The organism is Gillisella taibaishanensis (assembly GCF_001938985.1).
Lineage (GTDB): Bacteria > Pseudomonadota > Alphaproteobacteria > Rhizobiales > Rhizobiaceae > Allorhizobium > Allorhizobium taibaishanense.
The window spans coordinates 56643-171985 of the sequence record NZ_MKIN01000021.1; the positions used below are offsets into that span (position 1 = coordinate 56643).

Annotated in this window: 97 protein-coding genes (2 of these 97 cut by a window edge); 39 read left to right on the top strand and 58 right to left on the bottom strand. The window is 59.5% G+C overall.

The window, feature by feature from the left end; genetic code table 11:
* Positions 1 to 177, top strand: partial view of a hypothetical protein gene (locus BJF91_RS07595; RefSeq protein WP_139310626.1) — the end only. 318 nt of this gene lie to the left of the window's left edge; 177 of the gene's 495 nt are visible here — the last part of the coding sequence; its start codon lies beyond the left edge, outside the window; its stop codon occupies positions 175 to 177.
* Positions 178 to 238: 61 nt separating this feature from the next.
* Here BJF91_RS07595 and BJF91_RS07600 read toward each other — a convergent pair whose 3' ends face one another.
* Complete coding sequence (locus BJF91_RS07600; RefSeq protein ID WP_075613905.1) at positions 239 to 1252, bottom strand: 1-aminocyclopropane-1-carboxylate deaminase; 1014 nt, start codon at positions 1250 to 1252, stop codon at positions 239 to 241.
* Between the two features lie 159 nt (positions 1253 to 1411).
* Here BJF91_RS07600 and BJF91_RS07605 point away from each other — a divergent pair, with 159 nt between their 5' ends.
* The gene (locus BJF91_RS07605) at positions 1412 to 1876 is read left to right on the top strand and encodes an Lrp/AsnC family transcriptional regulator (RefSeq protein WP_075613906.1); all 465 of its coding nucleotides are present in this window, start codon (positions 1412 to 1414) and stop codon (positions 1874 to 1876) included.
* A 14-nt stretch (positions 1877 to 1890) separates the two neighbouring features.
* Here BJF91_RS07605 and BJF91_RS07610 read toward each other — a convergent pair whose 3' ends face one another.
* On the bottom strand, positions 1891 to 2556 hold the full coding sequence (locus BJF91_RS07610; RefSeq protein WP_075613907.1) for a GntR family transcriptional regulator: 666 nt from the start codon (positions 2554 to 2556) through the stop codon (positions 1891 to 1893).
* Between the two features lie 252 nt (positions 2557 to 2808).
* Here BJF91_RS07610 and BJF91_RS07615 point away from each other — a divergent pair, with 252 nt between their 5' ends.
* The 5 genes from BJF91_RS07615 to BJF91_RS07635 are packed head-to-tail and all read left to right on the top strand — an operon-like array spanning position 2809 to position 9021.
* Complete coding sequence (locus tag BJF91_RS07615) at positions 2809 to 4062, top strand: NRAMP family divalent metal transporter (RefSeq protein ID WP_075613908.1); 1254 nt, start codon at positions 2809 to 2811, stop codon at positions 4060 to 4062.
* 28 nt (positions 4063 to 4090) lie between these two features.
* Entirely contained in the window at positions 4091 to 4858 is a 768-nt protein-coding gene (locus BJF91_RS07620) for a LamB/YcsF family protein (RefSeq protein WP_075613909.1), read from the top strand.
* 9 nt (positions 4859 to 4867) lie between these two features.
* Complete coding sequence (locus BJF91_RS07625; protein ID WP_075613910.1) at positions 4868 to 5674, top strand: putative hydro-lyase; 807 nt, start codon at positions 4868 to 4870, stop codon at positions 5672 to 5674.
* Positions 5675 to 5681: 7 nt separating this feature from the next.
* Positions 5682 to 7274 carry a 5-oxoprolinase subunit B/C family protein gene (locus BJF91_RS07630; protein ID WP_075613911.1) on the top strand — a complete coding sequence of 531 codons (1593 nt, stop codon included), beginning with the start codon at positions 5682 to 5684 and terminating at the stop codon, positions 7272 to 7274.
* A gap of 13 nt (positions 7275 to 7287) precedes the next feature.
* Complete coding sequence (locus tag BJF91_RS07635; RefSeq protein WP_075613912.1) at positions 7288 to 9021, top strand: acetyl/propionyl/methylcrotonyl-CoA carboxylase subunit alpha; 1734 nt, start codon at positions 7288 to 7290, stop codon at positions 9019 to 9021.
* A gap of 71 nt (positions 9022 to 9092) precedes the next feature.
* Here the strand turns inward: BJF91_RS07635 and BJF91_RS07640 are convergent, their stop codons facing one another.
* Entirely contained in the window at positions 9093 to 10334 is a 1242-nt protein-coding gene (locus BJF91_RS07640) for a saccharopine dehydrogenase family protein (protein ID WP_075614513.1), read from the bottom strand.
* 38 nt (positions 10335 to 10372) lie between these two features.
* Positions 10373 to 11470 carry a carboxynorspermidine decarboxylase gene (gene nspC / locus BJF91_RS07645; protein ID WP_075613913.1) on the bottom strand — a complete coding sequence of 366 codons (1098 nt, stop codon included), beginning with the start codon at positions 11468 to 11470 and terminating at the stop codon, positions 10373 to 10375.
* Positions 11471 to 11749: 279 nt separating this feature from the next.
* Here nspC and BJF91_RS07650 point away from each other — a divergent pair, with 279 nt between their 5' ends.
* Positions 11750 to 12637 (top strand): methylenetetrahydrofolate reductase, encoded by an 888-nt coding sequence (locus BJF91_RS07650; RefSeq protein WP_139310627.1) that lies wholly within the window; start codon positions 11750 to 11752, stop codon positions 12635 to 12637.
* Between the two features lie 61 nt (positions 12638 to 12698).
* Here the strand turns inward: BJF91_RS07650 and BJF91_RS07655 are convergent, their stop codons facing one another.
* The 9 genes from BJF91_RS07655 to recX form a co-directional block, all read right to left on the bottom strand.
* Entirely contained in the window at positions 12699 to 13496 is a 798-nt protein-coding gene (locus BJF91_RS07655) for an ABC transporter permease (protein WP_075613915.1), read from the bottom strand.
* The gene (locus BJF91_RS07660) at positions 13493 to 14359 is read right to left on the bottom strand and encodes an ABC transporter permease (protein WP_075613916.1); all 867 of its coding nucleotides are present in this window, start codon (positions 14357 to 14359) and stop codon (positions 13493 to 13495) included. Before BJF91_RS07660 ends, BJF91_RS07655 begins: the two co-directional genes overlap by 4 nt.
* A 102-nt stretch (positions 14360 to 14461) precedes the next feature.
* Positions 14462 to 15640, bottom strand: coding sequence for an ABC transporter substrate-binding protein (locus tag BJF91_RS07665; RefSeq protein WP_075613917.1), 1179 nt, complete (start codon positions 15638 to 15640; stop codon positions 14462 to 14464).
* 225 nt (positions 15641 to 15865) lie between these two features.
* A complete protein-coding gene (locus BJF91_RS07670) occupies positions 15866 to 16948 on the bottom strand; it encodes an ABC transporter ATP-binding protein (protein WP_075613918.1) in 1083 nt (360 codons plus the stop codon).
* Position 16949: 1 nt separating this feature from the next.
* Complete coding sequence (locus BJF91_RS07675; protein ID WP_075613919.1) at positions 16950 to 19013, bottom strand: hydantoinase/oxoprolinase family protein; 2064 nt, start codon at positions 19011 to 19013, stop codon at positions 16950 to 16952.
* Positions 19010 to 20701 carry a hydantoinase B/oxoprolinase family protein gene (locus BJF91_RS07680; RefSeq protein ID WP_075613920.1) on the bottom strand — a complete coding sequence of 564 codons (1692 nt, stop codon included), beginning with the start codon at positions 20699 to 20701 and terminating at the stop codon, positions 19010 to 19012. The genes BJF91_RS07675 and BJF91_RS07680 overlap by 4 nt, the downstream gene beginning before the upstream one ends.
* A gap of 290 nt (positions 20702 to 20991) precedes the next feature.
* Entirely contained in the window at positions 20992 to 23679 is a 2688-nt protein-coding gene (locus tag BJF91_RS07685) for a LuxR C-terminal-related transcriptional regulator (protein WP_075613921.1), read from the bottom strand.
* Between the two features lie 136 nt (positions 23680 to 23815).
* A complete protein-coding gene (locus BJF91_RS07690; protein WP_075613922.1) occupies positions 23816 to 24520 on the bottom strand; it encodes a 4'-phosphopantetheinyl transferase family protein in 705 nt (234 codons plus the stop codon).
* 102 nt (positions 24521 to 24622) lie between these two features.
* Entirely contained in the window at positions 24623 to 25201 is a 579-nt protein-coding gene (gene recX / locus BJF91_RS07695; RefSeq protein ID WP_075613923.1) for a recombination regulator RecX, read from the bottom strand.
* Between the two features lie 233 nt (positions 25202 to 25434).
* On the opposite strand from recX, the gene BJF91_RS07700 reads away from it, so the two are divergent.
* Positions 25435 to 26460, top strand: a complete 1026-nt coding sequence (locus BJF91_RS07700) for an NADP-dependent oxidoreductase (RefSeq protein ID WP_075613924.1) — start codon at positions 25435 to 25437, stop codon at positions 26458 to 26460.
* A gap of 19 nt (positions 26461 to 26479) precedes the next feature.
* Here BJF91_RS07700 and BJF91_RS07705 read toward each other — a convergent pair whose 3' ends face one another.
* The 8 genes from BJF91_RS07705 to chrA form a co-directional block, all read right to left on the bottom strand.
* Positions 26480 to 26962, bottom strand: coding sequence for a GNAT family N-acetyltransferase (locus BJF91_RS07705; protein WP_075613925.1), 483 nt, complete (start codon positions 26960 to 26962; stop codon positions 26480 to 26482).
* A gap of 69 nt (positions 26963 to 27031) precedes the next feature.
* Positions 27032 to 27640 (bottom strand): hypothetical protein, encoded by a 609-nt coding sequence (locus BJF91_RS07710; RefSeq protein ID WP_075613926.1) that lies wholly within the window; start codon positions 27638 to 27640, stop codon positions 27032 to 27034.
* 301 nt (positions 27641 to 27941) lie between these two features.
* Positions 27942 to 30923 carry an isoleucine--tRNA ligase gene (ileS, locus tag BJF91_RS07715; protein ID WP_075613927.1) on the bottom strand — a complete coding sequence of 994 codons (2982 nt, stop codon included), beginning with the start codon at positions 30921 to 30923 and terminating at the stop codon, positions 27942 to 27944.
* A 281-nt stretch (positions 30924 to 31204) separates the two neighbouring features.
* On the bottom strand, positions 31205 to 32680 hold the full coding sequence (mctP, locus tag BJF91_RS07720; protein ID WP_075613928.1) for a monocarboxylate uptake permease MctP: 1476 nt from the start codon (positions 32678 to 32680) through the stop codon (positions 31205 to 31207).
* Entirely contained in the window at positions 32670 to 32867 is a 198-nt protein-coding gene (locus BJF91_RS07725; protein ID WP_075613929.1) for a DUF3311 domain-containing protein, read from the bottom strand. The genes mctP and BJF91_RS07725 overlap by 11 nt, the downstream gene beginning before the upstream one ends.
* Positions 32868 to 33366: 499 nt before the next feature.
* Positions 33367 to 34347: a bifunctional riboflavin kinase/FAD synthetase gene (locus BJF91_RS07730; RefSeq protein ID WP_075613930.1), complete on the bottom strand. Its 981-nt coding sequence runs from the start codon at positions 34345 to 34347 to the stop codon at positions 33367 to 33369.
* A 24-nt stretch (positions 34348 to 34371) separates the two neighbouring features.
* The gene (locus tag BJF91_RS07735; protein ID WP_075613931.1) at positions 34372 to 35223 is read right to left on the bottom strand and encodes a TIGR01459 family HAD-type hydrolase; all 852 of its coding nucleotides are present in this window, start codon (positions 35221 to 35223) and stop codon (positions 34372 to 34374) included.
* A 108-nt stretch (positions 35224 to 35331) separates the two neighbouring features.
* Positions 35332 to 36678 (bottom strand): chromate efflux transporter, encoded by a 1347-nt coding sequence (chrA, locus tag BJF91_RS07740; RefSeq protein WP_075614514.1) that lies wholly within the window; start codon positions 36676 to 36678, stop codon positions 35332 to 35334.
* A gap of 165 nt (positions 36679 to 36843) precedes the next feature.
* Between chrA and groES the strand changes: the two genes are divergently transcribed.
* The 3 genes from groES (at position 36844) to BJF91_RS07760 (ending at position 39637) form a co-directional block, all read left to right on the top strand.
* The gene (gene groES, locus BJF91_RS07745; RefSeq protein WP_075613932.1) at positions 36844 to 37140 is read left to right on the top strand and encodes a co-chaperone GroES; all 297 of its coding nucleotides are present in this window, start codon (positions 36844 to 36846) and stop codon (positions 37138 to 37140) included.
* 68 nt (positions 37141 to 37208) lie between these two features.
* Positions 37209 to 38849, top strand: coding sequence for a chaperonin GroEL (groL, locus tag BJF91_RS07750; protein WP_075613933.1), 1641 nt, complete (start codon positions 37209 to 37211; stop codon positions 38847 to 38849).
* 305 nt (positions 38850 to 39154) lie between these two features.
* The gene (locus tag BJF91_RS07760; RefSeq protein WP_075613935.1) at positions 39155 to 39637 is read left to right on the top strand and encodes a helix-turn-helix domain-containing protein; all 483 of its coding nucleotides are present in this window, start codon (positions 39155 to 39157) and stop codon (positions 39635 to 39637) included.
* Positions 39638 to 40076: 439 nt separating this feature from the next.
* Here BJF91_RS07760 and BJF91_RS07770 read toward each other — a convergent pair whose 3' ends face one another.
* The 4 genes from BJF91_RS07770 to BJF91_RS07785 are packed head-to-tail and all read right to left on the bottom strand — an operon-like array spanning position 40077 to position 46315.
* Entirely contained in the window at positions 40077 to 40820 is a 744-nt protein-coding gene (locus BJF91_RS07770; protein ID WP_083943226.1) for an autoinducer binding domain-containing protein, read from the bottom strand.
* Positions 40821 to 40861: 41 nt separating this feature from the next.
* Complete coding sequence (locus tag BJF91_RS07775; protein ID WP_075613937.1) at positions 40862 to 44119, bottom strand: error-prone DNA polymerase; 3258 nt, start codon at positions 44117 to 44119, stop codon at positions 40862 to 40864.
* The gene (locus tag BJF91_RS07780) at positions 44116 to 45639 is read right to left on the bottom strand and encodes a DUF6504 family protein (protein WP_075613938.1); all 1524 of its coding nucleotides are present in this window, start codon (positions 45637 to 45639) and stop codon (positions 44116 to 44118) included. The genes BJF91_RS07775 and BJF91_RS07780 overlap by 4 nt, the downstream gene beginning before the upstream one ends.
* Positions 45554 to 46315 carry an ImuA family protein gene (locus tag BJF91_RS07785; protein ID WP_075613939.1) on the bottom strand — a complete coding sequence of 254 codons (762 nt, stop codon included), beginning with the start codon at positions 46313 to 46315 and terminating at the stop codon, positions 45554 to 45556. Before BJF91_RS07785 ends, BJF91_RS07780 begins: the two co-directional genes overlap by 86 nt.
* A gap of 708 nt (positions 46316 to 47023) precedes the next feature.
* Between BJF91_RS07785 and BJF91_RS07790 the strand changes: the two genes are divergently transcribed.
* The gene (locus tag BJF91_RS07790; protein WP_234801572.1) at positions 47024 to 47428 is read left to right on the top strand and encodes a hypothetical protein; all 405 of its coding nucleotides are present in this window, start codon (positions 47024 to 47026) and stop codon (positions 47426 to 47428) included.
* Positions 47429 to 47432: 4 nt separating this feature from the next.
* Here the strand turns inward: BJF91_RS07790 and BJF91_RS07795 are convergent, their stop codons facing one another.
* Entirely contained in the window at positions 47433 to 48128 is a 696-nt protein-coding gene (locus BJF91_RS07795; protein ID WP_234801573.1) for a L,D-transpeptidase, read from the bottom strand.
* Between the two features lie 129 nt (positions 48129 to 48257).
* Positions 48258 to 49037 (bottom strand): L,D-transpeptidase, encoded by a 780-nt coding sequence (locus BJF91_RS07800; protein ID WP_234801599.1) that lies wholly within the window; start codon positions 49035 to 49037, stop codon positions 48258 to 48260.
* Between the two features lie 229 nt (positions 49038 to 49266).
* On the opposite strand from BJF91_RS07800, the gene BJF91_RS07805 reads away from it, so the two are divergent.
* Entirely contained in the window at positions 49267 to 49896 is a 630-nt protein-coding gene (locus tag BJF91_RS07805; protein WP_075613942.1) for a DNA-3-methyladenine glycosylase I, read from the top strand.
* A 42-nt stretch (positions 49897 to 49938) separates the two neighbouring features.
* On the opposite strand, the gene BJF91_RS07810 is transcribed toward BJF91_RS07805, so the two are convergent.
* The 5 genes from BJF91_RS07810 to BJF91_RS07830 all read right to left on the bottom strand — a co-directional run bounded on the left by BJF91_RS07810 (position 49939) and on the right by BJF91_RS07830 (position 53722).
* Positions 49939 to 50640: an HAD family hydrolase gene (locus BJF91_RS07810; RefSeq protein WP_075613943.1), complete on the bottom strand. Its 702-nt coding sequence runs from the start codon at positions 50638 to 50640 to the stop codon at positions 49939 to 49941.
* Positions 50641 to 50722: 82 nt separating this feature from the next.
* Positions 50723 to 51118: a CopM family metallochaperone gene (copM, locus tag BJF91_RS07815; RefSeq protein ID WP_075613944.1), complete on the bottom strand. Its 396-nt coding sequence runs from the start codon at positions 51116 to 51118 to the stop codon at positions 50723 to 50725.
* A 76-nt stretch (positions 51119 to 51194) separates the two neighbouring features.
* Positions 51195 to 51590: a hypothetical protein gene (locus tag BJF91_RS07820; RefSeq protein WP_075613945.1), complete on the bottom strand. Its 396-nt coding sequence runs from the start codon at positions 51588 to 51590 to the stop codon at positions 51195 to 51197.
* 45 nt (positions 51591 to 51635) lie between these two features.
* Entirely contained in the window at positions 51636 to 52745 is a 1110-nt protein-coding gene (locus BJF91_RS07825) for a glycosyltransferase family 4 protein (protein WP_075613946.1), read from the bottom strand.
* 215 nt (positions 52746 to 52960) lie between these two features.
* Positions 52961 to 53722: a hypothetical protein gene (locus tag BJF91_RS07830; protein WP_075613947.1), complete on the bottom strand. Its 762-nt coding sequence runs from the start codon at positions 53720 to 53722 to the stop codon at positions 52961 to 52963.
* Between the two features lie 171 nt (positions 53723 to 53893).
* Between BJF91_RS07830 and hisS the strand changes: the two genes are divergently transcribed.
* From hisS to hisG, 3 genes are all read left to right on the top strand, one after another.
* On the top strand, positions 53894 to 55408 hold the full coding sequence (gene hisS / locus BJF91_RS07835; protein ID WP_075614517.1) for a histidine--tRNA ligase: 1515 nt from the start codon (positions 53894 to 53896) through the stop codon (positions 55406 to 55408).
* 679 nt (positions 55409 to 56087) lie between these two features.
* A complete protein-coding gene (locus BJF91_RS07840; RefSeq protein WP_075613948.1) occupies positions 56088 to 57206 on the top strand; it encodes an ATP phosphoribosyltransferase regulatory subunit in 1119 nt (372 codons plus the stop codon).
* Entirely contained in the window at positions 57206 to 57898 is a 693-nt protein-coding gene (gene hisG / locus BJF91_RS07845) for an ATP phosphoribosyltransferase (RefSeq protein WP_075613949.1), read from the top strand. The genes BJF91_RS07840 and hisG overlap by 1 nt, the downstream gene beginning before the upstream one ends.
* Before the next feature lie 77 nt (positions 57899 to 57975).
* Here the strand turns inward: hisG and BJF91_RS07850 are convergent, their stop codons facing one another.
* From BJF91_RS07850 to BJF91_RS07875, 6 genes are all read right to left on the bottom strand, one after another.
* Positions 57976 to 58422 (bottom strand): DoxX family protein, encoded by a 447-nt coding sequence (locus BJF91_RS07850; RefSeq protein WP_075613950.1) that lies wholly within the window; start codon positions 58420 to 58422, stop codon positions 57976 to 57978.
* Between the two features lie 190 nt (positions 58423 to 58612).
* Entirely contained in the window at positions 58613 to 59095 is a 483-nt protein-coding gene (locus BJF91_RS07855; protein WP_075613951.1) for a hypothetical protein, read from the bottom strand.
* Positions 59096 to 59177: 82 nt separating this feature from the next.
* Positions 59178 to 60488, bottom strand: a complete 1311-nt coding sequence (glcF, locus tag BJF91_RS07860; RefSeq protein ID WP_075613952.1) for a glycolate oxidase subunit GlcF — start codon at positions 60486 to 60488, stop codon at positions 59178 to 59180.
* Complete coding sequence (locus BJF91_RS07865) at positions 60488 to 61732, bottom strand: FAD-binding protein (protein ID WP_407639877.1); 1245 nt, start codon at positions 61730 to 61732, stop codon at positions 60488 to 60490. Before BJF91_RS07865 ends, glcF begins: the two co-directional genes overlap by 1 nt.
* Positions 61733 to 61740: 8 nt before the next feature.
* Positions 61741 to 63174, bottom strand: coding sequence for an FAD-linked oxidase C-terminal domain-containing protein (locus BJF91_RS07870; RefSeq protein ID WP_075614519.1), 1434 nt, complete (start codon positions 63172 to 63174; stop codon positions 61741 to 61743).
* A 127-nt stretch (positions 63175 to 63301) separates the two neighbouring features.
* Positions 63302 to 65224: a putative bifunctional diguanylate cyclase/phosphodiesterase gene (locus tag BJF91_RS07875; protein WP_162843844.1), complete on the bottom strand. Its 1923-nt coding sequence runs from the start codon at positions 65222 to 65224 to the stop codon at positions 63302 to 63304.
* Positions 65225 to 65566: 342 nt separating this feature from the next.
* Between BJF91_RS07875 and BJF91_RS07880 the strand changes: the two genes are divergently transcribed.
* Positions 65567 to 66460 carry a LysR family transcriptional regulator gene (locus tag BJF91_RS07880; protein ID WP_075613954.1) on the top strand — a complete coding sequence of 298 codons (894 nt, stop codon included), beginning with the start codon at positions 65567 to 65569 and terminating at the stop codon, positions 66458 to 66460.
* A gap of 7 nt (positions 66461 to 66467) precedes the next feature.
* Here the strand turns inward: BJF91_RS07880 and BJF91_RS07885 are convergent, their stop codons facing one another.
* Positions 66468 to 67874, bottom strand: coding sequence for a DUF6880 family protein (locus BJF91_RS07885; protein ID WP_075613955.1), 1407 nt, complete (start codon positions 67872 to 67874; stop codon positions 66468 to 66470).
* 427 nt (positions 67875 to 68301) lie between these two features.
* Between BJF91_RS07885 and BJF91_RS07890 the strand changes: the two genes are divergently transcribed.
* The 5 genes from BJF91_RS07890 to BJF91_RS07910 all read left to right on the top strand — a co-directional run bounded on the left by BJF91_RS07890 (position 68302) and on the right by BJF91_RS07910 (position 74117).
* Positions 68302 to 68790 (top strand): NUDIX hydrolase, encoded by a 489-nt coding sequence (locus tag BJF91_RS07890; RefSeq protein ID WP_184412810.1) that lies wholly within the window; start codon positions 68302 to 68304, stop codon positions 68788 to 68790.
* A gap of 297 nt (positions 68791 to 69087) precedes the next feature.
* Positions 69088 to 70599 (top strand): inorganic phosphate transporter, encoded by a 1512-nt coding sequence (locus tag BJF91_RS07895; RefSeq protein ID WP_075613956.1) that lies wholly within the window; start codon positions 69088 to 69090, stop codon positions 70597 to 70599.
* Positions 70600 to 70620: 21 nt separating this feature from the next.
* Positions 70621 to 71358, top strand: coding sequence for a 16S rRNA (uracil(1498)-N(3))-methyltransferase (locus BJF91_RS07900; RefSeq protein WP_075613957.1), 738 nt, complete (start codon positions 70621 to 70623; stop codon positions 71356 to 71358).
* Between the two features lie 142 nt (positions 71359 to 71500).
* A complete protein-coding gene (locus BJF91_RS07905) occupies positions 71501 to 72874 on the top strand; it encodes a glutamate--cysteine ligase (RefSeq protein ID WP_075613958.1) in 1374 nt (457 codons plus the stop codon).
* 346 nt (positions 72875 to 73220) lie between these two features.
* On the top strand, positions 73221 to 74117 hold the full coding sequence (locus tag BJF91_RS07910) for a DUF937 domain-containing protein (RefSeq protein ID WP_075613959.1): 897 nt from the start codon (positions 73221 to 73223) through the stop codon (positions 74115 to 74117).
* 105 nt (positions 74118 to 74222) lie between these two features.
* Here BJF91_RS07910 and BJF91_RS07915 read toward each other — a convergent pair whose 3' ends face one another.
* Positions 74223 to 74588, bottom strand: coding sequence for a DUF1127 domain-containing protein (locus BJF91_RS07915; protein WP_075613960.1), 366 nt, complete (start codon positions 74586 to 74588; stop codon positions 74223 to 74225).
* A 229-nt stretch (positions 74589 to 74817) separates the two neighbouring features.
* On the opposite strand from BJF91_RS07915, the gene BJF91_RS07920 reads away from it, so the two are divergent.
* Entirely contained in the window at positions 74818 to 75771 is a 954-nt protein-coding gene (locus BJF91_RS07920) for a LysR substrate-binding domain-containing protein (protein WP_075613961.1), read from the top strand.
* 19 nt (positions 75772 to 75790) lie between these two features.
* Here BJF91_RS07920 and BJF91_RS07925 read toward each other — a convergent pair whose 3' ends face one another.
* Entirely contained in the window at positions 75791 to 76474 is a 684-nt protein-coding gene (locus BJF91_RS07925; RefSeq protein ID WP_083943230.1) for a TetR/AcrR family transcriptional regulator, read from the bottom strand.
* A 354-nt stretch (positions 76475 to 76828) separates the two neighbouring features.
* Here BJF91_RS07925 and BJF91_RS07930 point away from each other — a divergent pair, with 354 nt between their 5' ends.
* From BJF91_RS07930 to BJF91_RS07955, 6 genes are all read left to right on the top strand, one after another.
* Complete coding sequence (locus BJF91_RS07930) at positions 76829 to 77734, top strand: hydrogen peroxide-inducible genes activator (RefSeq protein WP_075614521.1); 906 nt, start codon at positions 76829 to 76831, stop codon at positions 77732 to 77734.
* 163 nt (positions 77735 to 77897) lie between these two features.
* The gene (gene guaB / locus BJF91_RS07935; protein WP_075614522.1) at positions 77898 to 79385 is read left to right on the top strand and encodes an IMP dehydrogenase; all 1488 of its coding nucleotides are present in this window, start codon (positions 77898 to 77900) and stop codon (positions 79383 to 79385) included.
* Positions 79386 to 79504: 119 nt separating this feature from the next.
* On the top strand, positions 79505 to 80380 hold the full coding sequence (locus tag BJF91_RS07940; RefSeq protein WP_075613963.1) for a dienelactone hydrolase family protein: 876 nt from the start codon (positions 79505 to 79507) through the stop codon (positions 80378 to 80380).
* Between the two features lie 148 nt (positions 80381 to 80528).
* Entirely contained in the window at positions 80529 to 81557 is a 1029-nt protein-coding gene (adhP, locus tag BJF91_RS07945; protein WP_075613964.1) for an alcohol dehydrogenase AdhP, read from the top strand.
* 244 nt (positions 81558 to 81801) lie between these two features.
* A complete protein-coding gene (locus tag BJF91_RS07950; protein ID WP_083943232.1) occupies positions 81802 to 82977 on the top strand; it encodes a DUF3734 domain-containing protein in 1176 nt (391 codons plus the stop codon).
* Positions 82978 to 83015: 38 nt separating this feature from the next.
* On the top strand, positions 83016 to 84077 hold the full coding sequence (locus BJF91_RS07955; protein ID WP_210289056.1) for a LacI family DNA-binding transcriptional regulator: 1062 nt from the start codon (positions 83016 to 83018) through the stop codon (positions 84075 to 84077).
* 7 nt (positions 84078 to 84084) lie between these two features.
* Here the strand turns inward: BJF91_RS07955 and BJF91_RS07960 are convergent, their stop codons facing one another.
* The 6 genes from BJF91_RS07960 to BJF91_RS07985 are packed head-to-tail and all read right to left on the bottom strand — an operon-like array spanning position 84085 to position 92218.
* Entirely contained in the window at positions 84085 to 85137 is a 1053-nt protein-coding gene (locus tag BJF91_RS07960; protein WP_075613966.1) for a carbohydrate ABC transporter permease, read from the bottom strand.
* 1 nt (position 85138) lies between these two features.
* On the bottom strand, positions 85139 to 86119 hold the full coding sequence (locus BJF91_RS07965; protein ID WP_075613967.1) for a carbohydrate ABC transporter permease: 981 nt from the start codon (positions 86117 to 86119) through the stop codon (positions 85139 to 85141).
* Positions 86116 to 87234, bottom strand: a complete 1119-nt coding sequence (locus BJF91_RS07970; protein ID WP_075613968.1) for an ABC transporter ATP-binding protein — start codon at positions 87232 to 87234, stop codon at positions 86116 to 86118. The genes BJF91_RS07965 and BJF91_RS07970 overlap by 4 nt, the downstream gene beginning before the upstream one ends.
* 18 nt (positions 87235 to 87252) lie before the next feature.
* A complete protein-coding gene (gene pglB, locus BJF91_RS07975; RefSeq protein WP_075613969.1) occupies positions 87253 to 88587 on the bottom strand; it encodes a polygalacturonase PglB in 1335 nt (444 codons plus the stop codon).
* On the bottom strand, positions 88584 to 89672 hold the full coding sequence (gene bglB, locus BJF91_RS07980) for a beta-galactosidase BglB (RefSeq protein WP_075613970.1): 1089 nt from the start codon (positions 89670 to 89672) through the stop codon (positions 88584 to 88586). Before bglB ends, pglB begins: the two co-directional genes overlap by 4 nt.
* A gap of 8 nt (positions 89673 to 89680) precedes the next feature.
* Positions 89681 to 92218, bottom strand: coding sequence for a hypothetical protein (locus BJF91_RS07985; protein ID WP_075614524.1), 2538 nt, complete (start codon positions 92216 to 92218; stop codon positions 89681 to 89683).
* A gap of 192 nt (positions 92219 to 92410) precedes the next feature.
* On the opposite strand from BJF91_RS07985, the gene BJF91_RS07990 reads away from it, so the two are divergent.
* A complete protein-coding gene (locus tag BJF91_RS07990; protein WP_075613971.1) occupies positions 92411 to 93688 on the top strand; it encodes an ABC transporter substrate-binding protein in 1278 nt (425 codons plus the stop codon).
* A gap of 33 nt (positions 93689 to 93721) precedes the next feature.
* Here BJF91_RS07990 and BJF91_RS07995 read toward each other — a convergent pair whose 3' ends face one another.
* The gene (locus tag BJF91_RS07995; RefSeq protein ID WP_075613972.1) at positions 93722 to 94189 is read right to left on the bottom strand and encodes a hypothetical protein; all 468 of its coding nucleotides are present in this window, start codon (positions 94187 to 94189) and stop codon (positions 93722 to 93724) included.
* A 150-nt stretch (positions 94190 to 94339) separates the two neighbouring features.
* Between BJF91_RS07995 and BJF91_RS08000 the strand changes: the two genes are divergently transcribed.
* From BJF91_RS08000 to BJF91_RS08015, 4 genes are all read left to right on the top strand, one after another.
* A complete protein-coding gene (locus BJF91_RS08000) occupies positions 94340 to 95515 on the top strand; it encodes an alpha-hydroxy acid oxidase (RefSeq protein WP_075613973.1) in 1176 nt (391 codons plus the stop codon).
* A 115-nt stretch (positions 95516 to 95630) separates the two neighbouring features.
* The gene (locus BJF91_RS08005; protein WP_075613974.1) at positions 95631 to 96983 is read left to right on the top strand and encodes an MFS transporter; all 1353 of its coding nucleotides are present in this window, start codon (positions 95631 to 95633) and stop codon (positions 96981 to 96983) included.
* 148 nt (positions 96984 to 97131) lie between these two features.
* Positions 97132 to 98364 carry a putative DNA modification/repair radical SAM protein gene (locus BJF91_RS08010; protein WP_075613975.1) on the top strand — a complete coding sequence of 411 codons (1233 nt, stop codon included), beginning with the start codon at positions 97132 to 97134 and terminating at the stop codon, positions 98362 to 98364.
* Entirely contained in the window at positions 98361 to 99833 is a 1473-nt protein-coding gene (locus tag BJF91_RS08015; protein ID WP_075613976.1) for a UdgX family uracil-DNA binding protein, read from the top strand. Before BJF91_RS08010 ends, BJF91_RS08015 begins: the two co-directional genes overlap by 4 nt.
* 106 nt (positions 99834 to 99939) lie before the next feature.
* On the opposite strand, the gene BJF91_RS08020 is transcribed toward BJF91_RS08015, so the two are convergent.
* The 7 genes from BJF91_RS08020 to BJF91_RS08050 all read right to left on the bottom strand — a co-directional run bounded on the left by BJF91_RS08020 (position 99940) and on the right by BJF91_RS08050 (position 106595).
* Positions 99940 to 100269, bottom strand: a complete 330-nt coding sequence (locus BJF91_RS08020) for an MFS transporter (protein ID WP_075613977.1) — start codon at positions 100267 to 100269, stop codon at positions 99940 to 99942.
* Positions 100270 to 100515: 246 nt separating this feature from the next.
* Entirely contained in the window at positions 100516 to 101823 is a 1308-nt protein-coding gene (gene glnT / locus BJF91_RS08025; RefSeq protein WP_075613978.1) for a type III glutamate--ammonia ligase, read from the bottom strand.
* An 81-nt stretch (positions 101824 to 101904) separates the two neighbouring features.
* Positions 101905 to 103233, bottom strand: a complete 1329-nt coding sequence (locus BJF91_RS08030; RefSeq protein WP_075613979.1) for an FMN-binding glutamate synthase family protein — start codon at positions 103231 to 103233, stop codon at positions 101905 to 101907.
* A 12-nt stretch (positions 103234 to 103245) separates the two neighbouring features.
* Positions 103246 to 103932, bottom strand: a complete 687-nt coding sequence (locus tag BJF91_RS08035) for a GltB/FmdC/FwdC-like GXGXG domain-containing protein (RefSeq protein WP_075613980.1) — start codon at positions 103930 to 103932, stop codon at positions 103246 to 103248.
* A 17-nt stretch (positions 103933 to 103949) separates the two neighbouring features.
* The gene (locus BJF91_RS08040) at positions 103950 to 104855 is read right to left on the bottom strand and encodes a class II glutamine amidotransferase (RefSeq protein WP_075613981.1); all 906 of its coding nucleotides are present in this window, start codon (positions 104853 to 104855) and stop codon (positions 103950 to 103952) included.
* 90 nt (positions 104856 to 104945) lie between these two features.
* Positions 104946 to 105605 (bottom strand): helix-turn-helix domain-containing protein, encoded by a 660-nt coding sequence (locus BJF91_RS08045; RefSeq protein ID WP_075613982.1) that lies wholly within the window; start codon positions 105603 to 105605, stop codon positions 104946 to 104948.
* A 30-nt stretch (positions 105606 to 105635) separates the two neighbouring features.
* On the bottom strand, positions 105636 to 106595 hold the full coding sequence (locus BJF91_RS08050; RefSeq protein ID WP_075613983.1) for a GlxA family transcriptional regulator: 960 nt from the start codon (positions 106593 to 106595) through the stop codon (positions 105636 to 105638).
* A gap of 98 nt (positions 106596 to 106693) precedes the next feature.
* Between BJF91_RS08050 and BJF91_RS08055 the strand changes: the two genes are divergently transcribed.
* Genes BJF91_RS08055 through BJF91_RS08070 form a run of 4 tightly spaced genes read left to right on the top strand, consistent with a single transcriptional unit; the run spans position 106694 to position 111731 of the window.
* Positions 106694 to 107944, top strand: coding sequence for a sarcosine oxidase subunit beta family protein (locus BJF91_RS08055; RefSeq protein ID WP_075614525.1), 1251 nt, complete (start codon positions 106694 to 106696; stop codon positions 107942 to 107944).
* Positions 107945 to 107964: 20 nt separating this feature from the next.
* A complete protein-coding gene (locus tag BJF91_RS08060; protein ID WP_075613984.1) occupies positions 107965 to 108234 on the top strand; it encodes a sarcosine oxidase subunit delta in 270 nt (89 codons plus the stop codon).
* The gene (locus BJF91_RS08065; RefSeq protein ID WP_075613985.1) at positions 108231 to 111203 is read left to right on the top strand and encodes a sarcosine oxidase subunit alpha; all 2973 of its coding nucleotides are present in this window, start codon (positions 108231 to 108233) and stop codon (positions 111201 to 111203) included. The genes BJF91_RS08060 and BJF91_RS08065 overlap by 4 nt, the downstream gene beginning before the upstream one ends.
* A 27-nt stretch (positions 111204 to 111230) precedes the next feature.
* Positions 111231 to 111731, top strand: a complete 501-nt coding sequence (locus BJF91_RS08070) for a sarcosine oxidase subunit gamma (protein WP_075613986.1) — start codon at positions 111231 to 111233, stop codon at positions 111729 to 111731.
* A gap of 138 nt (positions 111732 to 111869) precedes the next feature.
* Here the strand turns inward: BJF91_RS08070 and BJF91_RS08075 are convergent, their stop codons facing one another.
* The 3 genes in view from BJF91_RS08075 to BJF91_RS08085 are tightly spaced (each overlapping or abutting the next) and all read right to left on the bottom strand, a layout consistent with a single transcriptional unit that may run on beyond the window.
* Complete coding sequence (locus BJF91_RS08075; protein WP_075613987.1) at positions 111870 to 113798, bottom strand: beta-galactosidase; 1929 nt, start codon at positions 113796 to 113798, stop codon at positions 111870 to 111872.
* Positions 113798 to 114895 carry an ABC transporter ATP-binding protein gene (locus BJF91_RS08080; RefSeq protein ID WP_075613988.1) on the bottom strand — a complete coding sequence of 366 codons (1098 nt, stop codon included), beginning with the start codon at positions 114893 to 114895 and terminating at the stop codon, positions 113798 to 113800. The genes BJF91_RS08075 and BJF91_RS08080 overlap by 1 nt, the downstream gene beginning before the upstream one ends.
* Positions 114888 to 115343: the final stretch of an alpha-galactosidase gene (locus BJF91_RS08085; protein WP_075613989.1), read on the bottom strand. It continues 1650 nt past the right edge of the window; 456 of the gene's 2106 nt are visible here — the last part of the coding sequence; its start codon lies beyond the right edge, outside the window — the gene reads right to left on this strand; the stop codon is at positions 114888 to 114890. The genes BJF91_RS08080 and BJF91_RS08085 overlap by 8 nt, the downstream gene beginning before the upstream one ends.

Below are 115343 nucleotides of genomic sequence, written 5' to 3' on the forward strand. Positions count from 1 at the left end.
GCTGAAAAGCCTGCCGCCAAGACGACAGCCTCGGCGGCAAAGCCGATGATCCGCCCGGTTGGCATGCGCACGGTATCTGCCAACAGCAATCGCCGCCCGGTCGAGCGCATGCCCGTTGCCGCCACCGCGGCCAACCGCGCCTCTGTTGCTCCGAAAAAGATCGGCGCCCGCGGCTAAGCTGCCTGCATTGCCTTAGACATGATAGCCGGCCCAGACAGGGCCGGCTTTTTTTGTATTATCAGCCGTTGCGGAACGCGTAGCCGTAGCCATTGAGCGCCGGTGCGCCGCCAAGATGGGCGTAGAGCACTTTCGATCCCTCCGGGAAAAAGCCTTTCTTCACCAGGTCAATCATGCCCTGCATGGATTTGCCCTCATAGACAGGGTCAGTGATCATACCTTCCAGCCGCGCCACCAAACGAATGGCCTCCTTGGTTTCTTCCGACGGCACGCCATAGACCGGATAGGCGTAATCCTCGATCAGCACCACATCGTCGGCGGTAATCTCGCGGCCAAGCTCCACCAGATCGGCAGTGCGCTTGGCAATCTCCAGCACCTGCGCCCTGGTCTGTTCAGGCGTGAAAGAGGCATCGATACCGATTACCTTGTCGGCGCGGCCATCCTTGGCAAAGCCCACCGTCATGCCGGCATGAGTCGAGCCCGTGACGGTACAGACGACGATATAGTCGAACTTGAAGCCAAGCTCCTCCTCCTGTTTGCGCACCTCCTCGGCAAAGCCAACATAGCCAAGGCCCCCGTGTGGGTGCACCGAGGCGCCGGCGGGGATAGCATAGGGCTTGCCTCCCTTGGTCTTCACATCCGCAATGGCATCTTCCCAGCTCTTGCGAATGCCAATGTCAAAGCCATCGTCGACCATTTGCACATCCGCACCCATGATTCGTGACAGCATGATATTGCCGACCCGGTCATAGACGGCATCCTCATGCGGCACCCAGGCTTCCTGCACCAACCGGCATTTGAAGCCGATCTTCGCGGCAACGGCGGCGATCATCCGCGTGTGGTTTGACTGTACGCCGCCGATGGACACCAGCGTATCGGCACCAGAGGCAATCGCATCCGGAATGATATATTCCAGCTTGCGCAGCTTGTTGCCACCATAGGCGAGACCGGAATTGCAGTCGTCGCGCTTGGCGTAGATCTCCACCTTGCCGCCGAGATGGTCGGTCAGGCGCTGGAGCTTTTCAATATGGGTGGGGCCGAAGGTAAGCGGATAGCGTTCAAATTTTTCAAGCATGGCCGTTCCTGCAAAAGGGATGAAAACAGCAGGAGGCTAAGCCGAAATGGCCTGGAACGTCCTTTCAAAGATTACCTAAAGTTTTTGCCTTTACTTGCGACAGTGCGCGATATTTGATGGAGTAGCTCATACTAATGCCGGAAAACGGAAGGATCTTTCATGGCCGATTCTCTTGACCGCATTGACCTGAAAATCCTGCGCCTGCTGCAGAAGGATGGCCGGTTGACCAATGCCGAACTGGCCGACAGCGTCGCTATCAGCCCGGCCACCTGCCATCGGCGCCTGCAGCGGCTGTTTCGCGATGGCTATTTCTCGGGTGTTCGGGCGCTGGTGGACCCATCGAAAGTCGATCTCGGCGCGCTTGTCATGGTGGGCGTAGTGCTTGATCGTTCGACACCCGACAGCTTTGCGGATTTCGAGGCCGCTGCCGCCAAGCTCAGTTGCGTGCTGGATTGCCACCTCGTGGCCGGCGATTTCGATTATTTCCTGAAAATTAGGGTCGGCGACATGGCGGATTTCAACCGTATCCATGGCAGCCAGTTGATTGCACTGCCCGGTGTGCGCCAGACCCGCACCTTTTTCGTGATGAAGGAAGTCGTGGACAACAGACCTTTGGACTTCTGACGATCCGGCTTGTTTTACTTCGATTTGTCCGCAGTGCGCGCAAAGGCGGCGAGCACCATGCGTTCCGACCGTTGCAGATAGGCGTCCAGCGCCGCGCCTGCTTCCACCGCCTTGCCTGCCATCACCAGCGCCAGAATATCGCTGTTGAGCGGCACGAAGGGCGCATGCAGCAGTTGCGGATCGTCGAGAAGTCCGAAACTGAGGCGCAATTCTGCGGCAATGCGGGCGTAAAAGTCATTCAAGCGACTGCTATCGGCGAGATCGACGATGGCGCCGTGAAAGCGCATATTGGCACTGCCAACGCCCTGCCAATCTTTGGCGTCGAGACAAACCTGCGCCTGCTCCACCGCCGCCTGCATACGCTTGACGGCGGGGTGATGCGGATAGGCCTGCTCCAGAGCCCGGCACTCCACCAGCCTGCGCACGCGGTAGATATCGATGATCGAGGCCATGCTGGGGGTAGCGACAAAGACGCCGCGATTGGCCTCGTGATGGAGAAGGCCATCTTTGGTCAGCAGCCGAAATGCCTCGCGCAGCGAATTGCGGGAGACATCAAGCTGGGCGCTGAGCGCGGCTTCAGACAGACGCTGGCCCGGCTTTAGCTCGCCTGCAATCAGCCTGTCACGGATCTGGCCGGCCAGCCGTTCGGCAAGGGAAAGCGTTTCGGTCTCGTCTGTCATGGCCACGTCCTGTTGTTGGCCGGACTATTACCGATGCCCCCATTCCCGGCAAGCTAGCCACCTGCTAGCGGAGATCTTTGCACAAGCAATGCGCAATCACTGATCAAGCCTTACGCATTGCGCCGCACAATTGAACAATATTGCAGAGCAATATCGAATTATTGTTCAACAATATTGACGGGAATGTAAAACATGGCAAAGTGATGGCCACACATCCGCGAGGGGCGGATGATAAGAACAAGGAGAACGGCCATGGAGCAGAATGCGTCCGCAGCAAGCGCGCCCAAACCAGCCGAGACGATCAAGAGCCGTCGCAATTCGCTGATGGCGGCAATTTTCCTGATGGCGACATCCGCCATCGGCCCAGGCTTCATCACACAAACTGCCACCTTCACCGCCTCACTCGGCGCCGCTTTTGCTTTCGGCATTCTCGCCTCTGTGGTGATTGATTTCGTCGTTCAGCTCAACATCTGGCGGATCGTGACGCTCACCCGCCGGCGCGCTTCCGACATTGCCAATGCAGCCATTCCCGGTTCCGGCTATGTGCTGGCGGTGCTCGTCATTGTTGGCGGACTGTTCTTCAACATCGGCAATATCGGCGGCAGCGGTCTTGGCCTTAATGCCATGCTCGGTCTCGATCCGAAGATCGGCGGTGGCCTTAGCGCGCTCATCGCCATCGGCATCTTCCTTTCGCGTCGGGCGGGGCTGCTGGTCGACCGCTTTATCATTATCGCAGGCGTGATGATGATCCTGCTGACGCTCTTCGTCGCCATCGTCTCCGGACCACCTGTTGGCCTCGCTCTTTACGAGACCTTCATGCCCTCGACGATCAACTTCGCCGCCATCGTCACCATCGTCGGCGGCACCGTCGGTGGCTACATCACCTATTCCGGCGCACACCGCCTGCTGGACAAGGGTTTGGTTGGCCGTGAAAATCTCGCAGCCGTCAATCGCGCCGCCCTGACAGGCATTGCCGTCACCGGCGTGATGCGCTTCGTGCTCTTCCTGGCCATTCTTGGCGTCGTGGCCAGCGGTCTCGTCATCGATACATCTGGAAAAGGCGCCAACCCGGCAGCCCAGGCTTTCCAGGCCGCAGCCGGCAATGTCGGCCTGCGCATCTTCGGGGTCATTCTCTGGGCAGCGGCGATTACCAGCGTCATCGGTGCGGCCTATACATCCGTGTCGTTCCTCACCGTCTTCAAGCAGGACATGAGCGAGCGCGCTCGCAATGTTGCAACCGTCATTTTCATTGCCGTCTCGCTGGCGTTCTACGTGGTCATCACCACGCCACCCGCGCAGATGCTGGTGTTCGTCGGAGGTCTGAACGGACTTATCCTGCCTATCGGCTTCTCGCTGTTCATCTATGCCGCCTGGAAACGTCAGGACCTGATGGAAGGCTATAAATATCCGAGATGGCTGCTGGTGCTCGGCGCCCTGACGGCGGCCTTGACCTGGTATATGGGCTACAAGGCCATCGGCCCCATCTTCGCCCTGCTCGGCCTTTGATACAGCCCTGACACACAAGGAGGAAACCATGCCCGCCATCGATCTCAACAGCGACCTTGGAGAAAGCTACGGCGCCTGGCGCATGGGCGATGACGCCGCCATGCTGGCCGTCGTCTCCAGTGCCAACATCGCCTGCGGCTTCCACGCCGGCGACCCATCAGGCATCTACAAGACGGTGAAGGCCGCCGCAGATAGAGGCGTGGTCATTGGCGCGCATGTTTCCTATCCCGATCGCGTCGGCTTCGGCCGGCGCGACATGGATGTGACCAGCGAAGAACTGATCGCAGACGTGATATACCAGATCGGCGCGCTGAAGGGCCTCGCCGCTGCCGCAGGCACCAGCGTGCCCTATGTGAAGCCGCATGGCGCGCTTTATAACCGCATCGCCAACGACCCCAGGCAGGGCCAGGCGGTGATCGACGCCATCAAGGCTATCGACCCCGCACTTGTCCTGATGGGCCTTGCCAATGCGCCGATCCTCGATCTTGCCGCCAAGGCGGGCCTTAAAGTCGTCGCCGAAGCCTTTGCCGACCGGGCCTATACGCCTAAGGGCGAACTCGTCTCCCGGCGTGAGGCCGGGGCCATGCTGCATGATGCCCAAGAGATTGCCGACCGCATGGTGCAGCTTGCCCGATCAGGCACGTTGCAGGCCATCGATGGCAGCGTGATCAACATCGAAGCACAGTCCATCTGCGTCCATGGCGACAGCCCGGGAGCAGTCACCATTGCCGAGACCATCCGCGAACGGTTCGAGGCTGAAGGCATCGACGTTTCCTCTTTCACTAAAGCCGGCTGAGGTCAGACAATGATTTCGAAAGATTATCTCGCGCATGTCGATGCGACCTCCGCCCGCCAAGCTCGCGCCCGCTATCGCGCCGGCGCCGTTGAGCCGACATCAGGGATCGCGCGCGGCTTTACCCAGGCCAACATGATCGTGCTGCCGCGCGATTGGGCCTTCGACTTCCTGCTCTACGCCCAGCGCAACCCCAAGGCCTGCCCGGTTCTCGACGTTTCCGATCCCGGTTCCCGCCGCACAGAGCTTGCTCCCGACGCCGATCTCGCCACCGACCTGCCGCTTTACCGCATCTGGCGCGACGGTAAGCTTGCCGAGGAAACGGCGGATGCCAGTGCCGCCTGGGGCGAGTATCCCGATCTCGTCAGCTTCCTGATCGGCTGCAGCTTCACCTTCGAGACGCCGATGCTGGATGCGGGCATCGAGATCCGCCACATCACCGACAAGACCAATGTGCCGATGTATCTTACCAACCGCGCCTGCCGCCCGGCGGGTCGGCTGACCGGCAATATGGTGGTGTCCATGCGGCCCATTCCCGCCAGCCGGGTGGCAGATGCCGCAACGATTTCCGGCCGGTTTCCTGCCGTTCACGGCGCGCCGGTGCATGTCGGCGCGCCCGAAGAGATCGGCATCGTGGATCTTTCCAAGCCTGACTTTGGCGATGCCGTTCGTATCGAGCCCGGCGAAGTCCCTGTTTTCTGGGCCTGCGGCGTTACCCCTCAGGCTGCCGTGATGGCTTCGAAAGTGCCGTTCGCCATCACCCATGCGCCAGGTCACATGTTCATCACCGATATTCCCGATTCCGCCTATCACGCCTGAGGTTCCCATGCGCTTCCTTCCCGTCAGCCTGACGACGATCCTTGTGGAACTGGCCGATCTCGATGAGACGCTGGCGCTGTTTGCCTCGCTTCAGGCAGACCCGGTCCCCGGCATCGAGGAGATGGTGCCTGCCGCCCGCACCCTGATGATCCGGTTTCGCCCGGAGACAGTCAGCGCCGAGGCGCTGGCGGGAGCGATTGCCGGCCGCGACCTCTCGGCCAAGATCCCGCCATCAGACAAACTCGTCGAGATACCCGTCAGCTACGATGGCGAAGATCTGGGCGATGTGGCCGAACTGACCGGGATGTCCGTGGAAGAGGTGATCCGCCGCCACACCGACAGCACCTTTACCGTCGCCTTCTGCGGCTTTGCCCCGGGCTTCGGCTATCTCGTCGGTGGTGATCCGAAGCTACATGTGCCGCGCCGCAAGAGCCCGCGCACCCGTATTCCCGCAGGCTCTGTCGCGCTGGCGGGTGCCTTTAGCGGCGTCTATCCGCAAAACAGTCCCGGCGGCTGGCAGCTGATCGGCTCCACGCCACTGAAGATGTGGGACATCAGCCGCGATCCCGGCGCGCTGTTCCAGCCCGGCTACCGCGTGCGCTTTGTCGACATGGCCAAGGTGAAGACTGTGATCCCGGTGGCGGCGCCAAAGGTCGCGCCTGAGCCGATCCCTGCCGATGCGCCGCAGATCAAAATTCTCGCCGCGCCGATGCCGGCCGTCTTCCAGGATCTCGGTCGGTTCGGCCAGACCGGCCAAGGCGTTTCGGCCTCCGGCGCGCTCGATCGCGGCAGCTTCAATGCGGCCAATCGTATCGTCGGCAATCCGTTCAACACACCCGCGCTGGAACTGACCCTTGGCGGCTTTTCCTTTGAGGTCAATTGCCGCACCGTCATCGGTCTTGCGGGTGCGCCCTGCCCGATCACCATTCGTGATACCTTCGGCAAGGTCATCGAAGCCCAGCCATACCAGCCCGTATCGCTGGAGGCAGGAGATGTGGTGACCCTGGGCCACCCTTCGCGTGGCATGCGCTCGTATCTTGCTGTACGCGGCGGTTTCGACGTGAAGCCGGTGCTTGGCAGCGCAGCCACCGATACGCTTGCCGTTGTCGGGCCAGAGCCGGTGACAGCGGGGACAGTGCTGGCGCTGCGTAAATCGAGCGACGGACTTTCCGCCGTTTCCATCGATGAAACACCTGCCTTCGACTTCCCCGCCTCTGGTGAAGATGTTGTGCTTGATGTGGTGCTCGGGCCTCGGACCGATTGGTTCACGAAAAAGGGTCTCGAGACCCTCACCGCGCAAAGCTTTCAAGTCACCCCGCAATCGAGCCGTGTCGGCATTCGGCTCGCTGGCGAGACCGCCATCGAGCGCAAGGACAGCGCGGAATTGCCGAGTGAAGGCACCGCGACCGGCGCCATTCAGGTGCCGCATAGCGGTCAGCCGGTACTGTTCCTGGCCGACCATCCGCTCACTGGTGGCTATCCCGTGATTGGCGCTGTGGCCGAACATCATCTCGACCTCGCAGGTCAAATCCCCATTCACGCGATGATCCGCTTCCGGCCGATCCGGCCGTTTGCCGATATTGCACCAGAACAAAAATAACGAGGAGACCCCCATGAAGAAAGTGCTGATCGCCAATCGCGGCGAAATCGCGCTGCGCGTCATCCGCGCCTGCCGTGATTATGGGCTGCAATCGGTGGCCGTTTACGCCGATCCAGATGCCGAAGCGCTGTTCGTCAAGCATGCGGATGAAGCCTATGGTCTTTCCGGCAGCCGCGCGGCAGAAACCTATCTTGATATCGACAAGCTGATCGCCATTGCCAAGCGCTCCGGTGCTGATGCGGTGCATCCCGGCTATGGCTTTCTGTCGGAGCGGGCCGAGTTTGCCAAGGCGGTTCTCGACGCCGGGCTGATCTGGATCGGCCCGAGGCCCGAGGTGATCGAAGCGCTGGGCGACAAGGTGAAGGCCCGCGACATTGCCAAAAGCGTCGGCGCACCGCTTGTCGCCGGCAGCGACGGCCCTGTTTCGTCGGCCGCCGAAGTGATCGCCTTTGCTGAGAGCCATGGCCTGCCCGTGGCCATCAAGGCCGCCCATGGCGGCGGCGGGCGCGGGTTGAAAGTGGCCTGGAAGTTGGAAGAGGCGGGCGAATTGTTCGAATCCGCCGTGCGCGAAGCCACCGCTGCTTTTGGCCGGGGCGAGTGTTTCCTGGAGCGGTTTCTCGACCGCCCCCGCCATATCGAGGCGCAGATCCTCGCCGATAGCCACGGCAATGTCGTGGTCATGGGCACACGCGACTGCTCGCTGCAGCGGCGTAACCAGAAACTGGTGGAAGAGGCCCCCGCCCCCTTTATCAGCGAGAAGCAGCGGCAGGACATTCACGACGCCGCCAAGGCCATCTGCGCGGCGGCCGGCTATACCGGCGCCGGGACGGTAGAATTCCTGCTGGGCGTCGATGGCACCATCTCCTTCCTCGAGGTCAATACGCGGTTGCAGGTGGAGCACCCGGTGACCGAGGAAACCACCGGCGTCGACCTGGTGATCGAACAGTTTCGCATCGCCGAGGGCCTGCCGCTCAGCATCACCGAGACGCCGGTTCCGCGCGGCCACTCGATTGAATTCCGCATCAATGCCGAAGATCCGGGCCGCGGCTTTCTGCCGACGCCGGGCGCGATCTCTATCTTCGATCCGCCCTCAGGCCCTGGCATCCGGCTCGATAGCGGAGTCGTCAGTGGCTCCACCATCCCCGGCCTCTATGACAGCCTCATCGCAAAGCTGATCGTCACAGGCGCCACCCGCGATCAGGCCCTGCGGCGCGCGCGCCGGGCACTGAAGGAATTCACCATTGAGGGCGTCGCGACCGTCCTGCCCTTCCACCGCGCCGTGCTGGAAGAGAAGGATTTCTCCGGTGAAAACGGCTTCAAGGTGCATACCCGCTGGATCGAGACGGATTTTGCCGGGAAGCTTGACGCCATGGCTCGGCCGGAGCCGATTACGGACCCGGGAATGATCCGCACCCACGTAGAGATCGACGGCAAGCGCCATGCGCTGGCGCTACCAGCCGCCTTGCTGGCGGGCTTCAGTGGCCTGACGGGTCATCCTGCTGCAGCAAACAGTACAGCAGCGGCAGCGACCGACCTCGGCGCCGTGGCGGCGCCTGTCTCTGGCACTGTGCAGTCCTTCAAGGTCGGTGAAGGCGCCATTGTCGCCAAGGGCGATCTGCTGGCCGTCATGGAGGCGATGAAGATGGAAACGCAGGTTACGGCACCCGTTGCCGGCACGGTCTCGCTCGTCGCCGCCGAAGGTGACTATCTGGCGGCCGGAAGCGTGCTGCTACGCATCGCGCCTTAAACATCCATCAAATGCAAAAGGCCCGGGGTTATCCAGGCCTTTTCATATCGCTAGTCGGATTGGTTCATCGATCAGGCGAAGTCGAGAGCGCGGTCGCCGTCTTCATCCTTGATGCGCGTCGGCAGGCCGATATGGTTGAGAATGTTGAGGAAAGGCCGCGGCGGCAGTTCCTCGACATTGGCCATCTTCTTCACGTCCCACTCGCCCGTTGCAACCAGCATGGCAGCCGCGACCGGCGGCACGCCGGCGGTGTAGGAAATGCCCTGGGAGCCAACTTCGTTATAGGCTTCCTTGTGGTCGGCGACATTGTAGATGAAGACGGTCTTTTCCTTGCCGTCCTTCAGTCCCTTGACGAAGTCGCCGATGCAAGTCTTGCCCTCATAGTTGGGAGCAAGCGACGCAGGGTCAGGCAGGCAGGCCTTGACGACCTTCAGCGGCACGACTTCGGAACCGTCCGCCAGCTTGACCGGCTGCTCCGAGAGCAGGCCGATGCTCTTCAGTACGGTGAAGACGTTGATATAGTGATCGCCGAAGCCCATCCAGAAGCGCACGTCGGCGCCATCCATGTTCTTGGCCAGCGAATGCACTTCGTCGTGGCCGCAGAGATAGGCGCGGCGGGTACCGACGACGGGCAGATCGTAATCCTTGCCGATCTCGAACATCTTGTTGACCTGCCATTCGCCCTTCTGCCAGGAATAGACGACGCCGGTGAACTCGCGGAAATTGATTTCCGGATCGAAATTGGTGGCAAAATACTTGCCATGGCTGCCAGCATTGATGTCGACGATATCGACATCCGTCACCTTGTCCAGATACTCGTCCTTGGCGAGCCGGGCATAGGCATTGACCACGCCCGGATCGAAGCCGGCGCCGAGAATGGCGGTGATGCCCTTCTCTTCGCACAGTGCGGCGCGCTTCCACTCGTAATTGCCGTACCACGGCGGGGTTTCACAGATCTTGTTCGGCTCTTCATGGATCGCGGTGTCAATATAAGCGACGCCGGTTTCGATGCAGGCCTGCAGCACCGACATGTTGAGAAAGGCGGTGCCGACATTGATAACGATCTGACAGCCGGTCTTTTCGATCAGCGCCTTGGTGGCGGGAATATCCAGCGCGTTTAGCGCATGGCCTTCCAGCACGCCGGCCTGTTTCATTGCTTTCTTTTCATGCACGGAAGCGATGATGGCGTCGCATTTGCCCTTGGTGCGCGAGGCGATATGAATATCGCCCAGCACGTCGTTGTTCTGGGCGCATTTATGCGCAACGACTTGGGCGACGCCGCCGGCGCCGATGATGAGCACGTTCTTCTTCATGATGCGGACCAACTCCTTATGTCCAATCGTCAGAAGCCTCAGGAGAGGCTTTGTTCAAAGTCCGCATAGGAAAACTCGCGGACAGTCCTGATGCTGCCATCCAATTCACGGATGGCGATGGACGGCATTTTCACGCCGTTAAACCAGTTCTTCTTGACCATCGTATAGCCCGCGGCATCCTGGATGGAAATCCGGTCGCCGACTTTGAGGGCATGAGGGAAACGGAATTCGCCGAACACGTCGCCGGCCAGGCAAGACTTGCCGCAGATCATGTAGCTGTGATCGCCCTCATTCGGCTCCAGCTTGGCGGTTTCGCGGTAGATCAGCAGGTCGAGCATATGCGCTTCGATTGAGCTATCGACGATAGCGAGGTTCTTGCCGTTATAGAGCGTGTCGAGCACGGACACTTCCAGCGTCGTCGATTTGGTAATCGACGCTTCGCCGGGCTCCAGATAGACCTGCACGCCATACTGTCCGGCAAAACGCTTCAGCCGTTCCGCAAACTGCGCCAGCGGATAATCCTCGCCGGTGAAGTGGATGCCGCCGCCGAGGCTGACCCACTCGGCGCGATGCAGCAGTGAGCCGAATTTTGCCTCGATATCCGAAAGCATGCTGTCGAACAGGCCGAAATCGCGGTTCTCGCAATTGTTATGGATCATGAAGCCGCTGACGCGATCCATGACCTTTTCCACCTTTGAGACATCCCACTCGCCAAGCCGCGAATATGGCCGGGCAGGATCTGCAAGATCGAAGCTGGACGAGCTGACCTGCGGGTTGAGCCGCAGACCGCGTACGATGCCCGATGCCTTGTCGCCATAGCGTTCCAGCTGACCGATGGAATTGAAGATGATCTTATCGGCATGGGAGACGACTTCGTCGATCTCGTTGTCACCATAAGCCACACTATAGGCGTGGGTTTCCTTGCCGAATTTCTCCCGCCCGAGCCTGACCTCGTAGAGCGAGGACGAGGTGGTGCCGTCCATGTAATCGCGCATCAGGTCGAAGACCGACCAAGTGGCAAAGCATTTGAGCGCCAGCAAGGCCTTGGCCCCTGATGTCTCGCGCAACATGGCAATCTTCTCCATATTGGAGAGAAGCTTGCTCTTGTCGATGAGATAGAACGGAGTTTGCAGCACGGATGCCTCGCCTTTCCATGGTTTTAGAAGGGGTCGTTTAAGAAATCTGGCCCTAGAAGGCAAGCCGCCCCAGTCTTTTCCCGAAAAAATGCTTCAGGCATATGACAAAGGTGACAACGGCCCCGGACAGCATGAGCTGCAAGGTCATCGAATGCGCATCCGCGTGGAAAATATTACTGATATATCAGATACATAAAAGAATCGCAGAAGTCGCGATTCGGAGCGGAATTTTGCCACGGACCTGCTAGAACGTAGCAACACGGTCTGAAGGAGATGGTGATGGATAAAGCGGTTCTGGACGCAAGCGGCAACTCGGTCGCGGATTCGCAAGCGCTTTTGAGCGACTGGTCCATCGAAGTTACACCTCGCACAGCGGCAAAAATAGGCGATTTTCGGGAGCTTCTGCCGGCTGGCACAAGGATCTACATTGCCCATGTCGATGGCACAGCGTTTGCCGATATGGCATCCACCGCAAAACGCCTGAATGACGAGGGCTTTGCCGTTATGCCACACCTTCCCGCCCGCAGTTTTGCGAGCGTTGGCGAGTTGGAGGAGGTTCTAAGGACTTATCGCGGCGAAGCCGATGTGCGCCAAGCCCTACTTCTGGCAGGCGGCATTGCGAAGCCTCGCGGCACGTTAGCCAGTTCAATCGACCTGATCGAGACTGGCCTGTTCGACAAAATGGGCTTCACCCAGTTGAACATCGCCGGCCATCCCGAGGGTAATCGCGACATTGACGCCGACGGCGGCACCGCGCAGGTTGATGCGGCGCTGCGCTGGAAGGTGGATTTTGCTAGCCGCACAGATGCTCAACTGGCAATCGTCACCCAGTTTGCCTTCGATGCGTCAGTCATCGTCAATTGGGCGGAGCGGATTGCGGCCCTTCAAATCGGACTCCCGATTCATGTCGGCATTGCCGGGCCCGCCAAACTGCAGACGCTGATCAAATACGCCATTTCCTGCGGCGTCGGGCCGTCCCTGAAAGTGTTACAGAAGCGGGCGCTCGACCTACGCAAATTGCTGATGCCCTATGAACCCACCGAAATCGTCACACAACTCTGCGCCTACAAAGCCGCTAACCCGCATAGTACAATCAGCCGGCTGCATCTTTTCCCGCTCGGCGGCATCGAACCGGCTGCCCGCTGGATCCGCGACTTCAGGCCTTAAATGACGGCACTCGTGAAGACGTACCTTTCGACTACTGTTTGAATAGGCCCAATAGGCAATTTCAGCGCGTCTTGGCTTTCGCCCCGGCGAAGGCAACGATAACAGCCACGCAGAAGACCGATACAATGAAAATCGCACCTGACATGGCATAGATGACAGGCGAAGCCCCGCCATTCATCTTGCCGAACAGCACGATCGGCAAGGTGTTTTGTCGTCCCGCGAGGTAGAAGGCGCGGGTGAATTCATTGAGCGACAGCAGAAACGAGAAGATGAAGGCACTGACCAGCCCGGGCCGGATCAGCGGCAGAGTGATATCGCGGAACTGGCGCCAGCGGCCGGCACCGAGATCGGCCGCCGCCATCAGAAACACCGGCCGCACCGCCGAAAACGCAGTGAGAATGACGATGAAAGCGAAAGGCATGGCCCAGAGCAGGTGGCCGGCAGCGATGGTCATGCTCGACGGTTTGATGCCGCTGCGGGCAAAGACGGTCGACAAGGCCAGCCCCTGGATGACACCGGGCACGAACATAGGCAGGATGACGACGAGAAACCACAGATCCCGTGTCTTCCGTAACTCGAAATAGGCAAGAGCCGCGAGCAGAGACAGCAGCGTCGCGCCGATGGCCGTCAGTAGCGCAACACTGCCGGATTGCCAAAGGGCCGCCATCAGCGCTGTGTCGGATGGCAGATCCTGATACCATTTCAAGGTGAGATCACTGACGCTGGGCAGGCCGGGCTGCAGCGACGGATTGAAGGAGACGCCGAGAAGATAAAGCGGCGGCGCATAGATCGCCACCAGGCCGACCACCGTCACCGTCCAAATCAATATCCGGTTGATCCGGCCTTCTACGCCCCTCATGCCTCACGATCTCCAAACAGGGCGGCCAGCCCGAACAGCCGATTGCCCACCAGCACCAGTCCGAAAACAACGATCAGAACGATGGTGGAAATGGCGAAAGCCAGCGGATAATTCGCAACCCGCATGACGTCGTTGATCATGACGGTGACGATCGATGCGCCGGCACCGCCCAGCATCTGCACTTCCGTCGATGATCCCGCAACCATGACGAAGACGAACAGGAAGGCGGCAAACAGGCCGGAGCGGGTGAGCGGCAGGAGAATGGTCACCAGAATGCGCCAGAAGCCGGCACCGAGGTCTTGGGCGGCTGCGAGCACGGTCGCATCGACCCGCCGCATGGCAAGCAGCAGCGGAAATGTTGCGAAGGGCAGATAAGATGCGACCAAGCCGATGACGACCGCAAAGTCGCTAAACAGCAGCCATTCTACAGGCGCGGTTGTGAAGCCCCAATGCTGAAGAAAGCTGTTGACGACGCCGGTGCGCCCCAGCACCAGCCGCCAGGAAAAGGACCGGATCAGATAGGACGTGAAAAATGGAATGGTCATCAGCGCCAGCAGCAGCATCGACAATCTGCGCCCGGCAAGAAAGTGCACGGCATAGGCCGCGGGATAGGCAAGGATAAGACAGAGAGCGGCCGTAAAAGACGCTTTGGCGAGCGTGGAGACGATAACCGTCCACCGCCCCGCCTGCAGAATGCCCTCATAGCCGGCAAAGCTCAGGTCCGGTTTGATCCAGTAAGTCGACGGATCCCAAGACCAGAAGCTCCAAACCAGAACCACCAGCAGCGGAACGAGGCCAAACGCTATCAGCGCCACAAGCGGCGGCGCCATCAGCAGCAGGGGCAATCGACCGGCAGCTTTCATTCTATCTCCATGGGGTATCGGAATGGGCAATCATTCGGGAGGCCTCGCCGCAGATCGCTCGAACTGCGGCGAGGTGAAAGCAAAGCGCAGCGGCCTGACAGATCAGGCGTTGCGCAGCTTCTGCCACCATTCTTCATAGAGTTGGAAATTGTCCGGCCGAGCGTTCTGCCAGAAAACTTTGCCGTTGAACTTGGCCTTGACGTGATCGCCAAGCGCCTGCACTTCTTCGGCCTTGTATTCGTCCGGATGCGCCTTGGCATAGACGAGGTTGTTGTCGGTCGGCACGAGATAACCACGCGCCTTGCCGAGTTCGCAACCATAGAGCCCGCCGAGCAGACCGTTGACAAACTGATGCGCTGCATCGGTCACGCCTCGCTCGTCCGCACCCTTCAGCAGAACCATATTGTTGGCCCAGCCTTCGTAGCCTTCCACCGGGGCCGCATAGTCGACCTTCAGGCCGCGCTTGCGCCCTTCATAGACGATCGGCTCCCAGCCAGTCATCGCATCGACTTCCTCGTTAGCGACGAGCTGCACACCCTGTTCCCAACCGTTCCAGAAGGTGCGGAACTGGCCGTCCTTCTTGTGCTTGATCAGGAACTCCATGACCATGCCGAGTTCGGATTCGCTCAGGTTGCCCGGATCCTTGATCGACTTGTTCTCGCCTTCCTTAAGGTAGATGGCGGCGAAGATAGCGCTGTTGATCCAGGCATCTTCCATCGCGACCTTGCCCTTCATCTTCGGATCGAAGATGACGCCATAACTGTCGACCTTGCCGAGCTTGTCGGAGCGATAGATGATCGAGTCGGCGTTGACGACGGTCGGGATGCCGTATTGCTTGCCCTCATGCTTGAGATACGGAATGTCGCGGGCCCACTGCCAGACGCTGCCGTAATTGGCGATCTTGCTGACATCCCACGGGATAATGGCGCCCTGGCGGGCAAGTTCCTTTTCAGCGCCGCCCTGGAAGCCGCCGACATCGAACAAATCATTGGCATTGCCAGCCGCCAAACGGGCGATGACAGGTCCAAGGTCGTTGCCATTGTCGGTAAATTCCGGCTTCACGCCTGCCTGGGTGGCAAACTCGGCCCATTTATCGCCAATATCCAGGGTCGCAGTCCCCCAAAAGGCGACAGACTTTGCTTCCGCGGCGAAAGCCGAACGGCTCAGGCCCAGACCGCCTGCTGCAAGCGCCATACCGCCGGCTCCAGCCAGCTTCAGAAGGTCGCGCCGCTGCAGATTGCTTCGGCTCGTCGAAAGTTGATGCTTAGAACTGTTTGTCATTTTCGTCCCCATTATTGTCCCTAGGCTTTCATCATCAGCGCCAGAAAGAAGATTGCCCGTTTCCTTCATGTTTGCGCGACGGTGGGAAACCGTCCCCCGGCTCCCTTTGTCTTGCTAACTCTTTTCACGCACGGCTCCAGGAGGTGCGTTTTGCTCGCCAATTCAGCGACATCGCGACCACATTTCCACAATGCGGAACGCACCAATCCGTCCCTCCCGTTTTCGCTATTTCATTGCCGCAGAAGTCAACAGAGCTGCCCCCGGCTGAAGCGAAACTCGCGCCTCCTGCCCGACCAGGAGCGGCGGCCCATCGACGTCGCAAACCGCTGTCACTGTCTGGCCGTCACCAAAAGCCAAGGTTACATCACGGTAAAGGCCTCGAAAGGTCGTCTCGACGACCTGCAGTGTCAAATTGTCGGTGACGGCTATCGAACTGCCGTCGTTTGCCATTGTCAATCTGTCGGACCTCAGCACCACGAGACTGGCGCCGACATTTGTGGACTTGGAAGCGCAATCAAGAGGAATGGCCTGCCCAGCAACCACGGCAATCGTCTTGCCCGCCCGTTCCTCGAAGCGCTCCGCCTGAAGCAGATTGTCCATGCCGATAAACCGGGCAACAAAAGCGTTGGCCGGCGCGTCGAAAAATGCATCAGGCCGTCCGAGCTGCTCGATGCGACCGTGATGCATGATCGCCATCCGGTCCGACAGGCTCAGCGCCTCGTCCTGATTGTGAGTCACGAGAATGAACGTCGCGCCCGTGCGCTTGTGCAACCGGCCGAACTCCTTGCGCATCTGCTGACGCAGGCGCTCGTCCAGCCCGGTCAGAGGTTCATCCAGCAGGAGCAATCCAGGCTCCATCACCAGGGCACGAGCGAGCGCCACACGCTGCCGCTGACCGCCGGAGAGCAGATTGACATCGCGCCCACCAAATCCCGACAGTTCGACAAGGTCGAGCGCTTCTTCCACCTTGGCGACAAGAGTTTTGCCGGAGACACCGCGAAGTTTAAGGCCATAGGCGACATTGCCTTCCACCGACATATGCGGAAACAGCCCTAGCCCCTGAAACACCGTATTCACCGGGCGCCGGTTGGCTGGAACATCGGCCATGTCTTTACCATCGAACATGATGCGACCGCGATTAGGCCTGTCGAACCCACCGATCAGCTTCAACAGCGAACTCTTTCCACTGCCCGAGGACCCGAGCAGGGTAAAAAACTCTCCCGCCTTGATCTCCAACGAGAGATCGTCGACCGCCTTGACCGGGCCGTGGCTGCGCGTCACGCCATCGATACTGATGGATATTGCCATTCTATGCAGCCTGCGCGTCCGTTTCGTGAATAAGAAGAATGCCAGTTTCCGTAAGGCTAACTGTCTGTCCAGCCAGCACCAGCGTCGTTGCCGTCGCCTCCTCCACCAACAGCGGTCCCGCGACCGGCTGGTCGATCGGCAGAAGCGATCGGTCGTAGACGGTGCAGGCCTCCCAGCCGGTGGCGCGGCCGAAATAGACGTTACGCTCGCCCGTCTTTGCGCCTTCTATCGTCATATCCTGCCTTTTCAGTTTAGGCAGCGAAATCACCTGCCCCTTTAGCACCGCCTCGAGATGCAAGGTCGTCAACTCGACTTCTGCTGAAGGCAGACGGAAGGCATAGGCGCGCTCATGCGCATCATGAAACCTGCGACTGAAGGTTTCAATCGTATCGCCAGCCTCGAATCGAGCAAAAACGCCATGTTCCTGCCCCTTATAGCGCGCTTCGATCTGACGATTGAAGTCTATCTCCACATCAGGGCCGGCAGAAAAATATTCAACAGCCTGACGCTCCAGCGAGGTGAACCGACGGGAAGCCTCTTCAAGGGCGCCGTTCTCCAGCAACAAGAACCAGGTTTCGCGAAAATCAGCGCGCGGCTCGGCGGCCAGCATGCCCCAAGCTGAAAAGATCCCGGGATGTGGCGGAACGACTGTTGTCTTGACCTGTAATTCCCGGCCGAGATGGCAGGCTAGCGCCGGGCCGGCGCCGCCGCTGATAACAAGGTTGGCGTCGCGCGGATCGTGGCCGCGCTGCACCGTAACCAATTTCAGAGCATTGATCATGCTCGCATGGGCGATATCCATGATCGCCACAGCAGCGTCTTCGATTGACATATTCAGCGGCCCGGCAACCGTTGCTATCGCATCCGCTGCCTTTTGCCCTTCGAGATGCATCGTGCCATCGGCAAAGGTGCTCGGATCGAAAATGCCAAGTGTCAGCAACGCATCAGTCAGCGTTGGCTTGGTACCGCCTCGGCCGTAGCACGCAGGACCCGGCATCGAGCCGGCGCTTTCCGGCCCAACACGAAGGCCGCCGCGCGCATCGATCCAGGCAATCGAACCACCGCCCGAGCCGATTTCGACGATATCGACGACAGGCACCTGCACAGGGTAGCCGGGCTGAATGCGGGTATGTTCGAGACGATATTCGGTATTGAGGGTCGGGCGCCCACCATGGATCAGCGAGCATTTCGCCGTCGTGCCACCGACGTCGAGTGAGAGTATTTCGCTCTCGCCAAGTTCAGCGCCGATCCGTGCTGCGCCAGCAACGCCACCGGCCGGGCCTGATTCCACCAGCGTCAGCGGTTGCTGCACAGCGTGATCGAAAGAGGAAATGCCGCCGTTGGACTGCATGGCATAATAGGGGCAGGTCAGGTTGCGCCGGCCGAGCGCGAATTCCATCACCTCGAAATACTGCTGGATGGCGGGCTGCACATAGGCGTTCAGGACAGTGGTATTGGTGCGCTCATATTCGCGCCACTGGCGCGACACCTGATGGCTGGCGCAGATCGAAGCAAAGGGCAATGCATCCGAGAGAATGTCGGCGCAGATCTTCTCATGCTCGGGATTGGCATAGCTATGCAGGAACAGGATGGCGATGGCATCGACGTCTTCGAGCGTGCAGACCCGAATGATCTCCTTGAGGTCATTAAGTTCGAGTGGCACCACAACATTGCCGGAAGCATCGACCCGCTCCCGCACTTCGAACCGCAGATGGCGCGGCACGAAGGGCTCGGGCGTGTGGAATTGCAGATTATAGAGATCGGGCCGGTTGCCGCGACCGATCTCAAGGACGTCGCGAAAGCCTGACGTCGTCACCAGCGCGGTCTTGGCGCCCTTGCGCTCGGTAATCGCATTGATGACGGTCGTTCCGCCATGGGCAAAAAAGGTGACGTCGCGGACCCGCAACCCGTCTTTGCGCTCGCTCATGTCGATCGCGTCGAGTACGCCGCCCGACTGATTGTCGGTCGTTGTCAGGCTCTTCGCGGTAAAGACTTCGCCGCTGCGCTCGTCATAGCCAACGAGATCAGTGAAGGTTCCGCCTACATCTGTTGCCAATCGGATCATTCTGCAATCCTCCCGCGATAGCCATAGAGGCTGGTGGCGGCCTCCATGCTGATAAAGCCATTTTTCAAATCTGTTTCGATAAGGTCGCGATCTCGCGCCGAAGGGTCTCCCCATCCGCCGCCGCCGCCGGTGACGATGCGCACGACATCGCCGGATTCGAGTGGAATATGGGCAGCCCGACCGTACTGGTCGACGTGACCTTCGGAAGACATGACCTGCAGGCCATTGGCCGTGCCCTCGTGGCCACCATCCATGCCCCAGGGCTTTGTGCGGGTGCGGCCGAAACTGCAATAGGCCGAAGCCTTCTCACCCAGGATTTCATATTCCCGGATGATGCCGAAGCCGCCGCGCCGCCGCCCTGCCCCGGCCCCGTCCTCGACATTCAGTGCATAGCGTCGAACAAGCAGCGGAAACCGCGCTTCAATGACTTCAACCGAATAATTATAGGTGTCGCCGTCCGTCAGCGAGATCAGCGCATTGGCGCCGTCGCGTTCCGCACTGGCGCCCCAGCCGCCATGCTGCGGCTCGATATGGATGAATGGCCGGCCGGAGCGATCATCCCCAGAGATATAGGCAACGCAAAGGCTGGAATACGACCCGGCGGAAAAACGGTCCGGCACCAGCTTCGCCAGCGCTTTCCACACCAGTTCGGACGCATGGACGGACCCTTCGTAATACCAGCCGGTCGGTGATGGCTTTTCGGCAGTAAACACCGTTCCGGCCGGAGCAATGACGGTCAGAGGGCGAAACCAGCCTTCGTTGGAAGGCGACTGCGGCGCAACCAGCGCCTTGAGAATGGTTCGGACCGCTGATTCCAACGCGCCCCGTGCGCAGTTGATCGGACCGGCAACGGCTGGCGGGCAACCCGTGAAATCGGCAGTAATTTGATCGCCCTCGATCGTCACGGCCACCTGAACAGCAATTGGATCATCCGTCACGCCGTCGCCGTCGATAATGTCGGTGGCGCGGTAGACGCCGTCCGGCAGGGCGGCAATGGCCTCGCGGCTCAGCTTTTCGCTGACGTTGAGGATATGATCGAAGGCAGCGATCAGGGTGGGGGCACCGTATTTCGCGGCAAATTCCTGCATGCGCCGGGCGGCAACCCGGACCGTCGCGATCTGCGCCGTCAGATCGCCAAGCGCCGTTTCCGGCATGCGGACGTTTTCTGCAATGATGTGAAGAATGTCATCAGACAGAATGTCATTGCGCATGATCCGGACGCCTGGAAGACGCAGGCCCTCCTGGAAGACAGAGGTTGCGTTCGGCGCCAGGCTGCCCGGCACGGAGCCGCCGACGTCAATGTAATGAGCAACGTTGATGGCAAAGGCGAGAAGGATGCCGTCCACGAAGATCGGCTTGACGATGGCGAAGTCACAGGCATGGGTGCCGCCAGCATAGGGGTCGTTGGTCAGCAGCACATCGCCATCGACGAGATCTGAACCAAACCGGTCGATCAACGTCTTCACCTGCCGGCCAAACGTGCCGGTAAACAAAGTGATGCCATTCATCTGCGCCACCAACTCGCCCTTGGCGGTCAGCAGGCCACAAGCGAAGTCCAGCACTTCGTAGATGACCGGGCTCATGCTGGTGCGGGCCATCACGATGCCCATCTCATCAACGGTGGCAAGTAACTTGCCCTCGATGATTTCCTGAGTCACCGGATCAAAAGGATGCCTGCCCGCCATCATATACTGTCACCCCAAGTCGACATTTATGATGGGTATATTAGGCCTGCAACCAACACGCGACCAGCCTGCCAGAAGAGTGGGATGCCATTCCCCAACCCTACCCGTTCGGGTAGGCATATCAACCTATTAGAATATCAGAATTATCAGGATTAAGACATTTTGCGGCATGGCGGCGGCGTTATCGTTGACGGCAAGGGGCAGCCACGGGATTAAATCGTACCCGAAACGGCGAAAAACAGCCAAATCAAGAGAAAGTCTGCAATCAAAAACAGCCTAGACGTGTATTCACACTATAGCGGAATACCGGCACGGCGGGCCGCGCCGACGGCCGCAGTGCGCGTGCTGACCTTGAGCTTTGCGAAAATATTTCGAAGATGAAATTTGATCGTGTTGTCGCTCAATTCCAGCTTGCGACCTATTTCCTTGTTGCTGAAGCCCTGACTCAGCAGCTCCATGACAGCAAGTTCGCGATCCGTCAGCGCAGAGACTGATGAAACAGCTGACGCTGCAGCGAAATCATCCGTGTCGGTCGCGAGCACTTTCGGCGGCAATAGTGATCGTAAACGGTCACGCAACAGCGCCGACATCGGACTGTCTTCGGCGATCGAGCGCAATTCCTGCACGAAGGCCTCGCCCTCGATCCAGATCATGGCGCGATAGTCTTCCATCGGGAAGGTAAGCAATAGATCTTCCAGCTGGGCAGCAACGATGTCCCGCTTGCCCTCGGCAATTAGCATCCGCATGTCGAGCAGCTGAAGTTCGACGTGGCGGAGATCGTGGACTTTCTGTACCTGCTGCGCCAGGAGAATCGATAGCGCATTTCTTGCCCGCACCAGATCGCCACGGAGTAGATAGATACGCGCCCAAAGCAAGGCCGGTGTCAGCCCGCGCAGATGAATGGACAGATCGTTCTCGGGACCCGCAGCAATGTCTTCAACGCCGTAGCCATGGGCCTGGGCATAGCGCACCGCCTGATCAACATCGCCACCTTCAAGCAAAAGCAAGGTACGTGCGCCATCGATCATGCGTGTCAGACGGTGGAAGCCGCGACGTTTTGCGGCCGAACGCGTCCGGTCGACCAGTACGTGAGCGGCATTCATGTCCCCTTCGAGACGAAATATGATCTGTTGTGCGGTAAAGCCAGCGGCCAGCAGGTCGAACCAGGCGTCGTGACGCTCCAGATGCGGCAGAGCCCAGCACAGAAGGGGACGCGCTTGCGCCAGGTCTGCGCGCATCACCAGCAATTCGGCCATCAAGACTTGGCCGACGGCATCGAGGTCGGAACCTTTGCCGATGCAGGACTGCACCTCGTCTATCAATTGCTGGTAATATTCTGCCGCGCCAGCGCAGTCACCGCTGAGAAAGGCGGCTTGGCCAAGATGGGTGTAGAGATGCATGGCACCGAAATCAGCGCCGCCATCACGAAAGGTCTGAACCGCCAAATGGCCGTAATGTAGCGCTCGCTCCATGTCGCTGCGGTCGAGAAAATTATAAGAGAGCATATTCAGCACCAATGCCCGGTGCACAAGTTCGCTCGCCGCGATGTGGGACAAGTCCTCTTCCAGTCCGAGCAGGTCCTCGGTGGTTGCCGGCCTGTCGAAATAAAGCGCCAGAAGCGCCCGAACCACCCGCAGATCCCGCGCGAAAGGCCCTGGTGTTGCCGTCACCGAACGCTCAGCAATGCCAAGGTAATGATTGGCTGCATCCAGATGGCCGCCCTTGGCGCTGACGACCGAGAGGCCGAGAGTGGTCAGTGGAAAGCACGTCAGATCGATGGCGGAGACGTTGGCCATGATCGAATTGAACACGCCGGCGCCGCCTCGGCTGGTCGTATAGACGCGCCGCCAACCACCGCCGGTCTCGACGATCTGGGCTGCCAGATTGGCATTTCCACTCAGCAACGCATGCCGGACCGCAGCGTCGAAATCGCCCTGCGTCTCAAACCAGCGTGCCGCGCGTTCCAGCACCGGTTCGGCGTGGTACCCCCTCCGCGCCGCTTCCTCTTTGAGGAATGTGTTGAAAACAGGATGATAGCGGATCCAGCCGCCACCGCCGGCAAGAACCGCTACCGGCAAAGCGTGATCGCCCATCCGCCCGAGCAGATCAGCGAATTTCGCATCGGCAAACACTGCCTCGACAAGATCCCGGTTGACGGCTGGGAAAGGCGCGGTTTTCAGCAGCAATTCCTGCACCTCGGGCGGCAGATTGGCGAAGACCTGCTCCGAGAGATAGCTGCCCATCTCGGCATTGCCGCCGTCGAAAGTGGAAAACAGCGCACTGCCATCGACATTTTCGGCGATCAGCAACCGGATCATCTGCAGCGCCACCGCCCAGCCTTCCGTGCGGCGGTTAAGGTCGACAACCTGCTCACGGCTGACATTTGCGCTCTGACCGGCAAAAAACTCTTCGGCCTCCTGATCGGTAAAGCCGAGTTCAGCAATATTGACCTGGCGGAACTCGCCCTTCAGCCTAAGAGCCGAGATCGGAAAACGAGGTGGAGTTCGGGAAATCAGCACCAGTTTCAGGTGGGTCAGGCTGGGGTCGCCGAGCAGGCGGGCGACGATAGCCTCGGTGCCATCCGTCTGGGCAAAGTGATAGTCGTCAAGAAAGAGGATGACCGGCTCGGTAAACTTGCGGATTCGCGTTTGCAGCACCGATAGCAGCGAGGCGACCGTCATGCTGCCGTCGACACCGGCGACATCTTCAAAACGCAACGCACTGACCGCCTCCAGCAGCAGCAGCAGAAATTGCGTCTGGTCTCCATAATCGTGATCGAGTGCGAGCCACGAAATACTGCGGCCTGCGGTGCGCAGCACGTCGAACCATTGCGCGGCAAGCGACGTCTTACCATAGCCAGCAGGTGCAATGATCGTGGTAACGCGCTTCAAGCCGCCGGCGGCAAGATGAGACAGAATCCCGTTGCGCCTGATCGCGCTCTGTGTGCTCACCGGTGGCTGAAATCGCAGGGCAAAGTCCATGAGGAAAACCTGCTATTTCGCAGGCATTTTGGCAAGCCTATTTAGCAGTTATTGAAGGATAACAAACAGTTCAACCTTAAAAACGAGCGATTTCCCAAGAAAAACCCATAGATACACTAGGGTATTGACGAAACTACTAAATTACTAATTCGACGCTATTGGCGAGCTGAATACCGGTATGCACCAAGCCCGTCGTCAGACAAAACCGGCCCTTGATCACCCTTCCTGCCGGGAAGTCGCCGCTCAGCCGAGACAGCAGCTCCGCAGTGAAGCCCCCCTCCCCGGGCAAGAGCCTGATCAGCGCATCTTCAAACCAGAACATTTTCCCAACCAGAGGGTAAAGACATTTAAAGAGGCTCTCCTTCGCAGAGAAAACGAGCGTGGCATACAGTTCCGGTGCAAAGGGGCTGCCGACCGAAAACTTGTCTTCCGGGCCGCAAATACGGGCGCGCACATTGTGCATGACCTCTGCCGTCATCACCTGCTCGGTATCCATGCCGATACCGGCAAACCGGCTGGCCTTGCCGACCGCTGCAGCCGCAAACCCATGGGTATGGGTGATCGAGCCAACCAGACCTTGAGGCCAAACCGGCTGACCATGGTCGCCTGAGGATACCGCCGTGCCCTGCTGGCCAGAACATGCCGCGATGGCCTGCATGGCGCAGAGCCGTCCACCAACGTACTCCGCTTTGCGCTTGGCAACTGCCTTCGCCATCTTCTCAGGAAGCGTCACGCCGACCTCGGTCGCGACGCCATCGGTGAAGGCATCGGCGCGGAATTCAACGGCTCTATGGGCAATATCGCCATCGAAAAGTGCTGGTAAGGAGCATGAGGAATACATAGTCACCTTTCGGCATGGGAATCACAGCGTGATCGCTTCAAATAGACCGCCGGCTGAGCTTTTTGAATATGGGACGAACCCCGGAGGGTTCGCATATAAAAATCAGAGTGGTTGCTGGAGCAACAGCTCCTCGGCCTCCTCCCGCTTCATCGCCAGAACCTTTTGCGCCAAATCGTAGCCGAAGCCGTTGCGGGCCATGCCGGATAGCTCCTTGTTGCGTTGCCGCTCGTCGCCGTCATTGCGGCGAAATGGACCGTATCCGCGCTTGCGGGCAAATCGGATAGCGCCAGCGAGATCGTCAACCTCCTCCAAGGCCGCCTGCGCAATGTCGCGATCTATCCCCTTGCGCTGCAAAACCTGGGCAATCGCCCGCTTTGACTTGCCGCTACGCGCTGCCGATTGCGATTTGATCTGTGCATAGGCGTCATCATCCAGCGCCAGCATCTGCCTGCCGAAACGCACGGCCTCCTCTGCCAGTACCGCGACTGTCTCGGGCTCAATCTCTTCGTATTTCTTGCGCGCTTTGCGCGACACGGCATCGCGCAACTCCTGCTCGCTCATCATCCGTCGCGACAGGCGATAGGCGGCCGAATTGCGCGCCCAGGCCAGCATGCGCGGCTTGGGCTGCAGCGGATCAGCATCGGTTGGCGGTTCATCAGAAGCATCAGATTGGCTGGTCATTGCACCGCGCGCCGGGCGAGAGCATCGCGCCGAAAATCGGAATCGGCACGATCCTCTATCTGTTTGTTTACGCATCGGATTTTCCCGAAAACCGGTTCCCAGTTTTCGGTCCGATACCGGATATCTCTTGTTGGCATCATGGCTGACCCTATATCACCTGACATTGCAACAGGACAGGACGGAACCGTTTCTTTCAGCCTCCTGCCTTGCGCCATAATAAAGGACAATGCACCATGACCCAATTCCAGAACCATCAGATCCGCCTGGCGTCTCGCCCTACCGGCGCGCCGACCCCAGACAATTTCAGGATCGAAACGGCTGCAGTGGGTGAACCCGAAAGTGGCGAAGTGCTGCTACAGATCCTTTATCTATCGCTCGATCCCTATATGCGTGGCCGGATGAGTGATGCCAAGTCCTATGCCAAGCCCGTCGAGATCGGCGCGGTGATGGAGGGAGGCACTGTCGGCCGGGTCATCCAGTCGAAGCACGACAAATTCAAGGAAGGCGATATCGTCCTCTCCCATTCCGGCTGGCAGAGCCATGCGATTGCCAAGGGCGACACGCTGCGCAAGATCGATCCGTCGATAGCCCCGGTCAGCACGGCGCTCGGCGTGCTCGGCATGCCCGGTTTTACCGCCTATGCCGGCCTGCTCACCATTGGCAAGCCGAAGGCCGGCGAAACCGTCGTCGTGGCGGCGGCGAGCGGCGCTGTCGGCTCTGCCGTCGGCCAGATCGCGCGGATCAAGGGGGCACGCGCCGTCGGCATCGCTGGTGGAGCAGACAAATGTGCCTTCGTGAAAGACGAACTGGGCTTTGATGCCGTTGTCGATCATCGCGCGCCAGATTTCGCAGAAGCTCTGGCAAAGGCATGCCCCGATGGCATAGACGTCTATTTCGAAAATGTTGGTGGTGAGGTCTTCAAGGCGGTGTTCCCGCTGCTGAATTCCTTCGCCCGCATTCCCGTCTGCGGCCTGATCGCTCAGTACAATCAAAAGCTGGAAGAAGCACCCGGCCCCGACCGCCTGCCAATGGCCATGCGTGACATCCTGACCAAGAGCCTGACGGTGCGCGGCTTTATCCAGCACGAATTCGTCGACCAGTTCCCGCAATTCCAGAAGGAAGCGCCGGGCTGGATCAAGGACGGAAAACTGCGCTACCGCGAAGACGTCGTGGATGGCTTGGAAAACGCCCCTGAAGCCTTCATCGGCCTATTGCGTGGCAAGAACTTCGGCAAATTGCTGGTACGCGTATCCGAATGATGCCCGACTAGAACAGCACTCACTCTCCGGCGGCAAAATCAATAAGCTTGTCGCCGGAGAGCCTGTAGCGGATCCACTCCGTCTGCGGCTCGGCGCCGATGGCGTCATAGACCCGGATCGCCGGCTCGTTCCAATCCAGCACGCTCCATTCGAACCGGCCACAGCCATTGTCGACAGCAGTCTTGGCGAGATGTCGCAGCAGCAGCCGGCCAGCACCACCGCCTCGATGGGCGGGATCGATATAGAGATCTTCCAGATAGAGCCCCTTACGGGCCTGCCAGGTCGAATAATTGTAGAACCAGATGGCGTGCCCGACCGGCACGCCCTGCTTCTCCAGGATCGCGGCATAGGCAACGGCGCCGGCGCCAAACAGAGATTCGCCTAGGCTCTCGATTGTCGCCTTCACCTCATGTTCGGCTTTTTCGAACACAGCGAGATCCGTAATGAAGCGCAGGATGACCGGCACGTCATCAGGCCGGGCGGCGCGAATGGAAAATGTCATGAGGCAACCCCAAAAAATAAAGGCAGGCCGTTGCTGGCCTGCCTGATATGGTTTTTCGAATAAAGCTGCTTATTGGAAGGGCATCCACCAGGACTTGTTGGAATTGGACATTTCCGCTTCCTTCTGGCGACGCTTTTCCTTCTTGGCTTCCGGCTCGCCCAGATCGCTCAGCTTGGCTTCGTCGATCTGGCGGTAGGAATCCGGCGGGTCCGAGAGAACGCGGCGCTGATCGAGATAAGCGCCCTTCTGGATCTTACGGGCATCGCGGAAGGCCTGCCATTTCTGGGTTTCGGTCATCGTGCCGTTGGTGCCATTGCCCTCGAGCAGTGGCGAGCGATAGCTCTGGTTGCCGCGATTGGCATCGGCTTCCGCCACCAGGCGAGACCGCGTGTCCTCAGGGCTTTCGACCCAATCGGGATTATCCTTGCTGGCAATCGATTGCTGCGGCTGGACGAGTTCAGCGGTTGCGCCCTTCGGGGGCAATACCAGATCCGGGCGCGGATTGTATTTCGTCGTCGAGGCCGGTTTCTTGCTGCCGATTGATGCAGCAGAGCCAACGTCGTCCGCCAACTGCTCCATAGCGGTCTTGTCCGTACCATAGGTCGGTCCGCTCGTGCAGCTGCTCAAGGCAGAGCAGGCAGCAAACATGCCAACGAGAACCATCCGTGCCTTAACCATCAATACCTTCCAGCCTTTTTCATATTCCGGATCCAAAGTTCCGTGCACTGCGCCGTCCCGTCATCGCATCGACATCATGTCGGCATCAGAACAACAGCATCGACGTCGCATCATGGCTTCAGATCGGAACCTCCCGCGCGCCTTATACAGCAAGCGCAAGGGAACATCAAATAGACCATAGCGGCGCCGTATAGAATAGTCTTAGCCGCCTACTTCCGCCTGGAAGAAAATTCCGGCCAATTTCAGGCAGGCTTTACCGGATGACAAGCGAAAGCGCAAATCATCCGGTAAATCGTCATGGTCAGGCAACGCCCAATTCACGCAGCGCTGCCGCATCGCGGGCCGAGACATCGGGATAGTCTGGATCGGAGCCGACATCAGAGGTGATGCGCCAGGAGCGTGCGCATTTGCGACCTTCGGCAAGCTTGGGCTCAACCGAGACGCCAGCCACTTCGGGCAGCCGGAAGGCATCTTCAGGGCCCCCGTCTGCGACCAAAGAGATGCCCGACGTGATGCAGATTTCCGCAAAATCCTGACCATCGAGTGCAGCCAGAAGTTCGGCATCGGCAACATGCACGACGGGTGCAGCTTCCAGCGAGGAGCCGATCCGCTTGTCCTTGCGCTCCACTTCCAGTGCGCCGGTCACGACACTGCGCAGCTTGCGGATCTTGACCCATTTGGTCTCAACAGCAGCATTTAGCCACTCCGTCGGGATGGACGGGAACTGTTCCAGATGCACCGATTCTACCTGCGGGTTGCGCGACAACCAAGCTTCTTCCGTCGTAAACGGCAGCATCGGTGCCAGCCAGAGAACCAGGCAATCGAACAGCTTGCGGATCACGAACAGCGCCGCACGCCGACGCGGCGAAGACGGGGCATCGCAGTAAAGCGCGTCCTTGCGGATGTCGAAATAGAAGGCCGAGAGCTCGACATTGGCAAAGTCGGTCAACGCGCGGGTGATCTTCTTGAACTCGAAAGCGTCATAGCTTTCGCGCACCAGCACATCCAGCTCGGCCAGCCGATGCAGCATCAGCTTTTCCAGCTCCGGCAGTTCTGCATAGGCAATGTCGTCGCCATGGTCGTGAGCGAGCGTGCCGAGCATCCAGCGGATCGTGTTGCGGATCTTGCGATAGGCATCGATATTGGTCTGCAGGATGGTCTTGCCGAGGCGCTGGTCTTCACCGTAATCGGTGCTCATCACCCACAGACGCAGGATATCGGCGCCCGACTGCGCCATGACGTCCTGCGGCACGACTGTGTTGCCGAGCGATTTCGACATCTTGCGGCCGTCTTCCGCCATCGTAAACCCGTGGGTGACGACAGCGTTATAGGGCGCACGGCCGCGCGTCGCGCAGCTTTCGAGCAGCGACGAATGGAACCAGCCACGATGCTGATCCGAGCCTTCGAGATAGACATCGGCCGGCCATTTCAGGTCGGGGCGGTCTTCCAGCGTGAAGGTATGGGTCGAGCCCGAATCGAACCAGACGTCGAGAATATCGCGCACCTGGGTCCAACGATCCTGATCGTTACGCCCTTCCAGGAAGCGCTCCTTGGCGCCATCGGCAAACCAGGCATCTGCACCTTCGGCCTCGAAAGCCTCGACGATGCGGGCATTCACGGCCTCATCCACAAGAATCTCGCCCTGTTCATCAACGAAGATGGCGATCGGAACGCCCCAGGCGCGCTGACGCGACAGTACCCAATCCGGACGATTCTCGATCATGGCCCGCAGACGGTTCTGGCCACCGGCCGGCACGAAGCGCGTGTCATCAATGGCACCAAGCGCGCGCGAACGCAGCGTCGAGCCATCGCCGAGGTCCTTGTCCATATAGACGAACCATTGCGGCGTATTGCGGAAAATGACAGGCTTCTTCGAGCGCCAGCTATGCGGATACTCGTGCTTGATCCGGCCACGGGCAAATAGGTTGTTAGCCGCGATCAGCGCCTCGATGACCCGCTTGTTGGCATCACCCTTCTTGCCGTTGTCGTCCATGACGCGAGCCGCACCGCCTTCGGCCGATGGGCCAAAACCGGGCGCGTCTTCGGTGTAGAAGCCATCATCGCCAACCGTGAACGGGATCTTCGTGGAAATGCCACGCGCTTCCAGCTCACGGGCATTGGCCATCCAGGCATCAAAGTCTTCGCGGCCGTGCGACGGGGCGGTGTGGACGAAGCCCGTGCCCGCATCATCGGTGACGTGGTCACCGTCGAGAAGCGGGACGGCGAAGTCATAGCCGAGGGAGGCCAGCGGATGGGCGCACGTGATGGCAGCCAGTTCCTCAGCAGTTACCTGCCGGACGCGCTTGAATTCCAGCTTCGCTTTGGCAAAAGCATCGGCAGCTAGCTTATCGGCAAAGATCAGTTTCTCGCCCGGTTGCGGACCAAAGTCATTGGCCGACGCCGTGACTTCGTAAAGAGAGTACTCAATCTTTGAAGAAAACGAGATCGCGCGATTGCCGGGGATAGTCCATGGCGTTGTTGTCCAGATGACGACAAAAGCTCCTAGAAGCTCGTCCGCAAGCTTTGCTTTTTCTACTTGCGCTGCAGCAACATTTTCAGAATCGCCAGCTGTCACCCCGACCAATCCGGTAGTCCGAATTGCTCGCCGCACCGGAAACTTCACCCAGATCGTGTCGCTCTCGACCTCGGCATATTCCACCTCGGCCTCAGCCAGCGCCGTGCGTTCCACCACGGACCACATGACGGGCTTGGAGCCGCGATAGAGCTGGCCGCTCTTTGCAATCTTCAAGAGTTCGCCAGCGATCCGCGCCTCGGCGTGGAAATTCATCGTGGTATAGGGATTGTCGAAATCGCCTTCGATGCCGAGACGCTTGAAGTCTTCGGCCTGAACCTTGATCCAGCCGGCCGCAAATTCACGGCATTCCTTACGGAATTCGTTGATCGGGACCTCGTTCTTGTCCTGGCCCTTTTCGCGGTACTTTTCCTCGATCTTCCACTCGATCGGCAAACCGTGGCAATCCCAGCCAGGCACGTAGTTGGCGTCAAAGCCTCGCATCTGGAAGGAGCGGTTGATGACGTCCTTCAGGATCTTGTTGAGCGCATGGCCGATATGGATCGTGCCATTAGCGTAAGGAGGACCGTCGTGCAGCACGAATTTCTCGCGGCCGGCGGCGGAGGCGCGGAGCGTCTTGTAAAGCCCCATCTTCTGCCAGCGCTCGACGATTTCAGGTTCCTTCTGCGGCAATCCGGCGCGCATGGGAAAATCGGTCTGCGGCAGCGCAAGCGTTGCGGAATAGTCTTTTTTGTCAGCGGTATCGGTCATGATCTAGCCATTGAAGGGGTGCGAGCGCACCTGGAAAAAGAGAAAATCGGTGACACAGCGCGCGATGGGACGCGCGCCGAAAACCCGGACCCTCCTGCGGCTCTCAGCGCGCGCGGAAGGCCGGGCCAATAATTCGCCCAGAAATTCTGATGGCTATGGTCGACCGGACTGTTCTCATGATGGCGTTTGTTTAAGCGGTTTCCCTTTGAAAGAGAAGAGGGAAAGCGAAAGCAAAACGACAAGGCGGACGCAGCCGCCTTGTCTACCTTTCAAGCGGCTTCTCAAGCCCGCGCCGAAGCCTTGGCAGGCGTGACGAGATTGACCAGCACGGCCACGGCGATATTGGCGAGAAGGGCCAGAATACCGATATAGATCGTGAAGGACGCACCGCCGAGGCTCATGGTGTGCAGCGGCTTCAACCCGTTCAGCCACACCAGCCAGGTGCCACCGACAAAGCCGACGATCCAGCCTGCCAACAGCCCCGGAGCCCGGAACCAGTTGGAGAACAGGCCGAAGATCAGGGCCGGAAGGGTCTGCAGGATCCAGATGCCGCCGAGAAGCTGCAGGTCGAGCGCAAACTGGGTGGGCAGGAAGACGATGACCAGCAGTGCGCCAACCTTCACCACCAGCGAGGTGAGCTTTGCCACCTGCGCTTCCCCAGCATTGGAGATATCAGGATTGACATAGGCCTTCCAGAAATTGCGGGTGAAGAGATTGGCGGCACCAATGCTCATGACAGCCGCTGGCACCAGCGCGCCGATGGCGATCGCCGCAAAGGCAAAGCCTGCGAACCAGGCGGGGAACAGCGTCTGGAACAGCATCGGCACCACATCGTTCGGCGTCGCCGGTTTGATCCCGGCGGCATGGGCCATGTAGCCGAGCAGAGCGAGAAGGCCGAGCAGCAGCGTGTAGGCCGGCAACAGCACGGCATTCTTGCGGATCGTATTGCCGCCATTGGAGGCGAAAATGCCGGTCAGCGTGTGCGGATACATGAAGGCCGCGAGCGCCGAGCCGAGCGCCAGGGTCGCATAGGCCACATACTGGCTGCCGCCGAGCACAAGACCACCGGAGCCCTTGGCCTGGAAGGCCGCATCCGCGCTGGCAAACACATTGGCATAGCCGCCGAGCTTCATCGGGATTGCGGCGACCGCAACGAGCACTACGATATAGATCATGATGTCCTTGACGAAGGCAATTAACGCAGGCGCCCGCAGGCCGGCCGAATAGGTATAAAGCGCGAGGATGAGGAATGACACCATCAGCGGCACTTCACCATGCAGGCCAAGTGCCTTCAGCACCGCCGCCATGCCGACCAACTGCAGGGCAATATAAGGCATGGTGGCGATGACGCCTGTCAGCGCTACCACCAATTCCAAAGCGCGGGATCCGTATTGGCCATGCACGACATCGCCGGCCGTCACATAACCATGCTCCTTGGCGCGACGCCAGAGAACCGGCATGACCAGGAAGACGAAGGGATAAACGATAATCGTATAGGGCAGAGCGAAGAAGCCATAGGCGCCAACGGCATAAACCAGGGCGGGAACGGCAATGATGGTATAGGCGGTATAGAAATCGCCACCGACCAGGAACCAGGTGATCCAGGTGCCGAACTTACGCCCGCCCAGACCCCACTCGTCGATATGAGCAAGCGTTTCCGGCTTGCGCCAGCGCGCCGCGACAAAGCCCATGACCGTGACCAGCGCGAAAAAGAAGGCAAAGACAGCAAAGGCTGTCGGATCGACATCAGTCATCATGGCGCATGCTCCTGTAGGCAATAAAGATCAGGAGCGATGTCAGGGGCACCCACATCAACTGATACCAGTAGAAGAACGGAAACCCGAACAGAACTGGTTCCCGGACATTATAGAACGGCACCCATAACAGGCCGATATAAGGTATGACCAACAGCCAGCAGGCTGCCGTCCAAATACGTTTTGACATGAAACCCTCTCCCGAACCGGCGTGGACGCAACTGCATGGCGCGCCTCTCCGCTCTATCGATCATTTCCGATTCACCGCTATGTCGCAACCGGCAAATCTTAACAGTCGGTTCGGGAACAGGGGCTTACCCGCGTAAGACCAGCGCCCCGTCCCTGCCCTGCCCCGCGATCAGTGCAGTAAGCCATTCGGCGGAGGGTTTCGAGGTTAGCGCCAGCCGATCGAGGGCGGCAACAACCGGCATCCACGCCGCATCCTCCTGGTTAAAAGCCACTGTCTGCCCGCCGGGAAAGGATAGTGTCAACACCGGAACGGTGCCGGCATGAATGTCAGCGTCATAGGCTACGATTCCGGCGACGTGCGAAGTGGCAAGCGTTCGGCGTCAACAACGATGTCATCGCCATCCATTAGGGGCGATGGCCGATTGCCTCGCAACTTGTCGAGCACCAGATCGTTTATCCTGTCGACCAGTCGCATTATCTCGCTGCCAGCCACCGAGATGTCAGAACGCGATTTTGCGATCGAGTTCGCCGAGCGGCGTGACGCCTGCCAGAACGGCTCTAGCCTCTTCTTCGTCACGGCGGATCTGGGCGACGAGCGGGTCGAGGCCGTCGAACTTCCACTCATCGCGCAAGTGGCTGAAGAAGGACACTGAGCAGGTTTCGCCATAGAGGTCGCCGCCAAAATCGAAGACGTAGGTCTCTAGCAGCGCGGCGCCGTTTTCGGTCACCGTCGGGCGGTAGCCGAAGCTTGCAACGCCTCGGTGCAGGCTGCCATCGGCCCGGTGCAGATGCACAGCATAGATGCCGGTGCGCAGGGTCGTTTCCGGCGCCAGCGCCATGTTGGCGGTGGGAAAGCCCAGAGTACGGCCGAGTTGCTGGCCCTTGATCACTTCGGACGCAACAGTGAAGCGATAACCGAGCAGGCCGGCCACTTCGGTAACGGCACCTTCGGCCAGCAAGCCACGGATGCGGGTCGATGAGACGACCCCGGCGTTTTCATCCCTGAAGGCATCGAGCAGCGTGACGCCAAAGCCGTATTGCTGGCCCTTTTCCATCAGAAAAGCCGGTCCGCCTTCGCGCCCCTTGCCGAAATGAAAATCGAAACCGGTGACAACCTCGGTTGCGCCCAGCCATTCCACCAGCACGGTGCGGACGAAATCATCGGCAGAACGCTGCGAAAATTCGCGGTCGAACGGATATTCGATCACCGACTGAAAGCCCATCGCTTCCAGGAGACGGGCTTTCAGGGGCGCAGCCGTCAGGCGAAAGACAGGATTTTCCGGATTGAAGACAGCGCGCGGATGCGGCTCGAACGTCAGGACCAGCGCCGGTACGCCGCGCTCGCGGGCAAGATCCAGCGCCCTGTTCAGCACCGTCTGATGGCCGCGATGCACGCCATCGAAATTACCGATGGCAACAACCCCGCCCTTGAGACTGTCAGGCAGCGGCGTCTTTTTCTCGTTGCGGTGAAAAACGGTCATGACTCTTTTAGGTCCTATTTCCGGTTAGGCCAACCGGGGCATCCACCACTTCGGCGCTGCCGCTTCCCGCTCCAGGTAAGCGTTCAGCATAGCCTCGTCGGTCTTGCCGTTCTGTGTGTATTCACCAGCATGTATACCGCCGCTGACATAGAGAAGGTCAAGACCGAAGCTCAGCGCACCGCGCACATCGGTGGGCATGCCGTCGCCGACCGCAATGATCCGGCTGCGGTCGATCTCGGCGCCCCGGATTTCCTGTGCTTTCGCAAGAGCCGCTTCGTAAATCGGGCTATGTGGCTTGCCGGCGTAACGCGTTTCACCACCCATCTCCACGTAGATCGCCGCCAATGCGCCAGCGCAAGGCACCAGCTTATGCCCCCGTTCCACAATCAGATCAGGGTTGGCAACAATCATCGGAAGGCCACGCGCGCTCAAGCCTTCCAGCATTGCGCGGTAGTCTTCCGGCTGCTCCTCTTCGTCATTGAACAAGCCCGTGCAGATGATGACTTCAGCCTCTTCCGCGGGAACCAGTTCGACATTGAGCCCTTCAAATAACGAAAGATCCTGGCTCTGGCCGATCAGAAAACCGCGGCGCGGGCCTTGTTCGATAAGCTTTCTGGTCACATCCCCTGACGAAACGATGGCATCATAGGCCGTTTCCGGGACGCCGATCTGGTCGAGCATGACTTTCACACGCTCGGATGGGCGCGAGGCATTGGTGATCAGCACAACGGAAACACCGTTGGCCCGGGCCTGCGACAGGGCTTCTCCAGCCGCCGGAAACGCATCGACACCATTGTGCAAAACGCCCCAGACATCCGACAGGATGACCTCGTAACCCTGTGTGATCTCGTTGAGCGTATCGATGCGCTGTGCCATGGAATCCGTCGCCTGCTGAAAGAACTGGCGCTGACATGGCAAAGCTAGGGCGCAATTGCAAGGGATTTACGGGAATCTTCGAGGGCTTTGACCGCCTCCAAGGCCAGATCAGAGCATCGCCAGATGCCACAGCAATCCAGCCGCAGCCGTCAGCGCAAGTACTGTGACCAAACCGACCCTCAAGCGCAGCAACAGCAGCGCAGAAGCGGCAAACAGAACCAGTGCGGGTATGTCGAGCGTATCAAGTTGTGGCCACCAGAAACCCGGAGCGCGATCGCCCGACCATAGATTGCTGAACGGGATCCGCTCCACTTTCGCAAACAGCACATGCAGCCCGAACCAAAGAGCGAGATTTCCGATTACGCCGACCACTGCGGCTGTGATGGCCGAAAGGGCGCCATCGAGCAGCCGGTTGCCTCGCAGCCGCTCGATCAGCGGCGCGCCAGCGAAGATGAACAGGAAGCTGGGCACAAACGTCGCCCAGGCAGTCAGAAACGCGGCTGTCAGACCCGAAATCATTGGCCACGTGCTGCCGGGATCGCGAAAGCCCGCGAGGAAGCCAACGAAAGAGAGAACCAAAACCAGTGGCCCCGGCGTGGTCTCCGCCAGCGCCAGACCATCGACCATCTCGCCGGGACGCAGCCATTGATAATGATCGACGGCAACCTGGGCGACATAGGCGAGAACGGCATAGGCACCGCCGAAGGTGACGAGCGCCATACGGACGAAAAACAGAAAGACGTCGGTCAACCGGCCGGACCTGTCGAAGGCCATGAGAAGCGCGAGCGGCGCGAGCCAAATGCAGATCCACACGACTGTCGACACCAGAACCCGCAAGACAGGCAACGGCGGTTTCGCCGGCATGGATTGCTCAGGTCCCGGTTGCCGCAACGCTCGCAAAAGACCGGCAAGTGCCGCCAGGAGCACAACGAGCGGAAAAGGCAGCGCCAGAAAAAAGAGGCCGAAAAAAGCCACTAGGGCTGTCAGGCGGTGGAAGTCGCTTTTTAGCGCGCGCTGACCAATGCGCAGCAGCGCCTGCAGCACGATGGCGAGGACCGCCGCCTTCAACCCGAAAAACAGACCAGAAACCCAGGAAATATCGTGATAGGCGGCATAGACAGAGGAAAGCCCGAGGATGACGGCAAGCCCGGGCAGTACAAACAGCAGGCCCGCGATCAGCCCGCCGCGAATGCCGCCATTGAGCCAGCCGATATAGGTTGCCAATTGCTGGGCCTCCGGGCCGGGCAGCAGCATGCAATAGTTCAGCGCATGCAGGAACCGCGCCTCCGATAGCAAGCGCTTTTCATCAACGATGATCCGATGCATTAGGCCGATCTGGGCCGCCGGGCCGCCGAAGCCGAGAAGGCCAATCGACCAAAAAGCAGCGCAAATTTCGCCAAGCGGCACATTGGGAGCATGGTCTTGCCCTATTGCCGTGTCAGGGAGCTCCGTCATCTGCCTGTCGTCCGTTTGCCGCATATAATTTTCGGAGCCCATCCTTGACAGTGCCGAGGACCGTGCTTATCTCCATGCCGCTAGCACTCGATCAGACAGAGTGCTAACAATATCCATGCGGGGCCGTTTCGGCCCGCGAATGTCATTTGATCGAGGGATTAGACGATGGCAAGCACGAATTTCCGCCCCCTGCACGACCGCGTTGTAGTCAAGCGCGTCGAGTCCGAAGAAAAGACCAAGGGCGGGATCATCATTCCTGACACCGCCAAGGAAAAGCCAGCTGAAGGCGAAATCATCGCTGTCGGCCCGGGCACCCGCGACGACAAGGGCACGCTCGTTGCTCTCGACGTTAAGGTCGGCGATCGCGTTCTGTTCGGCAAGTGGTCCGGCACCGAGGTTAAGCTCGACGGCGTTGACCTGCTGATCATGAAGGAAGCCGACATCATGGGCGTTATCGGCTGATTTAAGCCGAATACCCCTTCTTCCTTTTAGACAATTCACCAATGGGCTAGATGCCCGGGAGTTTGAAAATGGCTGCTAAAGAAATCAAGTTTGGCCGCACTGCGCGCGAAAAGATGCTGCACGGCGTTGATATCCTCGCTGACGCTGTGAAGGTTACGCTGGGCCCCAAGGGTCGTAACGTCATCATCGACAAGTCCTTTGGCGCTCCGCGCATCACCAAGGACGGCGTTTCCGTTGCCAAGGAAATCGAACTTGAAGACAAGTTCGAAAACATGGGCGCACAGATGGTCCGGGAAGTTGCTTCCAAGACCAACGACATCGCCGGCGACGGCACCACGACGGCTACCGTTCTGGCCCAGGCTATCGTGCGCGAAGGCAACAAGGCTGTTGCTGCCGGCATGAACCCGATGGACCTGAAGCGCGGTATCGATCTCGCCGTTGCTGAAGTCGTGAAGGATCTCCAGGCCAAGGCCAAGAAGATCTCCACCTCGGAAGAAGTTGCTCAGGTCGGCACGATCTCTGCAAACGGCGACGCACAGGTCGGCAAGGACATTGCCGAAGCTATGCAGAAGGTTGGCAACGAAGGCGTTATCACCGTCGAAGAAGCCAAGACCGCTGAAACCGAACTCGAAGTCGTTGAAGGCATGCAGTTCGACCGCGGCTACTTGTCGCCTTACTTCGTCACCAACCCTGAAAAGATGGTTGCTGACCTGGAAGACGCATACATCCTGCTGCACGAAAAGAAGCTCTCCAACCTGCAGGCCATGCTGCCTGTTCTGGAAGCTGTCGTTCAGACCGGCAAGCCGCTCGTCATCATCGCTGAAGACGTTGAAGGTGAAGCTCTTGCAACGCTCGTCGTCAACAAGCTGCGTGGCGGCCTGAAGATTGCTGCTGTCAAGGCTCCTGGCTTCGGCGATCGCCGCAAGGCTATGCTGGAAGACATCGCGATCCTGTCTGGCGGTACCGTGATCTCTGAAGACCTCGGCATCAAGCTCGAAACTGTCACGCTCGACATGCTCGGCCGCGCCAAGAAGGTTTCCATCACCAAGGAAAACACCACCATCGTTGATGGCGCAGGTCAGAAGTCCGACATCGAAGGCCGCGTTGCCCAGATCAAGGCTCAGATCGAAGAAACCACCTCTGATTACGACCGCGAAAAGCTGCAGGAACGTCTTGCCAAGCTCGCTGGCGGCGTTGCCGTGATCCGCGTTGGCGGCTCGACGGAAATCGAAGTCAAGGAACGCAAGGACCGCATCGACGACGCTCTGAACGCAACACGCGCTGCTGTTCAGGAAGGTATCGTTCCTGGCGGCGGTACAGCTCTGCTGCGCTCCTCCACGAAGATCACCGTCAAGGGTGTAAACGACGACCAGGAAGCCGGCATCAACATCGTTCGCCGCGCCCTGCAGTCGCTGGTTCGCCAGATCGCCACCAACGCTGGTGACGAAGCTTCGATCATCGTTGGCAAGATCCTCGACAAGGACAACGACAACTTCGGCTACAATGCCCAGACCGGCGAGTTTGGTGACATGATTGCCATGGGTATCGTTGACCCGGTCAAGGTTGTTCGCACAGCCCTGCAGAACGCAGCTTCGGTTGCTTCGCTGCTGATCACCACTGAAGCCATGATTGCTGAACTTCCTAAGAAGGATTCGGCTGGCGGCATGCCTGACATGGGCGGCATGGGCGGCATGGGCGGCATGATGTAATAGGGCGAAAGCCTTGTTACTCTGACCCATCTGGTTCAGAATTTGGAAAGGGTGGCCTTATGGCCGCCCTTTTTTCGTTCCGTTATCTGGACATGAAAAGGCGTGGCATGCGGCAAGCCTTTAAAAGAAATCTCTACTTACTTCTTGGAATATCCGAGCCGGCGATCATGAATCTGGCAGCCAGAGAAAGGCTAACGCCTGACGGCAACACCCAACGCAACCGAGTACTTCACATTTTCAATTTAAACGATTATAAGAAATCATTACCAATCGATATAGTAATTCCTTTTTAAAGGCTCCGATATATGAGCAACACCTTAGTCAGAAGGCCTCAAAGAAGAAAAGCGCTAGAAGAAGCGGATATGTTTGCGGGTTCGCAGCTATGTTTGGCGCGGAAATCTCGAAAGATGAGCCAGGAGAGGCTGGGGGAGCATCTTTCAGTGTCATTCCAGCAGGTGCAAAAGTATGAAAAAGGCAAAAATCGCATGACGCCGGGCATTCTTGCGGCGGCGGCTGATGTGCTCGGTGTTTCACCTGCCTTCTTCTTCAAGAACACCGATGGGCAAAGCGCCGAGCCGACTGTGGAAACCCTGCAACTTGCGACGCTGATGGCGAGTAAGGACGCATTGGAACTCAACGCGCTGTTTGCACGGATAGACGACCCTAAACTCCGGCATCATATTATTGGCTGCATGCGACAAGTGGTGGAGGCTTTTGCACCGCGACTGGACAGGTCAAACGGCTTTCAAGGAAAAATTGAGAGCGGACTTCCCTTCAGAAATGCTTGAGGCAATAATTTGTATTTTTTAATATATTTTTATCAAGTCATGGGGCGATAGATGTAGGATATCCTTTTTCTATATTATCAAGCTCCTGCAAAGCCATCCCTAATATGTATATCAAAAAATAATACTCGGATGACCTTGCTTTATTTATAAGTTTTCGGACGTCACTCTGCATTTTCTCGGCGTCGCGTCTATCGCCTTTAAGCGGCGCCCGTTCTCTTACAAAATCCGGCATTGTCGCTTCCCAACAGATTCCTACTGCATAATTTTTAAGTCGAGGTCGATTTAATGATAAATTATGTAGTATGTTTAAATATTTACGGTGCCATTTGATGAAACACATGGCGCTACAACAGCGCGTTCCGCTTGGCGTGCGCTTTCGGTCATATTGAGATGTTCGCGGGAAGATTGCAAGGGACTACGGGATTTCCCGACTTGACAGCTATGTAATAATTTTTTGCCGAAATGCTTCGGCAAGGGCGTGATGCCGGTTCACCGCGCTAAGCTTTATCCGGATATTGCGCATATGCTTCTCGATCGTCTTTTCCGAGAGGCCGAGGATCATGCCGATTTCCCAATCGGTCTTACCTTCTCCAAGCCATTTCAGCACCTCCTGCTCGCGCGCAGTCAGCTCGGCCGGCGCCGGAACCTTGCCGCTTTTGATTTCGATGGCTCGGGCAAAAGCAAGCGATGCAACGAAATTCAGCATGCCGCGTATATCAGGCGAGCAATCGATATTTTGCCCTGCAAAGGAAAAGCAAGCCACCCGCCCGTCAAGCGACATCAATGATGTCGACCATCCGTCCTTCAACTGATGATCCTTCGCATGGTCCATTACATATTTCTCGGACTCCGTTATTTCCCCTTTCTGCACGAAGTCTGACCACAGGAAGATAGGTTCAAGGTTTTTGACGCGCTTCACCGCTGGGTCGACAGAGGCATAGCCCTTTTCGACATATGTCTCTATCCATGCCTCGGGCCAGTTCGTAAAAAGGACATTGCAGATCTGCTCTTCCGGAGTGCTTTGCGGCGGAGAAACGAAGGCAGCGACGACATTGACGATGCCGCGGTCCGACACCGCATTTTGCACTGCTGCCGCCAGATCGAGGAGACTATGTTTTTCCTGTATGTCTTGAAGAAAAGAAAGAGTTTTAGCGAAGTCAGCCGCAGGCGATGCATTGCTCATTTCCAATATATCCTTTTAAAAACAGTATTTTTGTCAATCGCCTATCGAAAATCCCTGGACTTTACCCGGATCTCGTCCAGATGACGATAAGGGTCGTCAAGCGTTTTGGGAGGTGGCATTTTCAGTCTCGTGCGCGGATCGTGCGGCGGCGCGCCGTGATGGAATTCATCGCCACGCCCATGCGGCAGCGGAAACGGCTTATCCCGACCAGCAATTCCGGCAAGCTGCGACGAAAGATCCTCCAGATGGCGGACCACCAGATGCACCACCGCCCCTTCCCGCTGGATGTGGCCGCGCACGCCAAGCATGCCGGCGCCCAGCACGACACGGCGGAATTGCTCGAAAATCTTTGGCCAGACCACAAGATTGGCAATGCCGGTCTCGTCCTCGATGGTGATGAACATCACCCCCTTGGCAGAACCGGGACGCTGGCGCACCAGTACCATGCCGGCTATCTCGACCTTTGTCCGATCCCGGCGGGAAAGCGCTTGCGCGCAAGACAGGAATCCCTTTTGGCGTAAATCGTCGCGCAGAAAGGAAACCGGATGATCGCGCAGCGTCAGGCCGACATGGCCGTAGTCCTGCACGACTTCGCTGCCGGCCGTCATGGACCTCAGCACTACCGGCGGCTCGATCTGCTCCACCACAGGCCCGTTGCGAAGTGCGGCGGCAAACAAGGGCAAGGGCTCATCGGCCAGCCGCTTGATGGCCCAGAGCGCATCGCGTCGTGTCAGGCCAAGGCAGGACTGCATGGCGTCGGCCTCAGCCAATCTCACCAGCGCCTCCTGGGATACCCCTGCCCTTTGCCAGAGATCCTCAATCGAAACGAAAGGCTGGTTGGCGCGATTGGCCACCAAAAACCCGGCCGCTTCATTGTCGAGTCCCCGGACCATGGAAAGGCCGAGCCGCACGGCAAATACACCATTCCGCCCCTCACCTTCCAGCACGGTATCCCAGCGCGAGGCATTGATGCAGACCGGCAGCACAGTCACACCATGCTCCCTTGCATCGCGCACGATCTGGGCTGGCGCATAAAATCCCATGGGCTGGGAGTTGAGCAGCGCCGCGCAGAAGACATCAGGATGATGGCATTTCACCCAGGACGAGGCATAGGCAATCAGCGCGAAGGAGGCGGCATGGCTCTCGGGAAAGCCATAGGAACCGAACCCTTCGAGTTGTCGAAAGGTTCGCTCGGCGAAATCCCGTTCATAACCATTGGCAACCATACCCTCGATCAGTTTTTCAGCAAATTTGCTAACGCCACCCGTATGCTTGAATGTTGCCATTGATCGGCGCAACTGATCGGCCTCGCCGGGCGTAAAACCACCGCAGTCGATAGCGACGCGCATGGCCTGCTCCTGAAACAGCGGAACGCCTAGCGTCTTCTTCAAAACATTTCGAAGTTCCGGCTTCGGGTATTCTTCCTTTTCCTTACCCTGGCGGCGACGCAGATATGGATGCACCATATCGCCCTGAATGGGACCGGGCCGGACGATCGCTACCTCGATCACCAAATCGTAGAGACATTTCGGCTGCATACGCGGCAGCATGGCCATCTGCGCCCGGCTTTCGATCTGGAACACGCCGAGCGTATCGGCGCGGCAGATCATATCGTAGGTCTGGCGGTCATCAGGAGGGATATTCGCCAGCGTATAGCGCCCACCCTTATACTCCTCGATCATGTCGAAGCAGCGCTGCATGCAAGAAAGCATGCCGAGGCCGAGCACATCAACCTTCATGAATTTCAGGATATCGATATCGTCCTTGTCCCATTCGATCACCTGCCGGTCTTCCATCGCCGCCGGCTCGATCGGCACCAATTCGTCCAACCGGTCATGGGTCAGCACGAAGCCGCCGGGATGCTGCGACAAATGCCGGGGCGCACCGATGAGTTGGCGGGCAAGCTCCAGCACCAGCCGCAGGCGCCTGTCCTTGAGGTTGAGGTTCAAGCCTTCGATATGCTTTTCCTCAATGGCGTCAGACCAGCGCCAGACCTGCGACGACAGCGTGCGGATCAGGTCTTCCGGCAGACCGAGCGCCTTGCCAACATCACGCAACGCGCCTTTGGCCCGATAGCGAGTCACGACAGCGCAGAGCGCCGCCCGATCGCGGCCATAGGTGTTATAGACCCATTGAATGACCTCTTCGCGCCGCTGATGCTCGAAATCGACATCGATGTCGGGCGGCTCGCGTCGTTCGACCGAAATAAAGCGCTCGAACAGCAAATCCGATTCGCTCGGATCGATGGAGGTAATGCCGAGGACATAGCAGACGGCGGAATTGGCTGCCGACCCCCGCCCCTGGCAAAGAATATTTTCCGAGCGAGCAAACCCGACGATGGAATTGACCGTCAGAAAATAAGGCGCGTATTCCAGCTGGGCGATCAGGCGCAACTCATGTTCCAGCGAGCGACGCACCTTGTCGGGCACGCCCTCCGGATAGCGAAATTGTGCGCCTTCCCAGGTGAGCTTCTCCAGCGTTTCCTGAGGACTGAGATCCGCATGCAGCTTTTCCTCAGGATATTGATAGGCAAGCTCGTCCAGAGAAAATCGGCAGCGGGCGGCCAATGCCGCCGTGCGGGCCACGGCATCTCCATCGCGCGGAAACAGCCGATACATTTCCTCAGGAGGCTTCAGGTAACGGTCGGCATGCCGCTCGCGGCGAAAGCCGGCATTGTCGATCGTCACATTATGGCGGATACAGGTGACGACATCCTGCAGAATGCGCCGCTCCGGCCGGTGGAACAGCACGTCATTGGTCACCACGGTCGGCACATCTGCCGCCTCAGCCAGTTGCGACAGATGAAACAGCCGCAGTTGATCATTCGGCCGCCGCCGCAAGGTCAGTGCCAGATAGGCAAGGTCGGCAAAGCCCTGGCGCAAGCGACGCAGATGGTAGGCGCAGGTTTCATCGGCCTCGTCGGGCACCAGCACGGCGATAAGCCCTTCGCCGAAGGCAAGCAAATCATCCCAATGCAGCAGGCACTGCCCCTTGCCGGCGCGTTTCTTACCAAGCGACAGCAGGCGGCACAGCCGCCCATAGGCCGCCCGGTCCATCGGATAGACCAGCACGTTCATGCCGCAGGAAAGATCGAGGCGGCAACCGACGACCAGCCGCACGCCTGTTTCTTTCGCCGCCTGATGTGCCCGCACCAGACCGGCCAGCGAATGGCGGTCGGCTATGGCCAGTGCAGCAAAGCCCAGCTCCTTGGCCTCTTCGAACAATTCCTCACAAGACGAAGCGCCGCGCAAAAACGAGAAATGCGACGTCACCTGCAGCTCGACATACGGCCCACTCATGCGAAGATTCCATGCAGGAACCAGCGATGCGAGCCGGTTTCCAGATGCTCGCCGTCACCGGCGCGGAAAATCCAGTAACGCTCGCCGGCCTCGTCCTCGACACGGAAATAGTCGCGCACCGCCAGGGTCTCGGCATCGCGTTTCCACCATTCGCCAAAGATCCGCTCCGGTCCATCAGCAGCCCGCACCCGCCGCCTCTGGCCGCGCCAGGCAAACCAGACAGGCGGATGGTCAGGCAAAAGCGCCATGGTCTCGATCGGTTCGGGATGCGGCAAGAGCCGCGAGGGTCGTGGCCACTGCGTCTTCCAGCCCTGCCCCAGATCCGGCGCCAGCGGCGCCACCCGCTGCACGGAGCGCTCGGGCACATCGCTGGCGACAGGCGCCACCCGGTAAAGCCTGTTTTGCCCAACCCGATTGGCGAGTACGTCGAGCAGGTCGGAAAGATCCGGCTCATTGTCCTCTTCCAGCATGGATGTGGCTTGGCGCGGCTGCAACGGCTCGGCCAGACTTGCCGTCAGCACCATGACCTCAATGCCGAAGCCGGGATTGATCCGGTCGATACGATCGCAAAGCATCCGGGTCAGGCGCTTCACATCGCGCACCGGCTGGGCCATGCCGATCCGCACAGCCTGGCAGCGGCTATCGACACGGTGACACAGAAGATCGAGCCGCCGCGCACCCAGGCCCCGCGTTTCCAGAGCCGCACAAAGCGCGGTCACCAGCTTTTCAATGTAACGGGCGATGGTTTCCGCCGCCGAGATCGGCTCGGCAAACATTCGCCTGACATCAACAAGGTCAGGCGAGCGCACCGGATCGATCGGCTCCGCAACCATGCCTAGCGCCTGATCCAGCCGTCGGCCCAGTTGCGGCCCGAAACGCTGGATCAGAGGTGCGCGCGGCTGGGCCAAGAGATCGCCGATCCGCTCGAACCCCAGCAGGGCCAAACCGTCGACTATACATTTGTCCAAGCGCAGACCGGCAATCGGCAACGCTTGGAGCGCAGCCTGCTGGTCCTCCGGCCCGACGATGCTAATATCGCGCCTCGAAAACCGTGCCAGGGCATGGGAGGCTCCCCAAGTGTCTGAAATTGCGGCCCTTGCCTCGATACCCATGGCAGCAAGCCGGGCAATCAGACTTTCCAGCAGGCTGAGCTCCCCGCCATGCAGATGATCCGCGCCTGCCGTATCCATCACCAGACCATCCGGCAGGTCGGCCGCAACGAGCGGCGAGATCTGCTGCATGGCCCAAAGGGCGAGACGATGCAGGCCAAGACTATCGGCGGCCTCATCCGCCTCGCGGATCACAAGCCCCGCGACCAGGGCCTGGGCCTTGCCGATCAGCATGCCGCGCCTCAAACCGGCCGCCTCGGCGCGCGCGTCCAGAGCCGCCACCACGCGTCGGCTGCCGATCCGGCCCGACAGAACCAGCGGCCCCTCACACAGCGGCAAATCGTCTGGCAATTTTCGTCGCAGCCGGTCTGTCGGCCACCTTGGAAGGAAAAGCGATACAACCCTTGGCATCACAAGCCTCCACTTCGAATTCAGCACTTTCGCCACCGCGGCAGCGAACCAATTGCAAACGCCAGTGCGGCCTGCCAATGCCGGGAACCGGCAGAGGGGCGGACGGCAACTGGCCAATCCGCCAACGGGTCATCGATGCCGTTGGCTGACTGAAGACGTCATCAATGTCCCGGCGATGGCAACGGCGCAGCGCAATTGCCATCGTGCCCGACTTTTCCGAGGCCAGTTGCAGGCGGCGCGAGGCGATCATCGACAATTTACCGATTTCGGCCACCACGGCGGCAAGGCCGCCATGACGCAGGCCTTCCTCGAAACAGGTCATCAATGCCTTCTCATCTCCAGCATCGATGAAAATTACCCGGTCAGGCGACAGTCCCGCCTGTTCCAGCGCCGGCGCAAACAAATCCTGGCGCGTGACACACCACAAGACCTTACCGCTCAAGCGCGCCGCAATGCCCGCAACAAACAGGCCAGCGGCGGCGGCATGCGCGGCATCCACACCTGCGCCCGCCACCTCATGCAAGGCACCCAGCACTAGCCCGCCGCCGGCAAGCCGCCGATCGATCTCATTGACACCAAAAGGTAGAACCTGGCGGGTGCGGCTATGCTGCCCCTCCAGAGACTCAACCTGCCGGCGAAGCGCTGCCAGAGCAGAACTGGAAACGGGATCCGGCATGGCGGCAATCTTTCTCCTTCGGCGTTAGGTGACAGGAATGTTCTTTATTTGTTCCTGTTTTCGCCAATGAGTCAATCCCGATTCGGATTCAAAGAAAACGCCACCGTGGAAATTGATCGGTGCTGCAAACTGGATGAAATCAGGGCTGCAAAGCCCTCAGAAGCAGTCAGTTGAAATCAAAGGGTCAAAACATACCTTTCACGTCTCAAAATGCGCTCTTTAAAGAGGATATTCGGCAAAACTGTTTTCGATCAATCTTTCTTACGATCAAAAAATGACAGAAAATGAACCCAAGAATGCTCAAAACTAGTCAAGGTAACCGCAAAAAATCAGTTAATGCTTAAAAATGCCTTTTTTTAAAAGGCATTTGCGCATATATGAACGCTATTCAGCATTCCAAATCACAGTTGAAGCCCCCGACTCCTGGAGACCTATACGTATAATTTCGCAATCGTGATCATTTTCGCAGAACCCAATGAAGAGGCGCAGCTCAGATTCTACTGACTGATGCACATCAATCAGTGGATTGAAAGAGTTACAGTATTTTATATGCGCTCTACAGAGCGCATCTCGCTGTCAGCTACTCATTAAAAAGGGATCTGTAGAACAATCAATACCGTAACAAGAGACAGTCAATGTCCGGCGGTCACTGTGCTTGATCACAATATCGAACAGGCCAGCTGAACAATACTTCTGATGGGGAACGTCTTGTTTAAAATTGCAGATTTGAGAATGTCGCCTACATCGAAAAGGCTGGCTGACAACGACCCAGTGGGAACATGTATCCTGCCGTATGGCGTGGTCGAGGAGTGGACAGGCGATTTCAACAGCGGCGTCTTGAAACTCGGCAAACGCACCTCAATGTTGCATGGCCTGAGCTCTCCCGAATGCGGCCTGCTCGCGATCACCCGCTGCTATCCTCACAAGGATCGCACTTCTATCCTCGAGATATTCGAGAAGGCGGCCGCGAAAGCCTCCTCCTTCTGCTATTCCTCGATGATCGTCACCACCCCGCTGACGGCGCAGCCGGTGTTCTGTATGGGCCATTCAACCGTGGCCGAGAACAAATCCGGCTGCATTTCAGGCGTTTTTATCTTTCCGGCACTATCCTGACGGATCAGCCACCGAAAATGGTGCGCAACAAGTCGATGCCGCGATCATCAAAACTGACATCGCCCTGCTTGTTGCCCGGGCCGACCACGATGACCTTGCTGCCGATATCGGCACGAGCATAGAGATCCTCGACATCCTTGTTGTTCATGCGGATGCAGCCTGACGACAGGTTGAGTCCGATGGACCAGGGCTGATTGGTGCCGTGAATGCGGAAAATTGTATCCTGATTGCCCTTGTAGAGATACATGGCGCGGGCGCCGAGCGGATTGTCCGGTCCGCCTTGCTGCACGACCGGCAGGACATGGCCATGGCGCGCCTCGCGCACCCGCATTTCCTCAGGCGGGCGCCAGCTCGGCCATTCGACCTTGCGGCCGATCTTGACAACACCGGACCAACCGAAGCCGTCACGACCAACGCCGACGCCGTAGCGGATCGCACGGTTATTACCTTCAACCAAATAGAGAAACTTGTTGTTGGTATCGATGATGATCGTGCCGGGCGCTTCATTGGTGCTGAGCCGCACCAGCCGCCGCTTGAACTTGTCGGGAACCTCCCGCTTCATCATCTGCGGCGTCACGACGCTGCTGGCCGTCGAATTGGCGGGATCGTTGTTCCCAGGCGCCGCATGAACCGCAACCGGCAAGGCCAGCACGGCCGCCAAAACGGCAGCCATCGCCGCATTCTTCTTCGTGGTCAGCATTATTTTCCCCTCTCCACTTCGTAAAACAGATTATCCAAGCATTGCGCGGTTGCAAGCATACAGACAAAGATTTCCCACAGGACAGCGCCAAGCCAACGCACCCTCGGGCATCATTGAATCGCGTTGAATTTACATGACGATGACTTTGGTACCGACGGGAACGCGGCCGTAGAGATCGGTCACATCCTCATTGCGCATGCGAATGCAGCCTGAGGACACACCGTAGCCAATAGTCCACGGCGCATTGGTGCCGTGGATACGGTATAGCGTAGAGCCAAGATAAAGGGCGCGCGCACCGAGCGGATTTTCCGGTCCACCATCCATCCGGGCCGGCAGATAATGGCCCTTGGCCGCCTCACGCTCAATCATTTCCTTCGGCGGAATCCACTCCGGCCACTCTGTCTTGCGGGTCACTTTGTGCTCGCCGGCCCATTCAAAGCCTGGCTTGCCGACGCCGACGCCGTAACGGCGCGCCTGCCCACCCTCCATGACGAGATAGAGAAAGCGATTATTGGTATCGATGACCAGCGTACCCGGCTTTTCCTTGGTTTCGTAGGAAACCACCTGCGGCAAAAACTGCGGCGCGGTCGGTGTCGCCTGCCGGCGCACGGGCATGGCCGATGCCTGCTGCACGGCAGGCCGCAGCGGTGCCATCGCGGCCATGGGCGGGCGGGCCTGCTGCGGCACCGGTCGGGCGGCTGGTGGATAATAGGCCGAGCGGTAATAGACCGGCTGGGCAGGAGCGGGCTGCACGCGAGTGGCTTGGGCTGTCACTGGTGGAGCGCTGCGCACGCCAAGCTGAAGCAGCCAAGGTGCAGCCAGATCCGGGCTGACGACGACGGGCGGGCGGCTCTGATAGCGGTCATCAGCCATCGCCTTTCCAGCCCATACAGGCATCGCGGATAGCATCGACACGGCAAGGCCGGCTTTCAGGAAAAAACGCAGTGATGACATCGGCTAACCCCAACTCTCAATTCCATGTTCTTTGCCGATCAACCTGCCAGTTCCGCTTCTGCAAAATGGTAAACAGCCGTTCATTCAAATTGCAGAAAATCGGGAAAGCTTTCGTCAGGGTTAGTATTTCGTTTGAAAACAAAGTGAACAAATAGTAAACAAAATCACTAACGGAGGTTTGGGAATGGATACGGGACTGATTGCGGACGAGACGGGAGCTTTGCGCTGTTTCTGGCACGGTGGCCTTGCCGACTATCAGCGCTATCACGACGAGGAATGGGGACGGCCCGTCACGGATGATACCAGGCTATTTGAGAAGATCTGCCTCGAAGGCTTTCAATCCGGCTTGTCCTGGCTGACGATCCTACGCAAGCGGGAGAATTTTCGCGCCGCATTCGCCGGTTTCGACTTAGCAAAGGTAGCTCTGTTCGATGAAGCGGACATCGCCCGCTGCCTTGCCGATCCCGGCATCGTACGCCATCGCGGCAAGATCGTCTCGACCATCAACAATGCTCGCCGCGCGCTGGACCTCAAGGCGGAATTCGGCTCGCTTGCCGCCTATTTCTGGCGTTTCGAACCGGATGCGTCTGAACGGCCGGCCAGCATGGATTATGCAGCGCTTCGGGCCAATCCAACCTCTCCAACGTCGATCCGTCTATCGAAGGAATTGAAGAAGCGCGGATGGACGTTTGTCGGCCCAACCACCGTCTATGCCTTCATGCAGGCCATGGGCCTGGTCAACGACCATCTGGAAGGCTGCATCTGCCGCGAAAAGATCGAGCGGCTCAGAAACGAATTTTCTCGCCCGACCTGAGCGAGTACTCACTGAGTCAAAGCCAACTTGCTTCGGCGTGCTTCAGCCAATCGCAGCAACCAGATCTGGCAGGCCAGATATCTCGGCCAACTCACGGAAACGCGGCGCCTCGTCCGGCTTTTCGACATGTTCGAAAATCCAGGTAAGCTCGTGGGGCACGAACACGCCCCAGGCACCGACGGCAAGGGCCGGAACGATGTCGGACTTCAGAGAATTTCCGACCATCATCGCCCGCTCCGGCTCGTCGCCATGCTTTGAGAAAATCCGGCGATAGGTCGTAGCGGTTTTGTCAGAGACGATTTCCACCGCATCGAAATACTCGCCGAGCCCCGATTGCGCGAGCTTGCGCTCCTGGTCGAACAGGTCGCCCTTCGTGATCATCACGAGGAAATAGTGCCCCGCCAGGGTCTCCAGCACATCGCGCACTCCCGGCAGCGTTTCCACGGGATGGCTGAGCAGATCGCGGCCGATCGCCAGGATCTGGCTGATCACCGCGCCCGGCGCCCGGCCCTCGGTGATATCAAGCGCGGTTTCGATCATCGACAGGGTAAAACCTTTGATGCCGAAGCCGTAATGGGCGAGATTGCGTTTCTCAGCCTCCAGCAGGCGCTCGGAAATGTGTTCCGGCTCCGCATAATCGGCCAGCAGGGAACGGAAATGCTCTTCCGTCAGCCGGTAGAATTGCTCGTTCTGCCACAGCGTATCGTCGGCATCGAGACCGATCGTCGTCAGCGCACGCGTCATATCCTCCTCCAATGCCGCCCTTGCCCTCGACAACAGGGTCGAGAGTGCAGGCTGCCCCGGCAATCGGGACAGCCGCCGGCTGTTATTTGCCGTGGGCGTCAAGCCATTGCTGCATCATGGCAATCTCGCCTTCCTGGGCCTTGATGATGTCTTCGGCCAGTTTGCGCAGCTTTTCATCCTTGCCATATTGCAATTCCACCTTAGCCATGTCGATGGCCCCCTGGTGATGGGCGATCATGCCACGCACGAAATCAACGTCGGCATCACCGGTCATCGGCTTGGCCATGGCCTTGTGCATCTTGGCATTGGCCGCAAGAAATGCCTTGCTCGACGGTGATTTCGAACCGGCATCCGACGGCATCGATTTGGCCGGCATGCTGTGATCCATGCCTTTCATCGCGTCTTCGGCATTGGCAACAACAGGGGCGACAGTGGAAGCAAGCAGCAGGCTTGCAGCGATAACGATAGTTCTGACCATAACAGGTCCTTTCTGACTGTGAGGCTAAAGCTTCGGGCGCAGACTGAAGCCAGCGACCCGCAGTGCAATCCATGCGTCAGAGAAAGCGAGGCGGCGGCACCGGTGGCAGATGGCTGCGCGACGACAGAGGCCGCACTGCTGACGGCAAAGGCGCATCGCCGACCATAGGCTTGCCGTCGACACTCTGGAACGCCACAGGCAAAACCAGACAGGCGACGCACTGGCAGCACCCGGCGCCTGGATGGCCAGCCCGGCCTTGCCGGTGATCTAAGCAGCAAATATCCTTCAGATCGCCATGTGTTGCCACGTCCTGCATCGCCTTATGCGCAATAGGCATCTCATCATGCTGATGCACCATTGGAGCAGACGTCGCCGCCACGCTCTTGGCCATAGGTTGAGCCTCGGCAGCAAACGGCATCAAGCCATAAGCCACGGCAGCAAGGACCAACAGGAAGCGACGAAGAATAGCCATAGACAATAATCTATGCCGATCATCTCATCAGGCAAGCGCTTTCGCTCAGGCCTTCCGGCTTTTGAGTTGGCTTGCCAGATCCAGCCATTGCTGGGCACGCCGCGCCCAGGTGAAATGGGTGCGCACATGCTGCGTCCGTTCATGGCGTCTTGCCGAGGTCGCGGCTGGATCCCGCTTCATTGCCAGCAGCGCCTCGCTGGCAAAATCGATATAGGCTTTCACCAGGCCCGGATAGGACGGCGCCATCTCCATGAAATGCGCCAGGCCGTCCAGCACCTCAGGAAGGGCGCCAAGCCTGGTGGTGATGACGTCGGCCCCGCTCGCCAGCGCTTCGACCGCGCTGATGCAGAATGTTTCGGCAAAGGTCGAGGGATAGGTCAGCGCCGCCACATCCTTCAAGGCCACAGCAAGATCCTGCTGCGGCACGGATGAATGATAGCGGACGCCGTTCAGGTTGCGCGCCAGTTCGTAGAGATAGGCATTGGTATCCCCCTCCCCGCCCATGCCATAGACATTCATGCCCGAGAAGACTTTCAGCTCCGCCCCCGGCAAGCGCACGCGAATGGTGGGAAAGGCGGCGAGCAGGATATCGAGACCGCGAAACGGCGTGCTGGTATAGGTCAGCACCGGCGGCGCGCCGGTCTCATACCACGGCGCCTGCAAGGGCTGAGCCAGAAAGGCCGGCGACACGGCATTGCCGATCACCACAGCGCGCGACCGGTCGATGCCGAAGGTATCGGCATACTGGTTCAGCTGCCAATGGCTGACCATGACATAGGCGTCCCATATATCCCGCTCTGCAGCTGCGCGCAGACCGGCGACGGCGGGCTGGTCGGCGGCATGGTGGCAATAAATGACGATCGGAATATGCGGCGGCACGACCTGGCGAAACTTGACGCCGGCGGCAAGCGACACCACGACCACGACATCGAACTGATCGAAGCCCTCCCGACCGACGGTGCCTCCCAAAGCCAGACGCACCCCCCGGACCGTCCGCTCCGTAACCGGCTCATTCATCAAGGTGACGCCGGCGCCTGCTTTGACAAGTTCTTCGGCGAGATAGACCACGGCCGATTGCGTGCCGCCGAGAGGCGCTTTGAGAGGTGTTTTCGGGTCGTAGTCGCCGCCGAACGGATCGATAAACAGAAAATTCATGCCACCCCCCTGAGCATCGGCCGAAAACCAGGATTTCCGGATAAGCCAATGCGGAAACAAAACTTCAGCCGCCGGTCAAAAGCGCCCCTGCTCATGCAAAGGCTCTGACATGCTGATGCATCCTCGCCTTGAAAGAATTTCGAATATCCCAAATGCTCTAATGGCTTGAGATGTCCGAAACCGGAATATGAAGATCATTTCAATGACTCTTCATATCAATCACAAGCAGCATATATGACCTTGTGCTGAATGCGATAATCCTTGCTCTCTTCCCCAAGCGGCGCGACCGGCCAATCCCAACCGGCCACGGCAGGCGGCGGCTCGACACCGGCGAGAAGATCCGTCTTCTCGTGAACACTGCCTGTGCGATCGATGACCTCAAAAGAAATATCTGTAATCAGACAGGTGCTGGCGGCAACCTGCTTCAGTCCGTCGATATGCGCCTGTATCAACTGGGCCACCGCATCGTCAGGCATCGGCGCGGTTTCCGCCGCCAGCCGCTTTTTAACGCCCATGCCGATCTGCGAGAGCAGATTGGCCGAGACCACCAGATCCAGCCAGGGCACCCGCCGCAGGAAATCGAGCGGCTCGGGCACTTCGCAGGTCCTGAGAGCATCGTAGCCTGAGAGATCGCGCTCAATAAAGCGCACATTCTTCAGCCCCTTATAGGCCACCCATGCCCGAACGCTCGCGATATGCACCAAATCGACAAGTACGACCGTATCGAAAGCACGCGACAGGGCAACCACAGGCACATCACGCAACAGGCCGGAGCCAAGCACGACGACGGTGCGGCGGGGGGTGATCGCCGAGGCCGCCTTCAGGATCACTTGGTTGCAGTTGCGCTCATGTTCCGCCCAGGCAGAGGCGCACCGGCGTCCGCGCGACCAGAGATTGATGGAATAGCGAATAAAGGGTCGATGCTCTCTCGAGGTCATCCACCGTGTCGCCGCATAATTGAGTGCTTCAAAGATCATGGGCGGGACGCTAAAGCATTTCGAGGAAAAGTGTAAAACGGTTTCCCTGATGTGACGGGCGGCGGTTGCGCCAGGCTGACGTATCGCCCTGCGTGGGCTTTCGTCTTGCCCCCCTGTCTCGCATCCTCTAAGACACAGGCACCTTTGACCTTTGAAAATCCGGTGCCGATCATGAGCGAAAAAAATAAGAAGCCCCAGAAGCTGAAAGCCCGCCTGCCGCGCGGTTTCGTGGACCGGGAAGCCCATGACATCAGAGCCGTCAACGAGATGACCGCGAAGATTCGCGAAGTCTACGAGCGCTACGGCTTCGATCCTGTCGAGACGCCGATGTTCGAATATACCGACGCGCTCGGCAAATTCCTGCCCGACAGCGACCGCCCCAACGAAGGCGTGTTCTCGCTGCAGGACGATGACGACCAGTGGATGAGCCTGCGCTACGACCTGACCGCACCGCTCGCCCGCCATGTCGCCGAGAACTTCAACGACATCCAGCTGCCCTACCGCACCTACCGCGCTGGCTACGTGTTCCGCAACGAAAAGCCCGGCCCCGGCCGCTTCCGCCAGTTCATGCAGTTCGACGCCGATAGCGTCGGTGCGCCCGGAGTGCAGGCCGATGCCGAAATGTGCATGATGATGGCCGACACGCTGGAAGCGCTCGGCATCAAGCGCGGCGATTACGTGATCCGGGTGAACAACCGTAAGGTTCTGGATGGTGTGATGGAAGCCATCGGGCTCGGTGGTGAAGAAAATGCGGCGCGGCGGCTGAACGTACTGCGGGCGATTGATAAGCTCGATAAGTTTGGCCCGGAAGGCGTGAAGCTGCTGCTCGGTGAAGGACGCAAGGATGAGAGCGGCGACTTCACCAAGGGCGCCGGGCTGAACCAAGAGCAAACTGAAAAAGTCCTGTTTTTTGTCAGCATTCAAGATTACGCAGCCAGTGCAGCGGAATTGGCCGCCCTAGTCGCGGGAACGGCAAGAGGCGCAGAGGGCGTAGAAGAGTTGAATGCAATCGGGGCTCTCGTCGCTGGCGGAGGTTACGATTCATCTCGTATCAAAATCGACCCCTCTGTCGTCCGTGGCCTCGAATACTACACCGGCCCCGTATACGAAGCCGAACTCACCTTCGACGTCACCAACGAAAAGGGCGAGAAAGTCGTGTTCGGTTCGGTCGGCGGCGGTGGCCGTTACGATGGTCTCGTGTCGCGCTTCATGGGCCAGCCGGTGCCAGCCACGGGATTTTCCATCGGCGTCTCGCGTCTGATGACCGCCTTGAAGAACCTCGGCAAGCTTGGCACCGACGAGGTGATTGCGCCTGTTTTGGTCACCGTCATGGATGGCGATGTGGAAAGCATGGGCCGCTACCAGCGCTTCACCCAGGACCTGCGCAACGCTGGCATCCGCGCCGAGATGTACCAAGGCAACTGGAAGAAATTCGGCAACCAGCTGAAATATGCCGACCGTCGCGGCTCCCCGATCGCCATCATCCAGGGCGGCGACGAGCGGGCTGAAGGCGTTGTGCAGATCAAGGACCTGATTGAGGGCAAGCGGCTATCGGGCGAAATCACCGACAATACCGAATGGCGCGAAGCCCGTGTCGCCCAGATCATGGTGCCGGAAGCGGACCTGGTTGAAAAGGTGAAAGAGATTTTGGCCGCACAGGCGGAAGACCGGGAACGGGCGAAGTAAAAGCGGAAAGCCCCTCCCCAACCCTCCCCACAAGGGGAAGGGAGCGCGTTGTGCCGAGTCATCAGCTTGGCGACTTAATAAACGGCTGCAGTTGCGATTTTTAAAAGCGGATGGGCCACTATTCAAAGCGTTTGCCTTATGGAGCGAGCGGTCAGCCCCTCGCCTTCTCCCCACCTGTGGGGGAGATGCCGGCAGGCAGAGGGGGTATCCTTGCGCGAACGACTGCGGCGATTATGATCGGGAGGGCTCATCATTTTCAAGAGACCGCCTTGCAGGAAAGCGCCCCTATTCCCATTGCAAAGTGGAACGAGATGAAGAAGCTCGAAGCCTCCTGGTTTGACCGGCTGTCTACCGTTTACCTCATCGTTGGCGTGGCGGCACCATTGCCGCCAGCAGCCTCTCGTCATCAGGTGACCATAAACTTCCGCTGTTTGGCTTCGTCTTCTGGATTTTTCTGTCGATCGTGTTACATATATTGGCAAGGTTCTCTATTCTGGAGATGAGGCAATGACCACATTCGAGCAGATCTATACGCTCATGCCGCTCGGCCTGCTGGTCGTGGCTGGTGGCCTACTCGCCTATAAAAAATGGCAGCATAGCCAGACCCATCATTGACATAGGCGCCAAAGGATGGTGTTGCGGTTGTCCCGAATGCATCGGTAACTCGCCGGGATAATCAATGCCACTGATAAACATGCCGGATTTTGCCGGCGCCCTTCTCGATGATTTCTCGGCGCGCGGTGCCGCAAGGGTCGACACGCCGGTTATTCAGCCGGCAGCGCCGTTTCTGGACATGGCCGGCGAAGATCTGCGGCGGCGGATTTTCCTGACCGAAAGCGAAACTGGCGAGAGCCTGTGTCTGCGACCGGAATTCACCATTCCCGTTTGCCTCAGCCATATCGAGACCGCCACCGGTACGCCGAAGCGCTATGCCTATCTCGGCGAAGTCTTCCGCCAGCGCCGCGAAGGTGGCAACGAATTCTATCAGGCCGGCATCGAGGATCTCGGCGAGACGGCGACGGCCCGGGCCGATGCCCGCGCCATCAACGATGCGACCGGTATTCTGCACAAGCTGCTGCCCGGCCGCCCACTTGATGTTACGCTTGGCGATCAGGCGGTGTTCGAGGCGGTGGTGCGGGCGCTCGGCCTGCCCTCCGGCTGGCAGAAGCGCCTGATCCAGGCCTTTGGCGACAGCGCCCATCTCGATCAGCTGCTGAAGACGCTGGCAAGTCCGCAGACGGCGCAGGGGCTGGACCCGGCAGTCGAAACACTACTTTCGTCCAACGACGAAGCCGGGCTGATCGCGCATCTCGACCACATCATGCAGAACACCGGCTATTCCACCAATGCCAGCCGCAGCCCGCGCGAGATTGCCGCGCGGCTGAAGGAGAAGCGGGCGCTGGCGCAGACAAGACTGGACGGCGCTGCCCTGCTGCTGCTGCGCGAATTCCTGTCGCTGGAGCTGCCTCTGAGCGAGGCGGCGGCCGCGCTGGCCGGCTTTGCCGATGCCGCAGGGCTATCGCTAGGTGCTGCGCTCGCCGGCTTTGAAGCAAGAACCGCAGCACTCGCAGATCTCGGCATCGACCTGTCGCGCATCACTTACCGCGCCGCGTTCGGCCGTCCGTTGGATTACTATACCGGCCTGGTCTTCGAAGTGGCACAGGCCGGCGAAGACGCCGTATTGGCTGGCGGTGGCCGCTTTGATCGGTTGCTGACCTTGCTCGGTGCCAAAGACCCTATCCCGGCCGTCGGCTTCTCCCTCTGGCTGGACCGCATCGAACTGGCGAGGGCACGTTGATGACCATTACCATCGGGCTGCCCTCCAAGGGACGGATGAAGGACGATGCTTCGGCGATTTTCGCTCGCGCCGGGCTGACCATCACTGCCGTTGGCAATGACCGCTCCTATCGTGGCCGGGTCGAGGGAGAGGATATCGAGATTGCCTATCTCTCGGCCTCCGAAATCTCGCGGGAGATCGGCAATGGCACCGTCGATTTCGGGGTCACCGGCGAAGACCTGATCCGAGAAGGCCTGGCGGAGGCCGACAAGAAGGTCGAAATCGTCGCCCGCCTCGGTTTTGGCCATGCCGATGTCATCGTCGCTGTTCCCGAGATTTGGCTCGACGTCGACACCATGGCCGACCTCAGCGACGTCGCCCAGGAGTTTCGCGCCCGCCATGGCCGACGCCTGGCGATTGCCACCAAATATTGGCGCCTCACCCAGCAATTCTTCTCGCGCCAGCACGGCATCCAGCTCTATCGGATCGTCGAAAGCCTCGGCGCCACAGAAGGTGCGCCGGCCGCAGGCCAAGCCGATATCATCGTCGACATCACCTCGACAGGCTCGACCTTGAAAGCGAACCATCTGAAGATACTGTCCGACGGCGTGATCTTGCGCTCCGAGGCCTGCCTGGTGCGGGCGCGCAAGCCAGAGCATGAGGGAAATGCGAAAATTGCCGACCTCGTTGCCCGAGTACGCGCAGCTTTGTGAGCCGCAATTCAATCGGCAGACACAAAAAAGCCCGCCGGATGGTCTCCGGCCGGCTTTTTTGTTTGTGTACTCAAACCTCAGGCGAAGGCAGCTTTCGCGCCACGGCGTGCATCGAGCGAATATGCGCCAGCGCCAACCGTTGCCAGCAGGATATAAGCTCCAGCCAGGGTGAAATTCTTCATCATCATGATGCTGTTCAGCGTGTTGATCAGGCCAAGTGCCGCATCGGGCCAGCCGGGAACAGCAATCTGACCGCTGTGGAACATCACGGCGGTGAAGACGCAGAAAAGAGCAAGAGCCCAACCGACAATCTTCGTCTGGAAGCCAACCAGCACGCAAAGACCCGTCACGAGTTCGAAGATACCGGCGAGATAGGTAAGCACGTTCGCAGCTGGCAGACCGGCACCAGCAATCATGCCGGCGGTCCCGGCAGGATCAGCCAATTTGCCGAAGCCGGAAAGAATGAAAATGACGGAGAGCAGGATTCTGGCGATCAGCATGATCGCGTTACTGGTGTTGGACATCGGAGGCCCCTTTTGATTGCGTTAGCGCAAGGCGGTTCAAGTGATGCGCCCTTGTCCCACATCCCGACTGTTGCGAATAGATGGACAATAATTGACGTATCGTCTCCAATTTGACGACAATCATTTTCCCCGCGGCTTGGAGCAAGGCCGATTTTCGGTGAAGCAGACGGGAAGCTCGGTTGTCGTACCGTCAGAACCGTTTGCAGTTCAGGACACCGTCGCGTTCAACAGCCGCTGCCGCATTGTCATTACCTTTTGGCCTTACGGTGACATCGTAGGTGCCCGCGAAACGGTTGATGTCATTGCCGATCATCTTGACGTCAAAGACAATGTCGATGCTGGTTTCGTCCTGATCAACCCCGGATACCGAGGAGGTGCGCAATTGGAAACGGCCATTTTCATGCCGCGATTGGGTCACGTCATTGAGTTCTAACCGAACCGCACCTTTGACCGATCGCTTCTGGACCAGCGGCGCTTCCGGCTTGAAAACGACGACGCCTCGCAGGCTGGCAAGCGGCCAGCGGGGCTCTTCTTTGAAGGAAGCCTCAACGGAAAGTTTAAGCTGCGCGTCGTCGACAGCACAATAATACCGATCCATCGCCTCGACCCAGCCGGTCGAAGCGATGAAAAATACCAGACAGCAATTGATACGCGACACCAGACGGTCTGCCATCGCCCATCCTCCTGCAGAAAAATGTCGAGGTCAGACGATGCTCCTGCATCATCGCCACCGTCGCGATGATTGCATAAAGCAATTATAAATCCTTTAATTTGTGGGGCCGGTCCCCACCAAACGCCCAGTTGAGCAATTCGACGCTATGCACGACCGGCACTTCGATGCCAGAGCCGATCTGGGTCATGCAGCCGATATTGCCGGCGGCGATCACATCCGGTTTGACTGCCATGAGATTTCGAAGTTTGCGCGCCTTCAACTGCTCGGCGATCTCCGGCTGCAAGATATTGTATGTCCCGGCCGAACCGCAACACAGATGCCCCTCGGCCGGCTCCCGCACGGTAAAGCCGGCCAATTGCAGCAATCGTTTCGGCAAGGCCGTGACCTTCTGCCCGTGCTGCAACGAACAGGCCGAGTGATAGGCGACCGTCACGCCCTTGTCGGGCTGTTGCTGCAGATCAAGACCGCCAAGATATTCGCTGACATCCTTGGCAAGCGCCGAGACTTTAGCCGCTTTTTCCGCATAGGCCGGATCATGGCGCAGCATATGGCCGTAATCCTTGATGACCGTACCACAGCCGGAAGCCGTGATGACGATGGCATCGAGGCCATCAGGGTCCTTGCCGATCTCCGCCGTCCAGACATCGACATTGCGGCGTGCTGCGGCCAGCGCATCCTCCTCGCGGCCCATATGGTGGACGAGCGCTCCGCAACAGCCTTCCCCCTTGGGAAGAACGATCTCCGTGCCAAATCGCGTGAGTAGCGCAATCGTCGCATCGTTGATGGCGGGATCGAGCACCGATTGGGCACAGCCGGTCAGCAGCGCCACCCGCCCCTTGCGCTCGGTCTTTGCGGCATGCCGCCCGGGACGTTGCAGCGCCGAAGGATAGGGAATTTCACCAGGGGCAAGTCGCAGCATCGCCGCCAGCGGCTTCAGCGCCTTGACCTGATCCATCAGCGGCGCGAACGGTCGACCGAACCGCGACAGCGCCAGCGCCACGCGCATGCGCCCCGGATAAGGCAGAACCGCCGCCAGCAGTCCGCGCAGCAACCGGTCTGCCAGCGGGCGGCGATAGGTTTCCTCGATATGCTGGCGGGCATGGTCGACCAGATGCATGTAATCGACGCCGGAGGGACAGGTCGTGGTGCAGGCGAGGCACGACAGACAGCGGTCGATATGGGTAACGACATCCTCATCCGCCGCGCGGCCGTTCTCCAGCATATCCTTGATCAGATAAATGCGCCCGCGCGGGCTATCCAACTCATCTCCCAGCGTCACGTAGGTAGGACAGGTGGCCGTGCAGAAGCCGCAATGCACGCAGCGCCGCAAAATGCTTTCAGCTTCCGCCGTCTTGGGATCGGCCAACTGGCCCAGGGAAAAATTTGTCTGCATTACCGCGCACTCCGTGCAGCCGGCCCGCTTGTCGGCGCACCCGCGATGTACTGCTCCATCATGCCGCGATTGAAAATGCCTGACGGGTCGAATGTGTGACGAAGCCTCTGCGACAGCAGGTCCACTGCAGAGACCTGCGGCTCAAAAGCCGCCAACGTTTTCCTGGCTGCATCATCTGCCCGGATCAGCGTCGCATGGCCGCCGCCCAGCGCCTTGATTCCGGTGCGCAGCAGGTCGGCATCGGGTTCGGCCTCCATCTGCATCCACACCAATCCACCCTGCCAGTCGTAAAAGGCGTCGACGGCCGCCTGCAGACGCAGGCCAGCAACCAGCTTGTGACCGATGGTTGGCGCAACCGAGACCTTCCACAGAGGCTTCGTCAGCACATCCGTATAGACCCTGATGTCGCGAATCTCCTGCCAGAGAGCGGCACTTTGTTCGCCATCAAGCCGCGTCACCGGGCCGAGCCGTGCCATGACCGCAACCAGCTTGTCGGCTCGCTCGCTGACCGATGCCGGCAGGCCTTCCAGCCGCAGCACCGTCGCGGGTCCATCCGGCAGGCCACCGCCAATCATGCGCGGGGCCACGAGGTCAGGCAGATGGGCAGCACCGCTGACCTCGACCGGCATGGCAAGCGCGACAGCCATGGCATGGGCGCCGGCGGCATCGTCGAGGCCGCTGACCACGATGGTCTCCGTCACACGCGGCTTTGGCAGGACCTTGAAGGTCACCTCAGTCAGGAAACCGAGCGTGCCGAAGGAACCCGCCATCAGCTTGACGAGATCAAGCCCGGTGACATTCTTCATCACCCGGCCGCCTGCCTTGATGGTTTCGCCCTTGCCGTTGATGAAACCGACACCAAGCAGATGATCGCGCGCCGCACCCGAAACGAAGCGCCTGGGGCCGGACGCGTTGACGGCAAAAGCCCCGCCGATCGTCGGCTCACCCGCCGTGCCCATCATAGGCCGGTGATCCGGCGGCTCAAACGCGAGGAACTGGCCTTTTTCCACAACAGCCGCCTCGATATCAGCCATCGGGGTACCGGCCTTGGCTGTCAGCACCATCTCTGCCGGATTATAGACCATAATGCCCGACAAGGCCGCAGAACTCAGCACCGCATCTGATGCAACGGGATTGCCAAAGCCAGCCCGCGTGCCGCCGCCGCGAAGCTTCAATGTAATGCTGCGCGTCACGCAATCGCGAATGATATCGGCGGCATCCTGTGGCCGAGCTGGTGAAAAGATCATGCCGCTCACGTCCGGCCCTCCAGCGGGAATACTTTGCTGGGGTTGAGCAGCCAATCGGGATCGAAGGCGGCGCGCACGGCCATCTGCTGTGCAAGATCCTGATCGCTATATTGATGGCGCATCAAATCGCGCTTTTCGATGCCGACGCCATGCTCGCCGGTGAGACAGCCGCCGGCATCCACGCAAAGTTTCAGGATCTCGTTGCCGGCAGCTTCGGCGCGGGCGGCATCGTCAGGATCGTTGATGTTGTAGAGGATCAGCGGGTGCATGTTGCCATCGCCAGCATGAAAGACGTTGGCGACCCGCAAGCCATAGCGGTCAGTGATTTCGGAAGTCTTCCTGAGCACATAGGCCAATTGGCTAAGCGGCACCGTGCCATCCATACAGATATAATCCGCAATCCGCCCCGTGGCGCCAAAAGCGGATTTACGGCCTTTCCAGATCAGCGCCGCTTCGGTAGCCGACTGGCTCTCGCGCACGGTCTTGACACCATGCTGCCTGGCGATGTCACAAATTGCGGCCAGCATCGCCTCCATCTCGGCCTCCGAGCCCTCGACCTCGACGATCAACAGCGCTTCGACATCCATGGGATAGCCGGCATGGGCGAAAGCCTCGCAGATATCGATGGCCGGCTTGTCCATGAACTCGATTGCGACAGGCACGATGCCGGCGGCAATGATATCGGCAACGCAGGTGCCGGCGGCCTCGGCGCTGTCGAAGCCGAACAGCACGGGCCGCGCCCCTTCCGGTTTGGCCAGCAGCCGCACCGTTGCCTCCGTGACGATGCCGAGTTGCCCCTCCGAGCCACAGATCACGCCGAGAAGGTCATAACCGCCGCTGTCGAGAGCCTTGCCGCCGAGTTCGATCACCGTACCGTCGATCAGCACCATCTTCACGCCAAGCAGATTGTTGGTCGTAACCCCGTATTTCAGACAGTGGGCGCCACCGGAATTCATGCCGATATTGCCACCAATGGTGCAGGCAAGCTGTGAACTCGGATCCGGGGCATAGAAGAAACCCTGGGCCCCGACCGCTTCTGAAATCGACAGATTGGTCACCCCCGCCTGGACTGTGGCGCAGCGGTTGAGAAAATCCACGTCGATGATCCGGGTCATCGCCGAAAGGCCGATGACAACAGCATCCTCCTGCGGAATGGCACCGCCGCAAAGCGAAGTGCCCGCACCGCGCGGGATGACGGGGATCTTATGCGTGTGGCAATAGCCGAGAACGGAGGCGACCTGCTCGGTCGTCTCCGGAAGCGCCACGCAAAGCGGCCGACGGCGATAGGCCAGATAGCCGTCGGTCTCGAAGGGAACGAGCTCCCGAGGCTTATGAATCAACCGGTTCGAAGGCAGGAACGCGGACAAGTCAGCGACGATCTGTTCGCGCCGATCTAGAATTCCAGAGTCGGGCGTCAGAAAAGCAATCGTGTCGGCCATGGTCTCCTCCCGCGGTTCCACTGATTGCGCCACCTTATCGTTGCCGGTCAAATCCTCAAATGGAATTTGATCAAAGACGGCATGGCGGGCGTTGCAGCTGTGGAACAGCAGGCACAAAAGACTGCCGTCAGATACGGTGTCTGCGCTTGGTCTGACCGCCTTCAAGCCAGAACTGCACCATCTCTGCGGGCATAGGCTCGCTATACAGGAAGCCCTGCACCACCTCCGCCCCCATGCGTTTCAAAACGGCGGCCTGCCCTTCCGTCTCGACACCTTCCACGATGACATCAAGTCCGATGTCCTGCGATAACGCTATCACTGATCGCACGATCTTCTGGCTTGCGGCTGACGTCTCTATGTTCTGTACGAAACTCCTGTCGATTTTAAGCTTCGTCAAAGGCATATTGTGCACCTGGCTCAAGCTGGAATAGCCGGTACCAAAATCGTCCAGGGCGACGCCGACGCCGAACTGGCGCAAAAGCGCAACGGAAGCACGGGCCTGTTCGACATCCTGCATGACGGCGGTTTCGGTAATCTCGAAGACGATGGATGCCGGGTTAACTTGGCCGGCCTCGATGATGGCGATCAAACGCAACACGCCCTCCCGGCTGGTCAGATCGTTGGCGGAGAGATTAAAGGACAGGAAAGTGCCCGCCGGCCAGTTCACCGCCTGCTCCAGCGCCATTTTCAGCAAATGCCGGGTTATGAAGCCGATCCGACCGGTATGTTCGGCAATCGGCACGAATTGCGCAGGCGACACCGGGCCGACCGTTAGGCTGATCCAGCGGGCCAGAGCTTCGAAGCCGAGACAACGGCCGGAGACGAGATCGACGATTGGCTGGTAGAAAAGCGAGATTTCCTCCGTCAGGTTGGCCGTCAGGAAGGCTTCCTCCACCGCTTTCTGGCGCGACATTTCCAGCGCTTGTGCGCCTTCAAATATGATCGTACCGCCCCGCCGCTGCCGCTTGGCGCTGTAGAGGGCATAGTCCGCCTTCTCATAGATTTCCTGGCCGCTTGCCCCGTCCGTGGGATAGACGGCAAAGCCGACCGAGCCGGTGACCTGGACGGAACCAGCTCCGATCGCGATTGGCAGGCAGACGACGGCGCAGACTTCAGCACCAATCTTTTCAAGCTTTTCCCGGGAGATCGGTCCATCGATGACAAGGCCGAATTCGTCGCCTCCAAGCCGCGCCACGAGCCAATCTTGCCCGGAAAGAACTCTCAGCCGTTCGGCAATATCGACGAGCACCTTATCGCCCGCTGAATGACCGTGCAGGTCGTTAACGGGCTTGAAGCCATCGAGATCCAACACGCCGACAGCAAAGCTGAAGTCACTGTCCCGCGCCTGGGTAAAGGCACGATCGACGGTATCAAAGAAGCTGCGCCGGTTCGGCACCAAGGTCAGACTGTCGAGATTGGCCAGCCGCAGATTTTCGTCCGAAAGGCGGGTGATCGCTTCATTCTGTTCCTTCAGCGCCTCCTTGCGTTGATGCATCGCCTGACGCGTCGTGTAGAGATGCTCGAAATCCTTGTACTGGCTCAGAAGAATGGAAATGAGGGCGCAACTGACCAAAGCAACGTTGACGCCCGTTGCCATCAGGGTCTGTTCGCCGGTGGCCACGAAAAAGACCGTGATGGCGACATTAACGATGATTGCCACAATGAAGGCAGCCGAACGCAGGTTCATCAGACAGAAAATGCAGCCGACAACGGTAATTGCCATGAAGAATGCGACATGGGCGCGGTGATAGGCATCACCGTAAGGCAAGAGGCTTAGAGACCAGAAGGAGCAGAACACCGCAATCGGCGCCGCCAGCCAATTGGTCGAGCGCAGGCGCCGATAGGCCGTGGCCGCATCGATCGGCTGCTTGCGCCGCCACCACCAGAGGCCCGTGCGGATCACACAAAGGAATATGAAGCCCCCGGAGAGATCCCGCGTTAGCAAAGCCGGAGCAAGATGCCAGTGGGTCCAGCACAGCGAAATCATGTTGGTGACCAGGATAAAATACAAAAGCGGTATCTGCTTGGAAAAGGCTTGATACTGCGCCAAAGTAAGGTCCGGGTTGTCGTTCGGTACCGTGAAAAAACGAAGCAAAGCGGTCGTCAGCCGTCGCGAAGAGAATGAAACAGACATTGGCTGGAGGCTCACGGCTGGAATTCGTCGATCTAAAAGCGAAACTAAAATAGAATAGGTTAAAATAACGGAAGCTTATTCGGTGGCAATTTGGGTTCACTTGACGCAGGGGCACACTCGATCGCACCAAAATCTGCAAGGTTTTGCCCGGCTGAGGCGGTGCGGACTTTGGGCACGATTGATCCATCGGCGGCGCCATTCGAGAACAGCAACGCCCTAGATTCAACGATATGACACGACGATCAAGGCAAGCACGATATGACGCATTTGGGCGATCTTGAGATCTTCTGCCGGGTCATTGCCCTTGGCAGCATGACGCTTGCCGGTCGCGAGCTCGGTCTGTCGCCAGCTGTCGTTTCAAAGCGGATCAAGCGGCTAGAGGAAAAGCTTGGCACACGGCTTATTCAGCGCACCACACGGCAACTGTCGCTCACCGAGGCCGGCCAAGGCTTCTACGACCGCGTTCTATCCGTACTGTCGGGCCTGGAAGAGGCGGAAGCCTTCGCGGCGGGACGTTCAAGCGCTGTCTCCGGCATCCTCAAGGTTTCGGCGCCAACCTCCTTTGGGCGCATGCATGTAGCGCCGCATTTGAAACCATTTCTGGAAGAGCATCCGCATCTGGCACTGCAACTGGTCCTCAGCGACGAGCTCAGCGATATCGTCGGTGGTGGGTTCGATCTGGCGATCCGTATCGCCGCGCCAGCGGATTCCTCCCTGGTTGCCCGCAAGCTAGCACCGGTACGCCGCGTGCTCTGCGCCAGCGCCGATTACGTGGAAAGACAGGGCGCGCCGGACACGCTTGATGACCTGAAACAGCATCAATGCCTGCCCGCCCACAACAACGAGAGCTGGCGGCTGGTCGGTCCGCAAGGACCAGTCAATTACCGCCCGGATGGGCGGTTGATAACGAATTCCAGCGAAGTGATCCGCGAGGCCGTGCTCTCAGGCCTTGGCATCGCGTTGCGCTCGACCTGGGATATCGGGGCGGAGTTGAGATCAGGCCGGTTGGTGCGCGTGCTTCCAAATTATGAAGGCGCGCGCAATATTTCCCTCTCGGCAGTTTATCCCAGTCGGCAGTTCCTGCCGGCCAAGGTAAGGTTGTTCATCGACTATCTTGCAAACCTGTATGGCCCAATACCCTACTGGGAATAGCAGGCCATCAACGCAAATCGTTGGGCACGAGAGACCAGAACGAATATTTTTTGCCGTGCCTGGTCCGTAGCTTCCTCATATAGTCTTCATGCTCGGCGCGGCTGATGCTGCCGCCGGACTGCTCCGTGAGATAATCCATGGACGCAATATAACTTGCAGCTGCCAGATAGGCCTCGGAGACACCGCGCCTGAGAATGTCATCGACAAGCGCCCGGTAGAGCACAATGGCCGCTGCAACCTGTTCATCGGCAAGCAATTCGGCCGCTTCCGACAGGATTTTATAGTGCCGCCCGTCCCAGTTGCGTGCATTATCGACAACCAGTTTGGCAGCGAGATCGAGTTTCGGCCAGTGGATCAGGAACCACAGAGCCTTGTGGATATCCTTGTCGCCCATGACGAGGTTGAACGCCTTGTCCATTTCCTCGAACTCGGCGAAATCGTCGAGCTTCGATATGTAGGTCCGCAGCACGGCGGGCTCGAATGTCTCCACAAACTCTCGCCAACGCAAAGCCTGCGCATCGTCGCGCCGTTTCAGGCGCTCCAGGATGTCAGCCTCCAGCAGTTTGCGCTCGCCCATGCCAAATTCCGGCCCGACAGCACCCCTGACACCGTTGACGTCAACCACCCGCATGCCCTTCGGCCTTCGGCGAACCCATTCCAGCGCCGGCTCAAAGCGCCCGGCTTCAAACAGGTATTGCGCCAATCCAAAACTGTCCTGATGCAGTTCGGGTTTGAGTTCCTCCAGGCGCATCGCCTCGTCAAAATCCTTGCGCTTCATGGCAAGTGCCTGCAACAGGTTGAGAACCCGCACTTGATCCTTGTCCTTGCCAAGGCCGCGTTCCAGCAACTGGCGCCATTCGTTGGCAGCATCCGGCTCCAGCACGGGGATAAGCCGGGAAAAGATATCGCCAAGTTCGCCATAGCGATCCTGACCCCTCACCTTGTCCAATACAGGCACTAGCCGGACCTGATGCGCCGGCGTGAGGGCGGCAATCATTGAAACAGTGGCGGTGTCGATCTCTTCGCCTAGCTTTTCGATCTTGGCGCTGCGGTCATAAAGGCGCCTCATGATCCCGAGCAGCACGGCCATCATCCGCACCATTCGCTCGGCGGCCGCCACAGGATCATCGCGGAGTTCACCGCTGATGGTGCGCACAAGCCCCCCGAGTTCGGCAGCGAGTTCACGCGCACGGTTGGCGGTGATGCGAGAAGCGGAACGCTCTATCTGATCCAGCCGCTTGTCGATGCGGGCGATGATCTTGTCAGAACCGCCGGCGCCGGCAAGAGCCGCCTGCAGGCGCAGCTTCAGCGCCTTGTTGGCCTGCGCTTCATCCAGCAGGATATCGGCCAGTTTTTCCGCGCCAAGCGACGCCAGGCCGGCGCGGTCGAATTTTACAGTCGCTTTCTTTGCCATATTCCTCTCGCCATCGGGGCTGCCGATACCTTGGGCAACAGACCCCCTGTCGACATATGCTCGGCAAAAACCATCGGGCGATGGCATTGCGATATCCTGCGGACGGACACGCGCCGAGCGAAAGCAACAGAAGCCAAATCCCGCCAAAATGCAAATCGGCTTGCACCGCGAACCAGAACAAACGGCCGGGTCCTAAACGAGCGCAACGTCTGATTATCATGCAGCAAGGGGTGTGAAGTGCGTCAGGTGCATGACAGGTTGCCAATCATAATTGTTGCATAAGGCAGCATCTGCGCATTATTAAAACACTAGCGAAATAGCGAATCGTCTTTTCTTCGCATCAAAAATTTTCGCAGACCCCTAAAATGCCTACCAACTTTTGCGAGAATCTCGTATATTCTCGATTATTAAAATATGGATTCGTAGATTGGCCGTTTTAAACCGCATCGTATCTGAACTGGAATTGATGTTTCGGCGTCCGCCGAAGCAGCAGTTTGGTGCGATCTGTTACCGGCAAGCCACCAATGGCGCTATCGAAGTCCTGCTGATCACCAGCCGTGATACAGGCCGGTGGGTCATTCCCAAGGGCTGGCCGATGGGGCCAAAGAAATCGCATCTGGTGGCCGAGCGCGAGGCCTACGAAGAAGCCGGGGTTAAAGGCAAGATTTCGAAAGACAGCATCGGCTCTTACTTCTACATGAAGGGCATGCCGGACGGGCTGAAAATCCCCTGCGAGGTGAAGGTCTATCTACTCGACGTACGCCAGATGCTCGAAGACTATCCGGAAAAAGGCTCGCGGACCATGGAATGGGTCAGTTGTGCCGAAGCGGCGGAACGCGTTCGGGAACCGCAGCTGAAACGGCTCTTTCACCTCGTCGCCCTTTCAAACCAACGTAATGCCGCAAACGCCGGCTGATTTGCCGCTCCCTGACATCATATGGTCATTGCTGACAGTTATTCACAATGCCGTTGGTATTGAAACTGCTCTTGCGAACGTCGGCAAGGCTTAAGCCACCGTGCGGCTTATCATGCCAGCGCAGCAGGCGCCCAAGTTTCTGCCCAAGAAACATCAGCGAAAACCATTTCTGATCCCCAGGTCGATACGCTATAGCAACCGCGAGACGATTTCGGGCCAATTTTTCCGCCGGGCGTTACACCTTGCGTGACGCAATATCGATCCGCACCCACAACGCTTTCAAGCGACCAGTTTAGGATGGCAGACATAGACAAGACCGCCAGAAACGCCAGACCGAAGCTGGATAAGGATCTCGAACGACTGACCTTTGTCGAGCGGGCGAACCTGCACGTAGCGCGCGGACTTGCGCCTTACGGAATGGCGCTGATCTTCCTGATCTTTGCCAGCGTTTTTGCACTCGGTTTTGCGGGCGGCCATCCAGGATCCGCAGTTCTGATCGCCGCAGCCGCACTTGCCGGCTATATGGCAATCAATATCGGCGCCAACGACGTCACCAACAATGTCGGCGCGGCTGTCGGCGCCAGGGCGATGACCATGACCGGCGCGCTGATCATGGCGGCGTTCTTCGAGATCGCAGGTGCCATGATTGCCGGCGGCGAGGTGACGGACACCATTGCTTCCGGCATCCTGACGCCTTCCCTGGTCGGCAATGCCCAAACCTTCATCTGGATCATGATGGCAGCCCTTCTGGCGGCAGCTTTCTGGATCAACCTGGCCACTTGGGCCAATGCCCCTGTTTCGACCACACACTCGATCGTTGGTAGCGTCATGGGCGCTGCAGCGGCAGCCATGGGGACATCCGCCGTCAATTGGCAGACGGTGCTGTCCATCACGGTAGGCTGGCTGATCTCACCCCTGCTCGGCGGCCTGATTGCCTCGGCGATGTTGTATCTCATCTACGACCTGATCGTCTATCGAGCGGACAAGATTGCCCAGGCCCGCCGCTGGCTGCCGGTGCTGATCGGGCTGATGGCCGGCTGTTTCAGCTGCTATCTAAGCCTGAAAACAACCGGCATGGGTTTTACCATTCTGTCCGATCGGGCGGTTCTGTTCGGGACGATCATCGGCATTCTGGCCTGGCTGCTTGCCATCCCCGTCATCCGCCGCCAGGCAGTGGGGCTGGAAAACCGCAATCAATCCCTGCGTCAGTTATTTCGCATGCCGTTGATCGGCGCAGCCGCGCTGCTGTCCTTCGCCCATGGCGCAAACGACGTGTCGAATGCCATTGGCCCGCTCGCGGCCATCGTCCACGCCCTTTTCGCCAACGACCTGCACACCCGCATGACGGCGCCCTTCTGGGTGGTGACGATCGGCGCGCTCGGCATTTCCGTCGGTCTTCTGCTGTTTGGCCCGCGACTGATCCGCCTCGTCGGCAGCAAGATCACCAAGCTCAATCCGATGCGGGCCTATTGCATCTCGCTGTCTTCAGGGATCACCGTGATCACGGCGTCAAAGCTGGGGCTGCCGGTCAGTTCCACCCATATCGCCATCGGCGCGGTTTTCGGACTTGGCTTCTTTCGCGAATGGTACAATCGCCATTCCCCCCGCCGGCTGGCCTATATGCAGATGAAATCGGCGGAATGGCAGTCGAAACCGCCAAAGCGGGTCAATCCCGACGAACTCAAGCGGCGCCAACTGGTTCGCCGCTCTCACATTTTGACGATCATGGGAGCATGGCTGGTGACGCTTCCCATTTCGGCGGGGCTTGCAGCGCTGATCTACAGCGTTATGTTCGCGCTGTTTCGATAAGCTGGGTTCCGGAAAAACGGCATGCGTGCAAATTATAAGATGCAGAGACTTTATGTCGAAGGGCAGCTTGCCGCTTCGACGCCCGTGGTCACTACGCCCGAACAATATAATTACCTTGCCAATGTCCTGCGCCTGACAGAGGGGGCTGAAGTGCTAGCCTTCAACGGACGCGATGGCGAATGGAACGCCCAGCTCGCCTTTCCAACCCGCAAGCGTATCGCCCTGATCCCGCAGCACCAGACCCGTCCGCAGCCAGAACCTGCCGACTTGGTGTTTCTGTTTGCGCCGCTGAAAGTCGGTCGGATGGATTATCTCGTGCAGAAAGCTGTGGAAATGGGTGCCGGCAAACTGCAGCCTGTCATGACCCAGCATGTGCAGGGCCGGATCGGCAGCCTGGAGAGGTTACAGGCCAATGTCGTGGAAGCCGCCGAGCAATGCGGCGTCCTGGCCGTGCCTCATGTGGCGCCACCAGCCAAGCTGAAGGACCTGCTCGAAACCTGGCCGTCTTCTCGACGAATCGTCTTTTGCGACGAAGACAGTGAGACCAACAATCCCTGGTCCGCACTGACAGGGATCCAGGAAAAGCAATTGGCGCTGCTGGTCGGGCCGGAAGGTGGATTTTCGGAAGAGGAACGGGTGCTGCTGCGCAGTCTCGATTTCGTCACGGCTATTCCGCTCGGCCCGCGCATCTTGCGCGCCGATACCGCCGCGGTTGCAGCCCTTGCCGTGCTCCAGGCCACCATTGGCGATTGGACCTGAACGCAAAACAGCCGAGATCCGGAAACGAGACTGCGCCTATTGTTCAGTATTGTTGAACGTCAAAATCATAGAATTCGCTTGCGCAGCCGCCGGAAGAAGCCCTATCACCCCGTTGGAAATCTAGCAGAACAAGGTTGTCTCAATGGCCCGCGATACCACCGATGACACGCCCCTGGCCTCGGTCGAGGAGATGGCCGCCTATATGGCTGCGGGCAGCAAGCCAAAAGAGGCCTTCCGCATCGGCACGGAACACGAGAAATTCGGCTTTTTCACCGCCGATCTCTCGCCTGTTCCCTATGCTGGTGAGGCAGGCATCGGTGCGCTGCTGGAAGGCATGCGCGACAAGCTCGGCTGGGAGCCGATCATCGATGCCGGCCATATCATCGGCCTTGCCGGCGGCAGTGGCGAGGGTGCAATCTCGATTGAGCCTGGCGGTCAGTTCGAGCTTTCAGGCGGGGCGCTCGAAACCTTGCACGATACGGCAGCCGAGACCCTGCATCACCTTGATACCCTGCGGCAGGTCGCCGAGCCGATGGGTATTCGCTTTCTCGGCATGGGTGGCAGCCCACTCTGGACACTTGCCGAGACGCCGCGGATGCCGAAGTCGCGCTATGACATCATGACCCGCTACATGCCGAAGGTCGGCACCAAGGGCCTGGACATGATGTATCGCAGTTCGACGATTCAGGTTAATCTCGACTTCTCCTCCGAGGCCGATATGCGCACCAAAATGCAGGTCTCGACCAAGCTGCAGTCGATCGCCATGGCGTTGTTTGCCGCCTCGCCGTTTACTGAGGGCAAGCCGAACGGCCTTCTGTCCTGGCGTGGCGATATCTGGCACGACACCGACAACCGCCGTTCGGGCGTATTGCCCTTCGTGTTCAAGCCGGATTTCAACTTCACCGACTACGTCGAATGGGCGCTTGATGTGCCAATGTATTTCGTGATGCGCGATGGCCGCTATCACGACTGTACCCACGTGACGTTCCGGCAGTTCATGGCCGGTGCCCTCAAGGGCGAAATCGCCGCCTGGCAGCCGACCATGGGCGACTGGACCAATCATCTCGGCACGCTGTTTCCCGATGTCCGCCTGAAGCGCTTTCTGGAAATGCGCCTGGCCGACGGCGGCCCGCAGAGCCACATCACCGCACTCTCGGCCCTCTGGGTCGGCTTGCTTTATGACGATGCGGCCTTGGCTGCCGCAGACGCGCTGACCGCGGATTGGGACTTCGAGACGGTCACTGCCTTGCGCGATCAGAGCCCGGCGCTAGGCCTTGGTGGCAAAGTCGCGGGTCGCCCAGTTCTCGAGATCGCCCGTGAGGTTCTCAGCCTATCGCGTGCAGGCCTTGCCGCTCGCGCCAGGCTGAACAGCGACGGCGAGGACGAATCGATCTACCTGCAGCCGCTCGAGGTCATTGCCGAGCGCGGCAAGACGCTCGCCGAAGATATGCTGGAGCTCTACCATGGCCCTTGGGACGGCAAGGTAGAGCCGGTGTTTGCAGCCTATCAGTATTGATTGAGAAGGCCGACATGCGCTGGCACGGCGACGATGCCGTGGCCGGCCGTGGCTGGCCGCTCCGGATTGTCGCAGCTCAACCGGCGCATCCGCACGCCGCCGATAAACCCTTGTGCATGCGTGAAAAAAAACGTTTGCAGGCGGATCTTTCCCGCTATAGTGGCTCTGCGTGATATCTCGCCGGCGCCTTCCGGGCACCTTGGCGGATCCCGCGCAGATGCACGGGACGTGAAAAACGGGCCGGGTCGTAGCGCACCATGTCGCTGTACCCGACGACGGATGCGGCCTCTCGACATCATCGACATGACCTTTGCCAATCAGGCTGCGCGCCGGGGAGCCAATCCATATGTTGCCACTGTTCGATATGCTATTGCGGGCCCAGAACGGTGCGGCAATGGACGCGATGGCCAAGCAGTTCGGTCTTGCCCAGGAACAGGTGGCGCAAGCGCTCGCCGCATTGACGCCAGCGTTTTCCTCCGGCTTCAAGCGCACGGCAGCCAATCCCTACGACCTGTCCAGCCTGTTTTCAGCGATGTCATCGGGCAACTATGCGCAGTATTTCGAGGATCTGGGTAAAGCCTTTACGCCGCAAGGCATTGCCGATGGCAACCAGGTTCTTCAGCAATTGTTCGGCTCCAAGGAAGTCTCGCGCGCCATTGCCGCGCAGGCGGCCCAAATCACCGGCATTGGCCAAGATATTCTCAAGCGTATGCTGCCGGCCATGGCCGATACGATCATGGGCGGCCTGTTCAAGCAAAGCCTTGGCCAGATGCAGCAGGCCGGCAATCCTTTCGCGGGTACGCCGATGGGGGACATGATGCAGCAATGGTTGCAGACAACGGGCTTTGCGCCGAAGCAACAGCCAAAGGTATCGGCCAATCCGTTCGACAATCCCTTCATTGCGGCCTGGCAGGAAATGATGGGCGTGAGCGCTGCCAAGGCACCGCCTCCGCCATCCAATCCGCTGATGGACAATCCTTTTGCCAAGGCCTGGCAGGAAATGGTCAATACGTCCTTTAGCCAGACCGCAAAACCTGCCGCCAAGCCCGATGCGCCAAAGCCGGAAGCCGAGGCCAGCAAATCGATGATGGACCTCGTCAACACCATGTTCGACAGCGGCTTGGAAGTGCAGAAGAACTACCAAAAGAGCATGGAACAGATATTTGACGGCTATGTCACCAAGTCTGGCGAAGCGGGTGGCAAGAGTGGAAAGCAGAGCGGCGCATCCGACAAGACGGACTAAGCTGCAGAGTGACAGTCAGGCATAAAAAGACCCGGCAACAGAGGCTGTTGCCGGGCAAATGCAGGGCAGATTGGCTTTTCGCCCTGCGGGGATAATTTGGAACGTTCAGCCCTGAGAGAGAGCCTCCAGCCGTTCAACCTGGATTCTGTCGTTGACATAGGCAAGTCTCGGCCTCTGCCGCTTTGGAACAGGCATCTGCGTACGGGCCTTGGCGCGGACGGTGCGGGCCAGTTCAACAGATGGATCGTCTAGCAAACCGCAACGAGCGAGCCCGGAATTGAACTCCGCTCGGGTGAGGCCGAGATCGTCGAGGAGATAATCGTCGAGTTCCCCGAGCCTTTGAGCCGCAATGCGATTGGTAATCGCCATGTACACAGACGTCACCTTTTTCACCATTGCCCGGAACGCTGCGGTAACCGCGCCTTCCCTCGAGGGAAAAAAATGCTCGGTGATCTGTCTGGTCGTGCGCATGACGATGGTCCTTTCTGAATTCGGCACGAGAAGGTGCGTCCGCGCCTGCTGCCAGTGCGAGAAACGCCATGAAGGGGTTGGAGGAGGCGGCAGACGTAGAAAGGAGAAACTGTCTCCCGATCTGCGGCATCGGTTGATGTTTTGCAGTTCTTCATATGCCGAATTGCTATTGATCAGTCCAACGAATGTTTCTAATAGTAATCATCAATAGACCTGATGGAACATCGCCATGTCCGCACCGCTCGATACCGACCAGCTGCAAACATTTATCGCTATTGTTGATACCGGCAGTTTTACCAAGGCGGCGGGTCGGGTTTTCAAGACCCAATCGGCGGTTTCCATGCAGATGCGCCGCCTTGAAGAGCGGATCGGCAAGCAGCTATTCATCAAGGACGGGCGTGGCAACCGGCTGACGGCAGAGGGCGAAAAGCTTTTGAACTATGCCCGCAGGATCGTGCGGCTGAGCACGGAAGCGATTGCCGCCTTCGACGACAATCGCCTGGAAGGCACGCTGCGTATTGGCACGCCTGATGATTATGCCGACCGCTATATGCCCGAGATTATCGGCCGTTTCGCCAAGACCCATCCGAATGTCGAACTTTATATCGTGTGCGAGCCTTCGATGGACTTGGCCGAAAAGATGGCCAAGGGCGAACTCGACATTGCGTTGGTGACCCACAATCCCGCCACACGGCAATCAGACGTAATGCGTACAGAGCCGCTCTGCTGGGTCGCGTCTGCCAATCACCCCTTGCGGGAGGGCATGCCCGTGCCGCTCGCGGTTGGCAAGCGCGACTGTATCTGGCGACAGCTTGCCTGCGCAGCGCTCGATGCCGATGGCCGCGAATACCAGATCCTGTTCACCAGTTGGTCGTCTACCGTCGTCGCGTCGGCCGTTCTCGCCGGACTTGCGGTTTCGGTCCTGCCTGAGTCGGCGCTGCGGACAGGCATGAAGGTCCTGAGCCAGGCGGACGGCTTTCCTCCCCTGCCCCCGGTGCAGATCGGCATCATGAAACGGCCGGGAATGTCGCCATCGTTGATGAATGCCATCACCGATCACATCGCCGCCTGCCTCGACAACATCAATCCGGCGGCAATCGAAGACGATCTCGATGGTGACACCAAAAACTTCATGCGCAGCTATCCGCGTCTGCGCCCCGGCCATATGTTGCCGGGTTGGTGAAGGCGGTCCAGGCCCAAACTTACGCTTGCTGAAACAACATCGTGCAAACGGCGGATTTCCATTCGTCGAGCATAGCTCCGGCGCGTTCATGACCTAGCGCGACGCAGCGAAACACTGATCCGGTCAGGATGGCGGCCAGCATGAACCGATTCTGCTTGGCCGCGCCATCACGCCCGCCCGCAAAAGGGCCGAGTCGGGTCAACGTCAGCGTGCCGATGTCCTGCTGCGCCTTGTATTGCAAGATCTCAAGATCGGGATCCGTCGACAGGGCAATCCACATTTCCCGACAGACCGGATTGTCACGATGCAATTGCGCCACGTGGTCGATCAGGTCCATCAAACGCATACGCGCATCGTTCTCATCCCTGATATCCGTTAACCTGCTGGCAATATCCTGCATCATCGCACCCAGACGCTGGTCGAGGATAGCCCGAAGCACCGCTGCCTTCTGAGGAAAGAATTGGTAGACCGAACCGACGGGCACCCCGGCTTCAGCGGCAATATCGGTCATGCGCAAATGGGAAAATCCATGACGGGCCAGCAGTAACTCCGCCGAAGTCAGAATGGATTCGACGCGCTTGATGCTGCGTTTCTGTTTAGGTTGCTTGCGCGGCTCGATCCGTGCGTTGTCGTTCGGCATATTCATCGCCGTCACCACCCCATCATATCCCATGAATATCTTCCACATCATGTGGAACATCATTGGCGGCTCTATTGGAAGGGTGTTCAGTTTTGATTAATGCAAAGAGGTAAACCCATGTAAAACAGGGGGCCGAAAACTGTATCAAAACAGCTCCCGGCCTCCCGCTTATGAGACAGATACGTGTAGGGCGTTCAGCGGCGGCGCTGACCGTATCTGCCTCATAGACCTGAGCACCGACTGAAATCCGCGGGATTGAACGGTGGAGCAAGGCCGTTGCGCCGGTTTGAAACAAACCAGTCGCCTGTGCTGCTCTTCACTCCCTGGTGCTCGTTTTTTCTGTTATCCAGATTGTCCCATTGACGACCGATAAGTTCAAATCGTATTTACAAAGCGTCTCAATCGGAAAAACTTATGATGCTTACCATTCGTCAAATGCGATATTTTGATGCGCTTGCCGCGACACTGCATTTCGGGCGCGCGGCTGACATCGTCCATGTCAGCCAACCGGCGCTATCGGCGCAGATCATGGAAATGGAGCGGCATCTTGGGGTGATGCTGATAGAACGAACCCGGGCGAACACCATCCTGACCGCCAAGGGGCAGGAAATCCTTGCCCATGTCCGCGAAGTGCTGGCGGGGATCGATCGGCTGGAACACGCGGCGCGCAACAACGGCGGGACGCTGGAGGGCCTGGTCAGGATAGGAATCATTCCGACAGTTGCCCCCTATATGGTGCCGCGCATGGTGCCTTATCTGCGCGCGCGCCATCCGCTCATCGAAATCGAGCTGAAGGAAGCCGTCACCGACCGACTGCTGTCCGATCTCAATGACGGCAGGCTTGACGCCGTTGTGGCCGCCCTTCCCGTTGAGGCAGATAATCTCACTTGCCGGAGCCTGTTGATCGACAGGTTTTTCATGGCGGTAGCAGATAACGATAGCGATGTGTTGATGTCGCCGTTGGTCGAAGCCGATGTCGATGCCGACAGGCTGCTGCTGCTGGAGGAAGGCCATTGCCTGCGCGATCAGGCGCTGGCCGTCTGCAAGACCGCCAGCCGGCGCAGCATGGTCAATTTCGGCGCCACCTCGATGGCTACCCTACTGCAAATGGTGTCCCACGATATGGGAATGACGTTGGTTCCGGAAATGGCACTGGAAACAGAAGTTAACCGCAACAAGATCCGCATCATCCCCTTCACGGAACCACAGCCTTATAGGGAAATCGGCTTGATCTGGCGGCGCTCCAGCGCCCGCCATGCCGATATGGACGCGCTTGCCGACGGGCTCGCCGCAAGTGTCAGGGGTAACAGTGACATGGCGTAACAGCCAAGAGTGCAGCAGGTGCTACATTGCGTGCTTTTGCTATTCCCTTCCTGTCATGAACGTGTTACCTGCCCTCGCCAACTTCCAAGCATTACATGCAAAGGAATCCAGGAAAGAGTCGCTTTTCTGGAGGACTCTGCCTATTCACATGAAGGATATTGGCATGGCACGGATCGTAATTTCGGCAACCGGCGCGGAAGCGCTTACCTTCGACGACGTTCTCCTGCAGCCCGGACATTCGGAAATCCTTCCGGGCCAGACGAATATCTCCACCCGGATCGCCAAGGACATCGAGCTGTCGCTGCCCATCCTGTCCTCGGCCATGGATACGGTCACGGAAAGCCGCCTGGCAATTGCCATGGCCCAGGCCGGCGGCATCGGTGTTATCCATCGCAATCTCACCCCGATTGAGCAGGCCGAAGAAGTTCGTCAGGTCAAGAAGTTCGAAAGCGGCATGGTGGTCAACCCGGTCACCATCCACCCCGACGCAACACTTGCCGAAGCACTCTCGCTGATGAAGTCGCACGGCATTTCCGGCATTCCTGTCGTCGAACACGGCGGCCGCCCGGGCCGGTTGGTCGGCATTCTCACCAACCGCGACGTCCGCTTCGCCTCGGATCATTCCCAGAAGATCCATGAGCTGATGACCAAGGACAACCTCATCACCGTCCGGGACGGTGTCGACCAGCAGGAAGCAAAGCGTCTCCTGCATAGCCACCGCATCGAGAAGCTGCTGGTGATCGACAATGAGCGCCGCTGCGTCGGCCTTATCACCGTGAAAGACATTGAGAAGTCGCAGCTCAACCCCCATGCCGCCAAGGACGCCCAGGGCCGGCTTCGGGTCGCCGCTGCGATTTCCACCGGCGATGATGGCCGCGAGCGCGCCGAACGGTTGATCGATGCAGGCGTCGACGTGATCGTTGTCGACACCGCCCATGGCCATTCGCAGAAAGTTCTCGACGCCGTCACGGCCGTGAAGAAGATGTCGAATTCGGTCCGCATCATCGCCGGCAATGTCGCTACAGGTTCCGGTACCCGCGCGCTGATCGACGCGGGCGCAGATTCCATCAAGGTCGGCATCGGCCCGGGCTCGATCTGCACCACCCGCGTCGTCGCTGGCGTCGGCGTTCCGCAGCTCGCCGCCGTTATGGCAGCCGTGGAAGAAGCCGCAAAGAGCGATATCCCCGTCATTGCCGATGGCGGCATCAAGTTCTCGGGTGACCTTGCCAAGGCGATTGCCGCCGGAGCTTCTGCCGTCATGGTTGGCTCGCTGCTGGCCGGCACCGATGAAAGCCCGGGCGAAGTCTATCTCTACCAGGGCCGCTCCTTCAAAGCCTATCGCGGCATGGGCTCGGTTGGCGCCATGGCGCGCGGCTCGGCGGATCGCTACTTCCAGGCCGAAGTGCGCGACACGCTGAAGCTGGTGCCCGAGGGCATCGAAGGCCAGGTGCCGTACAAGGGTCCGGTCTCGGCCGTGCTGCATCAGCTGGCCGGTGGCCTCAAGGCAGCCATGGGCTATGTCGGCGGCAAGGACATCAAGGACTTCCAGGACAAGGCGACTTTCGTACGCATTTCCGGTGCTGGCCTGCGCGAAAGCCATCCGCATGGCGTGACGATCACTCGGGAAAGCCCGAACTATCCGGGCGCGTGACCCTGCCCGGCCGGTATATTCCGCCGGATAACGCATAAGTGTGCATAAAAACCCGGATCGGCATTGGATGCCGGTCCGGGTTTTCTATTTTCTCAGCAGTCAAACCGTGGAGGACATCAATGGACAAGCCGACAATCAGCCAGGCGATGATCAATGCATATGATGAATACACGCATTTGAGCCTCGACCGACGAGGCTTTATGGACAAACTGACCAAGCTCGCCGGATCAGGCGCCGCAGCCGCTGCAATCATGCCGCTGCTCGCAGCCAACAAGGCCAACGCTGCCCTGACACCAGAGAACGATGAGCGGCTGACCACGTCAATGGTCACCTATCCCGGCGCAGGCGGCGAGATGAAAGGCTATTTGGCAACCCCGAAGGACGCCAAGGCACCGCTGCCCGGCGTAATCGTCATCCACGAAAATCGAGGCCTTAATCCGCATATCGAGGATGTCACCCGCCGGCTGGCGCTGGAAGGGTTCGCGGCACTGGCACCCGACTTTCTTTCGCCGCTCGGCGGCACGCCCGACGACGAGGACAAGGCCCGCGACCTGTTTCCCAAACTCGACCTTGGCTCAACCGTGAACAACGCGGAGGCCAGCCGCGCCTATCTCGCGTCACAAAAGAGCGTCAACGGCAAGGTCGGCGCCGTCGGTTTTTGCTGGGGCGGCGGCATTGTCAACCGGCTGGCAATCGCTTCTCCGGCGCTTGGCGCGGGCGTTGCCTATTATGGTGCTCAGCCACCGGCCGAACAGGTGCCGGCCATCGTCGCCCCGCTGATGCTGCATTATGCGGGCCTCGACGAGCGCATCGATGCCGGGATAGACGCCTATCGCAAGGCATTGCAGGACAATGGCAAATCTTTCGAGATCTTCGTCTATGACGGCGTCAACCACGCCTTCAACAACGACACTTCAGCCGCCCGCTACGATAAGGCTGCCGCCGATCTTGCCTGGTCGCGCACCGTGGCGTTTCTGAAGAAAAACCTCGCGTGAGCTAGGGACTAACGAAGAAAGCAGAGCGGTTTGATATCAATCAAAACGCTGTCGACCGCTCTGCTCTAGGTTTTCTCCATGGTCGGCGCAGAGGCGCGGACCCCAGATATTGACGTTGAAATCAGTCAATTTTCACAGGGAGAACACCATGTCATCGATGATGAAAGCCGCTGTTGCGCGTGCATTCGGCAAGCCGCTGACCATTGAGGAAATGCCGATCCCCGAACCCGGCCCCGGCCAGATTCTGGTGAAATATATGGCAACCGGCGTTTGCCATACAGACCTTCACGCCATCCAGGGCGATTGGCCGGTCAAGCCAAGTCCGCCGTTCATTCCAGGTCATGAGGGAGTCGGTTTCGTCGCCAAGCTCGGCGCTGGGGTCACGCGCATCAAGGAAGGCGACCGGGTCGGCGTGCCGTGGCTGCACACGGCCTGCGGTTGCTGCAACCCTTGCCGCACCGGTTGGGAAACCCTTTGCGGAAGCCAGCAAAATACCGGCTATTCGGTCAACGGCACCTTCGCTCAATACGGCCTTGCCGACGCTGACTATGTCGGCCGCCTACCCGACGCTCTCGAATTCGGCCCAGCCGCGCCTGTGTTGTGCGCCGGTGTCACCGTCTACAAGGGCCTGAAGGAAACCGAAGTGCGCCCCGGCGAATGGGTTGTCATCTCGGGCATTGGCGGCCTCGGTCACATGGCCGTGCAATATGCCAAGGCCATGGGCATGCATGTTGTTGCCGCAGATATCTTCGACGACAAGCTTGACCTCGCCAAGAAGCTGGGTGCCGATATCACCGTCAATGGCCGCGATGCCGATGCCATCGAGCAGGTGCAGAAGGCAACCGGCGGCGTCCATGGCGCGCTGGTCACTGCCGTTTCGCCGAAAGCGATGGAGCAAGCCTATGGCTTCCTGCGTTCGAAAGGCACGATGGCGCTGGTCGGCCTGCCGCCGGGCTTTATCTCGCTGCCGGTGTTCGACACTGTGTTGAAGCGCATCACCGTGCGCGGCTCCATCGTCGGCACGCGGCAGGATCTCGAGGAGTCGCTGCAATTTGCCGGCGAAGGCAAGGTTGCCGCCCATTTCTCCTGGGACAAACTCGAGAATATCAATGAGATCTTCAAGCGCATGGAAGAAGGCAAAATTGACGGCCGTATCGTGCTCGATCTGGCCGCATAAAAGCGGGAAGGCCCTGCGCCCGATCCGGCGCAAGGGTCTCTTGCAGCATCGGACCGAAGAGGGGAAGCCCGCTTTCGGTCCGATGCGACACCATAAAAAGAGAGCATTGTGCTCATTGCGATTTCCTGCACGTTGCTCCCTTGGCAAATAACGGTCAGTTTCCCGGCAGATCGGTAGCAAGCCACTGGAATAGCGCGGAAAACCGGCTATCTTTACGGCAATGCAACAATCATGGTGATTGCCGATGGTGCCGCCCAAGTCCTCTTCCGAGGTCCGTTCCGAACCCACTCTAGAACCCAATTCAGCGACAGACCGGATTTTCGTCTTCCAGGGTGGCGGAGCGCTCGGCGCCTATCAGGCTGGCGCATACGAAGCCATGCATGCCCATGACGTCGATCCAGATTGGTTGGCTGGCATTTCCATCGGCGCGATCAATTCGGCGCTGATCGCCGGCAGCCCGCGCGAGAAGCGAGTGGAGAACCTGCGTGCTTTCTGGGACATGGTCTCGTCTCAGCTGAACTTTCCGATTGGCGACCACGGCACCGAAATCAGACGGACGACAAACGATCTCTCGGCGCTTGCCGGAATGATGATGGGCATCCCCGGCTTCTTTTCGCCGCGTCTGCCGACCCCGCAGCAGATCCTGTTCAATCCCGATTACCGCGTCAGCGTCTACGACACCGAACCGCTGATCAAAACGCTGAACAATCTCGTCGATTTCAAGCTGCTCAATGACGGCCCGACACGCCTCAGCCTCGGCGCCGTCGAGGTTCTCTCAGGCAATTTCGCTTATTTCGACAATCGGCGTATCCGGCTCGACGCGCGCCATATCGCCGCCTCAGGCGCGCTTCCGCCCGGCTTTCCGTCTGTCGAAATCGACGGTCGCCATTACTGGGATGGCGGCCTCGTCTCCAATACGCCGCTGCAGCATGTGCTGGAGACCAACGAGAGCCGCAGGGACATGGAGATCTTCCAGGTAGACCTGTTCAGCGCGCGCGGCGACATGCCCAAAGACCAGTTCGAGGTCGAGAGCCGGACCAAGGAAATTCGCTTTTCCAGCCGGACCCGCATGAATACCGACGAATTCGCCCGCAAACAGGTGGTACGCCGTGCAGCAAAACGCCTGCTCGACAAGCTGCCGCCGGAATTTCAGGATGACGAGGATGCGCAGATCCTGCGCTCCGTCGGTCAAGAATATGATGTCACGATCGTCCATCTCATTCATCGGCGCGCAGCTCATGCGACCCATTCCATGGACTATGAATTTTCCAGAGCCTCAATCGACGAGCACTGGCAGGCGGGCTTCGATGACGCCAGCTACACCTTGAAACATCCGAAATGGCGCAATCGCGGCCGCCCTCGCGACGGTATCCAGATCTTCGACCTGAGCCGCGAACGGCGGCTTCGCATGGGAGCGTGACCGATGCTGCCATATTGGGGTATGATGCCTCGTTATAGCTGCGCCATCGAGGAGAAAGCGTGAAAGCGAAGATCAGCCTGAAGAACGTGGCGCTGGACGCCGGCGTTTCGATCAGCACCGCCTCGCATGCTCTGAACGGCACGGCGCCGTTGACTTCAGAGGTGCGCGACCGGGTGATCTCGTCGGCGCAACGGCTAGGCTATCTGGAAAAGCGGCGCAACAAAGCAACCATCGCAACGCTGCGATCGATCCTTCTGGCCGTTGCCGGCGACGCCGCGCCGCAAAGCGACCTCAACCTGGTCAGCTGGACCGTCATGAACGGACTGCGCGAGGAATGCGAGCGCCGGGCGATCCGCATCGTGCCCTGTGTCACGCCTGGAAGCCGGATCGATGCCGGCGAAATCAAGCGCACTGCCCTATCCGAAAAGGTCGACGGTATCGTCATCATCAATGACGACCGCGCCGACCTCATCCGGGCGATCGCGCAATTGCCGCAGCCATCTGTCATCATCAACGGCGAAGACCCGTCGATGCGGATCGATACGGTCACGGCCGGAAACCGGTTTGGGGCGCGTCAGGCTGTTGAGCATCTGCTGACACTCGGACATCGGCGCATCCTGCATGTCACCTGGCCGGGCCGCACCACGATCCGCCGCCGGTATGACGGCTATGTCGACGCCTTTCTCGGCGCCGGCCTGCCCGCCCCTGTCGATATGGTGGTGGAAGCCACAAGCTATGAACCGGCTGAAGGCGAGCGTGTGTTGCGCGAACTGCTGAGCGCCGACCCATCGATGAAGCAGGCTTCCGCCATCTTCTGCGCCGCCGACAATCTGGCCCTTGGTTGCCTGAAGACCCTCGCCAAAGCAGGCATAAAAGTGCCCGACGACATTTCGGTCCTCGGCTGCGACGATATTCTTCCCGGAGAATTCAGCAGCCCGCCGCTATCGACCATCCAGCTGCCCAGCGCCCGTCTCGGAGCAGCTGCCCTCAGCCTGATCGAGCAGCGCCTCGTCTCGCTCGATCCGCTGCGCCCGGCCCACCGCCTGGAGCTCGGCTGCCGGTTGGTCCTGCGCGGCAGCGTCGCACCGCCGCGGCTTTAACTAGTTCTCACTTCATTCCTGTTCCGGCGATGCCGGTCGTGATGTATTTCTGCAGGAACAGGAAGACCAGGGTTACCGGCAGCAGACTGAGGAAGGTCATGGCGAGAATATAGTTCCACTGCACCGAAAACTCGCCCTGGAAAGCGTTGAGACCCACCTGGAGGGTGAAGTTCTCGCGGCTGCTGAGCACGATCAGCGGCCAAAGGAAATCGTTCCAGCGCCAGAGGACGGAGAAGATCGCGAGCACGGCGAGCGCCGGTGCTGTCAGCGGCAGGACAATGCGCCAAAAGATCCTGAATTCGCTGGCAGCATCCACCCTTGCCGCTTCGATCAACTCGTCGGGAATGGTCAGCATATACTGGCGCAGCAGGAAGACGCCGGTCGGCGAGGCGACCGTGGGAATGATGACGCCCCAGAGATTGTCGACCAGTCCGACGCCGACAATGACGAGATAGGCGGGAACCATGACAACCGTCAGCGGGATCATCAGGGTGGAAATGATCAGCACGAACACCGCCTTGTCGCCGGCAAATTTGTATTTCGACAAAGCAAAGGCCGCCAGGGCATTGACGATAAGCGTCAGCGCCGTCGCCACTACGGTCACGAAGACGGAGTTCTTCAAGAAGGTGAGAAAGGCAAAACGGGTTAGCGGGTCGGTATAGTTTTCCGTGGCAACCGTCAGACTCTGGACCGGCGCAATCGTGCGGGTGTCGACGCTGACAGGCGCCTGCGGATTATTGGGATCGACCATCTGCGCCTTCAAGCCGATGCGCCGCACCATAGCCATGGTTTTCGTCTGGCCATCCACTGTCACCTGCCAGAGGGTGAGCGGCTTGTCATAGCCCGTCACCGTCACTTCGCTCGCCGCACGCGGTAAAAGCGTCGGCGGAAACCGGGTGATTTCGGCGGCGGGTTTCATCGAGGAGAGACCGGCCCAGACAGCCGGCACCAGCACGGCAAGCGTTCCAAGCACCAGCCAGAGCCAGGCCAGAATATCTGTCAGACCGATGCGGCCGGGTCGGCGGGTGCGGGTCAGGAAGGCAATGGGATTGAGGCTCATGTCACTGCTCCAGTTTCTTCGACAGGCCAAGCTGCAGCAGTGTCAGGATCAACAGAACCACGCCCATCAGGGTTGCCGCCGCAGACGCAAGCCCAAACAGCCGCAGATCGCTGCCGAAGGCCATCTGGTAGATATATTGCACGATGAAACTATTGGCCGTGCCTGGCCCGCCGCCATTGGTCAGCACCCAGGCCTCGTCGAAAATCTGTACGGAGCGGATCATCAGCAGGATCAGCACCACGAGAAGATTGGGCGCAAGGAGTGGCAGGGTGATGCGAAACAGCACCCGGCGCGGCGATGCCGCATCGATTGCCGCCGCTTCATAGAGGTCCTTCGGGATCGCCTGCAGGCCGGCAAGCAGGATCAGCGTGTAGAAGCCCATGTGAAACCAGACGGAGACGACCACGACGAAGAAGCGCGACCAGCCGACTTCGAGCAGGAAGATTTCCGGGGGCACGCCGAGCATTTGCAGGAAGGCGTTGAGCAAGCCGTTGCGATCGAGGAACCATTTCCAGATCAAGCCGATTACGACAGGCGACAGCAGAACCGGATAAAAGAACATCGCGCGGAAGAAGCCGCGCGCCACCATGGCGCGGTTGAGGATCAGCGCCGTGGTCAGCGCCACGAACAGCGTGGCGACGACATTGAAGCCAACGAACCAGAGCGTATTCCAAATGGCCGTCCAGAACAGCGATTCCGTGCAGGTGCCAGGCTCAAGATAATTGCCGCAGCTCAGCAATTGCCGGAAATTGTCCAGCCCGACATAGGGTCGCTCCGAAACGAACAGATTGGTGCCGCCCGTAAAGGCATAGCCGATGGAAATCACGATCGGCAGGAACGTAAAAATGCCGAACAGGATAAGGTTGGGCGCCAGAAATACGTAAGGCATTCGCTTGCGGCCAAACAGCCGCTCCAGCCCGTTCAACGGCGCTTCGACCACGAGCATGGCACGGTCGAGCAGGCGGTCGGCAAAGCTGTTCATGCCGCGATGCCTCCACTCAACTGCCCACGTCTGACCGTCAGTGCCCGTTCCGTGGCGGGATCAAAGACATGGACCGCCCCTGCGGTCGGCGCGATCTGCAAGCGCGTTCCCTCGGCGACGGCCAAATGGCCGGCCTGATGGAGGATCACTTGCTCCTCCTGCCCTTCGATCTTACCATAGAGATAGGTTTCGGTGCCAAGGCTCTCGCAATAACCGGTCACGAAAGGCAGACCATCTGTCTCGGTGCGGGCAAAATGCGCCGGGCGAATGCCGACAAGAACATCCTGGCCGGGCCTTGTCACAGCCATATCGACAGAGGCCGACAGCCGATGCGGGTGGCCGACATCGATCTGCGCTACGCCATTGTCGATGTTGACGATCTGGCCTTTCAGCATATTCATACGCGGCGAGCCAAGGAAGCCGGCGACGAACAGATTGCAGGGGTTTTCGAAGAGATCGAGCGGCGTGCCCACCTGCTCGACGCGGCCGGCCCTGAGCACGACGATCTTGTCGGCCATGGTCATGGCTTCCACCTGATCGTGGGTGACGTAAATCATCGTGGTCTTGATGTCGCGATGCAGGCGGGTGATTTCGGCGCGGGTCTGAACCCGCAGCGCGGCATCGAGATTGGACAAGGGTTCGTCGAACAGGAAGATTTCCGGCTCGCGCACGATCGCCCGGCCAATGGCAACTCGCTGGCGCTGACCGCCGGAGAGCTGGCGCGGCTTGCGGTCGAGATAGGGCTCAATGGCGAGCATCCGCGCCGCCTCGGCAATGCGCGCCTCGATCTCGTCCCGCTTGAACTTCAGGTTTTCCAGCCCGAAGGCGAGATTCTTGCGTACGCTCATATGCGGATAAAGCGCGTAGGACTGGAAAACCATGGCGATCTGCCGCTCGGCGGGCGAGAGCTTGGCAACATCGCGCCCATCGATCTTGATCTCGCCCGAGGTGATCTCTTCAAGCCCGGCAATGATCCGCAGCAGGGTCGATTTCCCGCAGCCCGATGGGCCGACGAAGACCACGAATTCACCGTTGTCGATCGATAGATCGATATCGTGCAGGACCTTGACGGCGCCATAGGCCTTGGAAAGCCCCTTCAGTGTCAACGCGCCCATATCATCCTCCCAGATGCTTCAGTTCTTTTCTTCAACACGATCCAGCCGGTTCCAGCCATCAGGCAGCGGCTGCGGCCTGTCGATGACGAGATCATCCACGACAAGCCCTTCCACACCCGAGGCAAACAGGCCGGGCATACCGCCGGGATAATCGACCACGCCGACAATGCGGCCGTCGGCGCCGCGCGTCCAGGCATTGGCGCGGCCATGCGCTTCCGGTGCCGGCGCCAGATCGGCATTGGTCGGACGCATATCATAGCGCAGGCCGGTGCCAAGCGCGCCGGGCTGCTGTGCCAGTTGCACGCGCCGCAAGGCGACATCGTGAATGCCTGATGCCGCCCAGGCAACAAGGTTGATTGCCCCTTCCATCCGACCGCTGATATCCTCGACAACGAGACCGCGCACGGACCCCGCCGGCCGTTCCGGCACCCGGTCGACCACCGTTACCGTCAGCGCCTCGCCAGAGCCCCAGAACCCATCAGGCGTCTCGTGGCAATCGAGCGAAATGCGCGAGAACCTGACATCGGAAACCTTGCCGCCATCGCGAGAAAAGATCCCAAGCCCGCGATTGGACCGCTCGACGCGGCAATCCTCGAAGATCACACGGGCAAAATCGCCAAAGCTTTCGGTACCGAGTTTCAGGGCGCAGCTCTGGCTGGAAACGGTGCAGCGGCGGACCGTGACGTCTTCGCAGGTGCCTATAGCGCGGCCATCCGGCCCAGCGCTGGTTTTCAGGCAAATGCCGTCATCGGCCGTTTCGATCTCGCAGTCTTCGATCAACACCCGGCGGCAGGCATCGAGCACCATGCCATCGGTATTGGGCAGGCGGCAGTTGTTGCGGACCTTCATGTCGCTCAGATGCACGTCCTCGCAATTGACGAAATGCAGCGTCCACATCGGCGAGTTCTCGACATGCAACCGATCGAGCCGCACCCCACGGCAACCTTCCAACACCAGAACGCGGGGGCGGAATTCAGCGGGGATGAAAACACCGACGCTCTCGTCGTCGCCTGTGATAAAGGCATCGCCGCCGGCATCGATCTTGCCTGGACCGGTCAGCGCAATATGACTTGCTCCACGCGCCACCAGCATCCCACGGTTGGATTTTTCCGCAATGACTGAGACAATGTTATCGCTGTAAGCCTGATAATCAGGCACCGGAGACAGAACGGCGCCCTCGGCCAGATGCAGTTCGACATCCGAGCGCAGTTGCAGCCCGCCCACCGCGTGGACGCCCGCCGCCAGCACCACCCGACCGCCGCCGCCGGACGACAAAGCGTCCATCGCGGCCTGGATCGCCTCGGTTCGGTCGCCCTGCTGATGCGCGATAACCACATCCAGCATATCGGTCATTGGGCGTCCTCCCCGGCAGATTCCGCGCCGGACAGGGCAACGTCCGTCAGCAGCAGCAGTGCCAGCGCCTGACCATAGGGCGTTGGCAGATTGGGAATGCGGCGATAGAAGTCGAGGTCATGGCCCATCGGCGTCCCGTCCGAAACACCAAGTACGACACCGTCATCATCAATCTGGCCCAGCACGGCGGCAAGCGCCTTGTCGGCGTAAAGCTTGTCTTCAGCAGGCAGAATGCCGGCCTCGATGCCGCGCAAAATGCCATAGGCAATGCCTGATGTCGCCGAGGTTTCCAGCGGTGAGGTTGGATCGTTCAGCAGCGTGTGGAACATGCCGTCGTCGCGCTGAAATGCCTTCAACGACCGCAGCTGGCTCTTCAGCACGTTGGCCAGGAAGCGCCGATCCTTTTCGTCGATATCAGGCACCAGGAAAAACAATTCAGGAATGGCGACGGTGATCCAGGCATTGCCGCGCGCCCAGAAGGCGCGAGCGAAATTGTGCCGACCGACAAAGGTCCAGCCGTGATACCAGAGACCGGTCACCGGGTCGGATAGATAGCGCGCATGGATCATGAACTGGTAGACGGCCTCGTCGATCCAGTCACGGCGACCGAAATGTACGCCCGCCTGTGCCAGAAACAACCCGGCCATGAACAGGGTGTCGTCCCAGAGTTCGCCCTCGTTCAGCCGCTCCTTCACCACATGCTGAAAGCCGCCATCCTCGGTTTTCGGCAGGCTTTTCACCAGCCAATCGGCCCAATCCTCGACAAGGGCCGCAAAATCCGGCCGGTCGACATGGCCGATGAGAATGGCCAGCGGCAGCATCGGCGCGGTGCTGTTGATCTGGCGCGGCGGCAGGCCACGGGCGATCTGACGGCCATACCAGTCGACGAGATCATCGATTGCCTTAGAATCGCCATTAGCAATCGCCCGGCGCAGGAAGCCGTATAGGCCGACTCCCACTTCCCAGTCCCATTCATCGAACTGAATGCCGCCAGCCTCGCCGCTCAGGCCTTCCTTGATGCCCTTGAGACGGCTGAAAGCGGCTGCTACCTTATCGATTGTCTGTTGCAGAGTCTGCGTCATCATCCGATCCACTAATAAAAGAGAGGGGCGATCTCGCCCTGATCCGAGGTGTTGCTGTCATAGGTCATCACCGGCTGTGGCTGGTCATGCCGGAACGGCAGGACGCGCGTCCCGAGCCTGAACATGCCATCGTAGGAGAGCGTCAGGGCCTCGCCACCGGATGGCGTCAGGCTGAGTGTCCGCGCTTCAGCATCGAAGGTCACGACACTTTCCTTGAGTCGTCCACAGAAGCTGGGAAAGTCGGTTTCCTGCCCGGAACCAACCACGGCGACCCAGCCGGAAAGCGGCGCCATGGAGCGCAATTCGCGCCCGGCCGTCGCGCCACTCTCCTGCAGCTCAAGACCATGACTGTTGTAAAGCGCCGCAAAGCCCCTGCCGGCGCGAACAAATACCCAGTGCTCCTCAATCAAGACCTCGTCCAGCCCGTCACGGCCGAGATAGGCATGGGTAAACGGCATGCGCCCACCTGCCGTATCGGCGATCAGCAATGCCGTATCGCCATGCTGGGCAACGCGGGGCAGGATGCCGTTACCGGCCCAATAGGACGGACGCTGCGAGCCCCAGGGATCATCTTCGCCGGGATGATTGATCCACAGCCGCGCCATCGGATGACCGGCAAGCCTGATATCCAGCACATGCTGCTGGTGCCCCTTCGTCCCGGTCTTGTGATCGACAACGGTGGACAGCTGCGAGGCTTCTGTCTTGAACACGGTCAGCCTGCCGGCCTCGAGCCCCTGCGCATAACGCGCCTCAATGCGGCGCCCTTCCTCAAGGCGGGCGAGCGGCGCGAGATCGGCCGGCGGCTGATAATCACTGGCGCAGAACATCGGTAGCGAGGCGACGCCACCGTTCAGCCAGCCCTCACCGAAGGCGACATAGGCAAAGGGCGCCAGTTCCGTCAGCGGCCCGGCGCGCAATTCCTTGTCATAGGCCCGCCCCTGCGATCCGGCCGGCACGCCCGCCAGCGTGTGCAGGGCGATCATCCGGAAGATCAGATCGAGTTGGCCGCGCGCGCGAGCGGCGATCTCAGGTTCCGCCCAATGCTCCAGTGCCAGCAGGCCTATGAAATCAATCGGGTAGTAAGCCGCCGAATTCCATTCAGCGAGGCCATGGGCCTCTGAACTGTCGAACCAGCGATGCAGACGATGGCGGGCAAGAGCCGCCTGCGCCGTGCCGGTGCGGCCGGAAGCAGAAAATACGGCATCGGGAAAAAGCTGGCCGGCCAGCAGCTGGCTGGTATGGAAGCACAGGACATGATTCTCACTCCAGAACCACATCACATCATTGCCGGGCTCATCCACCCAGTAGCGATAGTTCAGCACCGATTGGCGCACCCGCGCCAGCAAATCTTCGCTGAGGACATTTGGGTAAGCGCCAAGCAGCCAGAGCAGCGGCACCATGATGAAATCGGAACAATCGTCGCGCCGATCAATGGAGGCGAGCGTATCGGTAATCAGCCGCTCCAGCACGGCCTCATCCACCTCCCCTGACGCTGCCATGGCCAAAACCCGCCCAATGCGCGGCGCGCCATGGCGGGCCGAATAGACCAGCGCCTCACGCTTGCGCTCCGCCAAGCTGCCAGTGGAGATTTTCGGGCTGACATCGCTGATAAAAGCCGCATCCAGCACCCGACCGGCGGTGCTGACGCCCTCGCCCAGCCGCAAATCTATGCCGTGATAGCCATCGGCGATGCCGCGCGTCTGCGGGATGGTCACCACGCTTTCGCCTGCGCCCAGCACTAGCTGCTCGTGAACCAGCAAGGCTCGATCATGTCCGTGGCTATAGACCCGCACCTCGACAGGCACGTCGACCGGCGCCGCCTCATCGAACAGCAATTGCAGCGGCTCGTTGACAAACACATCGCGGGCCGGGCGAACACTGCGGATAAGCCCCTCCAACCGGTCAATCGTTTCTGCATCCAGCGCCGCCGGCAATTGCACGGCAACCGGCACCTGATCCGTCACCTCCAACTCCACGAACCAGACGGTGTCGCGCTCAGCCAGATCCTCGGTATGAACCAGAATGTCGTTGTCGCCCTCGGATAGCGTGAGAACGATATCGGTCGCGGATTCGACATTGCGGCGGAACGGCTCGAACCGCACCTGCTCCACACCATTTACCCAAATGCGCACACCGCCACAGGTCTTCAGCCGCAGCGCCAGACTGCGGGCCATCGGCGCCTTGAACGTGCCCCGCAGCCAGCGCCGCACATGGGTCGGGCCATGCCAGAAATGGGTAAACTCCACACGCCGGTTGGCGCCGGGCAGATTGAGGCGATCCACCGGCCAATCCCACTCAGGCGCAATCAGGCGCCCGACCATCGTCGCCCAGAAGGCCTTGCGGCAGGGCAGATCGCCAACATCGACGAAGCCGTTGATGAAGCGGTAATCAGCTCGATCCTCCGCCGGCGCGGGCTCACCCGGAAAAGAAGTGGCAATGAGCGGCGACACCAGCCAGGCCGTAACCGTCTCCCCCTGGCAGACCTCATAAAGAGGCTGATCATTGGGCTCGTGTGGCGCTGAGGTTGCGGGCCTTTCGACGATGGTCATGGCTCGCCTCCCTGCGATCATGAAATTATTTTTATTAAGTGCATCAAATCGCCGAACAGACACGAAATCCGTCGATTTTTCCCGACAAAACAGCTTGACGGAAAGTTTGTCAAGTCGCAAAAAGAAGTTGGAGGAGCGCAGATACTTGAGCATTTTCTGCGTTCATGAAATAGTTTTCATAGGGAGGATCACATGTCCAGACTTCTTTCGGGCCTTAGCGGCCTTGCCCTCGCGGCGCTTGCGCTTAGCCAACCGGCCATGGCTGAGACGAAAACCATCACCTTTCTCTTCACCGACGACGACCAGTCCTATGTCGAGCACATGGCCGCACTCAGCAAGGAATTCGAGGCAAGCCATCCCGATGTGAAGATCAATTTCGTGTCGTCGGGCTATGAGGCTGTCGCCAAACAATTGCCGGTGCAGCTGGCGGTCGGCGAAGGCCCTGATCTTGCCAAGATCACCGATTGGCAGCTGGCGCCATTCTTCCTCGACATGCGGCCCTACATGAAAGACCCGGATGGTTATGCGAAGCTGCATGGCGACAGCCTCAACCAAATCCGCCTGCCCGGCATCAGCGATCCCCAGTCGATCAATGGCTATGTGGCCTCGCAGACGCTCAACCTGCCCTTCATCAATAAGACCTTGTTCGAGCAGGCGGGCGAGCCGGTGCCCGGCCCGAAGGCGACGCTGAAAGAGATTGTCGAAGCCTCCGTCCGGGTTGCCAAGAAAACCGGCGTGCAGATCCCCTTTACCATGGACCGCTCCGGCCACCGTTTCTCGGGCGCGGCCTTCTCCTATGGCTCGTCCTATGTCCGCGACGACAAGTTCAGCTTTCCCGACGACGCCGCCAAGGCCTATATTGCCGATCTCTACAGCTGGACGAAGGACGGCAGCTTTCCGAAGGAAATGTGGGGAGCGGCCGGCGGTTCACAATACAAGAACATGGGCGACGAATTCGTCAACGGCAATGTCGTGACCTATCTGGCCGGCAACTGGATGGTCAATCCGTTCCAAAAGAAGATCGGCGATGCCTTCGAATGGACCGCGATCAACGCACCTTGCGGCCCGGCCGGCTGCTATGCCATGCCCGGCGCCACAGCGATTGCCGCGTTTAAACGCACCAAATACCCGGAAGTCGTCGCGCAGTTCGTCGAATTCCTCGGCTCGGAAAAGGTCCAGCGCGACATCGCCGAAAACTACGTGATCCTGACCGGCGCAAAGATCGACAATCCGCAATACAAGCTGACTGACGGCAACGCCAAGGCCTCGATGGCCGTCTTCCTCGCCAACGAGAAGAACGTGCCGCAGGAAGCACGGGTGTTCGAAAAGAAAAAGGGCGGATCGGCGCTCTACCAGCAGATCGTCCAGCGCATGAGCCAGCTGATCGTCGGAGAACTGACGTTGCAGCAGACCTATGACACGCTGGCGGCCGATGTCGAAAAGATCAACACCGCAACGGCCGTGAAGTAGCACCTGTCGCGATAAACCGGCGTGGCCGACTTTTCAGGTCGGCCAGGCCTTCAAGACCTCGAATGACCGCGTCTCCATTTGCGGCCATATCTGCAGGTGGTAACGATCCTCGCCATCGAGACCATCCTCACTCACGGTATCGAGCCCGTTGAAGCAGGCACGAAGACCTATACGGCCGGGCGTGATGTCAAAGCGGGGCGCCGTGTTTTCGTCATCCGTCAGCCCAGCAAGCAAAAGCTGACCAGTCGGGCAGGCGAAGTTCGCCTCAACGACATGCTGGAAGGCGCTGAGATCCACTTCTGGCCGCTGATCATGCCATTCAAGCAAAACCGTTACAGTCATATTGCGCGCCGTATGGACGATCACCCCGTGTTCTCCAGCCATGAGACGTGCTTCAATAGAGTCGTCGCTGTAATCATCAGGCAAGTCGGCACGAGCCTGATCGCGCAGAAAAAACTGGAAATAGTCAGCGAAAATATCGCCTTGATAGAGAATGCGCATCCGAAGTCCTCACAACGTAAGGGATGAAGGAGAAACTATGTCTGACAGCAGGGTCGGCAAGCCTTGACGGCAAATTCTCCTTTGCAATCGCCGAAATTTGGCCGCACACCCTTTGCAGAAAACGTTTCAGACAGCGAAAGGATTCGATCCATGGCCGCAGCATTGACGATCGACGACTTGAAGCGCCAGGCAAAGCGCCGGGTGCCGAAAATGTTCTTCGACTATGCCGATAGCGGTTCCTGGACCGAGAGCACCTACCGAGCCAATGAGAGCGATTTTTCCCGGATCAAGCTGCGCCAGCGGGTTCTCGTCGATATGACCGAACGGTCTTTGGCGGGCACGATGATCGGCGAGCCCGTCAGCATGCCCGTAGCGCTTGCACCGACCGGGATGACAGGCATGCAGCATGCTGATGGCGAGATCCTGGCAGCAGAAGCAGCTGAGGCCTTTGGTGTGCCCTTCACGCTGTCGACCATGAGCATATGCTCGATTGAGGATGTCGCGCTGCATACGCGCCGGCCCTTCTGGTTCCAACTCTATGTTATGAAGGACCGGGACTTCGTCTATAACCTGATGGACCGCGCCAAGGCCGCGAAATGCTCGGCACTGGTGCTGACGCTCGATCTCCAAATCCTCGGCCAGCGTCACAAGGACCTGCGCAACGGCCTCTCGGCCCCGCCAAAATTCACGCCCAAGCACATGTGGCAGATGGCAACACGGCCGCAATGGTGCATTGGCATGGCCAATACGCACCGCCGGCATTTCGGCAACATCGTTGGCCACGCTAAGAATGTCACCGATATGTCCTCGCTTTCGGCCTGGACGGCGGAACAGTTCGACGCCAAACTCTCTTGGGATGATGTTGCCTGGATCAAGGACTACTGGGGCGGCAAGCTGATCCTCAAGGGTGTTCTCGATGTCGAGGACGCGCGCGCCGCCGCCGACAGTGGCGCGGATGCGATCATCGTTTCCAACCACGGCGGACGCCAACTGGATGGCGCTCCCTCATCCATTTCGATGCTACCATCAATAGTTGAAGCAGTTGGCGACAGGATGGAAGTGCATATCGATGGCGGCATCCGCTCGGGACAAGATGTGCTAAGGGCCACAGCACTCGGCGCCAAGGGCACCTATATTGGCCGCCCCTTCCTCTATGGTCTCGGCGCCGGTGGCCGCGATGGCGTGACCCGCGCACTGGACATCATCGCCAAGGAACTCGACATCAGCCTCGCGCTCTGCGGCAAACGGCGACTGACCGATGTCGACGCGTCTATCCTGATGGGCAACCCGTTCCGCTCGGGTCAGCAGGCCGAAAATCGGCCCTGACGGCAACATATCTGTCGACATGTTAGAGCGACGGCATAATCGCTGCAATTGCGCTTGAAATCCCTGATGGAATGGGCGACCAAACTTGATCGGATTTTTTTCGCAAGGCAGGATCATGTCGCCCATTTCCACTCCGCCCTCGCCGCCCCGCCAGCTCACCCGCGCGGATTTTCGCACACTCGGCCTTTCGGCGTTGGGCGGCGCGCTGGAATTCTACGACTTCATCATTTTCGTGTTCTTCGCGGGTGTCATTGGCAAGCTGTTCTTTCCGCCCAACATGCCGGACTGGCTGGTGACTGTGCAGACCTTCGGCATCTTTGCCGCCGGCTATCTGGTGCGGCCGCTGGGCGGGCTGATCCTTGCCCATTTTGGCGACATCTTCGGCCGCAAGAAGGTCTTCGCATTCTCGATCCTGTTGATGGCGCTGTCGACGCTCGGCATGGCCTCCATGCCGACCTTTGCGACAATAGGCATTGCCGCACCTGTTCTGCTGATCCTCATGCGGTTGCTGCAGGGCATTGCCATCGGCGGCGAAGTGCCGGGCGCCTGGACCTTCGTGTCCGAACACGTGCCATTCCGCCGGGTCGGCTTTGCCTGCGGCTTTCTCTGCTCGGGCCTGACGCTCGGTATTCTCTTAGGATCGCTGATTGCCGCCGTCATTAACTCGGTCTTTGCGCCGGAAGATGTCGCGGCCTATGCCTGGCGCATCCCCTTCTTCCTCGGGGGCATCTTCGGTCTTGTCGCCGTTTATCTGCGCCGCTGGTTGCAGGAAACACCCGTCTTTGCCGAAATGCGCCTGGCGCGGGCCGGCATCCCGGAACTGCCGCTGAAGACCGTGCTGCGTGATTATCCGGTTGCCGTCATCATCTCCATGGCGCTGACCTGGGTGCTTGCCGCCTGCCTCGTCGTAACGACGCTGATGACCGCCACGCTCCTGCAAAAGCTCTATGGCTATAGCGCCCAGATCTCGCTGACAGCGACGAGCTTCGGAACGCTGTTCCTGATTTTCAGCACTGCCGCATCGGGCGCTATCGTCGACAAGGTCGGCTCCGGTCGGTTCCTGATGGTGGCAAGCGTGTTTCTGGCGGCAGCAACCTTCGCTTTCTACACCTATGCCGCAACGTCGGTGCCTGTCCTCTTCGCGCTTTATGCATTGATGGGTCTGTCGGTCGGCATCGTCGGCGCAGTGCCCTACGTCATGGTGCGAGCCTTCCCGGCACATGTCCGGTTTAGCGGCCTGTCCTTCTCCTACAACGTCTCCTACGCTATTTTCGGTGGATTGACGCCGATTGCGGTCGCGAGCCTGTTGCCGATCAATCCCATGGCGCATGCATATTATCTGCTGTTCATCTCAGCGCTGGCCTTCCTGCTCGGGATCTATCTGACCCTGAACGGCGGCCGGATCGAGGCCGCCGCCGGCATCGAGGAACTGGGTGAGCGTGACACCCTCGCGACGCCGGTCCACTGACGCAAAACGCCCGGCCAAGGCGAGAAGCCAATGGTCGGGCAATTACACACGACAATCACGGCGTCGGACTGATAGTTCTCAGGAAGATACTGAACCGCGTTCGGCTGAAACGTTGACAAATGTCTGTAGAACATTTAGTGAACATTTCATGAGGAAAACGCTTAAAGAACGCTTGGCCATCTTGTCGGATGCGGCAAAATACGACGCGTCTTGCGCATCAAGCGGAACGACAAAGCGGAACTCGGCAGCCTCTGGCGGGCTAGGATCGACGGAAGGCTCCGGGATATGCCATGCCTACGCTCCGGACGGGCGGTGCATCTCTCTTCTTAAAATCCTGATGACCAATTTCTGCATCTACGACTGTGCGTATTGTATCAACAGATCGTCGAGCAACGTGGAGCGCGCGCGGTTTTCGGTCGAAGAAGTCATCTGGCTGACGCTCGAATTCTATCGCCGCAATTACATCGAGGGTCTCTTTCTTTCCTCTGGCATCATCCGCTCGTCCGATTACACGATGGAGGAAATGGTTAGGATTGCGCGTGAATTGCGCACGACACATAATTTCCATGGCTACATCCATCTCAAGTCCATTCCCGAGGCGTCACCGCAACTAATTGAAGAGGCGGGGCTCTACGCCGATCGCCTTTCGATCAATATCGAATTGCCGACGGATGCCGGTATAGGGAAGTTCGCGCCGGAAAAGCGACCGGACAACATTCGCCGGTCGATGGGCAATTTGCGCCTGAAGATCGAAGAAATGGCTGAGCCGACGCTCCAGACCAAGCGGCGAAGGAGATTTGCCCCCGCCGGACAAAGTACACAGATGATTGTCGGCGCCGACGCTGCTGACGATGCAACCATCCTTGGCACCAGCGCCAGGCTCTATGGAAGCTACGGCTTGAAGCGTGTCTACTATTCCGCCTTTAGCCCGATCCCGGATTCGTCGAAAAACCTGCCCCTGATCAAGCCGCCGCTGATGCGGGAGCATCGATTGTATCAGGCAGACTGGCTCTATCGTTTCTATGGGTTCGACATTGCGGAGATCACGTCGGCACGTCCGGACGGCATGCTCGATCTCGACATCGATCCGAAACTGGCATGGGCGCTTGGCCATCGCGATCGATTTCCGGTCGACATCAATCTCGCGGACAGGGAAATGCTTCTGCGCGTGCCCGGCTTCGGCACGAAGACCGTCCAGTCCATCCTTTCGACACGGCGGTTCAAACGGCTGCGGCTGGAAGATATCGGACGGCTCGGCGTCTCACTCAAAAAAGTCCAGCCGTTCATCACGGCCGAGGGTTGGACCCCGCATCGTTTGATCGATCGCGCCGATTTGCGGGCGATGTTCATGCCGAAGCCGGAGCAATTATCACTACTATGACGCAGACCTGCTTTCTCGAAGGCCGTGGCGATCTTTCGGAATGGCGCGCGGCGGCGCGGCGGTATCTACAATCGGGCATCGACCCCAAGGAAATCGACTGGCGGCTTATCGATGACGAGCAGGGCTTATTTGGCGCTGACGCAAGCGAAGACGGCGACGGCCGAACGACAAGCCAGGCCGGTCATACGAACGCGCAGATATCCGTGCCGCCGGCCTTCCTTACACTCGCAGAAGCCGTTCTCTGCCATTCCGATCCCGGCCGCTTCGCTTTGCTTTATCGCCTGCTGTTTCGGTTAAGGCAGGAACGACATCTTCTTGAGATGAAGACGGATGCCGACGTGGCGATGGCGTACCGGATGCAGAAGTCCGTGGGTCGCGACTATCACAAGATGACGGCCTTCTTGCGCTTCAAGGAAGTGCCACTGCCTGCCGGTGTTGCAGGCAGACGGCGTTTTCTTGCCTGGTTTGAGCCGGACCATTTCATCGTCGCACGCGTTGCGCCGTTTTTCCAACGACGGTTCAATGACATGGACTGGATTATCTTGACGCCTCACGGCTCCGCCTCCTGGGACGGCCAGATCCTTCGGACGTCGATCGAACCGGCATTCAAGCCCGATATCCAGGATGAAACCGAGGATCTTTGGCGCACATATTATGCATCCATCTTCAATCCAGCACGCTTGAAGGTAAAGATGATGATGACGGAGATGCCGAAAAAATATTGGAAGAACCTGCCGGAGGCGGAGCTCATTCCCGGCCTTATAGCCGGAGCGGAAGCCAAGCTGATCGATATGGGGCGTCAACAAGCCAGCGAACCGCTCCCGTTTCACCATCGCCTCCAGGCCGCGGCGGCGCGTGTCCAGACCGAGCCGGCGACCGAGGCGGGCACGATTGATGCGCTGCGCCAGAACGCCCGGCACTGCACTCGATGTGATCTCTACTGTCGCGCAACACAGACCGTTTTCGGCGAAGGGCCTGTCGATGCACAGATCATGGTCGTCGGCGAGCAGCCAGGGGACCAAGAGGATCTTGCCGGGCGGCCGTTCATAGGGCCGGCCGGCCGTGTGTTCCACGATGCTCTAGCGCGTGCCGGCTTGGACAGACGCGCGCTCTACGTCACCAATGCGGTGAAGCACTTCAAGTATGAGCCACGGGGAAAGCGCCGCATCCACCAGCGCCCAAACATGACAGAGGTGCAGCACTGCAGGTGGTGGCTCACGCAAGAGATCGATATCGTAAAGCCGAGGCTGATCGTCGCCATGGGCGCGACCGCACTGTTTTCGCTCACGGATCGAAAGGATCGTTTGGAGGATGTGCGCGGCCAGCCAATCATCATGGACGACGCGCGACATCTATTCGTGACCGTTCATCCATCATACCTGCTGCGCATTCCCGACGAGATAAAGAGAAACGAAGCAGTCGCGCGCTTTCGTGAGGATATAAGCCGGGTTGCTCGACTTGTTGTGTAGGAGACAAGCTGGAAACGCCCCGTTCATTGAACCGGGGTGCTGGAGGATGCGAAGCTTTACGGTGACAATCAGAGGCTGATCCGCCCGCAAGAGGAACATGAAAGACCTATTGGGTTTCCCTGGGTTGCTCCTTCAGCAACACGAAAAGAACCCCGCTCACCGCCAAGGCCACCGCATAAGCGGTGAGGCCGGGCGCGTAGCTCTGGAATTGCGCGCGGCTGAGCGGCAGAAGCGTCGCCCCCAGAGCTGCGCCCAGCTGGAATACGGCGAAGATCGTGCCATAGATGCGCCCGAATGCGGCAAGGCCGAAGCTGCGCTTGATGATGTAGCTCAGCACGTCGAACTCCGCGCCGTAGACCATGCCGATCAGGATGGCGGACAGGAAGACAAGGCTGCCGACCGCAGCATACGGTCCGACACGGCGAGGCCGCGGCATCGGGAACGGGGGTGCGGTGCCTCCAGGACCTCTATCACCGAGCAGGCGATACAGAAGCCATAGCGGGTGACGACAGCCCCTTTGACGGATGACATGGTGGCGGAAGCCCGCCCATCGGGCTTCCAAGATTGAAGAACTGATCTGCAAGACTGTAGTGGGGTACGTACAAGACTGACCTGCCTGCCCAAATGTGGGAAACTGCCCCGCATCACTGCGAAAAGCCTACGGCCCGACATAGCTCCCGGTTCAGATATCGAGCGTCGTCTGATGTTCCCAGGCAGTAAATTGGGAGCAATAGCTGTTCCACTCGTTGTGCTTAAGCTTGAGATAAGCGCTGGAAAATTCGAGCCCTAAGGCCGCCTGAAGCTCATCATCCGCTTCATAGGCGCGCAACGCATCGAGAAGATTGAGTGGCAGTTTCGGCGCATTCTTCACCGTATGGCCTTCGCGATACATGTCGATATCGTGATGCGGGCCAGGATCGGCATCGCTCTTAAGGCCCGAAAGGCCGGCGGCGATGATGATGGCCTGGAGCAGGTATGGATTGACTGCTCCGTCCGGCAGGCGCAGTTCGAAACGGCCTGGTCCAGGCACGCGCACCATATGGGTGCGGTTATTGCCGGTCCAGGTCACCGTATTCGGTGCCCAGGTGGCTCCTGATACGGTGCGCGGCGCGTTGATGCGCTTGTAGGAATTCACCGTCGGATTGGTGACAGCGGCAAGCGCCGAAGCATGTTTCATGATGCCGCCAAGGAAGGTCTTGCCCTTGGCCGACAAACCGAACGGCATGGCCTTGTCGGCAAAAGCGTTGGTCTTTCCCTCGACATCCCAAACCGAGATATGCGCATGGCAGCCATTGCCGGTCAGTCCCTTGAAGGGCTTCGGCATGAAGGTGGCGCGCAACCCGTGCTTTTCTGCCACCGACTTGACCATGAACTTGAAGAAGGAATGCTTGTCGGCGGTCTTGAGCGCGTCGTCATATTCCCAGTTCATCTCGAACTGGCCATTCGCGTCTTCATGGTCATTCTGGTAGGGCTTCCAGCCCAGTTCCAGCATGTAGTCGCAGATCTCGGCGATCACGTCATAGCGACGCATCAGTGCCTGCTGGTCGTAGCAAGGCTTCTCCGCTGTATCGAATTCGTCAGAAATCTTGCCGCCATCAGCCGAAATCAGGAAAAACTCAGGCTCGACGCCCGTCTTGACCCGAAGCCCCATGGATGCGGCTTCCTCAACCAGCTTTTTCAGGACAACACGGGGCGCTTGCCCCACCGGCTTGTCATCCATCACGCAATCGGCAGCGACCCAGGCGACATCCTTCTTCCAAGGCAGTTGGATAACGGAGGAGGCATCTGGCACGGCAAAGAGATCGGGATGCGCGGGCGTTAGGTCCAGCCAAGTGGCAAAGCCCGCAAAGCCTGCACCATCCTTCTGCATATCGGCAATGGCCTCAGCCGGCACCAGCTTGGCGCGCTGGGCGCCAAACAGGTCGGTATAACTGATCATAAAATATTTGATGCCGCGTTCGCTAGCAAACTGCGCAAGATCCTGTGTCACGTCGTTCCCCTGTTTTTATGGATTGAGACACATTGAAAGGAAATGACCGCGATCCCGGGAGAAGATCGCAGCCATTGAAGTTTAAAAACCGGCCTTGCCGGGATACCAGTTGGTGCCGGCAAGCGGCACTTGCGCCATCGCGGCGGCCTCCATGGTCAGTGCCACGAGATCTTCTGGCTCGAGATTGTGCAGCCGGTTATGGCCGCAGGCACGGGCAATCGTCTGGGCTTCCAGCGTCATCACCTTGAGGTAATTGGCGAGACGACGGCCAGCCAGAACCGGGTCGAGACGCTTCATCAATTCCGGATCCTGAGTGGTGATGCCGGCCGGATCCTTGCCCTCGTGCCAGTCGTCATAGGCGCCCGCAGTGGTACCGAGCTTCTGATATTCCTCTTCCCACTTCGGGTCGTTGTCGCCGATAGCAACCAGCGCCGCCGTGCCGATCGCCACGGCATCGGCGCCAAGCGCCAGGGCCTTCGCCACATCAGCACCGGAACGGATGCCGCCTGACACGATCAACTGCACCTTGCGATGCATACCGAGATTCTGGAGCGCCTGGACGGCTGGACGAATGCAAGCAAGCGTCGGCATGCCGACATTTTCGATGAACACGTCCTGAGTTGCAGCTGTACCGCCCTGCATGCCGTCGAGCACAACAACGTCAGCCCCGGCTTTTACGGCAAGCGCCGTGTCGTAATACGGCCGCGCGCCGCCGACCTTGATATAGATCGGCTTTTCCCAATCGGTGATTTCGCGCAGTTCGAGGATCTTGATCTCGAGATCGTCTGGCCCCGTCCAGTCGGGATGACGGCAGGCGGAGCGCTGGTCGATACCCTTCGGCAGGTTGCGCATGTTGGCGACCCGATCGGAAATCTTCTGGCCGAGCAACATGCCACCGCCGCCGGGCTTGGCGCCTTGGCCGACCACCACTTCGATGGCATCGGCGCGGCGCAGATCTCTAGGGTTCATGCCGTAGCGTGACGGCAGATATTGATAGACCAGGGTCTGGCTATGGCCGCGCTCCTCATCGGTCATGCCGCCATCGCCCGTCGTGGTGGAGGTGCCGGCCAGCGTCGCCCCGCGCCCAAGCGCTTCCTTGGCATTGCCAGAAAGGGCACCGAAGCTCATGCCGGCAATGGTGATCGGTGTCTTCAGGTGGATAGGCTTTTTGGCAAAGCGGGTGCCGAGCACAACCGAAGTATCGCATTTCTCGCGATAGCCCTCGAGCGGATAACGGGAAATCGACGCGCCGAGAAACAGCAGATCGTCGAAATGCGGCACCTTGCGCTTGGTGCCGGCTCCCCTGATATCGTAGATGCCGGTGGCGGCGGCGCGGCGGATTTCCGCGAGCGTATAATCATCGAAGGTCGCGGATTTGCGCGGTGGCGTATTGGGGTTGTGATAGCTCATCGGTCTCTCCGCTCAATACGCTTCGGCGTTGTCGATATTGAAGTTGTAAAGCTTGCGCGCCGAACCATAGCGCTTGAATTCTTCCGGCTTGACGTCGGTGACACCTGCCTTCGCCAGAAGCTCGGCCAGCTTTTCCAGATGTTCGGGACGCATCTCTTTTTCGATGCAGTCGGCGCCCAGGCTCGTCACCTTGCCGCGCACGAAGAGCTTTGCCTCATAAAGACTGTCCCCCAGCGCCTCACCGGCATCGCCGAGCACCACCAAGTGGCCAGACTGGCCCATGAATGCGGACATGTGGCCGATGGAGCCGTGTACGACGATATCTATGCCTTTCATGGAAATGCCGCAGCGTGAGGCGGCATTTCCCTTGATGACAAGCAATCCGCCGCGACCAGTCGCACCGGCATACTGGCTGGCGTCACCTTCGATGATAACGGTGCCGGACATCATGTTTTCCGCAACACCTGGACCAGCGGAACCACGTACCGTAACGGTGCCGCCGTCGTTCATGCCGGCGCAGTAATAGCCGACCGACCCCTTCACCTCCACGGTAACAGGGCTATCGATGCCGACGGCAACGGCATGGTGTCCACGCGGATTGACGATTTCGAAACTGGTATCATTCGCGCCCGACGTGACGGCGTGAAGGGCGCTGTTCAACTCGCGTAGGGGAGTGTGGGAAAGGTCGAAGACAGGCATGATAAGTCCCTTGCGATTCAGGCCGCTTTTGCGTGGTCCCAGAAATAGACGGTGGCTGGTTCCGGCTCCCAGATTCGGGCCGTATCGATACCGGGCAGGTTGACCAGCGCCCGGTATTCCGAGCCAAAGGCCACGTATTGATCGGTCTCCGCCATGACGGCCGGCTTGCAGGCGATCGGATCGCGCACCACGCCAAAGCCAGAGCGGGTGCCGACGACAAAGGTGAAGAAGCCATCGAGATCGGACAACGCACCGGTCAGCGCCTGACCCAGATCCTTGCCGCGCGCCATTTCCGCCGTCAGATAGGCAGCCGCCACTTCAGAGTCGTTTTGGGTTTCAAACCGCATGCCTTCGCGGATCAGCTCGCGGCGCAGATTATTGTGATTGGACAGCGAGCCATTGTGCACCAGGCATTGGTCGGCCCCAGTGGAAAAGGGATGGGCGCCGAGCGTGGTCACCGCACTTTCCGTCGCCATGCGGGTATGGCCGATGCCGTGTGTACCGCCCATGGCCCGCACTTCGAACCGACTGACCACATCCTTCGGCAGGCCGATTTCCTTGAAGATCTCGACGCTTTCGCCTGAGCCCATGATGCGGATGGACGGCCGGATCGTCGACAGCAATTCCCGCACTTGGCCAAACGTTTCAGCGGCAACCTCAATCACGGCATGAGTGCTTTTTACCGTCACCGAAGCAGCAATGCCCGCCTCCGCCATGGCGGCATCCAGCCCCGCAAAATCGACCGCCGGCTGCGGCGACTGAACCGTCACCTTCATCTTGCCCGCCTGCGCGGCGCCATAGATGGCAATGCCAGCCGAGTCGGGACCCCGGTCGGTCATGGTGATCAGCATATCCGAGAGCAGTTCCCCCAACTGGGGCTCAAGGCTTTTGTCTTTCAGGAACAGTCCCACAATGCCGCACATGGTCAGCCTCTCCATTTCTCACTGAAGAAATGGCTAACACCGCCCAATAACAAAATCAATCTCTAGGAATAATTTTTTCCTGTTGAGCAACTATTTCAGTTGAGGGTAGGAGATGATCGAGAGGTAGCGGGCCGGCAAGGTCACCAGCTCTTCCGGCCCATGCGGCGCGTCTGCGTCAAAGAACAGGCTATCCCCCGGCTGCATGCGATAGAGACTTTCGCCATGGCGATAGACCACCTCGCCTTCCAACATGTAGAGGAATTCCATGCCCTCGTGCTGGAAGGTCGGAAACACGTCGGATTCGGTGTTGAGCGTGATCAGATAAGGCTCGACCACCACGCCAGAGCTATTGTTTTCGATATGTCCGAGCAGGCTGTAATGATGGCCCGCACGGGTGCCTCGACGCTCCAGATTGACGCCTTCGCCGGCCTTGACGAAGCTCGCGCTGCGCGGCTCCTCATAGCCTTTGAAGAAAGCGGTAATCGGCACGCCGAGCGCACGCGACAATGACTGCAATGTCGACAGCGAGGCAGAGATATTGCCATTTTCGATCTTAGAGAGCATGCCGACCGACATGCCGGTCGCTGCGGCCAGATCCGCAACCGTGATGCCGAGCTTTTTGCGGAAGATGCGCACCTCGTGGCCGATCGCCATTTCGAGGTTGTTGGCCCTGGGCTCACGCACCGCGTGCGGGTCCTGCGCCAAGATTGCCTTTGCCGCCTGGACTGCCTTTGTGTCGCTCTTGGCCATGCCTGCCTCTGATGTCCGTCTATAACAGATTTATGATCTAACCGATTTCGGTTGAATCCCAAACAGTTGTTTGAAGGCCCGCGAAAAGTGCGAGGCGCTGGAAAAGCCGGTGGCAAAGGCGATATCCGATAGGGAAAGCGGGCTCTGCTCCAGCAATTTGCGGGCGTGGGTGAGCCGCATGCGACGGTAAGTCTCCTGGAAGCTGGCCTGCAGATGGCCGGCAAACAACCGGTCGAGATGCCGCGGCGTGATTCCGACCAGTCGGGCGATCGCCTGACGGTCCAGCGGATGTTCCAGCGCGGCCTCCATCTTCTCCAGTGCTGCCACCAGCGCTGGATTGTGGGTGCCGAAGCGCTCGACGACAGAGCCTCGCTGCGGCGCCGTCGGCTCGGCGACCGCCGTATGCAGATACCAATCGCTGACCCGGCGCGCAAATTCCGGCCCGAGCCGCTCGCTGATCAGCGCATGCATCATGTCCAGCGGCGCAACGCCTCCACCGCAGGTCAGCCGGTTCCCATCAAGCACATAACGAGCCTGGCGAGGCACGAGATCGGGAAAGGCTTCCCGGAGCGCCGGGGCATGTTCCCAGTGAATGGTAAAATCGCGCTCAGTGAGCAGACCGGCCTCAGCCAGAATGTACGCACCACTGGAGATGCCCCCGATCCGCATGCCCTGACGGGAAAATTTGCGCAAAGTGCCATGCATTTCAGCAGTCTGTTGCCAATCTCCAGGAGCGCCACCTGCGATCACGAACAGCGTGTGGCAGGTCGCTCCGTCACGCACAAAATCGCCGCAGGGAATATCGAACCCCGCCGAACAGCGCACCGGCTCACCGCGCAGCGACAGCGCCCGCACCGCGTAAAGCGATTTTTGCGCCAGAAGATTCGCGGCCCGAAGCGGCTCTGTTGCCGACGAAAACGACATCAGCGCAAAGTTCGGCGTCAGTACGTAGCCATAAGTCTGGGTGATCGGAGAGACAAGGTCGGTCATGTCTCCTTGGTATCATGATATGTCTCTTTTCTGCAATTGTGGAACACCAGAGTTGGAGTAGCCTGCACAAGTTGATCCTCCTGAAACGAGCAGGCATGATGCGCTATTCGGCCCTGTCCATTTTCCTGAACGGCCTTCGCGGCAACCGTAATTGGGTCGCCCATTGGCGCCAACCGGATCCCAAACCGCATTATGACGTGGTGATCGTCGGCGGTGGCGGGCATGGGCTGGCGACCGCCTACTATCTTTCCAAGACATTCGGCATCAAGAATATTGCTGTGGTCGAAAAGGGCTATATCGGCTCAGGCAATGTCGGGCGCAACACCACGATCATTCGCTCCAACTATCTGCTGGCCGGCAACAATCCTTTCTACGAGTTTTCGATGAAGCTCTGGGAGGGACTGGAACAGGATTTTAATTTCAACGCCATGGTCTCCCAGCGCGGCGTGGTCAATCTCTACCATTCAGACGCCCAGCGCGATGCCTATATCAGGCGCGGCAATGCCATGCGCCTGCATGGCGTCGATGCCGACCTGCTGGACAGGGCGCAGGTCAAGGCGATGCTGCCGTTTCTTGACTACGACAATGCCCGCTTCCCGATCCAGGGCGGACTGTTGCAAAAACGCGGCGGCACGGTGCGTCACGATGCCGTGGCGTGGGGCTATGCCCGCGGAGCCGATATCAACGGCGTCGACATCATCCAGAATTGCGAAGTGACGGGCATCCGCCGCGAGGCGGGCAAGGCGGTTGGCGTGGAGACCACCCGGGGTTTCATCGGCTGCGGTAAGCTGGCGCTCGCTGCGGCCGGCAATTCTTCGCGCGTCGCAGAGATGGCCGGGCTGAAACTTCCCATGGAAAGCCATGTGCTGCAGGCCTTCGTCTCGGAAGGGCTGAAACCGTTCATCGATTGCGTCGTCACCTTTGGCGCCGGCCATTTCTACGTGTCGCAGTCGGATAAGGGCGGTCTGGTCTTCGGCGGTGATATCGACGGGTACAACTCCTATGCCCAGCGCGGCAATCTTGCCACGGTCGAGCACGTGGCGGAAGCTGGCAAGGCGATGCTCCCGGCATTGTCACGCGTGCGCGTCCTACGCTCCTGGGGTGGCATCATGGATATGTCGATGGACGGCTCGCCTATTATCGACAAGGTGCATCTCGACAATCTCTACCTCAATTCCGGCTGGTGCTACGGCGGCTTCAAGGCCACGCCCGCGTCAGGCTATTGCTTTGCCCATCTGATCGCCAAAGGCGAACCGCATGAAACAGCTCGGGCCTTCCGGCTGGACCGTTTCGCGCGCGGTTACCTGATCGATGAAAAGGGCCAGGGCGCCCAGCCGAACCTTCACTGAGCTTTGGAAAGCAGCACGACATGGCAAGCCTGATCCCCTGCCCCCATTGCGGGCCTCGCCCCAAGGAAGAATTTACCGTCAAGGGTGCAGCGCTGGCGCGGCCAGACCCGCAAGCGGGTCCTGACGTTTGGTATGACTACGTCTATCTGCGCGACAATCCGCGCGGCGCCTATGAGGAATATTGGCACCATACATCCGGCTGCCGTCGCTGGCTGGTGGTCAGCCGCGACACCGCCAGTCACGAGGTGCATGGCGCCCGCGACGCCTCGATCAAGGAGACGGCCGAATGACCTCTTCACGTCTTTCCGTTGGCGGCCTGATCGACCGCAGCAAGGTTTTGAACTTCACCTTCGACGGCAAACGCTACAATGGCTTGGAAGGCGATACGCTCGCCTCAGCGCTTTTAGCCAATGGCGTACAACTGGTCGGTCGCAGCTTCAAATATCACCGCCCGCGCGGCATCCTGACTGCGGGTGCCGCCGAACCCAACGCACTGATGACGATCGGTCGCGGCGGACGGACCGAGCCCAATACACGCGCCACCATGCAAGAACTTTATGAGGGGCTGGAGGCCAAGAGCCAGAACCGTTGGCCGAGCCTCGAGCATGATATCGGCGCCCTCAACAGCCTGCTCTCGCCCTTCCTCAGTGCCGGCTTCTACTACAAGACCTTCATGTGGCCGGGCGCGCTCTGGGAAAAACTCTACGAGCCCTTCATCCGCAGGGCTGCCGGCCTCGGCAAGGCAAGCTTTGAGGCCGATCCTGATACCTATGAGAAATGCTGGGCGCATTGCGACCTCCTCGTCATCGGCGGTGGCACTTCCGGCCTGACGGCGGCGCTTGCCGCCGCTCGTGCCGGGGCGCGGGTGATGCTGGTAGACGAAAATGCAAGCTTCGGCGGCGGATTGCTGGCCGAAACCGTGCCGATCAACGGCGGATCTGCGGCGGCGTGGGTGGCGGAGGTTCTATCAGAACTCGAGAACTTGCCGAATGTGGAGTTGCTTGCCCGCACCACGGCCTTTGGCTGGTATGATGGCAATGTCTTCGGCCTTGTCGAGCGGGTGCAGAAGCACGTGACGGTGCCGGCAGCACAGCGTCCTGTCGAACGGCTCTGGCGCGTCGTCGCCAAGCAGGCGATCCTCGCGACAGGCGCGGAAGAACGGCCACTTGTCTTCGGCGGCAATGACATTCCGGGCGTTATCATGGCCGGTGCCGCCCGCCGTTATCTAAACCAATATGGTGTCGCGCCCGGTCGCAAGACCGCCGTCTTCACCACGAATGACAGCGGCTATGGGCTTGCCGCCGATCTGGAAGCCTCGGGCGTGGAGGTCACCGCCTTGATCGATAGCCGACGCCAGGCGCAAACGGCTTGGGCCGGACGCGCAAGGCTGGTGCGCGGCGGCCTCGTCAGCGACGCCCATGGCGGCAAGACGCTCGACGCGATTGATCTCTGGCGCGAAGGCCAGACGGAACGCCTCAAAGTCGACGCGCTCGCGATGTCGGGCGGCTTTTCGCCGATCATCCATCTCGCCTGCCATCGCGGTGGTAAGCCGCAATGGTCGGACGCGCATAGCGCCTTCCTCGCGCCGAGCGCATTGAAAGGCCTGACGCTGGCCGGATCGGCCGCCGGCGTCTTCGGCTTGGCAGCGTGCATGGCGGATGCGAAGGCCAAAACCGCAGAGATCATTGACGGCCTGGGCTTCCAGAAGAGCCAGACTGCGACGCCGTTGCTGCCCTGCGTCACGGAGGCCTACCCTGCTGCGCCAGCCGCGCCGCTCTTCTCCATTCCCGGCATCAAGGGCAAGGCCTTCGTCGATTTCCAGAACGACGTGCATCTAAGAGACCTCGGCCTTGCCGTGCAGGAAGGCTATGGCCATGTCGAGCTTGCCAAGCGCTACACGACCAATGGAATGGCGACCGACCAGGGCAAGCTCTCCAACGTCAATGCTATCGGCCTTCTGGCTGAAGCCCGGCGCATCTCACCAGCCGAAGTCGGCACGACCACCTTCCGACCCTTCTATACGCCTGTGTCTTTCGGAGCGCTAACCGGCACATCGCATGGCAAGCATTTCCAGCCAGTGCGCAAATCGCCGCTGCATGGCTGGGCCGCCAAGAACGGCGCAACCTTCGTGGAAACCGGCCTCTGGTATCGCTCCGCCTGGTTTCCTCGGGCCGGTGAAACCGGCTGGCGCGAGAGTGTCGATCGAGAGGTGAAGGCAGTACGCGTCCATGCCGGAATCTGCGATGTCTCGATGCTCGGCAAGATCGAGATCTGCGGGCGCGATGCGGGCGAGTTCCTCAACCGTGTCTATTGCAACGGATTTGCCAAGCTGCCGGTCGGCAAGGCGCGCTACGGGCTGATGCTGCGCGAAGACGGGTTCATCTATGACGACGGCACCACCAGCCGCATGGCGGAAGATCGCTATTTCATGACAACCACCACCGCTTATGCGGCAGGTGTGATGAACCATCTGGAATTCTGCGCCCAGGTCCATTGGCCCGAACTCGACGTGCGGCTCGCCTCCGTAACCGATCAATGGGCTCAGATGGCGGTGGCAGGGCCGAATTCCCGGACCATTCTGCAGGAGATCGTCGACGAGGACATCTCGAACGAGGCCTTCCCCTATCTGGCAGCACGGGAGGTCTCCTTGTTTGGTGGCAGACTGACAGGGCGGCTGTTCCGAATATCCTTCTCAGGCGAACTGGCCTTTGAACTCGCCGTTCCCGCCGACTTCGGCGAAAGCACCGCCGATGCGATCATGCAGGCGGGCAAGGCCCATGGCATCGTGCCCTATGGTATCGAGGCGCTTTCCGTCCTGCGCATCGAAAAAGGCCATGTCACCCATAACGAGATCAACGGCACCGTCGTGCCCGCCGACCTCGGCTTTGGTAAGATGGTCTCCTCCATCAAACCGGATTTCATCGGCAAGCATATGCTGGATCGGGAAGGGCTGGCCGCAGCGGACAGGCCACAGCTGGTGGGCGTGCTGCCGCTCGATCCACAGACCAGCTTCCGTAGCGGGTCGCATATTTTGAAAAAGGACGATGCTCCAACGTTGGAGAACGACCATGGCTATGTGACGTCCTCGTGCTTCTCACCGCATATCGGCTCGACCATCGGTCTGGCGCTGGTCAAAGCCGGAGCCTCGCGCCATGGCGAGGAAGTTCAGGTGTGGAACGGGCTGCGCAACGAGTTCACCACCGCGCGGTTGGTAAGCCCGGCCTTTGTCGATCCGCAAAATGAGAAACTCCATGTTTGATATACGTCGCAAAGACGGGAGCGCCAGATGACCGCGTTTGAACTCATCCGCCAGCCGGCCCTCATCGGCGAGACCGTACGTACCTTCGGCGCCCTGACCATTGAAGCCCCGGCAGGATTGACGATCGTGCAATTGCTCGGCAAGCCCGGCTCTGCGCCACCCGCCGATCTCCCTGCTGGCGTCAGCTTGAGGGCATCAGGACCCGGACAGTGGTTCGCCGTCAGCGCTGCGGAAGCGGACGGAACGGCGATTGCTGCGTCCGGCTTCGACAGCGTCGACCAGAGCCATGGCCGCGTCCTGATCCGGGTGAGTGGCGGCCCGGTGCGCCGCATGCTGGCCAAGGGAACGGCGGTCGATCTTCACCCCGACAGCTTTGCCATCGGCATGTCCGCCATGACCCTCATTGGTCATATTGGCGTCAACCTCACTCGCACCGGCCAGGATGAATTCGAATTGCTGGTGCTGCGTGGTTTTGCCGAAAGCCTCTGGGAGGATCTCATCGGCATGGCGCGAGAATTTCAGATCTAAACAAGGCTCTGCCCGCTTCAGGGTGAAACGGGCAGAGCGACCGCAGGAACAGTCGGCCTCGTACCGGGGCTGCACATGCGAACCAAAGAGACAATCCAGCAGCGCCACCTCATGGAAGACAGCGCTACTGGTGTCGGGTCACGCCCAGACGGCCAAATCCTGCGCCTTAACTACGGACCCGCCGAGCAGGAACGAACCGCTGACGGGCACTGTCCAATCTTCGCTGCCATAGTTGAACGCAAAAGTCAGATTGCCGCGACGACGGATGCGGATATGCTCCGGCAGTTCGATGGTTTCCAGCCCAGCCTTCTTTGCGAGCAGGCCGAGCGTCGACGACAGCAGCGCCTGATCGGGCCAGCAGGCGATATAGTGATGACCGCCGTTTTCGGTCAGGGCCGGATCGCCGTTTTGGAAGCTGGCAACCACCTTGGCGGTGGTTTGCAGATATTCGCGCCAGCGGATCGCCGCACCGCTGACCTCGCCAGAGACGGCATCGCTGAGACCGGGCCGTAGCGAAGCGACCTGTGTCTGGCGGGTGCCGGTGAGCGGCGCCAATGGGCCGGGCGGCAGGTTTTCCGGGATGTTGAACTTGCCATCGCGCGAACCGGACCGGGGACCGTAGAGAACCAAAGCGTCGGTGTTGCGCAGCGCTGCAAGCGAAGCTTCATCCACCTGCATCTGGCAGGGCACCAACACCAGCTTGTAAGCGCTGAGATCGGCGCCGGGACGCACGAAATCGACATCCAGGCCCAAGCGCCGTGCGGCTTCATACCAGCGGAAGACCAGCTCCTCATAGCGGAAGTCCCGGCCCTGCGGCTGGATCTTTGCCGCCCAGTAGCTGGCATAGTCATAAACCAGCGCCACCGGAGCGGTGCTGCTATCAGGCAGAGCGCCGAGCTTGGCCAGTTCGCCAGCAACGGCATGGGCCTCCAGCCCGCCGACCGACCATTCGTCGAGGCCCGGCAGGTTGAGGCCGGCATGCATCTGTTCCTGGGCAAAGGGGGCCTGGCGCCAGCGGAAATAGCTGACGACTTCGGCGCCATGGGCGAGCGCTTCCCAGCTCCACAGCCTGACCATGCCGGGTTTAGGCACCGGGTTCCAAGGCGCCCAGTTCACCGGTCCCGGCTGCTGTTCCATCACCCAGAACCGTCCACGGCCGACGCCGCGATAGAGATCGTGGTGGAAAGGCGCAATATCGGGATGCGAGGTCTCGGCCCAGCGATTGCGCTCTTCCTCGGTGAAGGGGAATTTCTCCACGAAGCCGATCGGGTAGCTGTCCCAGCTGGCGAGGTCGAGATTGTCGGTCACCTTGAAGTGGTCGAAATCGTTGACGAAGCCCATGAAATTGTGGGTGATCCACCGGCCCGGCGAATGCTTGCGGATGATATCCACCTGCATTTTGTCGTAGGCCGCCACCTGATCGGACGAGAAGCGCCAGAAATCCAGCCGTTGTGCCGGATTGGGCTCGGTCACGGTGCGGGCAGGCAGTTCAACCTCGTCGAAACTGTTGAATTCCATCGACCAGAACACCGCGCCCCAGGCTTCGTTGAGCTGGTCCGTGGTCTGGTAGCGCATCCGCAGCCATTGCCGGAAGGCCTTCAGATCCTCCGGCCCCCAGGACACGGTCGTGTCGTGGCAACCATATTCGTTGTCGGTCTGCCAGCCATCGATGCCGGGATGGGTGCCGTAGCGCTTGGCAATCGTCTCGACGATCCGCGCGCTTTCCTTCCACCAGATCTCGCTGGAAAAGCTGTAATGGCGGCGCGAGCCGAAGCCCCGCACCTTGCCATCGGCATCATAGGGAGCAATTTCGGGATGCTCATCCATCAGCCATTTCGGCGGGGTCGCCGTCGGCGTGCCGAGCACGATCTTGAGGCCGGCAGCATGCAGCACATCAATCGCGCGGTCCAGCCATTCGAATGTGAAGGTGCCATGCTTCGGCTCCAGCCGCGACCAGGCAAATTCGCCGATCCGGACATAGGAAATGCCGAGCTTGCGCATGTTCTGCGCGTCGATGGCCCACTGGCTCTCCGGCCAATGTTCGGGATAATAGCAAACGCCGAGCATTATCGTGTCAGATCTCCGTTGATCACCGCCTTGCCGGCCTCATCGAACAGATGGCAGGCGGCGGCGGGAATGCCGATGGACAGGGTTTCACCAGGCTTGGCCGTTGTGAGGCCGTCGGCCTTGACGGCAAGTTCGGTGCCATCGGCCAGATTGACGAAAAACAGGCTCTCGGACCCGAGATATTCAGCCAGCCGAACCGGCATCTGCAAGACAAGATCCCCCTTGCCGGTCGCGTCCAGATGTTCCGGGCGGATGCCGAGCGTCATCTTGCCGGGCTTGAAACTCTTGCCCTGCGCGTCGAGCGTGATCGCCGCACCGCTTGCCAGCGTCGCCACAACCTTGCCACCCTCGGCCGGCGCGACCGTGACGGGCACGAAATTCATCTTTGGCGAGCCGATGAAGCCGGCGACGAACAGGTTGTTCGGACGGTGATACAGCTCCAGCGGTGTGCCAACCTGCTCGATCAAGCCGGCCGAGAGCACGACGATCTTGTCGGCCATGGTCATGGCTTCGACCTGGTCGTGGGTGACGTAGATCATCGTCGCCTTCAGGTCCTGATGCAGCTTGGAAAGCTCGGTGCGCATCTGCACGCGCAGTGCGGCATCGAGGTTGGAGAGCGGTTCATCGAACAGGAATACTTCCGGCTCACGTACGATGGCGCGGCCGATGGCGACGCGTTGGCGCTGGCCGCCGGAAAGCTGCCCCGGCTTGCGTTCCATCAACGCGCCGAGTTGTAGCAGTTCGGCCGCCTTCTTGGTGCGCTCTTCGATCATCGCCTTCGGATGGCCGGTCATTTTCAGGCCGAAGCCGATATTGTCGCGCACAGTCATATGCGGATAGAGCGCGTAGGACTGGAAGACCATGGCGACGCCGCGTTCCGACGGGCCGATCTTGGTCATGTCGCGCCCGCCGATCGTCAGGCCGCCGGACGTGATATCTTCCAGGCCAGCGATCATCCGCAGCAGCGTGGACTTGCCGCAGCCGGATGGGCCGACGAAGACGCAGAACTCTCCGTCCTTGACATCGAGATCGACGCCCTTGATGACGCTGAGCGCGCCGAATTCTTTCTTGACACCGCGCAGGCTTACATCAGCCATGGTGGTCTCCTCCCTCAACAGGTTCCAGTTCGAGCAGGATGGCGCTTTCCGGCCGCAGCATGGGCAGCGGCAGTCCGACCGTGCCGAGATCGGCAAGATCGAATGTCACAGCCCCGGCCAGCAAACGCTTCTGCCCCTCGGATATGCGAATGAAATTAGGTGTGGCGGGATGGACTGCCGCGATCTTCCAGCGTCCGCCCGGGCGCGTGACCTGCAACGGCAGGGTCACCGGCTCCGGCTGCTCGCCAACCATTTGCGGGCCTTGGGCAACAAACAGCGCAATGCGCTTGTCATCAGCAGCGCCCCAGACATAGCGACCGTCACGCGGCTCCTTGCTAAAGTTGGCGCCCGGCGCATGCAGCAGCGGCCGCAACCGCTTGTGGATGGCGATCCAGCTCTTCAGTGCCGCCCGCTCTTCGCCTTCCAGCTCCAGCGGATTAAGCTCGAC

Bases quoted from the DNA above. Each gene is read 5' to 3' on its own strand.
- BJF91_RS07995 (WP_075613972.1), bottom strand. From the start codon at position 94,189: ATGCGCATTCTCTATCAAGGCGATATTTTCGCTGACTATTTCCAGTTT.
- BJF91_RS07685 (WP_075613921.1), bottom strand. From the start codon at position 23,679: ATGGACTTTGCCCTGCGATTTCAGCCACCGGTGAGCACACAGAGCGCG.
- BJF91_RS08080 (WP_075613988.1), bottom strand. From the start codon at position 114,895: ATGGCTGATGTAAGCCTGCGCGGTGTCAAGAAAGAATTCGGCGCGCTC.
- BJF91_RS07985 (WP_075614524.1), bottom strand. From the start codon at position 92,218: ATGACCATCGTCGAAAGGCCCGCAACCTCAGCGCCACACGAGCCCAAT.
- BJF91_RS07795 (WP_234801573.1), bottom strand. From the start codon at position 48,128: ATGCTGACCACGAAGAAGAATGCGGCGATGGCTGCCGTTTTGGCGGCC.
- BJF91_RS08070 (WP_075613986.1), top strand. From the start codon at position 111,231: ATGACCGCGTTTGAACTCATCCGCCAGCCGGCCCTCATCGGCGAGACC.
- BJF91_RS07680 (WP_075613920.1), bottom strand. From the start codon at position 20,701: ATGATGGCGGGCAGGCATCCTTTTGATCCGGTGACTCAGGAAATCATC.
- BJF91_RS08000 (WP_075613973.1), top strand. From the start codon at position 94,340: ATGGCCGCAGCATTGACGATCGACGACTTGAAGCGCCAGGCAAAGCGC.
- BJF91_RS07915 (WP_075613960.1), bottom strand. From the start codon at position 74,588: ATGCGCACGACCAGACAGATCACCGAGCATTTTTTTCCCTCGAGGGAA.
- chrA (WP_075614514.1), bottom strand. From the start codon at position 36,678: ATGACGGAGCTCCCTGACACGGCAATAGGGCAAGACCATGCTCCCAAT.
- BJF91_RS08040 (WP_075613981.1), bottom strand. From the start codon at position 104,855: ATGTGCGGCATTGTGGGACTGTTCCTGAAAGACAAAAGCCTTGAGCCC.
- BJF91_RS08045 (WP_075613982.1), bottom strand. From the start codon at position 105,605: ATGGCCAAGAGCGACACAAAGGCAGTCCAGGCGGCAAAGGCAATCTTG.
- BJF91_RS07650 (WP_139310627.1), top strand. From the start codon at position 11,750: ATGGATAAAGCGGTTCTGGACGCAAGCGGCAACTCGGTCGCGGATTCG.
- BJF91_RS07675 (WP_075613919.1), bottom strand. From the start codon at position 19,013: ATGATCCGATTGGCAACAGATGTAGGCGGAACCTTCACTGATCTCGTT.
- BJF91_RS07630 (WP_075613911.1), top strand. From the start codon at position 5,682: ATGCGCTTCCTTCCCGTCAGCCTGACGACGATCCTTGTGGAACTGGCC.
- glcF (WP_075613952.1), bottom strand. From the start codon at position 60,488: ATGCAGACAAATTTTTCCCTGGGCCAGTTGGCCGATCCCAAGACGGCG.
- BJF91_RS07820 (WP_075613945.1), bottom strand. From the start codon at position 51,590: ATGGCTATTCTTCGTCGCTTCCTGTTGGTCCTTGCTGCCGTGGCTTAT.
- BJF91_RS07670 (WP_075613918.1), bottom strand. From the start codon at position 16,948: ATGGCAATATCCATCAGTATCGATGGCGTGACGCGCAGCCACGGCCCG.
- mctP (WP_075613928.1), bottom strand. From the start codon at position 32,680: ATGATGACTGATGTCGATCCGACAGCCTTTGCTGTCTTTGCCTTCTTT.
- BJF91_RS07665 (WP_075613917.1), bottom strand. From the start codon at position 15,640: ATGACAAACAGTTCTAAGCATCAACTTTCGACGAGCCGAAGCAATCTG.
- BJF91_RS08065 (WP_075613985.1), top strand. From the start codon at position 108,231: ATGACCTCTTCACGTCTTTCCGTTGGCGGCCTGATCGACCGCAGCAAG.
- BJF91_RS07840 (WP_075613948.1), top strand. From the start codon at position 56,088: ATGCCACTGATAAACATGCCGGATTTTGCCGGCGCCCTTCTCGATGAT.
- BJF91_RS07850 (WP_075613950.1), bottom strand. From the start codon at position 58,422: ATGTCCAACACCAGTAACGCGATCATGCTGATCGCCAGAATCCTGCTC.
- BJF91_RS07605 (WP_075613906.1), top strand. From the start codon at position 1,412: ATGGCCGATTCTCTTGACCGCATTGACCTGAAAATCCTGCGCCTGCTG.
- BJF91_RS07640 (WP_075614513.1), bottom strand. From the start codon at position 10,334: ATGAAGAAGAACGTGCTCATCATCGGCGCCGGCGGCGTCGCCCAAGTC.
- BJF91_RS07770 (WP_083943226.1), bottom strand. From the start codon at position 40,820: ATGAGCAATGCATCGCCTGCGGCTGACTTCGCTAAAACTCTTTCTTTT.
- BJF91_RS07940 (WP_075613963.1), top strand. From the start codon at position 79,505: ATGGACAAGCCGACAATCAGCCAGGCGATGATCAATGCATATGATGAA.
- BJF91_RS07885 (WP_075613955.1), bottom strand. From the start codon at position 67,874: ATGGCAAAGAAAGCGACTGTAAAATTCGACCGCGCCGGCCTGGCGTCG.
- BJF91_RS07910 (WP_075613959.1), top strand. From the start codon at position 73,221: ATGTTGCCACTGTTCGATATGCTATTGCGGGCCCAGAACGGTGCGGCA.
- BJF91_RS07800 (WP_234801599.1), bottom strand. From the start codon at position 49,037: ATGCTATCCGCGATGCCTGTATGGGCTGGAAAGGCGATGGCTGATGAC.
- BJF91_RS07615 (WP_075613908.1), top strand. From the start codon at position 2,809: ATGGAGCAGAATGCGTCCGCAGCAAGCGCGCCCAAACCAGCCGAGACG.
- BJF91_RS07610 (WP_075613907.1), bottom strand. From the start codon at position 2,556: ATGACAGACGAGACCGAAACGCTTTCCCTTGCCGAACGGCTGGCCGGC.
- copM (WP_075613944.1), bottom strand. From the start codon at position 51,118: ATGGTCAGAACTATCGTTATCGCTGCAAGCCTGCTGCTTGCTTCCACT.
- BJF91_RS07920 (WP_075613961.1), top strand. From the start codon at position 74,818: ATGTCCGCACCGCTCGATACCGACCAGCTGCAAACATTTATCGCTATT.
- BJF91_RS07880 (WP_075613954.1), top strand. From the start codon at position 65,567: ATGACGCATTTGGGCGATCTTGAGATCTTCTGCCGGGTCATTGCCCTT.
- BJF91_RS07710 (WP_075613926.1), bottom strand. From the start codon at position 27,640: ATGGTTAAGGCACGGATGGTTCTCGTTGGCATGTTTGCTGCCTGCTCT.
- adhP (WP_075613964.1), top strand. From the start codon at position 80,529: ATGTCATCGATGATGAAAGCCGCTGTTGCGCGTGCATTCGGCAAGCCG.
- BJF91_RS08055 (WP_075614525.1), top strand. From the start codon at position 106,694: ATGCGCTATTCGGCCCTGTCCATTTTCCTGAACGGCCTTCGCGGCAAC.
- groL (WP_075613933.1), top strand. From the start codon at position 37,209: ATGGCTGCTAAAGAAATCAAGTTTGGCCGCACTGCGCGCGAAAAGATG.
- BJF91_RS08020 (WP_075613977.1), bottom strand. From the start codon at position 100,269: ATGCCGCGGCCTCGCCGTGTCGGACCGTATGCTGCGGTCGGCAGCCTT.
- BJF91_RS07635 (WP_075613912.1), top strand. From the start codon at position 7,288: ATGAAGAAAGTGCTGATCGCCAATCGCGGCGAAATCGCGCTGCGCGTC.
- BJF91_RS07775 (WP_075613937.1), bottom strand. From the start codon at position 44,119: ATGAGTGGGCCGTATGTCGAGCTGCAGGTGACGTCGCATTTCTCGTTT.
- BJF91_RS07705 (WP_075613925.1), bottom strand. From the start codon at position 26,962: ATGACATTTTCCATTCGCGCCGCCCGGCCTGATGACGTGCCGGTCATC.
- BJF91_RS07735 (WP_075613931.1), bottom strand. From the start codon at position 35,223: ATGGCACAGCGCATCGATACGCTCAACGAGATCACACAGGGTTACGAG.
- BJF91_RS07760 (WP_075613935.1), top strand. From the start codon at position 39,155: ATGAGCAACACCTTAGTCAGAAGGCCTCAAAGAAGAAAAGCGCTAGAA.
- pglB (WP_075613969.1), bottom strand. From the start codon at position 88,587: ATGACCGATATGCTGGATGTGGTTATCGCGCATCAGCAGGGCGACCGA.
- BJF91_RS07725 (WP_075613929.1), bottom strand. From the start codon at position 32,867: ATGTCAAAACGTATTTGGACGGCAGCCTGCTGGCTGTTGGTCATACCT.
- BJF91_RS07950 (WP_083943232.1), top strand. From the start codon at position 81,802: ATGGTGCCGCCCAAGTCCTCTTCCGAGGTCCGTTCCGAACCCACTCTA.
- bglB (WP_075613970.1), bottom strand. From the start codon at position 89,672: ATGATGACGCAGACTCTGCAACAGACAATCGATAAGGTAGCAGCCGCT.
- BJF91_RS08060 (WP_075613984.1), top strand. From the start codon at position 107,965: ATGGCAAGCCTGATCCCCTGCCCCCATTGCGGGCCTCGCCCCAAGGAA.
- BJF91_RS07780 (WP_075613938.1), bottom strand. From the start codon at position 45,639: ATGCCAAGGGTTGTATCGCTTTTCCTTCCAAGGTGGCCGACAGACCGG.
- BJF91_RS07925 (WP_083943230.1), bottom strand. From the start codon at position 76,474: ATGATGTTCCACATGATGTGGAAGATATTCATGGGATATGATGGGGTG.
- guaB (WP_075614522.1), top strand. From the start codon at position 77,898: ATGGCACGGATCGTAATTTCGGCAACCGGCGCGGAAGCGCTTACCTTC.
- BJF91_RS07965 (WP_075613967.1), bottom strand. From the start codon at position 86,119: ATGAACAGCTTTGCCGACCGCCTGCTCGACCGTGCCATGCTCGTGGTC.
- BJF91_RS07825 (WP_075613946.1), bottom strand. From the start codon at position 52,745: ATGAATTTTCTGTTTATCGATCCGTTCGGCGGCGACTACGACCCGAAA.
- BJF91_RS07690 (WP_075613922.1), bottom strand. From the start codon at position 24,520: ATGTATTCCTCATGCTCCTTACCAGCACTTTTCGATGGCGATATTGCC.
- BJF91_RS08015 (WP_075613976.1), top strand. From the start codon at position 98,361: ATGACGCAGACCTGCTTTCTCGAAGGCCGTGGCGATCTTTCGGAATGG.
- BJF91_RS07870 (WP_075614519.1), bottom strand. From the start codon at position 63,174: ATGGCCGACACGATTGCTTTTCTGACGCCCGACTCTGGAATTCTAGAT.
- BJF91_RS08005 (WP_075613974.1), top strand. From the start codon at position 95,631: ATGTCGCCCATTTCCACTCCGCCCTCGCCGCCCCGCCAGCTCACCCGC.
- BJF91_RS07655 (WP_075613915.1), bottom strand. From the start codon at position 13,496: ATGAGGGGCGTAGAAGGCCGGATCAACCGGATATTGATTTGGACGGTG.
- BJF91_RS07990 (WP_075613971.1), top strand. From the start codon at position 92,411: ATGTCCAGACTTCTTTCGGGCCTTAGCGGCCTTGCCCTCGCGGCGCTT.
- BJF91_RS08035 (WP_075613980.1), bottom strand. From the start codon at position 103,932: ATGCCTGTCTTCGACCTTTCCCACACTCCCCTACGCGAGTTGAACAGC.
- BJF91_RS07960 (WP_075613966.1), bottom strand. From the start codon at position 85,137: ATGAGCCTCAATCCCATTGCCTTCCTGACCCGCACCCGCCGACCCGGC.
- BJF91_RS07970 (WP_075613968.1), bottom strand. From the start codon at position 87,234: ATGGGCGCGTTGACACTGAAGGGGCTTTCCAAGGCCTATGGCGCCGTC.
- hisS (WP_075614517.1), top strand. From the start codon at position 53,894: ATGAGCGAAAAAAATAAGAAGCCCCAGAAGCTGAAAGCCCGCCTGCCG.
- groES (WP_075613932.1), top strand. From the start codon at position 36,844: ATGGCAAGCACGAATTTCCGCCCCCTGCACGACCGCGTTGTAGTCAAG.
- BJF91_RS07620 (WP_075613909.1), top strand. From the start codon at position 4,091: ATGCCCGCCATCGATCTCAACAGCGACCTTGGAGAAAGCTACGGCGCC.
- BJF91_RS08050 (WP_075613983.1), bottom strand. From the start codon at position 106,595: ATGACCGACCTTGTCTCTCCGATCACCCAGACTTATGGCTACGTACTG.
- BJF91_RS07660 (WP_075613916.1), bottom strand. From the start codon at position 14,359: ATGAAAGCTGCCGGTCGATTGCCCCTGCTGCTGATGGCGCCGCCGCTT.
- BJF91_RS08010 (WP_075613975.1), top strand. From the start codon at position 97,132: ATGAGGAAAACGCTTAAAGAACGCTTGGCCATCTTGTCGGATGCGGCA.
- BJF91_RS07895 (WP_075613956.1), top strand. From the start codon at position 69,088: ATGGCAGACATAGACAAGACCGCCAGAAACGCCAGACCGAAGCTGGAT.
- BJF91_RS08030 (WP_075613979.1), bottom strand. From the start codon at position 103,233: ATGAGCTATCACAACCCCAATACGCCACCGCGCAAATCCGCGACCTTC.
- BJF91_RS07700 (WP_075613924.1), top strand. From the start codon at position 25,435: ATGACCCAATTCCAGAACCATCAGATCCGCCTGGCGTCTCGCCCTACC.
- hisG (WP_075613949.1), top strand. From the start codon at position 57,206: ATGACCATTACCATCGGGCTGCCCTCCAAGGGACGGATGAAGGACGAT.
- BJF91_RS07805 (WP_075613942.1), top strand. From the start codon at position 49,267: ATGGATACGGGACTGATTGCGGACGAGACGGGAGCTTTGCGCTGTTTC.
- BJF91_RS07810 (WP_075613943.1), bottom strand. From the start codon at position 50,640: ATGACGCGTGCGCTGACGACGATCGGTCTCGATGCCGACGATACGCTG.
- recX (WP_075613923.1), bottom strand. From the start codon at position 25,201: ATGACCAGCCAATCTGATGCTTCTGATGAACCGCCAACCGATGCTGAT.
- BJF91_RS07600 (WP_075613905.1), bottom strand. From the start codon at position 1,252: ATGCTTGAAAAATTTGAACGCTATCCGCTTACCTTCGGCCCCACCCAT.
- BJF91_RS07855 (WP_075613951.1), bottom strand. From the start codon at position 59,095: ATGGCAGACCGTCTGGTGTCGCGTATCAATTGCTGTCTGGTATTTTTC.
- ileS (WP_075613927.1), bottom strand. From the start codon at position 30,923: ATGACCGATACCGCTGACAAAAAAGACTATTCCGCAACGCTTGCGCTG.
- BJF91_RS07625 (WP_075613910.1), top strand. From the start codon at position 4,868: ATGATTTCGAAAGATTATCTCGCGCATGTCGATGCGACCTCCGCCCGC.
- BJF91_RS07730 (WP_075613930.1), bottom strand. From the start codon at position 34,347: ATGACCGTTTTTCACCGCAACGAGAAAAAGACGCCGCTGCCTGACAGT.
- BJF91_RS08075 (WP_075613987.1), bottom strand. From the start codon at position 113,798: ATGCTCGGCGTTTGCTATTATCCCGAACATTGGCCGGAGAGCCAGTGG.
- BJF91_RS07785 (WP_075613939.1), bottom strand. From the start codon at position 46,315: ATGCCGGATCCCGTTTCCAGTTCTGCTCTGGCAGCGCTTCGCCGGCAG.
- BJF91_RS07905 (WP_075613958.1), top strand. From the start codon at position 71,501: ATGGCCCGCGATACCACCGATGACACGCCCCTGGCCTCGGTCGAGGAG.
- BJF91_RS07830 (WP_075613947.1), bottom strand. From the start codon at position 53,722: ATGATCTTTGAAGCACTCAATTATGCGGCGACACGGTGGATGACCTCG.
- BJF91_RS07900 (WP_075613957.1), top strand. From the start codon at position 70,621: ATGCGTGCAAATTATAAGATGCAGAGACTTTATGTCGAAGGGCAGCTT.
- BJF91_RS07930 (WP_075614521.1), top strand. From the start codon at position 76,829: ATGCTTACCATTCGTCAAATGCGATATTTTGATGCGCTTGCCGCGACA.